The organism is Halorubrum rarum (assembly GCF_048380895.1).
Lineage (GTDB): Archaea > Halobacteriota > Halobacteria > Halobacteriales > Haloferacaceae > Halorubrum.
Map to the genome: position 1 here is coordinate 1 of NZ_JBLWMN010000016.1, position 89,752 is coordinate 89,752.

Below are 89,752 nucleotides of genomic sequence, written 5' to 3' on the forward strand. Positions count from 1 at the left end.
GCTGTGGGCCAGAACGTGGTTCGGTCAATTCCGCGAACTTGTCATGAAATCAGCGGTGCGAAACATCGAACGCGCAATCGAGGTGGCAGATCGCTGAACGCTGGCGTCTAAACAAGGCCCAGGGTGCGTATCTCCCACAGACTCATATCCCAGTTCGATCAGGTCGGGTCGCTCAGTACAGGTGGGCGATACAACGGAAAGGGTTTCCAGAGCCAGATTGTTCCCCACTACCCCTCCGATGATATCAAAAACGGCCTTGTTGAAACCCTCTGGTGATGACAACTCAGCCCATTCTGCCGAGATCTATTCCCTTCTTATTGAAGACGACGCTCACTAAACCAACTGTAGAAGGTTACGGCCAGTCGTCTGGCAACTCGTCCTGATGGTCGTGCATCAATCTGAGAAGGGGCTCGATCTCCTCGAACTGTGGGCCGCGTGTGATAGTCCCGGTATCCCGATCCCAATCGACGAATCCTGCATCGGCCAGTTTTGGGAGATGGGCGTGATAGAGTTGCAGGTGTAGTGTGTCTAGCGCGTCACCATCTTCCTCGTGCCCATCCGCGCTCAACTCCGATGCGATGTCGTCCTCATCCTGCGGATTTTGCTCTGCAACAGCCATGAGAATGCGGCGGCGGTACTCGTGGCTGAGAATCTCGAACAGTTCGCTCAGTGAGCCGCCATTCTCCTCGCTTTTTTTTGCTGACATTTGCCGATAGCTCTCGTTGCGAAACGCCTCACTGAGTGATGCGTTCCGCGCAGGCGATGCGCGAAGAGAAATGGATGACTGCGAACGGGTAATCCCGTTTCAAGCAGCCCCCACCGTTGGGGCTAAACGCACAGTGTGTGCTGGGCTCCGTACGATGTCTTGGTTCCCGAGAGGGAAATGGTTGTGGGTGTTGTAGCATGATTGTCGAATTACTGCGACGTGGTTTCAGCAAAGCTACCACGTCTCTTCACCATCCGTCGGTATCGGCACTACGCCGGTCCACAGTTGTTCTCGGCGACTGCGAACGCCCGCTCGATGTTATACACGACGCACTTGATGACGAGTTCGCGGAATTGCTTCCACCAGCGGCGCGACCGCACGAACGCGCCGAATTTCTGCTTAATCGCCGCGTTGACTGTCTCGTTCATGTTTCGTCGATTGTAGAGACCGCTGTCCAGTCGGGCATTCCATGCCTTGTGGAGCGGTGTGAACTCGCGGTGCTTGATGACCGGGCGAATATTGAGCCCCCGGGCGAGTTGCCGGAGCTTCTGGTCGTCGTAGCCCTTGTCACCGGTCAAGATCGAGATGTACTGTGCGTTCCGTTTCACTACCTGTGGTGCAATCTGCGTATCGTGCTTTCGCGTTGTCGTCACGTGAACATCGAGAATGGCGTTGGTCGCTGTATCGACCAACAGCGTCGTCTTCAATTGCTGTATGGTGAGGTTGGTTCGCTTCGTGTAGTGAGTTGATGCATGCGCCCGCTCGAATCCGGACGCATCAATGCCGATGACACCGTTCAGCGGCACGTCCGCAAGTGAACCGTTCAGCAGAACCCGCCAGACGGCCATCTCTAAGCGGTCGAAAGCCTTGCAAAGTGTCGAGGGCGCGGGGATCGAATCGAGATCAAGGGCGTCACGAATGCGAGGCATCTCGATGAGCTCATCAACGAGGTCACGGTACGTGGTCGTCTTCTTCACCTTGAGACAGAGCAGAACGACGTGCTGGCGGAGCGTGAATCGCTTCCGTGAATATCGAGTCGAGAACTGTGCCACAGCACGGCGAGCCAACACCATAGCCCGTTCAACGAATCGAAGGAGACGTGACTTCGGAAGGGAAACCATCCTGTCTCAGACTACTCGTCCATCATGTTTGCCAGCAAGGGTTTCAACAAGGCCAATCCAAGGAGAATCTCAACTATGTCCGCGACGAGTACCCTGCTATGACAGTGAAGGACTGCTGTAACACATCGGTACTCGGCCTGCGTTACCGCACCTCAATCGAGTCGAAGTGGCGATAGCGTCGGCGAAAACCAGTTCAGCTAAAAGTGCTCCAACTATCTCGCAACCGTTATTTTGGTCTTCATCTGAGGGGTTTCTTGCTCGAATGAGTCCTCAAACTCAGCCTTGTTTTCAATCTGTTTCAGTGGGTCATATACGAAAATGAGAAGGGTATCAATATTCGTATCAAGGCGGTACTGTTCCTTATCCTCAGATAATTCCTTCCGAAGTGATTTCTCTCTGCGAGTAGGGGAAGCCCGCTTAACCTCAATACCGATGGTCTCATCCTGTACTAAAAAGTCGATTCGAGGATCGACAGAGCTGTGCCGCTCGGTATGAGGTTCCCTCCGAACATCATCAAAATATAGTTTGAGAAGAGCATGTAGAAGATACTGAACATCGGCTTCATCATCTATCGTAAGCGGTTCTCTGTCTTCTCTCCGTTCTTGAAGTGGGATGGAAATTTCACCAAACCGGTTAAAAATTTGCTCTATTTGATAGACTGATGGCTTCTCAGATGAAATGGGGCCCTCTTCTTCGAAATAGTCTGTCTCATCGGAATATTCGATGGTGAAGAAGTCATAGAACGTCTGATAGAGCTTCGTGACATTCTGAATGTTCTGAGGAACACCGTGATCAACTACTTCTGAGGAGGGGATTGATACATCCATCCACTCTGTTGTAGATTCGTTCCAGTAAGCAAATTCGACAGATTGCTTACTGACTGTGATTGTAATCTCTGTGAATTCGATTTCATGAGATCTCGAACGGCCGTATGATTCGGACTCCTCATAGGTATGAATTCCATCAACATCGTCTATTTCAAGCTTCACTGTAGGGTACGATTCTGATCCAATCCATTTCTCAAGTAACTGGACTATGTCCAAGACCTGAGCATCAAACAAACCGGATAGCGTTAAATCACTGCTCTGCTGAGTTTTGAAGGAAGTCCCGGACTTGATTGCTTCCTTGCAGGAGATGCTGAGTTCAATACCGTTGTCTCGTTCAGTAATTCGCAGTACAGTAGATATATTTTCATCGCTATCAGGGGCTTTCTTATTTTTGTAAGATGAGAACCCGTTATGCATAGGTTGTGTCTCTACTCTCCGCGATCTTCGCGTACCTTTCTCTCGATACGCTCCTCGGAGTAATCACAGGCGTAGTCGTGGATGTCGTCCATCACATGCTCAAATTCTTCGTCATCTGCGTATGTCTCGTTCCGCATAATGACCCATCCCTCGCCGCGTTCTCGGGATAAGTATCGGACACGATTGGCGGTGATAATGATGAGATCCTCAGTGATCTCACCGTCGCCTTGAACCGGAGCTTGCCAAGTCGGTGATATTGTCCTCCGTATGCCATCGGTGTCGTCAATAGTTTCCACAACAGATCTACTGAGCGGTTTATCGGGGAGTGACGAAATGAGCCCGGATTCTTTGGACATAGTGGCACCCACGGAGACACGACATATGAAGGTTCCCTGAGAATCGTGTTGAGGACATCGACCACTGCCAGAACATCGACGATCAACACCTCTGCTTGCTCGGTCTATTCGCAGTGGATTTGAACCTCATACCATACTTCTTTAACGAACTCTCAAAATGTTAAGGATTGCGCAGAAATGGGGACAAAACCAGGATATATGCGGCGTTTTGGTTTCGATTTCTCAGACAAGTCGTCATTCCCGGTTATCGTCTTGGCCTTTCCACAGTGATGTGGGTAATTCGCCAATTCAGTAGTTATCCGAATACACCGGATGCATGGTGGAATGACCATTATTAGCCTGCCTGAGACGTGGGTAATGTCTATTTTGCGTCTTTGTCGGGGTTATGGGATACTTCGGCAAAATTATGTTTCCCCCCTCAACTATATGTCGGACACAGGTAATTACATGATAACTCCATGGTGTCATTTGATACGACGGGCGGGGCGAAATTCTATAAGGCCGACCTCCACGTCCACACACCGGGATCACACGATTACGAGGATCCAGGTGCTGAGCCAGATGACTTAGTCGCGGGATTCGAGAGAGAAGACCTCGATCTAGTGGCAGTCACGGACCACAACACCGGGGAGTATTTCGAGAGGCTTCAAGAGGCAGCCGAGGATTCCAGCGTCACAGTGCTGCCGGGAGTGGAAATAACGACGGGGCAGAGTGGAGAACACCAGATACACATGACTGCTATTTTCCCGCCTGGAGAAGCCGATGTCCTTTCCCTGTTTCTCCACGACATCGGCATCAGAGGCGATCCGGAGGAGGCAATTGCTGATGACACAATTCCGAAGATCTGCGAAAAAACTCGTGATTATGGTGGGCTTCCGATATTAGCGCACATCGATGTGGCGGCCGGTGCCGACTACGAGTTAGCCGATCGGAACAACCCGACCCGGCAGAGGGTGTTCGACGCCGAAAAGGTCGCCGCACTGGAGGTGGTCGCGGAGGAGACTGCCGACGAGTTCGAGGAGTTCGCTCACATCCGATCCTCTGACGCGCATTCGCTGGCGGATATCGGAGTGCGACATGCCTATATCAAAATGGATTCGCCCTGCTTCGAAGGGCTCCGTACCGCGTTCGCAGATCCGGACTCCCGGCTGTCCCTGATTGACGAGCCGACAACGCATCCGAGTGTTGACGGGCTACTCGCTCACAACGGGTTCCTGCAGGAGAGGCATCTCCAATTAAACAAGAACCTCAACTGTCTAATCGGAGGAAAGGGGACAGGGAAATCGACCGTTGTCGAGCACATCCGATACGCTCTGGACGTAGATCCGCGCTCGGATGATATCAAAGAGGACTACACCACCCTCATCGAGAACACTCTTCGGCCCGATGGAATAGTGAAACTGTTAGTCACCGCCTCGAATGGTGATCAGTACCGAATCAGACGAGAGTACGACGAAGAGCCAGAAATCGAACGGATGCCGACTACTGAGGACGGCAAGCCACAGGATGTAGACCTAACGATCGAGCAGTTTAGAACGGAATTCTTCGATGTCGAGATCCACAGCCAGAGGGAGCTGATCGAGTTGGCCAGGAACGAGATTGACCAACTGGACCTACTTGACTCCTACTTCGACATCACTGAGGAGACCGCGGCACGTGAGTCGGTAAAACAGGATATCAGAACGAAGAACCGTGAGATCGCTGATCTCCGTGAGGGGGTCGCCTCGCTCAAGGCCGAAGAGGAGCGATTTGAGGCATTGAAACAGCAGGTCGAGGTGATGGAGCAGAAGGGGGTGGGCGAATATGTCGAGGGCCAAGAAGAGTGGGAACAGGAACGGACTGCGCTCAGTAATGTCATCGAAGACGTCGAAGCGATAGAAGAAGAAGTTTCATCGCTCGCTCTCGCTGACCAGCTCTCGGTCACCGAAATTGACGGTGGGCCAAACGAAGATTTGCTTGAATCGGTAGACGATACGATATCGGGTCTACGGGATGAGCTCGCTGAACGCGAGGAGGAGTTCGAGAGCATCGTCAGTGAGGGACGTGAAGATATCGAGGAAATTCGAGATGAGTGGAACGCGGAGAACGAGCAGCGTGAGGAGGAGCACGAGTCTCTCGCAGACGAGATTCAAGAGGAGATCGGTGTTGATATCGAGGAGTTCTTCGATAAAAAGGCCGACTTGGAGGAACTGAGAGGAGTCTCCGAGGAATTAGAAGAAGAGCGAGAGCGCCTTCAGATAGCTCGGGATGAGAAGTCAGATCTTCTAGAGGACCTCCAAACGGCCCGACAGGACCTCAGTGACGCTCGAAATGAGGGGGTTGAACAACTGAACGCCCACCTTGGGAATGTCAGAGTGGCACTGCACAGCCAGTCTAACCGGATCGAGTACACCGACTGGATAAATCACGTTCTGGAAGGGTCAAGCGTCTGGACGGAACACAAAGAGCAGATCACCGAGACCATCGACCCGCCGGAGTTAGCCGAGATTGTTCGTAACGAGGACACTGAAACTCTGAGTGATCTCGCCGATGTTACCCCGACAACTGCAGAGAATTTCGTCACTCACGACGACCTCGTCGAGCAACTGACCAAGTTGGAACTATACGAAATCCACGATCGTCCCGTCATCGAACTCAACGACGGCGGTTGGAAAGAACTCACCGAGATGTCCGACGGGCAGCAATGCACGGCCCTCCTCTCTATCGCTATGATCGAGCGTGATGTGCCGTTGATCATCGATCAACCGGAGGACATGCTCGACAACAAGTTTATCTTCACCGATGTGGTAGATATCCTCCGTTCGATCAAACAGGACCGTCAGGTCATTGCGGCAACTCATAATGCGAATATTCCGATTATAGGCGATGCTGAGCAAATCGTCGTTATGAGATCTAACGGACGTGCTGGTTTCTATCGGAACTGCGGATCAATTGACGACGATGGGATCAAAGCACTTGCACAGGACATTCTTGAGGGCGGCGAACTGGCTTTCAAGAGGCGAAGAGAGATGTATCACAGAGTCGTTTAGTGGGCTTAACGGTCAATTCATCGTACTCATCCACCGTCGTAGACTCTTGTGCATTGGAGGACTAATCGGCCTCCATCATCAGTGTCGGCTTCAAAGGTGAAGACGTCGCCACGTTCGACCCCCTGTTTGCGGGTGATTGCGGCAGGAATCGATCGATGTACCGTCACTGTATTCTCCGTCATATACGGCCTGTTGGCGATGTACAGACACCAATCCAGTCGTGACTTGGCTCTGGAACGTGGTAAGGAACCACTCTACCGGATTTTGCGTAATTGGACTGTCATGGCGAATTCTCCGGCTCCACCGTTTTCTGCTTCAGTCCGGGACACACAGGAGATCTCACCGTTGGTGGTCAACTCCTCTGCATTTCACAGTGGCAAAAACGGCCGCCCCGAGGAATTTTACTTACGGTCTATGCCAAATCCTTTCAACCGTTATACGCCAATGGGCAATCAAGGGCCGATTTCGTGAATTACCTATGCCACCTCTAGAACCGACGGACCGACGGGAACTATACGAGCATTTCCAGCACGTCATAGAAGGCACATATGACCAACTGTTGGAGGAGCAGAAGCTGAACTACAAACAGAATATGCTCAAATCCTTCCTCGTGGAAACCAATATTGATCCCACCACGCTTGAGGAACAATTCGAGCATGTGACTGTCGGGAAGGTGGATTACAGCCTGTTTGAGGTACTCATCGATACTTCAAGCGACAAAGATGAGGAGGGAATCCTGTCGTTCTATCTGGATAGTCAGGATGAGCGGTTCTGGACGTTCTATTCAATAGAGAAATCCCGACCGGCGAAGGACGCGATGGAGGGCTTGATCATGGCAGAGCGAAGTGGGCTGGATTATCTCTGGTTCCCGGCGCAGCTACAACGTTACTTCACTAAGCTTGGCGAATTCCAAGGGGCAGGCATCAATTACGATGCTGAGGATGTGTTCTCTGAGGAATATATTGACGATCATCTCCCATTTGGTGAGTTGTCGATTCAGAGTTCAGGTCAGGGTACTAGCTGGCTACTGGATGCGTTGAGCGATGCTGACCTGAAGCGGTTCCTGTCGTTGTCCTCAGTGAAAATTCGCCGGGAAATGGAGGAGGGAGTCGTGATTGAGCGGATCGACAATAATGGCCGGATAACCACTAGGGGCGGTGATGACATTCAAGCACATCTATCGTTCGTCGAAATCATCCGCGAACTCTATGCAGACCTCATTCGAGGGATCGAGGAAGAAGGGCGGATTGGGTATCCAATCCGAGAAATTGAGGCTGAGGAGGACGAACGGCATTCATCAGGCCAATCCATCGAAGGAACTCCAATAGTAATCAACCTCGCCAACTCGATTGAGAACCTGAAAGAGTTCGCCGACAGCATCACCTCCGCCACGAAACCACTGCGACTCTGGGGGGTTGGTACCTGGATTGCGGACGACTACTACAAGGTTCGAGGTACCGATCTCCACAACAACGACAGCTTCACGCTAGAAATCAAACGGGATTGGATTCGCCTCTATCTCCCAGACGACGCGTGCGGGAATACTGCCTTGCGGATTTTCTCGAATATCCAGCGGTACTACGATGCAGAGGCTTCCTTTGGCGAGCGAAGTGACCCAGCGAACTCGAAGGTTGGCCTAACTGCACAATGACGTACTATCTGTCGCCCCATACGGTACAGATGAATGCGTGGATTGGTTTGTGCCAACTAGACGACCGATTCCCGGACACACTCGCTAAGCTAGGGTATACCGTGGACATCATTGAACCAGGGTTCACTATCAAGGGGGACTATATTCAGCCTGATTTGATTCTGACCGCTCATCGGCGTAATCATAGTCTGCTATTGGATTTCAAGTCATATCACCTAAAAGACCATCAGAACGAGCGGTACGAAACAGCTGTTCGGAATCCCGACAAGCTAGTGCTTCGGGGGGCTGTCCAAGGTGTTCCTCCTGAAGAACTGAGTGCCGACTTCTCATACTCTTCGTTCGGCGATCTGACCGATATCCATGACTTGAGCGAGTTCGATTTCACGACAGTGCAGTTTGAGGCACACGTTGGGGATGCGAACCTTCGTATCGAGATTGTCGGGTCAGAAGGGTTTGGTGAGTCCGATCTTGATGATGCGTTCCCGATAGAGGTGTCTCACGGGAAAGACATCCCAACGGATTACTATCCGTTTGATGCCGAGGATGAGGATCATACTCTGTTCTGTATATATATGTTGAATGCTGCGATTCAGCTGGCGGGTGAGTATGGGTCAGACCCGTTCAACGTGGATGAACTGTTGGCTGAGTCGCACAAGCTCTGGGGTTCGATGAGTGAGGAGAAAAAGAAGGAGTTGCGGTCGTGGGGCGAAGATTTCCTTGATAAGTACAATAAGAAGGGGTTAGATGAGCATCTGCGGAAGGTGCAGAAGGACAATCAGCCGGCGTGGTTCCATAAATCGAGTTCGTTCCAAGCTCTGCGGAATAAGGCGGACGAATTTATTGCTGACCTTGAGGAAGAACTGGCTCAAAAGAAGTTGGGTGAGTTTTAATCCGGTTCTGTTTGAGTTTGGGTTTCCTTTGATAGACTCGACCAGCCTTATTAAAACATTAGAACAACATACTCTGTCTCAAGGAAGGACAATTACGAGTCGAAGATACACTAATCATGTCCCTGTTGTAGCTACTGCGATTGCAAGGTACGGTTCACAACGAACAATTTTAATAAAGTATCAACGAAAACTCAGAGTTCATTCATAACAGCCGACGTATCGTACTCCGCTAAACAACGTGTCAAATCAGTTCGCGTTACCGCACCAGTCAGGACGAGTCACGCATCCATCCCGCGTTGGTAATCCTGAGCGAGCGCTTCGTCGTCCGGTTCGACGTACGTCATTGTGCGCTCGATCTGCGCATGCCCCGCGATCCTCCGAACCTGGTGCAGGTCGAGCGCGTCCACGTCATTCACCCAGTGCGAAATCGCGCTGCGACGGATTCTATGAGTGGTGACGAACCATTCTTTCACCTCGTCGTCCGGACCCGGGTTCACCGGTCGGAGCGGGCGTTGAATTCCGGCGTTCTCCGCCGCGGTCTTGACGATGTCGTTGATGTGCCAGCTTTGCATGTGATCCTTATGCGTCGTGCAGAGAATCCGCCCCGCTTCGGGGTCAACCGCGGAGGAGAACGCGTGCCTCACACGCTCACACCACCGCTGCAACTCGAATTTGAATTCCTGAGGGAAGAACACGTCACGCTTGATTAAATCGCCGTGCTCGTCCACGTTGAGCTTCGCTGACCGGATACTGATTTTACACTCGTCCCAGTCAATCCCTTCAATCGTCATGCTCTCCAACTCAGTAGACCGGCACGCCGTGTACCAGTTCAGCCTGACAGCAATCTTGTTACGGAGTCGGGTTTCCGGGGTTTTCCCTGGAACGTTGTCGAATAACTCGTGAACGTGCTCCGGTTTGAGCGCGAGCACGGTCTCTGACTTGTCACGAGCGACATCGACGTCCTCAGGCGATAATCTATGCTGTTTCTTATACTCTGCATTGTTAAAAATCCGGTAATCTTCCTTGAGATCAATCGTGTTATGATCTGGACATGGGTGCCCGTTCTCTAACGACAACCGCGGTTCGCGCTGGTCATTCTCAACAATTGAGTAGAACGACTGCACGGACCGGTAGTAACTAGTGACCGTGGTCCCGGCTAAATGCGTGATCGACTGAATGTACCCCCTGACGTGACGCGTCTCAGCCGCTAGAGGATCAACATCGTTGTGTTCGCAAAACGCTAACCAGTACCGTACTTCGCGGCGTCTCGTGTCCAGCGTTGACTGTTTCGTATCCGTCTTTTGCTCTTTCAGCGAATGTAGGTACAGACCGAGCAACTCCTCCGATTCCGACGAGATCTGCTTATCCTCAGGCGACGAAAACATCCCTTTCTCGTCACGCATACCTTACACACCCCGGAACCAGTGCCGCGTCCCGTCTGCTACCACCGAGTGGACGTTCTCGGTTGTCCGCCGTTCGAGGTAAATCAACGCTTGCCGAACGACAATAGAATCGGCGTCAAGATCAACCCCGATTTTATACGCAGACCCGTTAATGTCCGGTTCCGACTGTGATTTCGATGCTTTCTCAATCGCTTGAGGTAACACGCGTAATCGCACCGCTCGCTGTTCATCAGCATCTGCGCCCGACGGGACTTTAGCGTCAATCCCGTTCAAAACATTGGTTGGTAAATCACGGTACCGCGGCACCATCGTAATAACATCCATCGCTAGATCTTGAATCCGGCTTTCGTCAGGCTTCGACACCTGGACAGACACGTCATCGATCTCCCGGTGAACCGCTGACACGGTCGCCTGTATTTCGTCCAACCGGTCAGTGATCCCCGACACATCAACCTCTACAGAATCGCCGCCGGTCAATCCTTCAACGGCGTCAACGTGAACGTACTCATTACTGAGCTCGTGATCGACGGCGTTGGTAACGAGCGACGTTAGTGTCTCGCCCTCGTCCAACGAATCCATCCACTCCTCTTTTTTACTCGGAGAGACACGGACATGTAGGCGTACTCCTTTATGCGAATCCGACATACGACTGCCTACGCAGTACTGTATAAATAAAGCGTGGGTGACCCAACGGGTCGCCCTAATCGCCAAACATCTGGCGCATCATCGGGTGCATCTCCATGAGCTGCTCCTCGGCGATCTCCTCGTACAGCTTGTACGTGATCGAGACCGCGAGCAGCAGGCCCGTACCGGAGACGGAGCCGATCGTACCCAGCATGTTCGCCATGACCGCGAGCAGTCCGACGAGGGCACCGCCGATGACGGTCACCTGCGGGATGTACCGTTCCATTACCTTCTCGACGACCTGCGGGTTCCGACGGAAACCGGGGATCTGCATCCCGGAGTTCTGGATCTGCTTGGCGGTCGCCTCCGGGCCCATCCCGGTCGTCTCGACCCAGAAGATCGCGAAGATCGCACCGCCGACGACCATGAACGTCAGGTCGATCGCGATGCGAAGGGCGATCATCCACGGCTCGACGGTCGCCGGGATCTCCCCGAGGAACCACATCCACTGCGTCGGCTGCTGGATCGGGTTCAGGTAGTAGAAGAACCCGGAAACGGGCTCTCCTTGGTCGCCGTATACCCCCAGCCACTCGGGCATCCCCGCCCACTGCGAGGAGAGGATCTGGCCGAAGAACTGGATGTTCGCCTGCAGTGCGCGAACGAGGATCATCGGCAGGACGGACGCGTAGATGAGCTTTACGGGGAACCGGCCGCGAGCACCCTTCACACGTGCGTGTGAGAGGGGTATCTCGACGCGGACCGACTCCGCGTACACGACGATCCCGAAGATGAAGACCGTGGTGAAAAGCGCCAGCACGTTTCCGGGAGCGAACAGTAGCTGTTCGAGTCCGGTCGGCGTCAGCGGTGACTCCAACGGGATCTGTCCGGTGGCGATCCCGAACCAGCTCGCGAAGAACCCGGTCTCCCCGAGCATGGAGAAGCTGAAGAACCCGCCGACGATCTGCTGGCTCACTGCGGCGATGATGAACAGCCCGACCCCGGATCCGACGCCCCACTTGCTCACGATCTCGTCCATGAACAGGATGAGGACGCCGCCGATGAACACCTGTATGAAGATCAACAGTTCGACGCCGAACTCACCGATACCGAGTGCGGCGGCGACTGCCGGATCTGACGGGAGGAACTCGCCGGTAAACACCATCGGTGCCGCGGTCATCGCGGTGACGATGATCACCAGCAGCTTCTGGAGCCCCTGATACAGGATCTGATCCCGCGGGTCGTTCGTGTCGAGCCCGAGCAGGTTCGCTCCGCCGAGCAGCTGGAGCACGATCGACGCCGTCACGATCGGACCGATGCCGACCTGCAGGAGCGAGCCGTGCTCACCGGCGAGCACCGACCGGAACTGCCCGAAGAAGTCCGTTCCCCCACCAGCCAACAACCCGAACGGGTTGATGTTGGTCAGGAAGAAGTAGACGATCAGGATCCCGGCCGTCCACGCGAGCTTCCGCTTGAACGGAACGTGGCCCGCGGGTCGCTCCACGACGGGCATCCGCGTGAGTACCGGTTCGGCGACCTCCTTCCAGCTCATGATTACGCCTCGTCAGTCTCGTCGTCTGATGTGTCTTCTGGTTCGTCCTCGGCGCGCTCGGCGCGCTCGGAGAGGACGGCGTCGCCGCCGGCCTCCTCGATGAGCTCGACCGCACCGGCCGTGAAGGCGTCCGCAGTGACGTGGAGCTCGCGGCGAACCTGTCCGCCGCCGAGCACCTTCACGACGTCGGCGTCGTGGCCGTCCTCGACGACGTCACGCGCGTCGACCACGTACGCGTCACCGTCCTCCTCGGCGAGACCCTCCGCGGCGTACAGCGCCGCGTCCTCGTCGAGCTTCTGGACGCTCACCTCGAGGACGTCCGTCTGGGCGTCCTCGGGGCGCTTGAAGCCGTGCTTGCCGAGCGGTCCGTAGTTGTGGAACTCGTGTTTCGAGCGGCCCGCGGCACCGCGACCGCCGCGGTGTCCGGCACCGCGCCGGTTCTTGTGCGTGCCGCCGCCGTGCGTTCGTGAGCCGCGCTGTCGACGTTTCTTGCTCATCGCATTGCCTCCAGCAGTGCATCGATCTCCTCGGTCGTGTGACGGCCGAGTTCGCCGCCCTCGATGACCGGGTGCTTGATTCCGTCGTGACCGCCGCGGGGCGCGTGGAGTCGCAGCGTCGGCGAGAGACCCTGCTCGCGCAGCGTCGTCTCCTCGTCGACGAGCGCTTCTGCGAGCGCCTCGAGGTCGTCGTAGTCGGTGTTGTCCGCGATCCACTCGTCGTCGATGTCGGCCGAGCCTTCGAGCGGCTCGCCGCGTCGAGCGATGGTGGTCGCAACCGCGTCGACGGTCGGCTCGCCGAACGCGACGACGTCGTTCACCTTCGTGATCATGCCGCGGTAGGAGTCCGTCTCGGGGACGAACGTCGCGTGGTTGACGCGTCCGACGTTCAGCATGTCGAGCGTGTCCTCCACGTCGTAGTTCAGGTTGACGTCGCCGCGGAGCTGAACGATCGCCTGCATCACTCGCTCACCTCGTCGTAGTGAACCTGTCGCGCGTGTTCCGGCGTGCGGGACTGCGCCGCGTTCTCCAAGGCGTTGAACGTCGCCTTCGCGAGGTTCACCGTCGTTCGCGTGTTACCGTCGGAGTTCGTCCAGGCGTCCTCGACGCCGGCGAGCTCCAGGATGTGCCGAACCGTTTCCGCGGCCGCCAGCCCGAGCCCCTGCGGGGCGGGCTTGATCTCGACGGTGACGGAGCCGGCCTTGCCGGTCGCCTTCCGCGTCAGCGAGTTCGTGCCGCCGGGCTGGTCCTCCCAGGAGCCGGAGCCACGATCCACCTTGATGATGTTCAGCTTCGCGACGTCGATCGCCTTCTGGATCGCGCCGCCGACCTGATCGTCTCGCGCCTGCGCGTAGCCGAGGTAGCCGTCGCGGTTACCCACGGCGACCACACAGCGGAACTTCACGCGGCGGCCGGAGTCGGTCATGCGCTGGACCATGTTGATGTCCAGCACTTCGTCTTCGAGCCCCGGGAGGAGCTGGTCGACGATCTCGGCCTCCTTCAGCGGGAGGCCGGAGTCGAGCGCCTGTTCCATCGACGTCACGTCGCCGTCCTGTACCTTGCGGCCGAGTCGCGTCCGTGGCTCCCAGCCGTCGTTGTGTCTACTCATGGTCCTCCTGGATGGTCGCGAGCACGTCGTCGAAGTGCTCGGGTAGGTCGGTGGCGTCGAACTCCCCCGCGTACAGCGGCTCGTCGAGCTGCTCGGCGTACGCGGCGATGTGCTCGCCTCGCGTGCGCGACCAGTCGGCCAGCACGTCGTCGTTGTGGGGGATCTCGAGGCCCGCGTCGATCGCTCCTTCCTGTACTGCGAACGTCTTGTTGCCGGGCGTCGCCGTGTTGAGCCCGATGTCGAGGACGGCCTCGTCGAGGCCGGCATCGACGGCACGAGCGCCCGCGAGATAGCCGGTGAGGTACGCGCTGGGAAGGTTGCCCGTTGGGGCGTCCCAGCCGTACTCGCCGAGCTCCTCGCTGGAGGCGGCCGCGTGGGTCTCGTCGCCGTTCGGACCGGGGGTCACCAGCTGCGCCCTGACGTGAGCGTTGCTCACCCGGGCGACCAGGCGAGGCTTGCCCGATTTCAGCAGGCGCAACCTCTGATGGTAATCCGTCCGGACCTCGCGACGGCGCCGCATCGGCACCTTGTATCGTGGTCCTGTCGCCATTATTCCGTCACCTCGTAACCGAACTGCGTCCGAATGTACGCCTCCAGACGAGCGACGTCCTCGAACTCGCCACCGCTCGCTTTGTTGTACAGCGTACGGTACTCCGACGCGTCGAGGACGTCCTCGTCGTCCCGGAGTTCCTTCAGGCGGGCCCGCTGTGCGCGGATCCGCGCCTTCCAGTCGTCTTTCGTGTTCTGTCTCGCGCCGGACTTCCCTTTGCGGGTCCCGGCTCCGGTCTGGTGGCCGTACGAGCGCTTCTCGGCGCGCTCGCGGGCACGACCGCGGGAGTTCGTCTTCGCGTCCTTCGCTTGGATCGTTCCCTGATCGATGAGCTCGCGAACGTCCTCGCGAGTGATCGCGTCGGCGATCTCCTCCTGTGCGTCGGGGTCGAGCCAGACGCGGCCCTTCCCGACGTCGAGTTCGTCGGCGGCCAGCCGCTTTTGGGCTTTCAGATCACTCATCGTCGACCTCCACTTCCTCGTAGGTCGGGTTGAGCACGCGGATCTCCTGCTCTTCGGCCTCGTCTTCGATCAGTTCGCGCTTGCGCGCGCCGACCTTCGAGGCGATTCGGACCGCCTGCGTGTCTCCGTCGACGCCCTCGAGGTCGTCCGTGTTGTGCACACGGACCTCCTCGAAGCCGCTCGGATGCAGGTCACGCGACGCCCTCGGCGAGCGGAAGCCCGCCTGTACGACGTCGCCTTTCCCTTTCATCCGGCGTCGCTGCTTGGAGAGCCCGCCACGCGGCTTGCGCCACGAGGTGGGGATGCGCTTTTTCTTGTGGTAGTCCTGCCGGTTGAACTGCGGTTTCCCCTCGCGGTGCTTCTGTGCGAGCGCGCGAGCGGTCTCCTCGTCCAGTTCCGGCGTCTTGTCGGCGTGACCGCGGGGGCGAAGCTCCGTCTCGACGTCCTCGTCGTCGGCCTCCTCCTCGTCGGCCTCCTCCTCGTCCGTCTCGTCTTCGATCTCCGCGTCCGCCTCCTCGTCGACTTCCAGACCGCCGACGTCGGCTTTGATACGCGCAGCGAGCGCGTTTCCGACGCCGTCGACCTCGGAGAGCTCCGACTGGGAGGCGGCCTTCACGTCCTCGACCGTCTCGTAGCCGGCCTCGCGAAGGGCGTCCGCCTTCGAGGGACCGACACCGCTGATGTCTTCGAGTTCTTCGGCCATGCGTTAGGCACCTCCGGTGGGCTTCTCGACGATGTACACGCCGTCTTGGAAGACGCGCGTGTCCTTGTCGGTCACCTTCGTCAGCTGTTCGATGTCGGCGGCGGTCTGCCCGACGGCCTCCTTATCGGAGCCCGTCAGCGTCACCGTCTCGCCGTCGACCTGTACCTCAGTGTCTCCCCGGATCGGGGTGCGGCGAGCCGCGCGCTCCCCGAGGAAGTTCTCGATGACGACCTCGTCACCCTCCACGTTGACCTGCATCGGGAAGTGGGCGTAGTACACTTCCATCGTGTACTCCCATCCCTCGGTCACACCGTGGATCATGTTGGCAACGTGGCTCTCGAACGTTCCGACCGTCGCGTTCGTCTTCGCGTCCTCCGCTTCGGACTCGATGACGACCGCGTCGTCCTCGACGGTAACCGTCACGTCGGGGTACCAGAGGCGTCGCGTGACGCTCCCGTTGGACCCTTCGACGGTGAGGTCGAGGTGGTCGATCTCGGCGGAGACGTCGTCCGGGATATCGATTGCTACTCTGTTCATTGTTAGTAGACGTATGCGATCACTTGGCCACCGATACCCTCCTCTCGGGCCTCGTAGTGGCTCATGACGCCGTGGCTCGTCGTGACGATGAGCGTCCCGTAGTCTCGGGCGGGGAGGAACCGCTTCTCCCACTTCTCGAACTCGTCCGCACCCGCCGAGTAGCGGGGCTTGACTGCGCCACATTCGTTGATCGCGCCTTTCAGTTCAACCTCGAATCTCCCGGCTTTCCCGTCGTCGACGAACTCGAAGCCGTCGACGTACCCGCGGTCGTAAAAGACCTCGAGAACGGAGCCGATGATGTTTGAGGCGGGCTCTACCGTAAACGACAGGTGGCCAACGCTCTCGGCATTGTCCATGCCTGCGAGCGCGTTGGCGAAGGGGTCGTTTCCTGCCATGATTAGCTGTACTTTTCGAATCCCATGTCTCGAGCGACCTCGCGGAAACACTGTCTGCAGAGGTTGATGTCGTACTTTCCGACGAGCCCCTGCTTGCGCTCGCAGCGCCGACACTCGTGCTGCTGGCCGGTGCGTTTCGCGGCGTGTTCGCCCGTCTCTTCGTTTGCTTCGCTCATTCCGTTACCTCCACGTCGAAGTTCGCTTCGAGGAACGCGATCGCGTCCTCGGCCGTCATCCGGTGATTCGACGGGATCGATCGGGTCGCCTTGTCGCGTTTGGCGACGCGGTAGCCCGGTCGGACGATCGTCGTCGTCACGTCGAGTCCGTAAATGCCGATGTTCGGGTTGTACTCCTGGCTCGGGAAGTCGGTGTGGTCGTCGACGCCGAAGCTCAGGTTGCCGGTGTCGTCGAACTGCCGCTCGGAGATATCGACCAGCTCCAGTGCGGTGTCGAGGAACTCGTGGGCGTCCTCGCCGCGGATCGTCACCTTCACGCCGATCGGGTCGCCCTTGCGGATCCCGAACTCGGCGATGGTGTTTTTCGCGGTCGTCCGAACGGACTGCTGTTCGGTGATCGCCTCGATGATGTCCTCGGCGTCGGCGAGCGGCTCACCGCCCTGCCCGACGCCCATGTGGACGACGACCTTCTCGAGAAACGCCTCTCGCATCTCGTGGGTCGCGCTCTCGGTTTCACTCATCCGAATCACCCGTCTCGTCGGTCGCCGCGGAGTCGTCCTCCTCGGCGGCCACGTCGTCGTCGACGAAGTTCTCGTCGATGACGACGACGTACTCCTCGACGGTCTCGTAGCCGTCGTCGTCGTCGACGACGGTGACGCTGTTCGATCCGGAGCCGAGCGTGACGTCGATCTCGTCGATCTCGCCGATTCGACCGGCGTGCTGGCCGGCGACGGCGGTGACCAGTGCGCCCTCTCCGTACTCGAAGTGGGCGACGATCTCCTTGGATTCGGTGTCGATGACGACCGAGTCCTTGGTGTCGTAGTCCGCGTCGTCGTCGACGCGGACGTTCGTTCCGTCGTGAAGCGTCAACTGGACGTCTCCGCCGGGAACGACGGACTTGTTCGTGACCTTGCCGAGTCGCCCGTCCGCGTCCGCCTCGTCGATGGGGGTCAGCGCGAGCCGACCACCCTCGTCGGGGAACACGCGGAAGTGCTCTCCGCGTGCCGGGAACGCCAGGATGTCGAACATCCCGATCGGACGCTGCTCGTCCGAGACGGCGTCGCCGTTCACGAGGATCGAGTCGTGGTTCAGCGCGTAGCGCGCCTCCTTCGTCGAGTCGACGTAGCCGAGCACGTCCCGCAGCAGGATGACGAGCGGTACGCCCGCCTCGCCGTGCGGGCCCGCGCCCGCCTTCACCGTGAACGTGTTCGTCTTTCGCTCGACCGGCCAGGAGTTCGGTACTGCCAGTCGTTTCTGATGTCGCGTCATTCGTTGTCCTCCTGGAGCCGCGCCTGGCGGCGCTCGTCTTCGAGGTCCAGATCGGTCACGCGGACGTTGCTCGCCGGGATCGGATGGGGAACCTCCTCCCCGTCCGCCTTCTCGACGGTGACGTCCTCGACCGTGATCCGCTTCGAGGAGAGATCCACGGTGACGACCTCGGCTTCCGTGCCGGCGTCGTCGCCGCGAAGCACCTCGACGGTATCGCCCGCGTTGACGCGGACGTTCCGCTGGCCGTACTCCTCGCGAAGCTCCTCCGTGAGGGTGGCTCGGACCTGATTTTGCCGCTCGTGGAGCGGCGCGGTCTCCGACTGCTTTCGTTGTTTGCGTGGCTGTTTCGTCATGGTTAGACGATCATCGTTGCCGTGGAAGCGATGCTCCCGTATCGTTCGGCGACCTCGCGGGCGACGGGGCCTTTGATCTCCGTGCCCCGCGGCTCATCGAGGTCGTCGATGATCACGGCCGCGTTGTCCTCGAACCGGACACGCGTGCCGTCCGGACGGCGGATCGACTTGCGCTGGCGGACGACGACCGCCTCCAGCACCTGCCGCCGCATCTCCGGAGTCCCTTTCGTGACCGAGACGGTCACCTTGTCGCCGATACCTGCCTTCGGGTGGCGGTTCTTCGTGCCGGAGTAGCCGGCCACGGAGATCACCTTCAGCTCGCGCGCGCCGGTGTTGTCGGCGCACGTGATGAGCGAGCCCTTCGAGAGGCCCTGCGTGACGTCGGCTTTGAGCGCCTCCATCACTGATCACCCGAGAGGTTCTCGACGACGACGTGGGACTTCGTCTTCGAGAGCGGTCGCGTTTCGGCTATCTTCACTTCGTCACCTTCTTCGAGCGAGTCGAGCACGCCCGGCACGTGTGCCGGGATGCGCGAACGACGCTTCATGTACCGATCGTATTTCGGTACGAACACGTCGTATTCCCGCTCGACGATGACGGTCTTTTCCATATCCGTCGACACGACCGTGCCCTCTCGGACCTGGCCGCGGACGGAGAGCTGCCCGAAGAACGGGCATTTCTCGTAGTCGTAATCCTCCGGGTTGTCTGGCTCCGGAGGCGTGGGTACGTCGATTCCTATCGCCATTGTGTGACACCTCGTTCGGTGCGTTCGGCGGGTCGATGCCGCAACCGCGTGCCATCCACCGTTACGTAGACCACGTCTTTGCACTCGCCGCGCCGGCTCGCCGGATCCGCGTCGTCACCGTCGACGACGCTCGTGGACCCGGACGGGCCGGACTGACGGGGGCGGACCCCCGTAGTATCCGACCCGAGTTGGGACGTGGACCCCGACGACTGGCAGTCGTCGGCGGCTTCATCTGTGCGTGCGGTTACGGTATCGACGACCGCGAACTCGAACGTCGTGCCCGACTTGGGCACGCGTTTGTCCCCCGAGCCCGTTCGCACCACGAGGGTGTGAGCGGTCTCACGCAGCACGCGACCGGCGATGCCCACATGGGCGTCGCTGTCGGCGTCGACCACCCGAACCGGGAGGCCGATGAGTTCGTGTCGCGTGATCGTTTCGGGGGTTATCATCGTTATTCGTCGTCGAAGTCGCCTTCTTCCTGCTGGATCGTCTTGATCCGCGCGATCGTCTTCTTCAGTTCGTTCACTCGGCCGGGACTCTCCGGCATTCCGCCGGCGGCCTGCTGGGCCTTCGTGTTGAGCAGCTCGGTTTCGAGCTCCTCGAGTTCGACCTCCCGCTCGGCGGCCGTCATGTCCCGGATCTCTTCGGTGTAGAGGATCGCCATGTGTTATTCCTCCGTCTCCTCGTCGGCCGCTTCCATCTCCGCCACGAGGTCGGCGGCTTCCGATTCGATCTCCTCGTCGAGGTCGTCGAGGTCGTCGACGTCGTCGTCGACGTCGCCCGTCTCGACGGGCTCCTCGGCCGCGACGTCCGTCGCGTCCTCCGCGGTCGTCTGAGTCTCCTCGACGACCTCCTCGACGATGTCCTCGTCGATGACGTCGGCGGGGTCCTCGTCGGGGACCTCGACGTCGTCGTCGGCTTCAGGGACCGCCTCGGGCTCCTCCTCGAGCAGGGCCTCGACGCCGTCGTCGTCGCCCTCGAGCGCCTGTTCGACCTCGGGGACCTCGGCGTCCTCGCGGACGTCGAAGTCGTCCGGAAGCTTCGCTCCCGGCGGGATGATCTTGACGTTGACGCCGATCGTCCCGAGCTTCATCACGGCGACGCCCTTGCCGTGGTCGACGACCTCCTGGGCGGGTTCGCCGTTGTGTTTGATGTAGCCGCGGTTGAACTTCTCCACGCGCGAACGGGCACCGGTGACCTTCCCCGAGAGGACGATCTCCGCGCCGAGCGCGCCGGACTCCATGATCCGGTCGATCGTGGTGTGGCCCGCCTTCCGGAAGTACCAGCCGCGCTCGAGAGCGTTCGCGAGACGGTCCGCGACGATCTGGGCGTTCAGGTCGGGTTCGTCGACCTCCTGAACGTCGATCTGCGGGTCGTCCATGTCGAATCGCTCCTCGAGTTCGGTGGTGATCTTTCGGATGTTCTTTCCGCCCTTGCCGATGACCATTCCGGGCTTTTCGGCCTTCAACACGATCTGCGTGCCCATCGGCGTCTTGGCGACGTCCATGCCGCCGTAGCCGGCACGACCGAGTTCGTCCGCGAAGAACTCGTTGATCTGCGACCGGCGAAGTCCGTCCTCGATGAATTGGTGTTCGTCAGCCATTATTCGTCAGCCTCCGGGTCCTCGATGATCAGTTCGACGTCGGCGAGCGTGGTGTTCCACTGGGTCGCACCCGCAGCGCGCGGGTTCCGACCGGGTCGTTCGCCGACCTTGTGCGGGGCGACGTGTTTGATGACCATCTCGTCGCCGTCGAACCCCTGTTCGATCGCGTTGTTCTTGACGTTCTCTAGGAGCTTGAGGAAGTCCTTCGCCGCCTTCTCCGGGTATCGGCCGGCGTCCCAGCCGTCGATGTCCGAGCGGTGGCCCGCGCCGGCGTTGTGCTGGCGCATCGGAACCGACCGCTCCTCGTCGATGACGGCCTGGAGGAACTCCTCGGCGTCGGCGACGGTCTCGCCTTTGATCTCTCGGGAGATCTCCTTGCTGTCCTTCACGCTGATGGGCCGCTCGCGGAGCATCCCTCTGGCGGTGGTCTCCGGGTCGGCCTCGACGCTGTAGTTGATTCCCATGGGTTACTTGAGGGGCACGAACTTCGAGGACCGGGTCGCGCCGATGCCGGCCTGACCGTGTTCGACGGTGCTTCGAGTCAGGTGGAACTCGCCGAGGTAATGTCCGATCATCTCGGGGTCGACCTGCACGCGCTCGAAGCTGTGTCCGTTGTACACGGAGAAGGTGATACCGACGAACTCCGGAAGGATCGGCATGTCGCGCAGATGCGTCCGGATCGGGTCGTCGGCCGTCTCCTCTTTGTCGCGGCTCCGGGCCTTCTCGAGCAGCTTTCGCTGTTCGACGCCCAGTCCGCGTTCGATGGTTCGCCGCTGGCGTGCGGGGAGCAGCTCCGCGACCTCCTCTACGTCCATTTCCTGCAACTCGTCGAGCGAGTGACCGCGGTAGGCGAACTCCTTGCCCTCGCGGCCGGTGCGGTATTCGGAACTCATTTGTTTCCACCTCGTCCGGTTCGCTTGGATGCGATGTCACCGACCTTCCGTCCCGGCGGGGCGTCCCGCGAGACCGACTTCGGCTTGCCGGGGTGCTGCCGGCCGCCGCCACCGAACGGGTGGTCGACGGCGTTCATGGCGACACCGCGGACGCGCGGGTACTTCGTGCCGCGCGATTTCATCTTGTGATGTTTGTTGCCGGCCTTGACGAACGGCTTCTCCGTCCGCCCGCCGCCGGCGACCACGCCGATCGTGGCGCGGCACTGCGGGTCGAGTCGCTTCACTTCGCCGCTGGGCAACTGGACGACCGCGACGTCGCGGTCGTGGGTGAGAAGCGTCGCCGAGACGCCCGACGCGCGAGCGAACTTCCCACCGTCGCCCCGGTTGCTCTCGACGTTGCAGACGGGGACTCCTTCCGGAATCTCCGCGAGCGGCATCGTGTTGCCGGGTTTGATCTCCGCCGACACGCCGACCTGGATCGTCTCGCCCACGCGCACGCCCTCCGGCGCGAGCACGAGCCGACGGTCGCCGTCCTCGAACTCGACGTCCGCGAGCGGGGCCGAGCGAGCGGGGTCGTGTTCGATCCCGACGATCTCGCCCTCGATCGTGTCCGTGTCTTCGAGCGTTCGATGCGACAGTTCCGCCTTATAGCGGTGCGAGGGGGCCCGGAACGTCGAGCCGCCGCGTCCACGCCGCTGTCCTTGAATTCGTCGTCCCATTGTCAGAACACCCCGATCCGGGAGGCGATCTCCGTCGCGTCGTCGTCCTCGGAGAGGGTGACCGTGGCCTTCTTCGTGCCCTTGGGGGTCACCTGCGTGTTCACGTCGACGATCGTGACGTCGTACCGAGTCTCGATCTCCTCGCGGATATCGGGTTTCGCGGCGTCGATGTCGACGATGAACAGCAGCTTGTTCTTGAAGTCCATCTCGTTCATCGCCTGCTCGGTCACGAGCGGGTGTTCGATGAGCGAGCTCATCGGTCGGCCACCTCCTCGATCGCCGATTCGGTCCACAGCGTGAGCCGGCCTGGATGCGCGCCCGGCGCGAGGTCCTCCGCGTTGACCTCGCTCGCGGTCGCGACGTCGACGCCCGCGAGGTTGCGGGCGGCGCGGGACGGCTCCTCGCTGGTGACGACGAGCACGGACTTCGGTTGGCTGTACTTACGACCGCGGGTCTTCCCGCGGCCGGACCGGACCGAACGACCCTCCTCAGCGCGCTCGATGTCGTCGGCGACGCCGACCGCCTCGAGGAACGCGAGCGCGTCCTGGGTCTTCACGACCTCCTCGAACTCGTCGGAGACGACGAGCGGGAGTTCGACGTCGTCGTCGAACGCGTGACCGCGCTCGGCGACGACGTCGGGGTCGGCGGTCGCCGCGATCGCCGACCGGATCGCCAACTGGCGCTCCTTGTCGTTCAGCTTCTTCGTCTGGTCTTTCTCTGCTTTCGGCGGGTGCGCTCGACGCCCGGAGACCGCGTGCGGGACGCGGCGGGCGACGTTCTCCGATCGCGGGACGTGTGCGAGCCCGCGTCCGGATCCGAACGACTCCGCGGGGGTTCGAAGCCCGGCGAACTCGTCGGCACCGTACGCCTGTTTTCGGTTGGCCTGTGCGGCGGAGACCGCCCGACCGATGAGGTCCGGTCGGAACGCCGTCTCGAAGACGTCCGGCAGCTCGATGCTGCCTTCGTCCCCGCCGTCCAGGTCGTGTACTGTTGCGTTCATGAGTTATCCCTGGTTGGATGCGGTGGATACGTACCGAACCTCGGGATCGAGGCGCGGCTGGTCGTTCGGCCGAATGGCCGGGCGGAAGCGAAGCAGGCGCTGGCTCGGTCCGGGCAGCGAGCCCTTGACGAGCGCGTAGTCGCCGTCGACCTCGCCGTGGTTGACGAAGCCGCCGTCGACGCTGGCGTCGTCGCCGTCGCCGAAGTCGATGAGGCGCTTGTTGAGCTCGGTGCGCTGGTGGTAGCCGGTCTGCCCCTGCTGGGGAACGGTGGAGCGGACGCGGGAGGGGTTCCACGGACCGAGGTTCCCGATCCGACGCCGCCATCCCTGACGGGCGTGTTTCCCCTTCCGCTTTTGAACGCCCCAGCGTTTGACGGGACCCTGCGTCCCTTTCCCCTTCGTGACGCCGGAGACGTCGGTGTACTGGCCGGCGCGGAAGACGTCGCCGAACTCGTGGGCACCGCCCTCCTTGACGAGGTCGAGCGCGAAGTCGGCACGCTCCTCGATGGAACCGCCGCCGACGCGCGTCTCCATGACGTCGGGCTTCTTCTTGGGAACGTTCGCGAGCTCCGAGGGTGCCGTGTGGGTGATGACGCGAACGTCATCGACGGCGCGGTCCGCGAGCAGCTCCTCGAGCTCCTCGACGTCCGCCTCGAAGGTGTTCTCCGCCGGCAGGTCGAGGGTGCGGTCGAGCTCCTCGTGGAACTCGGTCCCCCAGACCTCTGCAACCGGCTTCTGTCCGTACGGCGTCTGCTCGTAGGCGCGTAGGGCGACCGCGTACATCGGCGGCGTCTCCACCACCGTCACGGGGACGGACTCTTCCATCCCCTCACGCGGCGAGTTGGCCTCGTCGTTGACCATGACGACGTGGGTCATTCCGGCTTTGTAGCCGGCGAACCCCTGCAGTGCGGGGGCTCCGTCGTCGTCTGGCCACGATCGGATACGCGGCACCTCGCTCTCTGCGCGGGTGCGCGGGCCGTAGCCCAGCGAGCCTTTTCGTGGTCGGCTTGGTTGTGGCATGTGTTTACTCCGTGAGTGTGAGCGAGCCGAGGGTCGCGAACAGAGCCTCCTCCGTTCGGACTACCTCGCTGCCCTGTGCCGGGATCGTGTTCAGCCAGAGGTCGAACCCCGGATCGGGTTCGACTGGACGGCCGTCGGCGACGGCAGCCCGGAGTTCCTCGGGTGTACACCCAAGCATGTCCGGAAGTCCTCGACCGGGCGCACCGAAGGCGACGGTGTAGCCGCCTGCCTCCCGTGCGTCCGCGACGATCTCGCCGAGCCGCGGGACGGAGAGCGGTTCTCCGTGCCGCGACGTCGCGATGGCGAGTCCGTCGTCGTCGAGCGCTTCCGCGAGGTCCGCGCCCACGACCTGGAACCCCTCCTCGGGCTTCCCGGTGATGCGGGCGCGGACCGGTTCTCTCGAAGAGACCCTGATGGTGACGCGCTCCCCCTGCTCGACCTCCATCTCGGAGGGGACGAGCAGGGAGATCGGGTGTTCCCCCAGCGGGGAATTGACCCGAACGCGGCCTTCAGGTCCGACCTCGGTCACGAGTCCCTGTGTTTTCGACTCCTCCCCGTCTGGGGACGAGCCGGTCCGCCACGGAACGCGGAGCGGGGGAAGTATCCCGACGTACTGGAGCTCGTCGCGTTCGCCCCAGAGGTCCTTTCGGAGCTCCGGCGGCGTCGCGGCGTAGCCCAGCACGGCGTGGACGAACTCCCCACCCCATCGGTTCTCGGCTTCCCGATCGGGGAAGACGACGAGCCGGCGCGCCCGGAAGACCGCCGCCGCGCGGGCGACGTAGCCGAGTTTGCGAGTTGCCTCGCGTTTGTCCTCGGCTTCCCGGACGAGCGAGGACGGCACACATATCGTGAGTCCGTCCTCTGCATCCATCGTGGCGAGACTGTACCCGGAATTCCGGGGGAGCACCTAAAAGGGTAGCGGTCCCGATTTCGGGGTGTGTAGCGTTCACACGCGACCAGACGCCCGTTTTCGCGATGCGATCCCTGTCATCGATCGATGTGGACCGGTCGGCGGCCAACCGGGACGCGATTCGGTCGGCGGATTCGATGTGGGAACGTGACCCGAACCCGCCGACGTTCGGAACGCTTATGTCTCCATCCCGGATTACGTTTACACGCGAAGCACGCACCGGTAGTGTAGTGGTATCACGCAACCTTGCCATGGTTGCAACCCGAGTTCAAATCTCGGCCGGTGCACTCCCTTTGGTCGGTTTCCGGCCTGCTTCCCGTTCGCTCCGCTCACGGGAATCTCGGCCGGTGCATTTCTCGAACGAAGTGAGAGAAATCATCGAGTGATTTTGGCTCTGTTGAAATCCTCTGTATTTGATACACCTGGTTCCGATCGCGGTCAGTACGGACACAGCGGCGATTGAGAGCGGGAGTGGGCGTACCAGATCGGTGGCGCGGGTGTTTATATGTGGAACTGGGGTGTTGCTGCCGGGCGTTTATAAGCAACCTCGGTCGTATCGACGATGAACGCCTGCAAAGCCCCAGCCGCTCGCTTATAAGCGGTCTTACTCGGATCGGCGGTGAACACCTGCAAAGCCCCAGCCGCGACGACTCGCGCGCCTTGCTGCGCGCCGCCCCTCTCCACACAGCCCGGTGCGGTGCTTGCTGCGGCGGACTTCGCCCTCGCGGCTGCCCCTTTGAGTCCCACCCCGCACGGCACCGCAGCCGCACAGCACCCGCACCTCACGCCTCCCCAGCCTCGTCAGGGGCGGTCGCCGGAACCGCTCGGCGACCGCTCCTGACTCCCTCGCACGCGCTCCTCGCGCCCGTTGGGCGCTCGGAGGCGCGCGCCGCCGCATGCGTTTTTTATAAGTAGCCATCGCCGTCGCTCACGGTCGTTTAAATGCCGCATCGCGACCACCGATCTGATTCACGTACTCCCGCTATCGATCACGAAGTACCCTTCAGCGACCGACTGTGTCATGTTTTATTCTGTCTGAGGGATAGGATTTCAACGGAGCCACTGATTTGAATCAGAGAGCGAGCGGAGCGAGCGACCGTGGTTCAAATCTCGGCCGATGCACTCCCTGCGGTCGGTTCCGGCCTGTTTCCCGTTCGCTCCGCTCACGGGAATCTCGGCCGATGCACTTCCGACCGACCTCGCCGGGGTTCGGACGTCTCTCGGTCGAATAACCGACACAAAAGGACCGAACGCCGACGCGTTCACCGTGACGGGTGGTCGATCGGTCGCCTAAGCCAGTCGTCGAAGTCCACGTCACCGGCTATCGAGTCGCCCTTCCCGACGACGCGTCCCGCGGGATTCGTCCGGCCGTCGGAGCCGCCCGGCCCGCTCGCGTGTCCCCACCAGTTCCCGGCCGCGTCGAGTTCGTCGTTCGACTCGGCGTTCAGGACGCCGATTTCGTTGCTCTCGATGTCGTTGTTTCGGATGGAGATCCCGTCGATGCCCTCGACTTCACCGAACGCGTCGTCGACGTGGACCCCGATGCCGTTGTCCCGGATCCGATTCCCCTCGAAGGAGGCGTCGAACGGTCCGGCGTACTGCACGACCACTCCGGCCACCTGCTCGTTCTCGAACGTCGATCCGGTCACGCTGGTCCCGAGGAGACTCTCTCCAGACGGTGCCCACAGGGCGAGGCCGCCCCAGCCGTTCGATCCGGTACGTGCGTTCTCGATGGTGGCACCCTCCAGGTCTCTGAGTGCGATCCCCATGCCGCCGTCGTTGTTCCGGGAGACGACGTCGGTCAGCGTCGGATCGTCCGTCTTGTTCAGATCGATCCCGGTTCGTCCGTTGTTCGTCGCGTGAACGTCTCGAAGGGAGAGATCGCTGGCGAACTGGAGCTTGAGTCCGTATCCACCGGCACCATCGAGCGTGAACCCCTCGAGTGTGACGCCGTCTCCCTCGACCGTTATCCCCCTCCCGCCGGATTGACTCTCGATGGTCGTCTCCCCGCTCCCGACACCGCGGAGCGTGAGGTCATCCTGTCCGATGACGAGCGCCGGCTCCGAGAAGCTCCCGGACGCGACGGCGACCGTATCCCCGGAATCGGCGGCGGCGAGCCCGTCCGCAACGGTCGGTTCGTCTCCCGGGACCTCGATCGTTGTCTGGGCCGCTGACGTACCCGCGAGTACGCTCCCCGCCATCACGGATCCACCGATCGTTTTCAACACTGTACGTCGCCCGTGTCTACCGTCAGTCCCGTTCATGGGTTTCAGTACCCCCTCAGAGGCGCGCGGTGCGTACTCCATCGAGGTACATTGTTATACGGGACACACGTGAACCGGACCGGAGGTAGGCCGATCCACGACCGGACACCCTGTTTGCTAATCGTTGCCAAACACCGCTCGACGCGATCGGACTCCCGGCTCGACTTCCGGCCGGTAGGATCGGTGTGTTCCGGATCGAGAGCCGTTCGACCTGCTGAACCGTCCCCGACTCACAAACCGATCATCGATCGGATCGTCTTCGCGTAGAGCCCTGGTGCCTTCCGGCGGGAGCCGTCGAGCGCGCGCTCGACCGTACGGGCGGCGTCGTCGAGGACGCCCACCCCGTGACCGACGAGGACGCGCTCCGGGTTCAGCCCGGAGAGCGTCTCGCGCGGCGGAGTGAGTCGGAGCATCGGGTGAACGCCGAGCCGCTCGCGGTCGCCGCGGAAGTAGGCGGCGGAGCCGAGCGACTCGGGGACGACGAGGGTCTCCCCGTCGTACAGTCCGACCTCCTGCCACGGCGGGATCGCGGAGTTCCGGATCCGGATCGCCTCGAAGCCGGTGTCGGCCAGTCGGCGGCCGAACCGCTCGACCGGCGCGTCCAGCTCCTCGGCGACCCCGGACATCCAGTCGGGGACGTGGACGGCGACGTCGTGACGGGTCGCGATCGCGGCGCAGTCGCGTTTGTGCCGGTCGAGCGCGCAGACGACCCCGGCAACCTCGCCGAACTCGGCCAGCAGGTCGTCGACGCCGGGCGCGTCGACCGGATCGATCACCCACACCTCGTCCGTCTCCCCCTCCTCGTCGTGCACCGCGAGCGCGTGGCTCGCACGCTCCATCGCCTCCTCCGGGTACGCGATCCAGCCGACGCCGCGCTCGAACCGATCGATCTCGTGGAGGTCCGCCTCGCCGGAACCGTTCATGGCCATGGAATCAGTTCGGGCGGGAACCATTTGAACCCCGGTCAGTCGTACCGTCCGTGACCACCGAACGCCCCCGCGACCGCTACCGATCCAGGCGGTTCGTGTCGATCCCTGTTCCGGGCGGCGTAACGACGAGGAATCCGCGGAAGTGCATCAGTTCGCCGCCCATGTCCTTGATCTCGCGGGCGAACCCCGCGGCGAGTTCGTTGAGGTCGCCGTCGATCGATAACACCAGCGTGTTGCCGTAGTCGACGCTTCGTACCCACTCGTCGGGGTCCGTCGTCCCGTCGAGGACGCCGAGGACGACGTCACCCCCTGCGGCGAACGTCTCGTCCATCCGGTCTTCGGCGTCCCGAAGATCGAGGTCCCAATCGCTCATACCCGGAGCGTCATCCCACGCCGCCAAAAGCGTTCGGTACCGCCGAGTCCCGTCGATCCGCGCCGGTGCCCGAAACACTATCTCCGATGCCGCCGTATCTCCGGCCGAAATGCCGGAATGTCGGAACTGCAGTTCGTTCGTGACGGAACGGTACGTGCGAGTGTTCGCCCCGCCGGGCTACGACGACGTCCGCGTCTGTCCGAGCTGCGAGGACATGGTCCGCGACGGTGCCGGCGTGCGCGAGGCTCGCTCGAAACGCGTCTAACCGATCGTCGCTCGATTGTACTCCGTCGGCTCTCGATTCTCGGATCCGTTAAGTGTGCCCCGACCCCACCGTCTCCCATGGAACGAACGCGACGAGCGGTGCTCGCCGGGCTGAGTGCCGCCGGCGTCGTCGGTGCGGCCGGCTGTCTCGGCGGCGACGACCCCGACACGCCCGAGTACGACTGTGACGCCGACCCGGCATCGCCCGACCTCGACTACAGGCCCGTCATCGGCGATCCGGATTCGGACGTCGTCGTTCGGGCGTTCGAGGACTTCACCTGCGGGGCGTGTGCCAACTACAAGCTCGACGAGTTCCCGGCGATCCGCGAGGCACACATCGACACCGGCGAGATCCGGTACGAGCACTGGGACTTCCCGATCCCCGTCGACGAGGACTGGGCGGTCCCCGTCGCGAGCGCGGCCCGCGGCGTCGGTGCCAGAGCGGGCGACGAGGCCTTCTTCGCGTTCGCGTCGGCGGTGTACGAGTTCCACGGGAGCTACAGCCTCGACGCGATCGGATCCGCGGCCGAGGAGGCCGGTTCGGACCCGTGTGCCGCGATCGCGGACGCGGAGGCCGAATCGTACGAGGCCACCCTCATGAGCGATCGCGGCGAGGGAGCGGACCTGGACCTCCAGGCGACGCCGACGGTGTACGTGAACGGCGACTCCGTCGACCCGACCGCGGACGCCGTTTCGGACGCGATCGAGGCGGCGCGGTCGTAGACGGAGGATCCGAGGCGGCGCGATCGGAGCCCTGTCGTCGGAGCGGACGGAGCGGAGACGGAGCGCGGACCTTTTGAGGGATCACGTCCCGAGTTCATACGATGACACGGGATGACCGGCGGGATCGACGGCGGTTGGGAGCGGTCGTCCTCGCGGTACTGGTCTCGCAGGTCCTTCTGTACCCGGGCGTTCCCGGTCTGGTCGTCGCGCTCGGTGCGCCGGCGGGAATCGACGCCGGGATGTGGTTTCTCGTCGCCGAGTTCGCCGCGTTCGTCGCCTTCGCGGTCGTCTGGGGAGCCGCCAGCGACGCGCTCGGCCGACGGGTCCCCCTCGTGGTGATCGGCGCGGTCGGCGGGGCCTGCTCGTACCTCGTGCTCGCCGCGGTCCCCGCGCTCGGCGGCGGGTTCGAGGCCGCTCTCGCCGTCCGCGTCGTCGGCGGCGCGTTCACGATCGGCGCGTTCTCGCTCGGGATCACGCTACTGATGGACCTCGGCGGCGGGAACGGACGAAACATGGGCGCGGCGGGAGTCGCCATCGGTCTCGGAGCCGCGGTCGGGTCGACGGTCGGCGGCGTCCTCGCCGATCTGGACCCGTTCTATCCCGTTTATGCGGGGGCGATCGTGTTGGGGTCGGCCGGACTGCTCGCGCTCGGCGTCGACGAGCGACTCGCCTCCCGTTCCGACGAGGACGCGACGTCGTCCGAGTCCCACGCGAGCGAAGACGTCGGGGTCCGTGCAGTGCTCGCTCGGATCCGATCGACGCCGACGCTGCTCGTCCCGTTCGCGTTCGGGTTCGTGGACCGATTGACGGCCGGGTTTCTGTCGCTGGTCGGCGTGTACTACTTTCAAGACCCCGCGACGTTCGGGCTCTCGGCGGCGGGTGCCGGAGCGACGCTCGGGCTGTTTTTCGTGCCGTTTGCCGTGCTACAGGCCCCGCTCGGTGCGCTTTCGGACCGGATCGGACGGTTCTACCCGATCGTGCTCGGCTCGGTCGCGTACGGCGTGGTCATCGCCGGCGTCGGCGTCGCACCGGTGTATCCGGTCGCGGCCGCGTTGATGGTTCTCGTCGGCGTATGCGGCGCGCTGATCGCACCGGCGACGATGGCGCTCGTCACGGACCTCGTCGACCGCGAGGCGCGGGGTGCCGCCATGGGGCTGTTCAACGTGTTTGGCTCGCTCGGCTTTCTCACCGGCTTCCTCGTCGGCGGCGCGACGACCGGGACGCTCGGCTACCGACCCGCGTTCCTCGCCGTCGGAGGGATGGAACTCGTGATCGCGATGCTCCTGTTGCCGGTCGTGTACCGGATCGCGCCGCGCGTCGAGTCGATGAAACGGTTCGACGCCGAGCGGTCGTGAGTCGTGCCGTCAATCGGATGATCGGCCCGCTCGGGCGCAACGCTTGAGTCGCTGGCACACACAGCGGTACCCATGCGATTCGATCGCTCCGGCGGCGTGTTCTGTCACGTCACCTCGCTGCCGGGCCCACACGGGATCGGCGACCTCGGGAACGGCGCACGCGAGTTCCTCTCGTTCCTCGGTGACGCCGACGTCGACCTCTGGCAGATCTGTCCGATCGGACCGACCATCGGGGCCGCCGGCGACTCCCCGTACCAGTCACCGTCGGCGTTCGCCGGCAACCCGCTCCTGATCAGTCTCGATCGGCTCGTCGCGGAGGACGCGCTCCGCGAGGAAGAGCTCGAACCGGTCCCCGACTTCCCCGAGGACCGCGTCGACTACGAGCGCGTTCGGGAGTACAAGCTCCCGCTGCTCCGGACCGCGTTCGAGCGGTTCGACGAGCACGCGACTGCGGACGCGCGAGCGGACCTCGACGCGTTCCGCGAGCGGGAGCCGTGGCTCGCCGACTACGCGCTGTTCCGCGCACTCTCGGCGGCGCGTCCCGAGGACGTCTGGACGGAGTGGCCCGACTCGCTTCGGACCCGGGAGGCGGACGCCCTCGCCGCGGCGCGAGCGGAGCACGCCGAGGAGATCCGATACCACGAGTTCGTCCAGTGGACGTTCGACCGGCAGTGGCGGGACCTCCGGTCTGCCGCCGCCGACAACGACGTGTCGATCGTCGGCGACGTCCCCATCTACGTCGCGCTCGACTCCGCGGACGTGTGGGCGAGCCCGGAGGTGTTCCGGCTGGACGCCGACAACCGTCCGACGGCGGTCGCGGGCGTTCCGCCGAACCCCGGCGACGACGGACAGCGATGGGGGAACCCCCTGTACGACTGGGAGAGCCTCGCCGAGCGCGACTACGACTGGTGGCTCGCGCGGTTCCGCCGGCTGTTCGATCTCGCTGACGTCGCGCGGCTCGATCACTTCCTCGGGTTCGTGCGCTACTGGGCGATCCCGGCCGACGTCGACGACCCCGGCGCGGGCGAGTGGCGCGACGGCCCCGGGCGAGAGCTGTTCGAAACCGTCGAGCGCGAGCTGGGCCGTGCGCCCTTCATCGCCGAGGATCTCGGCTTCGAGGACCGACGTATGGACGAGATCGCACGCGAGTTCGGCTTCCCCGGCATGCGCGTCCCGCAGTATGCCGACTGGTGTCAGGAGGGTAACGAATACCAGCCGATGCACTACCCGGAGTCGGTCGTCGGCTACACGTCGACACACGACACCGACACGTGGGTCGGCTACTACGCGACCCTCCCGGAGCGACAGCGCGACTGTCTCCGCTACAACCTGGGCGTCGACGACGAGGACGCGATCGAATGGGAGATCATCGACGCCGTCTGGAGCTCGGAGGCGATCATCGCGATGGCGACGGCACAGGACCTGCTCGGACTCGGTAGCGACGCCCGCCTGAACGAACCGGGAACGCTCGGCGGGAACTGGGAGTGGCGAGTCACTCGGGAGGCGCTCGAGTCGGACGTCGCCGACCGACTCCGGGAGCTGGGCGAGTTCCACGTTCGGTGACCCCTGCGGCCAGAACTGCCGCCCTTCGCGGATTCAAGTACTCCGAGACGGGAGGGGGAGTATGGTAGATCCGACCTCCGATCTCGGAGAGGACGTCGACGAGGAGTCCGCACCGCGGTGCGCGACCTGTGGGGAGCCAGTGTTAGGGACCGGCCATCGAACGGTCACGTGGATCGTCGGCGATCACGCCGAACACCGGCACTTCTGCGACCAGGAGTGCCGTGACGGCTGGGACGACGAACGACCGACCGGCAACTGACGATTCCGTCCGCGACCCGTCCGTCGGATCCGCGACCGCGTCCCGGGAGGCTTTTTCACCCCCGCGGTGGTAGCAGTACGCATGATATCACTCGACGAGGCCGTGACGGCCCGACTGGAGTCGCACGGCGAGCGGTTCGAGGTCCTGATCGACCCCGACGCCGCGCTCGCGATGAAACGCGGAGAGTTCGACGGCGACCTGTCGGACGTTATCGCCGCCGAAGACGTCTTCGAGAACGCCTCCCGCGGCGATCGCCCGGCCGAGGAGGACCTCGAAACCGTCTTCGGGACCACCGATCCGATGGAGATAATCCCGCGGGTCGTCACGGACGGCGAGATACAGATCACCGCCGAGCAGCGCGAGGAGATGCAGGCACAGAAACGCAGGAAGCTCATCACCACGATCACGCGGAACGCGGTCAACCCGCAGATGGACGACTCGCCGCACCCGCCCGAGCGCATCGAGCGCGCCTTAGAGGAGGCGGGGTTCCAGGTGGATCCGATGGAGCCGGTCGAGAACCAGATCGACGACGCGCTCGAGGCGCTCCGGCCCGTCATCCCGATCCGGTTCGAGGAGGTGACGATGGCGGTCCAGCTCCCCGCCGACTACGCCGGTCCGGGACAGGCGAAAGTGAGGGAGTTCGGCGATCTCGAACGGGAGGAGTGGCAAAACGACGGTTCGTGGGTCGGAGTGCTCACCTTCCCCGCCGGGCTCCAAAACGAACTGTACGACCTCGTCAACGAGGTTACCTCCGGAGAGGGAAACGTTCGCGTGATCAAGGACAAAGACGAGTTGAGTACGCGGTAGCCGCGCCAACAGCGCGACGGACGCCTCGTCGAACACCGATTGACTCGCTTCGCTCGGCTCTCGAGGTCGATCCGTCTCAAGCCGGATCGAACAGCGTCTCGCCTTCGACCATGTGCTCCTCGACGGCGTCCATATCGAGCGTGACGCCGAGTCCCGGCGTTTCGGGGATCTCGATGTACCCCTCCTCGATGACGTCCTCCTCGACGAGGTCCTCCCACCAGCCGAGCTCGTAGGAGTGGTACTCGACGGCCAGCGAGTTCGGGATCGACGCCCCGACGTGGGCGGCCGCCATCGTCGCGACCGGCGAGGAGACGTTGTGCATCGCGACCGGCACGTAGTACTGGTTGGCGACGTCGGCGATCTTCCGCGTCTCGCGCATCCCGCCGACCTTCGGCAGGTCGGGCGCGATGATATCGACGGCCTGATTCTCGATGAGCCGACGCTCTTCGGTCACTCGATAGCGGTTCTCACCGACCGCGATCGGCGTGACCGTGGACTTGGTGACCGCCTCTTGCACCTCGAGGTTCTCCGGCGGAACGGGGTCCTCGAGCCACCAGACGTCGTACTCCTCGATGGCGTTCGCGAGGCGCTTCGCGGAGCCGCCGGAGAACGTCCAGTGACAGTCGAAGGCGACGTCCGCCTCGTCTTTCACGCGCTCGGTGACCTGCTCGACGATCTCCGCCTTGTGCCGGATCTCACCGGGACGGAGGTGGCGGTTCGCGCGGTCCTTCTCGAGGCCCGACGGCACGTCCAAGTCGAACTTCAACGCGTCGTAGCCGAGCTCGTGGACGACGCGCTCGGCCTCGTCGGCACACGCCTCGGGGTCCGCTTCCGCCTCGGTGTGGCAGTCGCAGTAGACGCGCATCCGATCGCGATACTTCCCACCGAGCAGCTGATAGGCGGGGACCTCGAGTATCTTGCCCGCGAGATCGTGGAGAGCGACTTCGATGCCGGAGATGGCGGTGACGGTGACGCCCTCGACGGAGCCCTCTCCGGACATCTTCTGGATCAGGTGCTCGTACAGTCGGTCGATGTCGAGCGGGTTCTCGCCGACGACGAACGGCTTCATGCGCTCGATCAGCTCGGGCACGCCAGCCCCCCAGTACGCCTCCCCGGTGCCGACGACGCCGGCGTCAGTGTACACGCGAACCAGCGTCCACGGGAAGTTCCCGTCGATCATCGTCGTCTGTACGTCCGTGATCGCCACGTCGCGCGTCCCGCCACGCGCGTTCGTCACGCCCATCGTCTCGCTCGACAGCTCCCGCATCGTGTACTCCGCGTTGGGATCGTGTAACGACTCGTAGTTCCGGCTCATGGACCATGATTAATTCGTACCCCAGTAAATCTTTATGCTCCCGCCACACCCGGGCGTCGATCGACGTACCACGGAGTGGCGTATCGCGGAGTGGCGAGTCGCATCAGCCACCGTGCTCGGCGACATCTTCGGGTTCGGTGCCGTCGCCGCGATCGATCGACTCGCCGCCGGGGTCCGCCGACCGAGAGACCAGTCGCCGAAGATGCCTTCGGGAGAAAAACGAGGAGGGCTCGTCCATGTGAACGCCGATCTCTCCGGAGAGCGCTCGAAGGCCGACGCGTTGGATCGACTCCGGTAGCGAGTAACACCGCCGAATCGCCGATCCGAGACGGATCTCGGTCGATAGCTCGTCTCGCCACCTCGCCTCGTAGTCGCCCAGCGTCCCGGGATCGGTCGGATCGATCGTTTCGGCGGCGGCGTCCGCGGCCCGCATCCCGTAGAGGATTCCGCCCCCGGTGAACGGCTTCGTCTGCGCCGCCGCGTCGCCGATCAGGAAGACGCGCTCGGTCGTCACCGAGTCCGGCGGGCCGATCGGAATCGCGCCCGAGCAGAACCGGTCCGTCTCCACGTCGTACGCGTCCGTGAGCCGATCGAACAGTTCCGTCACGTCGTCGCCCGGCGGCGCGGCGAGGCCGTACTCGACGCCGGCGTCACCCCGCGGGATCCGCCACGCGAAGAAGGTCGGCGCGGTGAGGTGGACGTCGACGAAGTCGCCATCGTCGGGTTCGTCGTCGAACGCCAACACGCCGTGGAGCGTCTCCGACGGCTCATCGAGCCCGACCGCCCGTCTGACTCGCGAGGTCGGCCCGTCACAGCCCGCGACCATGCGGGCCTCGACCGACTCGGTTCCGCCGCCGTCGACGCTCACCTCGACGATCACGCGGTCGTCTCGCTCGTCGACACCGACGACGGTGTGTCCCTCCCGGACGTCCGCGCCGGCGTCCCGAGCGCAGTCCGCGAGGGTCCGGTCGAGTTCGACTCGGTCGATCACGTTCGACACCGCCTCGTCCTTGTAAAACGGGTACGAGCGTGAGCCGGGTCCGCCGACGTGGAACCGCGCGCCGTACACTCTGTTCTGGAACAGCCGGTCCCGCGCGTCGTCGGGGACGTACTCCCAGAGGTCCGTCGAGACGTGTCCGGAGCAGGCGAGCGGCTCCCCGACCGACCCCTTCTCGAGGGCGACGACGTCGTACCCGGTCTCCGCGGCCCGGCGCGCGAATCGGGAGCCGGGCGGTCCGGCACCGACGACGACGAAGTCGTGCATACACGTCACCAGCGTGTCAGCCTATATAAACGCCCCAGTCGATACGCGCCCCGCTCAGCGGTCGGTCAGCCACGCGATCGCGTCGTCGAGGTCGACGGTCGGGGGCGAACAGGTGAATCCCTCGCAGGCGTACACCGTCGGCTCACCGTCGACCGCGTCACGGTCCGCCCAGATCGGAGGCGCTTCCGAGAGGCCGAGCAGGTCTAGCCACTCACCGAGACCGTCGGCCGCGGGCGGCCGTCGAGCGACGATCGCACCGGGGAGGTACGTGTCCGCGAGCGTCTCCGTCCACGTCTCGGGGAGGTCGTCGGCAGCGATCGTCAGTTCGATGCCGCCGGTCTCGATACGCTCGGCCGCCCGCACGAGCGAGACGTGTTCGAGCGGGCTCGCACGGAGTCGATCGGCGTGGGTCGAAAGCACCGCCTCCGCGGTCTCCCGGTATCGTCGGTCGGTCCGGAACCCGTCGAGGATCGCGAGCGTTTCGACGGCGATCCCGAGACTCGACGGGGTCGATCGATCGGTGAACTCCTGTGGCCGCGCGAACAGGTGGTCGTCCGCGCCGGTCGATGACTCCGACGTCCCTCCGGCGTTCGGGTCGCGAGTGAAGTAGATCGTGTCGTCGTCCGGATCGTGGAACGCGTCCAGCAGCGCATCGGCCAGTTCGAGCGCGAACTTCAGCGGCTCCGGATCGCCGGTGACGGCGTACACGTCGAACGCCGCCCGCGCGAGGAACGCGTAGTCGTCGAGATATCCCGGACCGCCCACGTCGCCGTCGAGCCACCGGCGTGCGAGGGTCCCCGACTCCTCGTCGTACAGTCGATCGCGGCAGAACGAGAGCGCCTCGCGTGCGATATCGGCATACGGCTCGCCGAGCGTTCGCCCGGCCGACGCGAACGCGGAGATCGCACGCCCGTTCCACGCCGCGAGCACCTTCTCGTCGCGGGCCGGACGCGGACGACGCTCGCGCGCCTCGAACAGGTCGACGCGAGCCCCCATCAGTAGCTCGCGGAGCTCCGGACGGGAGAGATCGTACTCGGACTCCAGCGACGACAACGATGTCGCGATCGTCGGCACCGTCGTTCCGCGTTCGAAGTTGCCGCCGGACCGGACGCCGTATCGGCTCCGTACCACGGACGCCGCGGGCTCGTCGAGGACGGCGTCGACCTCCTCGGGCGTCCAGACGTAGAATGCGCCCTCGGTCGGTTCGTCGCCGTCGCTTCGGCTCTCGGGCGGGACGCTCCGTGCGTCCAGCGTACTGAAGAACCCGCCGTCCTCGTGGCGGAGCTCCCGGTCGAGGAACGTGAGCGACTCCGCGGCCACCCGGGCGTACGACGGATCGCCGGTGAGACGATACGCGTCCAGATACGCCACGGGGAGCTCCGCGTTGTCGTACAGCATCTTCTCGAAGTGGGGGATCGTCCAGTCGCGGTCGACGGCGTATCGGTGGAAGCCGCCACCGATCTGGTCGTACATCCCGCCGGACGCCATTCCGTCGAGCGTGCCCGTCGCGGCGCTCGCGAGCGCATCGCGGCCGGTCCGTGAGTACGCCCGCATCAGCAGGTCGATCCGTCCCGGCATGGGAAACTTCGGACCGCTCCTCCCGAAGCCGCCGTGCCCCTCGTCGTAGCCGCGAACCGCGGCCGCAGCCGCCTCGTCGAGGACGCCGTCACCCGGCGGGCTCGTGCTCGGCTCGTCCGGCAGCGACTCCAGTTCGTCCCGAGCGCTCTCGACCCACTGTTCGGCCCGTCGCTCCATCTCCGCTCGCTGCTCCGGGTCGCTCCACGAGTCGGCGATCCGCCGGCACAGATCGAGGAAGCCGGGGTGGTTCCCGCGCGGCTCCGGCGGGAAGTACGTCCCGACGTAGAACGGCTTCCCCTCCGGAGTACACCACGCGGAGAGCGGCCACCCGCCGCCACCGCTGACGAGCTGGCAGACGGTCATGAACGTGCTGTCGACGTCCGGCCGCTCCTCGCGGTCGACCTTGATCGGGACGAACGAGGCGTTGAGGACGTCGGCGACGGCGTCGTCCGCGAAGCTCTCCTCCGCCATGACGTGACACCAGTGACACGACGAGTAGCCGATGGAGACGAACACCGGGACGTCGTGTGTGCGGGCACGCTCGAACGCGTCGTCGCCCCACGGCTGCCAGTTCACCGGGTTGTCCGCGTGTTGGCGGAGGTACGGGCTGGCCTCCTCGCTCAGACGGTTCCGCTCGGTCGGCTGTGACATACCTCCGGTTGACCGGCACGCCTCAAAAACCCCGTCACACCGGACGTCGCCGTCGGCGATCGCTGCCCGGAAGACCCCACGAACGTGTGTATGTGAGTTCGATCGGAAGGGAAGACTTACACTTCCGTGCGGATACCCGTCGACCGTATGACGGAGACCGTGCTCCTGGTCGGCGGCGGCGGACGCGAACACGCGATCGCCAGAGCGCTCGCGGACGACTGTGACCTGTACGCCTGTGCGAGCAACCGGAACCCGGGTATCACCGACCTCGCGACGGAGTTCGCCGTCGTGGAGGAGACCGACGCCGAGGGCATCGTCGCGTTCGCGGCGGATGTCGGCGCGGACCTCGCGGTGATCGGTCCGGAGTCGGCGCTTGCCGCGGGGGTCGCGGACGCCCTTGACGACGCCGGCGTGTACACGTTCGGCCCGCGGAAGGCCGAGGCGCGGTTGGAGACGGACAAGGCGTACCAGCGACGTTTCATGCGGGAGGAGTCGATCCCGGGCTGCCCGGACTTCGAGGTGTTCGACGATATCGACTCGGCGTGTGCGTACATCGACGAGTACGACGGTGATCTCGCCGTGAAGCCCGCCGGGCTGACGGGCGGGAAGGGCGTGAAAGTGATCGGCGATCAGGTCACGCCAGCGGAGGCGAAGGCGTACCTTCGAGACGCCGAGTACGAGCGGGTCGTGTTGGAGGAACGGCTGGTCGGCGAGGAGTTCACGATCCAGGCGTTCGTCGCGAACGGCGAGTTCCGGACGACGCCGGCCGTACAGGACCACAAGCGCGCCTACGAGGGCGACGAGGGGCCGAACACCGGCGGGATGGGGTCGTACACGGACACCGGCCTCTCGCTCCCGTTCATGAACGAGGGCGACTACGAGGGGGCCGTCGAGGTGCTGGCGGCGGTCGTCGACGCGCTCCCCGAGTATACGGGAGTGCTCTACGGCCAGTTCATGTTGACCGCCGAGGGACCGAAGGTCGTCGAGTTCAACGCCCGGTTCGGTGACCCCGAAGCGATGAACACGCTTCCCGTGCTGGAGACGCCGTTCGTCGACGTGTTGACGGCCGCTCGTGACGGCGAGACGCTCCCGGAGCTCGACTTCTCGGGCGAGGCGACCGTCTGCAAGTACGCCGTTCCGGACGGGTACCCGACGGACCCGGACGCCGGGGCGCGGATCGCGGTCGACGAGGAGAGCGTCGGGGATGCGCTCCTGTTTTACGCGAGCGTGGACGCTCGTGAGGACGGACTGTACACGACGACGTCGCGGGCGTTCGCCGTCGTCGGCCGTGGCGACTCCATCGCGGCCGCCGAGGCGGAGGCGGAGGCGGCGCTGGCGGCGGCGGGCGACCGCGTACGGATCCGTCACGACATCGGGCGATCCGAGCTCGTGGAGAGTCGGATCGAGCATATGGACGAGCTACGGCGGCAGTAGCGAACCGGCAGACTGACCGCAGTGTGGCGAACAGGCGGTCCGGCGTCGTCGTCCTCGCGGCGGCTGACCGCACACCCGTCCCGACCGGCCGCGAGCGCTCCGTCAGGTCACGGCGGTTCTGGTCGCGGTATCCCTTGTAAACCCTCGTGGGTCCGTTTATAAGCGATCGGTGCGAAGCGAGTGACGTGACCGACGAACGCGACGCCGATGACGGGACCACCCGTCGAAACCGACTGGATCGTCACGCGACTCCCGGTCCCCGGAACTCGCTGTGGTCGTGGCCGGATGCGAAGTCGCCGCTTGCGGTCGTTCGAAACTACCTCGTGATCGTGCTGGTACGGATAACCCCGAGTCTCCGCGTGAAGAACTGGCTGCTTCGGCGGCTCGGCGCGACCGTCGGCACCGGCGTCGCCTGGGGCTTGGAGTCGACGCCGGACGTGTTCTGGCCGGAGCGGATCACGGTCGGCGACGACGCGATCATCGGATACGACGCCACCCTCCTGTGTCACGAGTTCCTCCACGAGGAGTACCGGCTCGGCGAGGTCGTCGTCGAGGAGCGTGCGATGATCGGTGCGGGCGCGGTCGTGTTGCCGGGCGTGACGATCGGCGAGGGGGCGCAGGTCGCCGCCAACTCGCTCGTCGCTGCGGACGTGCCACCGAACACGACCGTCGCGGGCGTCCCAGCGGAGGTCGTTTCCGAAGCGGCCCTGCCTGAAGCGGACGCCTCCGATCGGAGGGACGGATCGGACGGCGGTCAGGAGGGGTCTACTCGGTCGCCGTGAGCGAGAGCGGCGGCAGCCCGTCCTCGATCTCCTCGCGGCGGTTCTCTGACCACTCGGGAAGCACGAGCCGTTCGCCGAGCGAGTCGCGGGGCTCGTCGACGTCGTAGCCCGGCTCCTTTGTGGCGAACTCGAAGAGGACGCCGCCGTGGGTGCGGACGTACACCGACCGGAACCACTTGCGGTCGATGACCTCGCTCGGACGGAGGCCGTGCTCGCGCAACAGCTCTCGCCACGCGGCCTGCTCGTCGTCGGTCACCCGGTACGCGACGTGGTGAACGGTGCCGGCACCGGGCGATCCCTGCGGTGTCGACGGATCGGTGACGACGTCGACGACGAACCCTCGATCCCCGGTCGACTCGAACCGTCGCCGACCGGCGGACTCGTCGTCCTCGGTCGCCTCGTACCCCATCGCTTCGAGCAGCCGGACGGTCGGATCGGGGTCGACGAGCGCCAGTTCAACGGCGAAGAACCCGCGGATCGCACGCTCCTCCGGAACGGGGCCTGCCGGCGGCTCGCCCGCGGGCGCGTCCGCCCGAGCGACCAGCTCCAAGGGGAGTCCGTCGGGGTCCTCGAAGGCGATCACCTCGTCGCCGAACCGCTCGAAACGGTTCGTCCCGATGGCGCGGCTCTCCAGCCGGTCGACCCAGTAGTCGACGGCGTCGTCCGGGATCACGAACGACACCGTCGTCGCCTGTCCCGTTCCGACGCGTCCGGACCGTGCGTCGGTGTACGGGAAGAAGGTCATGCTCGTCCCGGGCGTCCCGGCGTCGTCCGCGTAAAACAGGTGATACACCCCGACGTCGTCCTGATTGACGCTCCGCTTGACGAGTCGGAGCCCGAGCGTCTCGGTGTAGAAGGCGTGGTTCTCGGAGGGGTCGCTCGCGATGGCGGTGACGTGGTGGATCCCCGGCGTGTGTAGCGTGTCCGTCATACCTCCCGTAGGGACCACGAGTACTTATCGGCTCGCTGACCCGACTGCGACCACCTGACGCGGATGTTACCGCCGCGAAAGTGCCGGTACGTGGCGCTCGTTCGTCAGTCGATCACGTCGATACCGCCCAGCATGCCGACGCTTGCGTGCGGCTCACAGACGTACAGTCCGATCCCGGCGTCGTCGAACGTGTGCTCGAAGGTCGCGTCGGGGTCGTCGACCTGGTCGCCACTGGAGAACTCGAAGTCGGACTCCGCGTCCGACACCACGTTGTGTGCGCCTCCCTCGCCCGTCCACTCCCATCGGACGGTCGTGCCCGAATCGATCCGGATCGCGGGGGGATCGAACGCGAGTCCGTCGCCGCCGCCGCCGACGTCGACGACGACCTCGTCCGAGCCGGTGTGGTCCGCGATGGTGCCGTCGTACAAGCGAGCGTCCGTGAGGAACTCGTCGATCGCGGCGGGCACGTCGTCCGCGCCGTCGTCACCGTCGCCGCCCGCACAGCCGGCGAGCGCGCCGAGCGTTACTGCGCCCCCTGCGAGGACGTACCGCCGTCTCGAGAGTCGGTTTGACATCGATGGATCGTAGGTGCCGAGGACATACAAACCCCGTGGTGGGATCGCTCCGCTCCGGTTGATTCGGGGACTCTCTCGGGTGAATCCGCGGAGCGTGTGGGTCTCGGAGTGCGGCTCCGCCCACGAGTCGGTCGGCGTTTTTAACCGGCCGCGGACCCCGTCTCCGATCGAATGCGGGAGGACGACCTTGCGACGCACGTCGTCGAACACTACGACGCCGTCCACGACGACGCCGAGATCCGGTTGGAGGAGCCGTACGACGCCGAGGGGCGACGCGGACTCGTCGACGTGTACGTCCGAACGCGTGTGCCGGAACGAGTCGACCACGTGATCGAGCTCAAAAGCGACGCCGCGGTCCGCCGCGCGACCGGCGCGAACGAGGTGCTCAGACAGTATCGGCGCATGGAGCGCTACTTCTACGGCGACGACCGGCACGCGATCCGCCCGAAACTCTCCCGGAGCGAGCCGGGCGTCCACCTCCTGTTGTTGTTCGCGCCGACGCCGACCTGTGTCCACCACGTCGCGACCCACCGGTCGCTGTACGGCTCGGTCGACGTCGAGGCGCGCGTCGGCGACGTGACGGCGGTCCGAAAGGTGGCGTTTCTGACCGGACTCGACGGCGATCCGGCCGATCTCGGCTTCCTCTCGGTCAACGCCGACGCGCCGTTCGGCTCTCCGGCGTTCCTGACCGCCGTCCCGGACGACTCGCGACTCGCCGAGAGCGTCCGGCGGGTCGACGACGACGTGATCGGCTTTTGAGTCCGCGGTCGCGTCCCGTACCTGTCGCTCGCTCGTCGGCCGCTTATAAACCGAGCTCTCGGCCGAGCACGACGTGTTGGATCTCGCTCGTTCCCTCGCCGATCTCCATCAGCTTCGCGTCGCGGTAGAACCGCTGCGGGGCGAAGTCGGTGGTGTAGCCGTAGCCGCCCAGCGTCTGGACCGCCTCCTCCGCGACTTCGCGGGCGGCCTCGCTGGCGTCGAGCTTCGCGAGCGCCGACTCCCGAGTGACGCTCTCGCCGGCGTCGTACGTCGTCGCCGCCTTATAGGTGAGCAGTCGCGCCCGCTCCGTCTGTCGGTGCATGTGAACGATCTTGTCGCGGATCGCGTCGAACTTCGCGATCGGCTTACCGAACTGCTCGCGCTCGCCCGCGTACTCCTTGGCGACCTCGTAGGCTCCCTGTGCGAGCCCGACCGACAGCGCCGCGATCGATATCCGACCGCCGTCGAGCGTCTGCATCGTCTGCGTCCACCCCTCGCCCTCCTCGCCGAGCAGGCGGTCCGCCGGGATCCGGACGTCGTCGAGCCGGATCTCGCAGGTCGGCGAGCAGTTGAGCCCCATCTTCTCCCAGACCGTGGTCACCTCGAAGCCGTCGTCGTCCGGGTCGACGATGAACGTCGAGATCCCGCCGTAGCCGGCGTCGGGCTCCGTGACCGCCTTCACGAGAACGCTGTTGGCCACGTTGGCGTTCGTGATGAACTGCTTGGTGCCGTTCAGGACGTACTCGTCCGCGTCGGCGTCGTACTCCGCGGTCGTGTCCATGTTCGACGCGTCCGAGCCGCTGCCCGGCTCCGTGAGCGCCCACGCGCCTATCTCGCCGCCCTCGGCGAGCGGGCGGAGCCACTCCGCTTTCTGCTCGGGGGTGCCGAACAGCTCGATCGGTTTGCTTCCGAGAGAGGTGTGTGCCGCGTACGAGAGGCCGATCCCGCCGGAGACGCGTCCGAGTTCCTCCGTGACGAGGGCGTACATGAGCTGATCGCCCCCGAGCCCGCCGTACTCCTCCGAGACCGGAACGCCCATTACGTCGAGATCGGATAGCTCCGCGAACACCGCCGCCGGGAAGCGGTGGTCGTCCTCGATCTCCTGTGCGATCGGCCGGATCTCCGCCTCACAGAACTCCCTGACGGTGTCCCGGATCATCCGATGTTCCGCGGGCAGCTCGAAGTCCATGGGCAACACTTGCGAGCGGCGGGCATAAACGATACGAACGACCATGAACGATATCGGGACGGAACACGGGGACGTTCCCGGATCGAAGCGATCGAATGGCTCGACCATTTATACGTGGCCAGCACGTCGATCACGGACATGGAACTTCGCCGACTCGTCCGCGGACGGGTGGACTGGCCCGATCTCGAACGGGTCGTTCGCGAGTTGGCGGACAGGTACGATCGCGACGAGTTGCGCGTGCGGTTCCTCGACGCCGACAACTGGCTGTCGACGCCGATGGTCGTCGACGACGACCTGTTCGTGAAGGTGATCACGAAACAGAACACGCTCGTTCACACCCTCTTTACCACCGGACGCAACCTCGGGGCGTTCTCGGCGGGGACGGAGGGCTTTTTCGAGCGGTACGAGACGCCCTTCGAGATGGCGCGCCACGAACTGGAGGCGACCGAGCGGATCCGCGAGCTGGGCGTCAACGCGCCGGAGCCGATCGAGGCGTTCGAGGTCGGCGATCTCGGCGTCGTCGTCTTGGAGTATCTCCCGGAGTTCCGGACGCTCGACGAGCTGGACCGGGAACACGACCGCACGCTCGCGCCGGACCTGTTCGGGACGCTTCGGACGGTCCACGACGCCGGACTCGCACACGGCGATCTCCGGGCGGAGAACGTGTTGATCCGCGACGACGAGATCTACTTCATCGACGCGACGAACGTGAGTGCGGCGGGTCGGGAGGACGCCCGGTCGTACGACCTCGCGAGCGCGCTCGCAGCGCTGGAGCCGCTGATCGGTCCGGCAGCCGCGATCGACGCCGCCCTCGCGAGCTACTCGATCGAGGAGCTGTTGGCCGCGAGCCGGTTTCTCGACTTCGTCGCGATCCGACCGGACCACGAGTTCGACGCCGCCGGACTGAAGGGCGAACTCGGGAAGCGTGCGACCACGGACGTCGATCGGGGGTCGGACTCGACCGGCTCGTCCTGGCCGTAGGACGTTCGATCGCCGTCCAGCAATGGGGGAGTGTCTTTTTACGGTTACCTGCAATATTTACACCCATGGCACGGCCGTATCAACACTACGTAAACGGCGAGTGGATCTCCGGCGAGGGCTCGGAGACGTTCACCAGCGAGAACCCGGCCACCGGCGAGACCCTCGGCGAGTTCGAGCGCGGCACGCCCGCCGACGTCGACCGCGCGGTCACCGCCGCGGACGAGGCGTTCGACGAGTGGCGCGCGCTCTCGCGGATCGAGCGCGCCGAGTACCTCTGGGACGTGTACCACGAACTCCGCGATCGAACCGACGAGCTCGGTGAGATCGTCACGAAGGAGTGCGGCAAGGAGATCAGCGAGGGGAAAGCAGACGTCGTCGAGGCCGCCCACATGGTCGAGTGGGCCGCCGGCGACGCCCGCCATCCCAAAGGCGACATCGTCCCCTCGGAGATCCCCTCGAAGGACGCGTACATGCGACGAAAGCCGCGCGGCGTCACCGGCTGTATCACGCCGTGGAACTTCCCGGTCGCGATCCCGTACTGGCACATGGCTATCGCGCTCGTCGAGGGCAACACCGTCGTGTTCAAACCGGCCGAGCAGACGCCGTGGTGTGCTCAGATCATCGCGGAGATGTTCGACGATGCCGGGATTCCGGACGGCGCGTTCAACATGGTTCAGGGGTTCGGCGATGCGGGCAACGCGATAGTCGAGAACGACGACGTCGCGACCGTCCTCTTTACCGGCTCCGCGGAGGTCGGACAGCAGATACAGGAGACGCTCGGCGGCGTCCCCGGCAAGCGGGTCGCCTGCGAGATGGGGGGGAAGAACGCCATCGTCGTCACCGAACACGCCGACCTCGACATCGCCGTCCACTCCGCCGTGATGTCGTCGTTCAAGACGACCGGCCAGCGCTGCGTCTCCGCCGAGCGACTGATCGTCCACACGGACGTGTACGACGAGTTCACGGAGCGTTTCGTCGAGATCGCGTCGGACGTCGCCGTCGGCGACCCGCTCGACGAGGAGACGTTCATGGGGCCGCTGATCGAGCCGGAACACGTCGAGAAAGTGACTCGCTACAACGAACTCGCCCGTGAGGAGGGCGTGAACGTGCTCGTCGACCGGACGGAACTGGCCGACGAGGAGATCCCGGCCGGTCACGACGCCGGCCACTGGATCGGCCCGTTCGTGTACGAGGCGGACGCCCACGCCGACCTTCGGTGTACTCACGAGGAAGTGTTCGGTCCCCACGTCGCCCTCCTCGAGTACGACGGTGACATCGAGGAGGCGGTCGCGATCCACAACGACACCGACTACGGGCTCGCGGGCGCGATCGTCTCCGAGGACTACCGCCAGATCAACTACTACCGCGACCACGCCGAGGTCGGACTCGCGTACGGGAACCTCCCGTGTATCGGCGCGGAGGTCCAGCTCCCGTTCGGCGGCGTCAAGAAGTCCGGCAACGGCTACCCGAGCGCTCGGGAGTCGATCGAGGCGGTCACCGACCGCACCGCGTGGACGCTCAACAACTCGAAAACGATCCGGATGGCACAGGGGCTCTCGGCGGACCTCAAGACGGGAGACGAGGAGTAGTCGCGAAGGAGCAGTCGATCAGACGCCTGCGACCGCGTCAGCAACGACGCTCCGAACCTCGTCGATCAGCTCATCGACGTCGTCGCTTTCGGCGTACACGCGGACGTACGCCTCGGTCCCGGACGGGCGAACGAGCGTCCACGACGCGTCCGGGAACTCCAGTCTGACGCCGTGGTCGGTGTCGACGGACGCGTCGGGGAACGCGTCGGGGAGCGTCGCCTCCAACCGCTCCATCGCGGGTTCTTTCGTCTCGTCTGAACACGCGACGCTGACCTTTCGGTACGGTCGCTCCGTCACCGGGTCACGCAGCGCCGAGAGCCCCTCGTCGGCGACGAGTCGGGCGATCACGGCCGCCGAGCAGACGCCGTCGATCCAGCCGCCGAAGGCGGTGTGGACGTGTTTCCACGGCTCCGCCGCGAACGCGACCTCGGTTCCGGGGGCGGCATCAGCTCGGACCGACGCGATCCCCTCGTGGAGCGTGCCCAGTCGGACGCGGTCGACGCGTCCGCCCGCCGCCCGGACGCGTTCGTCGATTCGGCCGGAGGCGTTCGGCGTCGTGACGACGACGGGGTCGTCCGCGTCGCTGGCGTCGGTGTACAGTTCGGCGAGGATCGCGAGGACGGTGTCCTCGTGGACGACCTCGCCGGTCGCATCGACGATGACGATCCGGTCGGCGTCGCCGTCGTGACCGATGCCGAACGCGAATCCCTCGCCGTCTCGGCCAGGGGCCTCGACTCCCTCGTTGGCGTCGGCGACGAACGCGCGGAGATCGCGGAGCGTCTCCGGCGTCGGTTTGCTCCCGCGGCCCGGGAAGTAGCCGTCGACGTTGCCGTTGAGCGTGACGACGGTCGCGCCGAGCTCGCGGAGGACGGTCGGTGTCGCCGGCGCGGACATCCCGTTGCCGCAGTCGACGGCGATCCGGAGCCCGTCGAGGTCCCCACCGAACTCTCCAGCGTAGTCGATGACCGCGTTCAGATACCGGTCGAGCGTCTCGGCGGCGTCCGACTCGGTCCACTCGTTCCACGCCGCGGGCGGGGCGTCCTCGGCCGCTCGGCTCTCGATCGCGGTCTCCAGATCGTCCGAGAACTCCATCCCGTCCCGGAACAGCTTGATCCCGTTGTCCTCGGGCGGGTTGTGCGACGCGGTCAGCATCACGCCGTACCGTCCCTGGGAGGCGTACGCGAGCCCCGGCGTCGGGAGCCGTCCGGCGCGTAACACCTTCACCCCGCCGGAGGCGAGGCCGGCCTCCATCGCGGCCGCGATCGCCGGGCCGGTTACCCGTCCGTCGCGCGCGACGAGGACCTCGGGGGCGTCGTCGGTCCCGTCCCCGGTGGAGTCGCTCGCCGCCCGATCCCGAATCTCCGCCGCCACCGCGCGGCCGATCGTGAGCGCGAGACCGGGCGTCACCCGGTCCTCGACGCCGCCGCGGATGCCGGCCGTTCCGAACAGGTCCATGTGACGGGCGTCGGCCGCCGGGAGTTAGTAGCCGTCGGTCTCGAACCGTCCGACGGGGCAACGGGCTGACGGATCGACGACACGGGAGACGAGCCAACTGGAACGTCCCGGACGATCTCTCGACGCGTCGACGACCTCGGGACGTTTAAAGGGGATGCGGACCGATCGGTTCTCGATGACCGACCGGATCCGTGCGCACGTGTTCGTTTCGGGAACCGTCCAGGGGGTCTACTACCGGGCGACGACGCGGGACACCGCTCGCGATCACGGCGTCGACGGATGGGTACAAAACCTCCCGGACGGTCGCGTCGAGGCGGTCTTCGAGGGACCGGAAGGGGCAGTGCGCGACGTGGTCGAGTGGTGTGAGACGGGGAGTCCAGCCGCCGACGTCGACGCCGTCGACGCGGAGTTCGGTGACCCCGACGGACTCGACGGGTTCGAGGTTCGGTGGTAGGCGGGACCTCCCTCGGGCGGCGGCGTTCCGCACGCTGAGCGCGCGGAGCACGGGCACGGACGACTCGAGTGTTCGGCTCTCGAGACAAGCGCCGTGCCCCGTTCGACGGTATCCGTCCGATACACCTCGAACGAGTCGGCAGGGCTCAGTGTTCGACGAACTCCACGAGCACGCCCCCGGTCGATCCGGGGTGCAGGAACGCCACGTCGTGGCCCCACGCGCCGGGGCGCGGTGCCTCGTCGATGAGTTCGATGCCGAGGTCGCGAGCGCGGTCGAGCGCGGCGGCGACGTCGTCGGTTGCGAGTGCGACGTGGTGGATCCCGGGCCCGTTCCGGTCGAGATATCGGGCGATCGTTCCGTCGTCGACCGGCTCCAGCAGTTCGAGGTAGCCGCCGCCGTCGAGTTCGAGGAAGCGGATCCGGAGGCCGTCGAACGTCTCCTCGTGGGCGACCGACGCGTCGAGCAGGTCGACGAACAGGGTACCGAGTTCCGTGGCGTCGGAGGTGGCGACGCCGACGTGGTCGAAACGCATACCGGCTCGTTCCGCACGCAGTCGGTTAAAAGGACGCGACGGTGCCAGCGAGATGATTTATATGGGCTCGGACGAACGGGGACGCATGGAGCTCTCCAACACCGACGGCGTCGCCGGCAGAGAGATCGTCGAGACGCTCGGCGTCGTCCGCGGCAACACCGTTCGTGCACGAAACGTCGGCCGGGACATCACGCAGGGTCTCCGCAACCTCGCCGGCGGCGAACTCAAGGGGTACACCGAGCTGATGACCGACGCCCGCGATCAGGCGCAGGACCGAATGGTTGCGGAGGCGGAGGCGCTCGACGCCGACGCCGTCGTCAACGTGCGATTCACCACCTCCTCGATCGCCGACAGCGGGGCGGAGATCCTTGCGTACGGCACCGCCGTGCGGCTCCGATAACGCCTCGGCGCTCGCCGCCCCGCGATCACCGTCGCCCCGTGCTCGGCGTCATCGACTACCGGTGCTCGGGGTCGGTCTCGGGTTCGGTCTCGGGTTCGGTCTCGGGTTCGGTCTCGGGATCGCGGTCCCGCCCGGCCCACCGCGTCGCGTCCTCGATCGTTTCCGTCTCCAAGAGACGGTCGAGCCGTCGCTCGAACTCCTCGTCGTCCAGTTCCCCCTCGGCGTACCGGGTTCGGAGGCGAGCGAGGGGATCGGCCTCGTCCGCGGTCTCGGACGATTTCTCGGTCGAACGGTCGTCGATCTCGTAATCGCGCTCTTCGTCGTCCTCGTCGAACAGCATCGCCGTGACGGGAACGATCACGATGTAGCCGAACAGCATGGCGGCGAGCCACCAGTCGTACCCGAGCATCAGCGCGGCGAGCCACGTTCCCGTGACGGTCGTCGCGGCGATCCCGGTGGCGTTTCCGACAGCGCGGTCGCGAACGGATGGAGAGGAGGGATCGGACATCGACCGACCGGTTCGCGTCCCGGGACCAAAAGCTACCGAGGTGCCATCGGGCAGGCCGTTGCACACACGGAATCATAGAAGCGCTCGCACATCAGAACGGGATTTGCTCGGTACAGAAAGGAGAGTTATCGAAGTCACCAACAAGAAATACAGTAGCTGACAGAAATGCACTCAGAATTGGAATCTTCAGTTCCCCAAACTAACTTGTCGTTCCTCTTCGAGGCGTTGGCAACCTTTGACTAGTGAGTCTGGAATATCAGTCGCACTTGAATGCAGCGCTTCAAAAACCACCGCAACTTCCTGGAATCGAGGGCCACGATGTGCAACCAACGGTTTAGTCTCCCATTCGATGAAACCGAAGTCGGCCAACTTTGGTAAATGGTTGTGTTGGAGATCAATTTTGAGTCGTTCAGGATTCTCAGGAACGTCGGGATTAATTGCACCCTCGGGCAGTGGCACCGATTGATTTTCTGGACAATCTAAGAGCGAAACAATAAGTTGGCGACGTGGCTCGGCTGAAAGGGCGCGGAAAACCAGATTCCAATGTTCTATCACAAGTTTACCATTTTCAAATCTTTTTTTTCATGACATAACCATTCGTGACAGGCAGTGATAATTGTTGTGTGATTATCTGGGAGACAGCTATTCACCTATGTGATTAATTAGTATATAAAACATTCTGAAAATTATACATGTTCAATTTATGAAATTTGTCGCCTTCCCACCGTGTATCTTGCACGCCGCTAAGAAAATCATCGCTAATTGGTAGGTAGAACGGCGTTCAGTTCGCACGTAGACACCCACGCTGATTCAGTTGTCGAACTATGAAATAAACCGCCGTGCGAAGGGATCTATGCACCCTCGTTGCACAGGCTATCGACCGTCGACCCTACTCGGAGACCTCGACGGTGAGGTCGTCGCGATCGACGGTACGCTTGAACGTCGGAACGGTGCGGTAGACGACCTCCACGACGTTTTTCCGGCGGAGACTCTGGAGCGCCCGGCGCACCTCGCCGGCCTCGGGGTCGATGTCGAACTCCTCGCGGAGCTTGGTGAGGACGCTCACGACCGACTCCGACCGCTCGTCCGGGCCGGCGACGACCGCGAACACTCGCGCTTCGAGCTCCGGAACGCGGATGACGTCCGGAACGCCGCCTTTCGCCACCTCGTCGGCCTCGATCCCGGGTTCGACGTCGACGAGGTCGTTCGCCTCCGCCGTCGCGCGGATGAGGCTGTCGTCGTCGCGGTAGTAGTACTCCTTCAGGTGGTTCTCGAGGTACTGGTGGACCTCGCTGCCGCCGTCGACGCCCCACGCCTCCTCCAGCTCGGAGTTCTTCGTCGGCTGGAGGCGGACGACGTCCGCGAGCCGCTCCAGTTCCTCCTCGGTCAGGCTCATCGCTCCTCGACCGCGCTTGCCGCACGGATCACGGTCTCCTCGTCGAACTTCGGCCCGACGAGTTGGAGCCCGACCGGAAGCCCGTCGGCCTCACCCGCGGGCACCGAGATCGCCGGCAGGTTCGCGAGGTTGGCCGGCGTCGTGTTCGCGTCCGCGAGATACATCCGAAGCGGGTCGTCGAGGCTCTCGCCGAGCTCGAACGGGAGCACCGGCATCGTCGGCGACGCGACGACGTCGACGTCCGCGAACGCCGCGTCGAAGTCCTGTCGGACCCACGCACGGGCGTCCTGTGCCTTCTTGTAGTACTTGTCGTGATAGCCGGCCGAGAGCGCGTACGTGCCGAGCAGGATCCGCCGTTTGACCTCCGCGCCGAACCCCTCCTCGCGGGTCGCAGCGAACGCCTCGTTCCAGTTCCCGTCGGAGTCGGCGCGGTGACCGTATCGGACGCCGTCGAACCGCGCGAGGTTCGACGACGCCTCGGAGGTCGCGATGACGTAGTACGCCTGCACCGCGTGTTCGACGGACGGCAGCGATATCTCGGTCGTCTCCGCGCCCTGCGCCGCCAGCTCCGCGATGGCGTCCTCGACCGTCTCGACGACGCGCTCGTCGGCCCCGTCGAACAGCTCGGTCGGCACGCCGATCGTCAGGCCATCGACGTCGCCGTCGGCGGCCGCGGCGTAGTCCGGGTTGCCGTTCGCGCCGTCGACCTCGCTCGGAGCGCGGGTCGTCCCGTCGTTCGGGTCCGGTCCCGCGATGACGTCGAGCGCCGCGGCGGCCTCCTCGACCGTGCCAGCGATCGGTCCGATCTGTTCGAGCGAGTTGGCGTACGCGATCAGTCCGTATCGGGAGACGAGCCCGTAGGTCGGCTTGATCCCGACGACACCGCAGAACGCGGCGGGACACCGCACCGAGCCGCCCGTGTCGGAGCCGAGCGCGAGGTCGACCTCGCCGGCGGCGACCGCGGCCGCGGAGCCGCCGGAGGAACCGCCCGGCACGCGCTCTGGGTCGACGGGGTTTCGGGTCGGGCCGAACGCAGACGTCTCCGTCGTCGTGCCCATCCCGAACTCGTCCATGTTCGCCTTCCCGACGATCGTCGCGCCCGCGTCGGTCAGTCGATCGACGACCGTCGCGGAGTACGGCGGGACGTACCCGTCGAGCATCTCCGAGCCGCAGGTCGTTCGCACGCCCGCCGTCGAGATGTTGTCCTTGACGGCGACGGTGCGTCCCGCGAGCGGGCCGTCGTCCTCGCCGTCGATCGTCTCCTCGGTGATGAACAGGTTGAGGTCGGCGGACATCTACGACACCTTCGGCCCTTTGAAGAAGCCGTCCTCGGTCTCTGCGGCGTTCGACAGCGCCTCATCCTGTGTGAGGCCGTTCTCGACCTCGTCGGGACGCATCACGTTGACGAGGTCCTCCTCGCGGTCGACCTCGGGGACCTCGTCGAGCGCCTCGAAGTACTCGAGGATCTCCGCGAACTCCTCGGTGAACGCCTCGACGTCCGCCTCATCGAGGCGAACGCGAGCGAGCTCCGCGACGTGTTCGACCTCCTCGGCGTCGACCGTGGAGCCGTCGCCGCCCGTCGCTTCACCGTCCGGATCCGACGTATCGCTCATACGTGCAACTGCCACGGACCGGGAGTAAGGGTTTCGGAACGGCGGACCGACCGGGACGGCCGGTATCGGTGGGTACATTCCGGCGCGCGATGAACGCCGGGACATGTGTCCGGGCTGCCGACGATCCGCCGTGACGCGGAGGCGATCGAGGGGATGAACTGGCGGTACCGACACACCGTGTTGGCGCTGTGTATGCTCGCGTTCTTCGTTACGTACTTCGCCCGGCTGGCGATCAGTCCCGTCGTTCCGTTCATCGTTGCCGACTTCGACGTCTCGAACACCGCGATCGGGGTGGCGCTGTCGGGGATGTGGCTCGCGTACGGCGTCTCGCAGTTCCCGAGCGGGATCCTCGCGGACCGATACGGGGAGCGACGGGTGATCGCGGTCGCGATCGGCGGTACGACCGTCATGAGCGTCCTGCTCGCGTTCGCCCCCGTTTTCCCGGCGTTCGTGCTCGCGGCGGTCCTGCTCGGGCTCGTCGCCGGACTCCACTACGCGGTGGCGACGACGCTGCTCTCCCGGACGTTCGACGATCTCGGTACGGCGATCGGTATCCACTCTCTCGGCGGTCCGCTCGCCGGACTGATCGCACCCATCGCGGCGGCGTGGGTCGGTGTCCGGTACGGCTGGCGGCCGGCGGTTGCCCTCGCCGGGCTCGTCGGCGTTCCAGTCTTCCTGTTATTCGTCCGGCGCGTCCGCCCGACCGAGCCGCGCCGTCCCGACCAGCCGATGCGAGAACGCCTCCGGCTCGGTCCGCTCGCGGAGCTCCTCTCGCGGCCCGCGATCCTGCTTCCGCTGTTCGTCGCGATGGTCGGGACCTACGTCGTCCAGGGGCTGATGTCGTTCCTTCCGACGTTTCTCGTCGACTTCCGCGGCTACTCGCCGGCCGCTGCCGGCGTCGCCTTTTCGGGCTTCTTCGTCGTTCGAGCGGGCGCACAGGTCGCGATCGGTCGACTCTCGGACCTGCTCGGCCGCGACTCCGTGATCGGCGGGGCGATGCTGTTCGGCGCGCTCGGGACCGCGGGGTTCGTCCTCGTTCCCGGCGTGGGCGGCGTCGCCGCGGCCGTCCTGTTCGCCGGGTTCGGTGCCAGCTTCTTCTCGGCGATCGATCCGCGGTTCATGGACGCGCTGAGCGAGGCCGAGCGGGGAGCCGGATTCGGGCTCGTCCGAACCGTCTACACGGTCATCGGTTCGGCCGGCTCCGTCGGCGTCGGCCTCGCCGCCGATCTGCTCGGATGGGGGCCCTCGTTCGGCCTGCTCGCGGGGCTGTTCGGGGTCGCGTTCGCGGTGCTGCTCGCTAACCGGCTGCTCGGAACCGGCTACTGAACGGTGACGACGACACCGCACGTCGTCGTCAACAACGGCTTTGTACCCGACCGACGAACGGCCGACCAACGCCGCACCGACGCGGCTCGTCAACCATGAGCGAACACCCGGACGTCGTCGTTCTCCGCGAGGGGACCGAGGGCCTGTCGATGGAACCGTACGCCGAGACGCTTCGAGACCGCCTGCCCGACCGGACAGTGGCGTTCGCGCGAACCCCGAAGGCGGAACGCGAACTCGTCCCGCGTGCTCGCGTCGTCACCGGAATCACGGTCGAAGCGGCACTCGTCGCGGACGCCGACCGGCTGGAGCTGTTCGCGTGCACGTTCGCCGGGACCGACCACGTTCCGGTGGAGACGCTCGCCGACCACGGCGTCGCCGTCACCAACGCGGGCGGCATCCACGCGCCGGGGATCGCCGAGGCGACGATCGGTAACATGCTCGTGTTCGCACGCCGGCTTCACGAGGGGTGGCGGCGCAAGTCGAACGCCGAGTGGCGGCACTTCCAGTCGCACGAGTTCACCGGAAGCACGGTGACCGTGATCGGGCTCGGCGCGATCGGTCTGCACGTCGTCGACCGCCTGGCGGGCTTCGACGTGGAGACGATCGGGATCCGGTACACCCCCTCGAAGGGCGGTCCGACCGACGAGGTCGTCGGGTTCGAGACGGACGCGATCCACGACGCGCTCGCCCGAAGCGACTACGTCGTCGTCGCGTGCCCGCTCAACGACATGACTCGGGGGCTGATCGGCGAGGCGGAACTGGCGACGCTCCCGCCACACGCGGTCGTCGTCAACGCTGCGCGGGGCGGGATCGTCGACACCGACGCGCTCGTCTCGGCGCTTCGATCGAGCGGGATCCGCGGTGCGGCGCTCGACGTCACCGATCCCGAGCCGCTTCCGGCCGATCATCCGCTCTGGGAACTGGAGAACTGTCTGATAACCCCACACACCGGCGGTCATACGCCGAAACACTGGGAGCGACTCGCCGACATCGTCGCCGACAACGTCGCCGCGCTTGCGGCGGGCGACGACCTCCGAAACCTCGTGCAAGCACCGGAGACGTGAACCGCCTCGGGGTCAACGAGGCACTCGCCTCGCGTCTCCGTCGACACGGGAGATCTAATACATCTGATGGGTTTTGTTGAAGTCCGTACTGAATGACGCATTCTCTCCCGAGTATGGTCAGTACAGGTTCCCGATGCATCACGGTGATCGACGCGCTACTTGTGATCTGTCAGAATATAACTGCTACATAGGGACGGCTTGTTGTATCATACCGACGGATATTCGCTGGTAGTCCGGACCCTCCTCGCGGAGTGTGGCCGTCTAACTTTACGCGTGGGAACCAATGTCGTCCATGTGGAACACGATGAATAGTAACAACAGAGTGGATTCCGATGACAGGTCGAGCAACGACATGGGCATGGACACGGACCGTCGCGATGAACGCGCTGATCACGAGCGAAATGCGGGTGAACGTGGCAAATGGCTCTCACCGCTGATTGCACTGCTCGGAGTCTGGATGATCGCACTGGCCTTCGTATTAGACGTCACCGGAGCGCAGTTCTGGAGCGACGTCCTCGTTGGTGCGCTCCTGATCGGCGTCGGGGGATACAACTACTCGCGGCAGGCGAACGAACGGCTGGCGAACTCCGCGATCGCCTTGATCGCCGTTGCAGCCGGTCTTTGGTTGATCGCGGCACCGTACGTGCTGGGTGCCGACGCCGGACTCACTGAGTCGGCTTACGATCTTTGGTTCTACAACCACATCGCTGTCGGCTTGCTTGCGGCGGGGCTCGGTGCCTACAGTGCGTACATGACCCGAGATCACCAGCAGGACACTCGCCGGACCAAAGCCTGAGCGGTCCCTTCTCTTCGTGATGTTTGGCAGAACTCGCTACAGCCACCGTCGAGAGAGTCGTTGTTGCCGGTAGACCGCGAGCTGGTACTGGGCCAGTAGTACCGAGGAAGCGATTGCCAGCACCACGAAGCTGCCGATGTATAACAGCGAACCCCCATGAAGAACCCCGTTCAGCAACTGCAGGAGCGCGAACACCGGAAGGCTGAAAGTAAACAGGCTGGTCCGAATCGGGAACTCCCGAGCCATTCGGATGAACGTATCCATCTCGGTCGCCACGTTGTCGTCCATTGTTCTGCTGGTTAACACCAGCATAAGGACGCTAATAACCGCTTCGAACGGCAGTAAGCCAGGATTTCCTCGGGTTCCGTGGGAGACCTGACCTGGAAACCAGCGACGTGAACAGGATTCATCCCCGCTCTAACGGGACGGGGCTTTCTCCTCGATTCTCCGTAAGGGAATCTCGACGAGGGGATCGGTGACGGGATCAACCATCGCTCAGAAATCGAGTAGGTACAAGGTTAAACTATGGGACAAAAGGAGTCCACGTATTCATACCCTCGATATCTGTCGGGTCATCCTTGTTGACTATCGCGCTCGCGTCGCTTCAGTCACCACGTCAACCCCTCGTACGTGATCCCGTTTCGCCGCTCGATTATCCGTCGACCGTCGATCACGACCGACTCCTCCATCGCGTCGAACTCGGCGTCCAGCGCCGCGAACTCGTCCCAATCGGTGACGACGAGCGCGCCGATCGCGTCGTCCAGCGCGTCCGCCGCGGCGGACGCGTACTCGACGTCCGGGAACCGCTCACGCATGGCCTCCGTCGCGACCGGGTCGTAGGCGACGACGGTCGCGCCGCGCTCGCGGAGCCCCTCGATCACGGGAATCGCCCGCGAGTTCCGGACGTCGTCGGTGCCGGGTTTAAAGGCGAGCCCGAGCACGGCCACCCGTTCGCCGGCGACGTCGACGTGGTCGTCGAGCAGCGAGAGGAGCCGTTCGGGCTGTCGGTCGTTCACCTCGACGGTCGCGTTCAACAGCGAGGGGTCGTACCCCGCGTCTCGCCCGGCGGCACGCAGTGCATCGACGTCCTTCGGAAAGCACGATCCCCCGTAGCCAACCCCCGAGCGGAGGAACCGCTCGCCGATCCGGTCGTCGAGACCGACGGCCTCCATCACCTCGTAGGCGTCGAGTCCGAACTCCTTACAGAGGTTGCCCAGATCGTTCGCCAAGGATATCTTCGCGGCGAGCGCGGCGTTGTTGGCGTACTTGATCATCATCGCCGTCTTCGGGTCCGTGTCGACGACGGGGATCTCGCGACCGTCGACGATCGGCTCGTACAGCGCGTGAAGCCGATCGCTGGCCGACTCGGAGTCGGTGCCGAGGACTATCTTGTCCGGGTTCCGGAAGTCGGAGACCGCCGTCCCCTCACGGAGGAACTCGGGATTGGTCGCGAGTTCGACCCGGTCGGCGGCGTCGCCCGCACCCGCGGCCAGCGCCGCACGGATCTCGTCGACCGCCGGCGGCGTGATCGTGCTCTTGACCACGACGAGCCCGCGCTCGTCCGGACCGAGTCCCGAGAGCGCCTCGCCGACCCCCCGGGCGGCCGCGGAGAGTGCGCCGAGGTCGATGTCGCCGTCCGGCTCCGACGGCGTCCCGATCGCGAGGAACGTGACGTCCGACTCGGGGATGTCGTCGTACGACGTCGTCGCGCGGAGGCGGTCGCCAGCGTTCCGCTCCAACAGCTCGTCGAGGCCGTGCTCGTGTATCGCCGCGTGCCCCTCGTTTACCGCCGCGACCACCTCCGAGTCGATGTCGATGGCGACTACCTCGTGGCCCACGTCCGCGAGACACGCCGCGAGCGTCGTGCCGACGTAACCGCTTCCGACGACGGATACCTGCATATCGATGTGATCGTTCCCCGCACCCATGAGCGTTCCGCGTCCGCACACCCGTCGGCGGAGCGGTCACACCGCCCGTCGGGGACCCCCGAGCGCGCCCGCTCCGGCAACTGCTTAAGTACGATCCCGTCGTAATCGGCTCGTATGCGCGTTGGCGACCTCCCGCTCGATCCCACGTTTCTCGATCACTTCCGGCACGAGGGGATCGAGGAGTTATATCCGCCACAGGCGGCGGCAGTCGACGCCGGGATCTGTGCGGGCGAGAACGTCGTCGCAGCGATCCCGACCGCCTCGGGAAAGACGTTCATCGCGGCGCTCGCGCTCCTCTCCGCGGACGGACCGGGGCTGTACGTCTGCCCGCTCCGCGCGCTCGCTCGGGAGAAGTACGAGACGTTCGCTGCGCTACCCGGCGTCGACGTCGGCGTCTCGACCGGCGACTTCGACGCGACCGGCGAGGAGCTCGCGAACAACGACGTCGTCGTCGCCACGAGCGAGAAGGTGGACTCAGCGATCCGGAACGGCGCGGACTGGGTCGACCGGCTCGCCTGCGTCGTCGTCGACGAGGTCCATCTACTCGGCGAGAAGCGCCGAGGGCCGACCCTGGAGGTGACCCTGGCGACGCTGCGGCGACGCACCCCCGACGTCCAGACCGTCGCGCTCTCGGCGACCGTCGACAACCCGGAGGCGATCGCCGAGTGGCTGGACGCGACCCTTGTCGAGTCCGACTGGCGACCGGTCGATCTCCGGACGGGCGTCTGCGTCAACGGTCTCGTCGATTTCGACGACGGAACGACGCTGTCGGTCGACCTCGATGGGACGGACGAACGTGAGGGCGCTGGCGGTTCCGGCGCTGGCGGATCTGGCGATGACGGGTCTCGTGACGGCGATGCGGACCGCACGGAGACGACGGTCGCGCTCGTTTCCGACGCCGTCGACGCCGGCGGGCAGTGCGTGACGTTCGTGCGATCGCGTCGAGCGGCGGCCGGACTCGCCGAGCGACTCGCCTCGGCAGGGCTCGCCGAGCGGAAGGGGATCGAGTCGGAGGCCGAACGGGTCGCGCAGGCGGCCACCGACGTCGACGGAACGCTCACTGGGGAACGACTCGCCGACTGTCTGCGCGGTGGCGTCGCGTTCCACCACGCCGGACTTCGGGCCGGCCACCGGGCGGTCGTCGAGGAGGCGTTCCGCAACCGCGAGATCGCCGCGATCTGTGCGACGCCGACGCTCGCCGCCGGGGTCAACGTTCCGGCGCGGCGAGTGATCGTCCGCGACCAGAAGCGGTACACCGGCTCCGGGACCGAGTGGCTCCCGACGCTCGAGGTCCACCAGATGTGCGGGCGCGCGGGTCGACCCGGACTGGATCCGTACGGCGAGGCCGTACTGCTCGGCGAGGCGTCGACGCGGGCGGAGCTGGTCGAGCGATACGTCGACGGGGACCCCGAGGCGGTCGAGTCACAGCTCGCGGATCCGGGCGCGCTCCGGACCCACGTGCTCTCGGCGGTCGCCACCGGATCGGCGACGACCGAGGCGGCGATCCTCGACGTGTTCGAGGGGACCTTCTACGCCCGCGAGGCGGGGGCGGGCGGGCTCGCGGACGCCGTCGCCGTCGCCGTGGACGACCTCGTCGGGATGGGAATGCTCCGCCGAGACACGGGAGCGGGCGTGGACGCCTACCGACTCGTTGCGACGCCGGTCGGCGAGACGACCTCGAAACAGTACGTCCGGCCGGAGACCGGCGAGCGGATCGTTTCGGGGCTCCGAACCGTGGCCGGAATGGCGAATCCGACGACGCTCACGGTGTTGGAGACGATCTGTGACACGCCCGACATGCAGGACACGTATCTCGGGAACCGCGAGCGCGCGGAGATCTATCGATTCGCCCGAGCGCACGCGTCGGAGCTGACGACGTCGATGACCGAAACGACGGACTTCGAAGGGTGGTTGGAGTCGGTGAAAACCGCTCGGATCCTCGACGAGTGGATAGAGGGAGCGACCGTCGAGGAGCTCGTCGAGGCGTATCGGATCGGTCCGGGAGACCTCGACTCACGGATCGAGCGGGCGGAGTGGCTGTTGAGCGCGTCGGACGCGCTCGCTGCAACCATCGAGGTGAGTGTGCCGGCGATCGGACGCGCACGGGGGAGACTCTAGCGGGGTAGGGCCATCAGTATCTAGCGGGATAGGGCCATCAGGATCGGCCTCGAGCGCCTGCATACAGCGGGAATCGGTCGAGGAGCGACGCGACCGGACCGAGCGAAGGAGCGCGAGACCGAACGACGCAACGGGTTCGAGACGGGCGGGGGTCACGTCGTCGCGACCCGATTAAAACCGGCCCCGTGTCAGTCGGCCGGTTCGACCGCGTGGTGATACGGCGTGCGGGCGATCGTCTCGCGCAGTTCCGCGAGCGACTCGCGACCTGCCTCGTTCGCGACCGACATCACGGCGAACACTTCCTGTCGGGATATCTTCACGCCGGCCTCGGTGAGCGCGTCCTCCGGACGCGTTCGGAGTTCGCGTAAGGTCCCGACCGCGAGCAGGTACGGGACCGACCACGCCTCGATCGTGTTCCCGTGCGACAGCGGCATCGTTTCGAGATACGCCTGTGCGTCGTCGAGGAACGACCGCGCGTAGTTCGCGGTTCGGTCGACGACCCGAGCGGACGATTCCCGGTTTTCGGGCGCGATGAGTTGCTCCTGGTCGACCCCTTCGTCCGCAAGCCACTCGGCGGGGAGGTAGACGTTGTTCTCCTCGGTGTAGTCGTCGTACACGTCCTTCGAGACGTTCACGAGCTGTAAGAGGAGACCGAACTCCTCGGCGGTTTCGCGGAGCCGCCGGGCGCGAGACTCGGCGACGTCGCCCCGGGTGAGGAGGTTCGTGATGAGGTTCCCGACGGTGCCGGCGGCGTAGTAGCAGTACTGTTCGAGCTCGTCGCGGTCGTCGATACGGAGTCCGCCCTTGTCGGCGTGCCGGTCGACGAACATCGCCATCCCGTCGACCATCTCGACGACCGGCGGGATGATGGCCTCGCGGGCCTCCGGATCCAACTGCTCGAACGTCGCGAGGATCGTCGGCGACTCGGCGACGACCGCCCAGTCGTCGCTTCGCTCCTCGGGTTCGGGGAGCCACTCGTCGATCTCCGCTCGGAACCGGTCGATGCTGACGTCCTCGTTCGGATCGATGGCTCGCTCGTACGTCCGGAGGACGTCGCTTTGCGCCGCGGGAGGAATGTGTCCGGCGTCCTCGACGGTGTCCGCGACGCGACAGAGGAGATAGCCGACACAGATCTGTGAGGCCATCGGCTCGTCCAACACGTCGACGGTCAACGCGAAGGTTCGGGAGACTCCTTGGACCGCCTCGTGACACCACGCGAGGTCGGGTTCGACGGAACCGTGTTCTCGTCCGCTCATTCGGTTATCGGTTGTTACGGCACGACCCATAAAAAAGCCTCGCGGGACGTGCTCGCAGGGAATCGACTTCGATATCGCTCGAAACCGACCGAATGCACCGTTTTGTCCCTTCGTAAACGACGAACCCGTGTACAACCGTGTGGAAACGGCTAAGGGATCCGATGGGGACGATATCGCATGGAGTTCACGCTGACGGCCGAGCAGCGACAGATTCGTGACACGGTCGCGGAGTTCGTCGACGAGGAGGTGGTCCCGCGTGCCGCGGAGATCGACGCAACCGACGAGTTCCCGGCGGATCTGATCGCCGAGATGGCCGATCTGGGTCTCATGGGGATGCCGTTCCCGGTCGAATACGGTGGCGCGGGTCTCGACTATCACAGCTACGCGATCGGGATCGCGGAGATATCTCGCGGCTCCGGCGGTCTCGGAACCGTCGTGGCCGCACACACGTCGCTGGCGGGGAACATGGTGTACGCGTTCGGCGACGAGCCGCAAAAGGAGCGGTTTCTCACGCCGCTGAACACCGGCGAAGACGTCGGCGCGTTCGCGCTCTCGGAGGCCGGCGCAGGGTCGGACGTGCCCGCGATGACGACGACCGCGGGCCGCGACGGCGACGGCTACCGAATCGACGGCGGGAAGCTCTGGATCTCGAACGGCTCCGTCGCGGACACCGTGATCGTCTTCGCGAAGACCGATCCCGACGCGGGTCGGAAGGGGATCTCCGCGTTCGTCGTCCGACCCGACGAGGACGACGGGTTCGTCGTGGAGGGGACCGAGGAGAAACTCGGCGACAAGGGCTGTCCGACGGCCGAGCTGCGGTTCGACGAGCTGTGGGTCCCGGAGGACCGCCTGCTGGGCGAGGAGGGCGAGGGGTTCGTACAGGCGTTGAAGACGCTGAACGGCGGCCGGATCACGATCGCGGCGCGCTCGGTCGGGATCGCCCGCGCGGCGCTCGCGGAGGCGACCGAGTACGCTCAGGAGCGCGAGCAGTTCGGCGGTCCGATCGCCGACTTTCAGGCGATCCAACACAAGCTCGCCGACATGGACACGAAGGTACAGGCCGCGACGCTCCTGATGCACAAGGCCGCGGACAGCAAGGAGCGCGACGAGGAGTTCATCAAGGAGGCCGCACAGGCGAAGCTGTACGCCTCCGAGATAGCCCGTGAGGTCGCCAACGAGGGGATCCAGATACACGGCGGCTACGGGTACACAAAGGACTTTCCCGCCGAGCGGTTCTACCGCGACGCGAAGCTCTCGGAGATCTACGAGGGAACCAGCGAAGTGCTCCGGAACACGATCGCGAACCGGCTGCTCGACGAGTAGCTCTTATTTGACTTTCGTGCCCGGTTCCGCGCCCTCGTAGGTCGTGAGGAGGTCCGCCTCCTCGCCGGCCGCGAGCACCATCCCGTTCGACTCGACGCCGAACAGCTCCGCCCGCTCCATGTTCGTGAGCACGATCACCTTCGTTCCCGGGAGATCGTCGACGTCGTGGAGTCGCTTGAGCCCGGCGACGATCGTCCGCGTCTCCGCGCCGAGGTCGACGGTCAACTCGAGGAGGTCGTCCGCTCCCTCGATGCCGACCGCGTCCTCGATCCGGCCGACGCGGAGGTCGAGTTCCTGAAACTCCTCGAAGCTGATCCGGTCGTCACTGATGGGTTCGATGTCGGTCATGTCGTCGGTGGTGTCGTCGTCGGTGGTGTCCGTGTGGTCGTCGGTCTCGTCGTCCTCGCTCCCGTCGTCTCGGTCGTCGTCGCGTTCGCCCTCCTCGGCCCCGGCGACGCGCGCCTCCAGCTTCTCGTTCAGTTCGTCGACGCGCTCGTCCGGGATCTTCTCGAACAGCTCGGTCGGTTCCGAGAGGTCGCCTGCGGGTGAGCGTCTGGCCTCGTCGACGGTGACCTCGTGGACCGACCCGGACTCGCCGAGCTGGTCCCAGAGGCGTTCGGCCTTCGCGGGAGCGATCGGCTCGAAGAGGACGGCGATCGCCTTCGCGATCGCGACGCAGTCGTGGATGACCTGTGCCGCGTTCTCGGGCTCGTCGTCGACGAGCCGCCAGGGCTCGTTGCGCTGGATGTACTCGTTGCCGAACCGCGCCAGGTCGGTGACGGCGTCGCCGAGCGCGCGGACCGAGTAGTCGTTGACCGCGGCCTCGACGTCGGCTATCGCCTCGTCGATGCGGTCGGCGACCTCCTCGCTCGTCGCGTCGACGTCGGGCGCGCCGTCGTAGTTGCGGTGGGCAAACAGGAGCGAGCGGTACAGGAAGTTCCCGACCGTCCCGACCAGTTCGGTGTTGACGCGGTCCCGGAACTTCTCCCACGAGAAGTCGACGTCCTGCTGGAACCCGCCGTTGGTCGCGAGGTAGTAGCGCAGCGGGTCGGGGTGAAAGCCCTCGTCGATGTACTCGTCGGCCCACACCGCGCGGTCGCGGCTGGTCGAGAACCCCTTGCCGCCGAGGGTGACGAAGCCGGACGCCATCACCGCCCGGGGCTCGGCGTGATCGGTCGCCTCGAGCATCGCCGGCCAGAAGATCGTGTGGTGTTGGATGATGTCGCGACCGATGACGTGGACTATCTCGCCGCCCTCGGGATGGGCCTCGCTGACTCCCTCCTTCCAGGCGGTCTCCCAGTCGAAGACGTCGGAGCCGACCCGGTCGGTGTACTGCTTCGTCGAGGAGATGTACTCGATCGGGGCGTCGACCCAGACGTATAACACGAGGTCCCGTTCGGAGCCTCCGTCGTCTTTCCCGGGCGACGCCGCCCCGTCCTCCGGGTAGTCGATCCCCCAGTCCATATCGCGGGTGATACACCAGTCCTGGAGCCCCTGCTCGATCCACTCGCGGGGTTGGTTGCGGGCGTTCGAGGTCCCCTCCAGTCGGTCGAGGAACCCCGAGAGGTAGTCGGCGAACTCCGAGACGGCGAAGAACTTGTGGGTACGCTCGCGGTACTCCGCGGGGTTGCCCGTGATCGTCGAGACGGGCTCGTCGATCTCGCCGGGCTCGAGGTGCCGCTGACAGCCCTCGTCGCACTCGTCGCCGCGGGCGTGTTCGCCGCAGTACGGGCAGGTCCCTTCCACGTAGCGGTCGGGGAGGAACTGGTCGTCGACGGGGTCGTACGCGACCATGATCTCCTTTTCGTACACGTGGCCGGCGTCCTCCAGATCACGGACCAGCGCCTGTGTCGTCTCCGTGTTCGTCCGGTCGTGAGTGTGGCCGTAGTTGTCGAACTCGACGTTGAACTTCGGGAACGTTTCGGCGTACCGCTCGTGCCAGTCGAGCGCGAACGTCTCGGGGGAGACGCCCTCCTGCTCGGCGTTGACCGCGACGGGCGTCCCGTGCATGTCCGAGCCGGAGACGAACGCGGTCTGCTGTCCGAGCCGTCGGAGCGCGCGAGAGAACACGTCGCCGCCGACGTACGTGCGGAGGTGACCGATGTGGAGGTCGCCGTTGGCGTACGGCAGACCACAGGTCACCACCGCGGGGGATTCGGTGGGGAAGTCGTCGTGGCTCATGAGATGTGCGTGTTCGATAGGTCGGGCATACGGGCCAAAAACCCGCTGGTTCGTGGTCGAGATCGGCGACTCGCTAACGACGCTCCGGCGGTCGACAGTCCTCCGACGGTCGACGGTGCTCCGGCGATCCTTCGGCGGCCCTCCGGCGATCCTCCGGCGGCCCTCCGGCGATCCTTCGATGACCGGCGTGTGGAACTGGTCTCCAGATGCGGGAGACTCAAATTACGGTTTAACCCACCCGAGAAGCTAACCGGATCCGGACGATACCCGGAGGTAACTCCGCTTTCACGCCTATGCCCAAGCTACTCCCCTCGCGAACGGATCCGGATATCGACCGCAGCGGCGATCCGTCCGTGTTGTACGTCGACGACGATCGGACGAAGGAGCTGGTGTCGACGCTCGCTTCGGAGACGACGATGGACGCGTTCCGTCGGCTGAACGAGGATCCGCTGACGGCCTCCGAGCTGTCCGACGACCTCGATCTGTCGATTCAGAACGCGAGCTACCACCTGGACAAGCTCCAGGAAGCCGGCCTCATCGAGGTCGTCGACGTCTGTTACTCGGAGAAAGGTCGAGAGATGAACGTGTACGCGGTGGCGCGCGAGCCGCTCGTGCTCGTGTTGGGGACGGAAAACGACGGTCCGCGCGTCCGAAAGGCGTTCGCCGGACTGGCCGGCGTCGTCGGCGCGCCGGCGATCGCGATCGCCGCATGGCGCTCCGTCGCGAACCTCGTCGACGACGTCGTCGGGACGTAGTGGCTTCCAACTCGTGTGCTCGGAGCGTCTCGGGAGCGACCCGTGTGAGTACAGACGGATTCACCGATCGTCCGGTTCGAGGTCGGGAAACGCGAACACCGGTCGCGGCGTGACGAGATCGCTTCCCGAGCGCGGCCGTGTTGGAGGAACTCCGCCGTCAGCGCCACACGGAGGGTGTGCTCGCCGACGTCGCGTTGTCTCTGGAAGTCACGCAGTCTCCGGCCCGTGGGCTCCCGTCCAGTGTGGCAACACACCACGTTTCCGGTGAACGGATCGGGTCTCGTCCGGGGTCGAGCGCGGCGTTCACGACACCGGGTTTCCGGAGGCGTCGTGCCGTCTCGTTCCGAGGTACGGGATCGAAACAGGGCTCGACACAAGACACAAGGCGTCACGGGCGTATCGGTCGGGTATGCAACCCTCCAAGGAGCGAGCGGGGTCGGACGGCGACCCGCTCGACGATCTCGACGACCTCCTCGACGACGACCTCGCGGGCGAGAGCGGCCGCGACGCCGTGGCCGATCGCGATGCGCCGGAAACGACCCCGTCCGGCGGCGGGTCCGAGCGGGGCGGACGTCCCGCCGGTCGCGTCGGGATCGAGGGTCGCTGGTTCTCGATCAAGTCGTTCGCCGTCGCCGTGATCGCGTTGGGGCTCGGCGTGTTCCTCGGCGGGATGATCCCGCTTATCGGCGGGACGATCGGCCACGCCGCGGGCGTGTTCCTCGGTGCGTTCCTCGCCGGCCTCCTCTTTTCGACCGGTAGGTACGCCGAAACCGGACTCGCGGGAGCCGGGATCGGCGGCGGCAGCGCGCTGTTGAACGTCCTCGGGATCGGCTTTCTCCCGATCGGACTGCAGTACGTCCAGGAGTGGGGCGTCGCCCTGCTCGCCGTCGGCGGCGGGATCGGGCTGGTGGTCGCACTTGTCGGACACTACTTCGGTCGCGACCTCCGCGCCGGGCTCACCGGGGAACTCCCGGAGTAGCCGACTCCGTCGACGGCTCCGCCTCGGTATTTAAACACCTGTACATTGAATCCGGATCGTTACCGCGACAGGTTCGTATTCTCGCGTATGAGGAATCAGAGACCGGAACCGCCACCGTTCGGAGGGATCGCCTCGTCCGAAGGGGAGGCCAACTGCCGATACATGCTCACGTACGATGGCACCGAGGACGCTCACGAGAGCGACTTCGAGAGCTGGCTGTTGGAGTGGATGCTCGCCTGGACCGAGGACCCCGACGTTCGCCGAGTCGACGCCGAACCGGCCGTCGACGGCGGTCGCGATCGGATCCGCATCGATACCGACCGTCGAGACTGTGTCGTCCCTGACCAGCATCGACGACTGGTTCGGGACCTCTGCGAACGCGTCACGGAGCTCTCCGCTCGCTGTGAACCACCGCTGTCGGCCCCGTATTCGGTCGACATCGAACGAGACTGTGCTATTGAGGTGCACGGATGACCAAACACGACGACGAAACGAATCCCACCGACGAGACGAACGCGACTCCCGACGACGACCCCACCGTCCGAGCCGACGCCGAGGACGGGTGGCGGATCGTCGTCGCGGTCAAGCAGGTACCGGACTCCGACGAGGTGAACATCGATCCGGACACCGGGCGGCTCGACAGGTCGAGCGCGCCCGCCGTGCTCAACGCGCCCGACCGCGACGCGCTGGAGGCCGCCCTCTCGATCCGCGACGAGGTCGGCGGAACGGTCACCGCCATCACGATGGGGCCGCCGAACGCGGCCGCCGTGTTGGAGGAGGCGGTCGCGATGGGCTGTGACGACGCCGCGCTCGTGACCGACCGGGCGTTCGGCGGCAGCGACACGTGGCCGACCAGCTACGCGCTCGCGGAGACGGCGACGTACCTCGACGCCGACGTGGTCGTCGCCGGCGAAGAGACCACCGACTCCTCGACCGGACAGGTGCCGCCGGGGATCGCCGCACACAACGGGTGGGCACAGCTCACGTACGTCGAGGAGCTGGATCCCCTCCCCGAGGAGGACCGGCTCGCGGCGCGCCGCGACGTCGAGGGCGGGCACGAGCGCGTCGCCGCAGACCTTCCGGTCGTCGTCGCGGCCGCGTACGGCGAGTTCGACGCGCGGCCGGCCGAGCTCCATCGGAAGATCTACGCCGAGAACGACTTCGAGCCGTTGGAGCTGACCACCGAGGAGCTCGAGATCGACGCTGACGACGTGGGGATGAACGCCTCGCCGACGCAGGTCGGCGGGATGGAGACCGTCGAGCCCGTCGAGCGGGCCAACGAGGTCGTCGATACGCCGGCGGAGCTGCTCGACGCGATCGTCGCGGCCACGGAGGTGGACGGATGAGCGACGACGCCGAGCAGACGACCGACGCCGGGGACGGAGACGAGGCCAGCGAGGTCGACCTCGCGAGCGACGTCTGGGTGTTCATCGAGGAACACGCCGGCGACACGATGGCCGTCTCGTGGGAGCTGCTCACCGAGGGGCGACGGCTCGCGGACGACCTCGAGGAGGACCTCGTCGCGCTCGTGATCGGCGAGGACGTCGACGACGTGGCGACCGAGGCGATCGAGCGGGGCGCGGACCGCGTTCTCGTCGCCGACGACCCCGTGTTCGAGCCGTACCGAGCGGACCCGTACGGGACGCAGTTCCGCGAGATGGTCGAGGAGCGAAACCCCGGGATCGTGCTCATCGGCGGGACCCACACCGGTCGGGACTTCGCCGGGCGGGTCGCGGTTCCGGCGCACGCCGGACTCACCGCGGACGTGACCGAGCTCGACGTCGACGACGACGGGCAGCTGCTCGCCCGCCGGCCCGCGTTCGGCGGGAACGTCCTCGCGGAGATCGTCTGTCCCGAACACCGCCCGCAGATGGCGACCGTTCGTGCGGGCGTGTTCGAGGCCGCGGATCCCGATTCCGAGGCCGTCGACGGCGACCCGGCCGACCGGATCGAGCGGGTCGACGTCGTCGTCGACGAGGAGCACACGGTCACCGAGGTGCTCGAACGCGACGTCGGCGACCGAGCCGACATCACCGACGCGGATCGGCTCGTCGCCGTCGGCGGCGGCGTCGAGGGGAACCTCGACCCCGCGATCGAACTTGCCGAGGCGCTCGACGCGGACCTCGCGGCCAGTCGGAAGGCGGTCGACGAGGGCTGGGTCGAGGGCGCGCGACAGGTCGGTCAGACGGGGAAGACCGTCCGACCGGAGCTGTACGTCGCGCTCGGGATCTCCGGTGCGGTCCAGCACATCGAGGGGATGAACGACGCCCGGACGGTCATCGCCGTCAACAACGACCCCAACGCACCGATCTTCGAACACGCCGACTACGGGATCGTCGGCGATCTCTTCGAGATCGCACCGCGGCTCGCGGTCCTGCTCGATGAGGAAACCGATCCCGAGGAGGTAGTGCAATGAGCGACACGTCAGCGGACGACGGAGAGGAGGCCCGCAGCGAGCCGGTCGCGGAGCCGGACTACGACGGCGCGTTCGACGCGATCGTCGTCGGAGCCGGGCTCGCCGGGAGCGCCGCGGCGGTGACGATGGCCAACGACGGGCTCGACGTCCTGATGATCGAGCGGGGGCGATACCCCGGCGCGAAGAACGTGTTCGGCGGGGTCCTCTACACGCCGACGCTGCGCGAGCTGGTCGACGTCTCGTCGGCCCCCGTCGAGCGGTACGTCGCGGAAAAGCGGTTCAGCATGCTCTCGGAGACCGACGAGACCGCGGTGTCGCTGCGCCCCGGCGAGTGGCACGATCCGCCGCACAACGACTCGTACACGGTGCTTCGCGGCGAGTTCGACCGCTGGTTCGCCGAGCAGGCGGTCGACGCCGGGGCCGTGCTCCTCACGGAGACGACCGTGACCGGACTGATCCGGAGCGACGGCGGACGGATCGTCGGCGTCGAGACGGACCGACCGAACGGCGACATCACGGCCGACTACGTCGTGCTCGCCGAGGGCGGGAACTCCCTCGTGAGCGAGGGAGCCGACCTCAAGAAGCCGGAGCGAGCGGAGAACGTCGCGGTCGGCGTCAAGGAGGTGCTGGAGTTCCCCGAGCGCGACGGCGTCATCGAGGACCGGTTCCGCCTCTCCGACGACGGCGGCGTCTCGTACCACTACTTCGGCGACGGTGCCGTCGGTGACGCGGTCGGTGGCGGGTTCATCTACACCAACGGCGACACGATAAGCGTCGGGCTCGCGTACTCCATCGCCGACGCGAGGGGGCGACAGCCCGATCCGGAGGGAACGCTGAACGCCTTCAAGTCCCATCCGGCGGTCGCGCCGCTCGTCAGGGACGCGCGCACCGTCGAGTACGGCGCGAAGGCCATTCCGGAGGGCGGCCACGAGTCGATCCCGCAACTCGTCCACGACGGCGCGGCCATCGTCGGCGACGCCGCGGGGCTCGTGTTGAACAACGGCGTCCATCTGGAGGGGACGAACATGGCGGTCGAGAGCGGCTATCTCGCGGGCGAGGCGATCGCCGAGGCCGCCCGACGGGACCGGATCGACGAGGGCGCACTGCGATCGTACCCCGAGCGGTTGGACGAGTCGTTCGTCGTGCAGAACCTGGAGCGGTACGGCTGGCTGATGGACCGCGTCGAGGAGGACCGCGACCTGATCTTCGAGGAACTGCCCCACGCGCTGGCGGACGCCGGCGCGGAGTACTTCCGGATCGACCGGGAGCCGAAGGAGCGCCACGCCGAGGAGGCGCGCGACCGGATCCTCGATACCGTCGGCGGCTGGCGCGGCGCGGCGAAGCTCGCGTACCGCTACCGCAAGGTGATTCGATGAGCACTACCACACCCAACGTTCCGAACGTCAGCCCGGAGGGACCGTCCGCGGAGAACGACTCGCTGGAGGACCGGCTGTACACGGTCCGATACGACGACGCCGGCGAGTCGCACCTCGACGTGAAGGTGCCCGGAATCTGTGCGGAGTCGTGTCACAGCTACGACTGCGTCGACGTCTGTCCGGCCAACGTGTGGCGGGAGGGCGAGGACGGGGTTCCCCACATCGCCTACGAGAACTGTCTGGAGTGCGGGAGCTGTCGCTGGGCGTGCCCCCAGGGCAACGTCGAGTGGACGTACCCGACGCGCGGAGCCGGCGTGACCTACAAGAACGGGTAAGTGGATCCGACCGCTCGGTCACCGTATGACCGAGCAGCTGTACCTCATCGACGACGCAGTCTCCACGTTCGAGGCCACCGTGGAGCGGACGCTCGACGACCGGATCGTCCTCGATCGAACGCACTTCTACCCGACCGGCGGCGGCCAGCCGCACGACACCGGCACGCTCCGCATCGCCGAGGGACCTGACGGGGGCGACGCCCGGCGGTGGCGCGTCGTCGACGTCGAGAAGTCGGACACCGTGTATCACACGCTCGAGCCGGCGACCGGCGGCGCGGAACGGCTTCCGGAACCGGGAACGTCCGTCGTCGGCGAGATCGATCGGGAGCGACGCCGTGCGCACTCGCGATACCACACCGCTCAACACCTGCTGTCGGCGCTGCTCTTGGAAGCGTTCGACGCGCGGACGACCGGCAACCAGCTGTACGCGGACCACGCACACCTCGATGCGGCGTACGACCGATTCGACGACGAGGAGTTGGCGCTGATCGAGCGGCGGCTCAACGAACTCGTCGACGACGCTCGTCCGGTCGAGAGCTACACCATGGACCGCGAGACCGCGGAGGCGACGCTCGACACCGACCGGACGCGGATCGACCTCCTCCCGACGTCGATCACCGAGCTACGGATCGTCGAGATCGGCGACGAGGCCGACGGCGACGAGGCGGACGACGACGAGGCCGACGGCGACGAGACCGGCGGCAATGAGGCCGATGGCGACGAGACCGGCGGCGACAAGACCGACGGCGGCGGCGCTCCGTACGATCGAACCGCGTGTGCGGGAACGCACGTGAAAAACACGTCCGAGATCGGCGAAATAGTCGTCACCGGGAGAGAGACGAAGGGGAGCGACGAGGAACGAGTGAACTTCGTTCTCGCGGACCACGCGTCGACGACCGAGGCGGAGGGTGAGCGCCGGTCGACCGATAGCTTATAAACAAGGGTCGATCGCGTGGTCGATCCGCCGCCGACATGGCGGATTCGTCGAACGCGAGACACCCACGTCACCCGCTCACATGCCGTTTGTGGGCGGATCCATCCGATTTGTTCGGTGTGTGTTAACTACTCCCATATATGTCTCCTCCGGTACTTTTATACCTGAGAGTCGAGTATGTCCAGTCACCAGAACGCCTCCGGCGCTGGTTGGATCGCACGCTGAAATGAACGGGAGTTCTTATCCACGGCATGACGCACGAGGGCGAGCGTCCGCCATATCCGGAGCGGTGATGGAGAGATAGAAAAATGGTAACGAAAGAAGAAGTCATCGAACAGTACGATATCGAAGCGATGGAAGCGGAAGACAACGTGGACCTGTCGGAGGACGACCTCGATAACGGGTCCAAAGGACAGCTCATCAAACGCGCCGGTCAGCTGCGAGACCGACGCAACGAGCTGAACCAGATGGCCTCCGAGCGAGCCTCGAAGCGCGACGACCTCAACGCGAAGACGCGCGAGAAGGTCGACGAGGCCCAGGAGCACCGCGAGAAACGCGACGAGCTCAACGAGCAGGTCCAGGAGCACAAGGACAGCCGCAACGAGCTCAACGCGGAGGCCAACGAACTGTTCGATCAGGTCGAGGAGATGAAACAGGACATGGAGCTCGGCTCCGGGAAGTCCATCGAGGAACTCAAAGAGGAGATCGAGGACCTCGAGTTCCGTCAGCAGACGGAGGTCTTAGACGCCGAAGACGAGCGCGAGCTCATCGAGAAGATCGACGACAAACGAGAGAAGCTCGCGGACAAAAAGGAGAAGGTCGACGACTCCAGCGAGCTCGACGAGCTCGTCGAGGAGGCCGAGGAGGTCCGCTCCGAGGCGTCCCAGCACCACCAGAAGGTGACGGAGCTCGCGGACAAGGCCCAGGAACACCACAACAACATGATCGAGGCCTACCGGGAGGCCGACGACATCCGTGACGAGGCCGACGAGATGCACGACCTGTTCGTCGAGGCCCAGGAGGCGGCCGACCGCCACCACGAGGACTTCGTCCGCGTCCAAAAGCGCCTGCGCGAGCTCGACAAGAAGGAGGAGCGCGAGCGGAAGGACGAGCGTGCGGAGAAGCGCGAGGAGGAGAAGGAGGAAGCCGAGGAGATCTACCAGAAGTTCAAGGAGGGCGAGACGCTCGACACCGAGGACCTGATGAAGCTCCAGAAGACCGGCCTGCTGTAAGCGACCCGACGACACGCTGCCGTTTTCTCCCGACGACGCCCGACCGCCGAGAGCCCCGTCTCTTAAACGGGAGCACGACCAATCGGACGTATGCAAAACGATCCCCGGTCGAAGGGAAGCGCGCTCATCGTCGCCGTCGTGGTGCTCACCGCGACTGCAACGCTCGCGTTCCGACGGATCGCCGCCAAACTCACTTGCGGTCGGATCGGCGACGCCGACGAGTACAACGCCGCCAAGGTGGACGTCTCCGGACCGATCGTCCGTGATCGGGGACGGCCGTCCCCGCTGTCGGGGCAGATCGGATCGACCGCCGACGAGGTCGTCGAACTGATCGAGGACGCCGACGACGACGAGTCGGTCGAGGCGCTCCTCGTGGAGCTCAATACGCCCGGCGGAGCGGTGTTGCCGAGCGACGACATCCGACGCGCGGCCGCCGAGTTCGACGGCCCGACGGTCGCGTACGCGACCGATCTGTGTGCGTCCGGCGGCTACTGGATCGCCAGCGGCTGCGACGAGCTGTGGGCACACGACGCGAGCCTCGTCGGCTCGATAGGCGTCGTCGGATCGCGGCCGAACGCCGCCGGACTCGCCGAGAAGCTCGGTATCTCCTACGAGCAGTTCACCGCGGGAGAGTACAAGGACGCCGGCGTCCCGCTCCGTGAGATCGAGGAGGACGAACGCGAGTACCTCCAGGGGATCATCGACGGCTACTACGAGCAGTTCGTCGAGACGGTCAGCGAGGGGCGCGGGATGGATCCGGAGGACGTCCGCGAGACGGAGGCCCGCGTCTATCTCGGCACCGACGCCGCGGAGATCGGTCTCGTCGACGACCTCGGCACCCGTGACGACGTCGAGGCGCGACTCGCCGACCGGATCGGCGACGACGTCGAGATGCGCGATTTCACGCCCGATCGCGGGATCGTGGAGCGACTCGGGATCGGCGCGGAACGGGTCGCGTTCTCGGCCGGCAGCGGCGTCGCCAGCGTCTTCACCGACGACGGCGGGGACGTCGACGTCGAGGTTCGATAGCCCGGATCAAGGGGCCGGAACTCACCGTCGCAGCCGGGTCGAGGGCTCGTCGGCCGAGACGATCGTCGAACCGTCGCTCTCACTCGCCTCGACAGCGACGTCGAACCCGAAGCGACGAGCGACCGCGACGGCGCTCTCGACGTGATCGGTGACCGTCGGGATCCGAATTCGTCCGCCGACGAGCGCGAGGATGGGAACGAGCTGGTCCGCGAGGTGACGATCGACCGCTCCGGAGCCGTCGCGCCACGCTCGGAGATCGTCGACAGCGGCGTTCGCGACGTCTTCCGCCGGGACTCCCGGCTCACCGAGTGCGGAGAACCCGGCGATCGGGACCGGCGTCCCGGACCGCCGATCCACCTCCACACGGATCACGACGACCGCACCGGTCGACCGGGCCTCGACGTACTCGGCACTACGGGACGCCACCGCGAGCCCCGCGTTCGAGAGTCGGTCGCCGGCGGTTCGTGCGAGACGATCGGCGACGTTCGCGTCCAACAGATCGTCGGATGCGGCGGCGGCGACGCGAACCCGGCTCGGAGGGAAACGCTCGTGCAACGCGATCGGCTCGAGCGTCGACGGCGCGGCCGTGAGCAGGATCGTTCCGCCGCCGGCGGGATAGAACCCTCGCCGCGTGATCTCGAGGGACGTCGCGAGGCCGGACGCCCGGAGGGCCCCGAGCGTGACGCCGCCGAAGTAGTCGGCCGGTGGCGACCACGCGACGTCGGTGCCGCCGGAGACGCGAAGCCGAACGACACCGTCGGCGACGAGCGCGGCCGGGAGGACCGTCGAGCAGACGAGCGTCGCGCTCCCGGCGGTGCCGACGTCGACGTCGACGTCGCCGCCGTCGACCGGGCCCGGCTCGAAGGCGACGGTGTCGCTTCCGATCTCGACGCCGGTCGCGTCCCCGTCGGAGACCGCACATGCGGCCTCGATGCACGCGACGTGTTGGGGTTTCAGTCCGGGATCGGGACGGTCGCCCCTGACGTCGCCGATCCGCACGGCCCGACCCGTCCCGATGGAGAGTCCGAGCGCGGTCCGAAGCACGCCGCCGCCACCGTCCCCACCGTCGATCTCGATCATGCGTTCCGTCGACGGCGGCGAGGGTTATCTCCGTCGACGGCGATGGGTATCTCCGTCGTCGCCTTCGTCGACCGAGTGGGTTTTTATTCGGGGGCGATGTGAGCCAACACGTGACGACGCTGGTCATCTGCGTGGACCGGTCCGGTGCGATCGGACGGACCACGAACGTCCCGATGCCCGTCGCCGGATGGGAGGCGGTCAGGTCGCTCGTGACCGACGTCGGGCTCGGGGACCCCGAGGACGCCAGCGTCAACTGTTTACTGGAGGCGCTTCGGGTCGCCCGCGACCTCAGAGACGAGCGCGAGGAGGCGGTCGTCGCGGTCGTCTCCGGCGCGAGCGACTCCCCGATCGGTGCCGATCGGTCGATCGCTGCACAGCTCGACGATCTGGTCGATCGGTACGACCCGTCGTCGGCGATCGTCGTCGTCGACTCCGCCGAGGACGAGCGAGTCCTCCCGATCGTCGAATCGCGGGTGCGAGTCGACTCCGTCGACCGCGTCGTCGTGAGACAGGCACACGACCTCGAATCGACGTACTACCTACTCAAACAGTTCCTCGCGGACGAACAGCTCCGGTCGACGGTGCTCGTTCCGTTCGGCGTCGCGTTGCTCCTCCTGCCGGCGCTGTTCTACTGGCTCTCTCCCGCCGCCGCCGTCGCCGGCGTCGCCGGACTGCTCGGTGCCGCGCTGCTTTATAAGGGGCTCTCGATAGACCGGACCGTCGCGGGGATGCCGGACCGCGTTCGGGAGGCGCTGTACGCGGGTCAAGTGTCGATCGTCACGTACGTCGTCGCCGGGGGGTTGACGCTCGTGGGGCTGTTCTTCGGCGCGCTGTCGGTCTCGAGTCTCGGCTCGGACGTGCCCGCGTTAGTCGAGGTGATGGAGTTCGCGTACGCGGCCGTCCCGTGGCTCGCCGTGGCGGGGCTCACGGCCGCCGTCGGTCGACTGCTCGACGAACTGATACGGGACGAGGGGATCCGGACGCCGTACCTCAACCTCCCGTTCGTGATCGTCGCCGTCGGACTCGTCGTCCGCGGGTTCGCCGGCTACTTCCTCGAACAGGAGTCGATACTCGAGCCCGTCTCGGTGGCGGGAATCGCGGTCTCGCCGGTCCAGCGACTCGCGGCCCTGGTCATCGCCGGAATCGTCGTCTCGCTCGTCGGCGTCAAGCTCGCGAGCGACGTGGGCACGGAGACGCTCGAGGAGGTCATCGACTCCGACGGCGACGCCGAACACGAGTGAGCGGACCGCTGAAGGCGTCTACGGCACCTCGATCCGTTCGAGGTCGCTCTCCAATCCGTCGACGAACTCGTTGTACGCCCGGACGAACTCCCTGAACGGGTCGGCGTACTCTCTGACGTCCGCGGCCGACGGGGCCTCGTACTGCGAGAGCAGGTACACGCCGCCGGAGCCGCCGACGCGGAGGTACGAGACGTCCCCTTCGTCCCACTTCAGCTCCCATCGGAGTCCGCCCACGCGGGTCGTGAACGTCCCGTAGTCGTCCCCCTCGTACCGGTACACCTCGCCGGCGATGACGCGACACGTGTCCCTGATCGCGTCGAGCACGCGGTCCCGTTCGGCGACGACGTCGGCGGTCGAGACGGGTTCCGGGAACTCGGCGCTCACGTCGTCGAGGACGCCCGACAGCGAGTCGACGTGGTCGTTCCACGCCGTCACCAGGTTCGGGTAGTCGTCGAGCGCGGTCGCCAGATCCGCCGGATCGGGCGGCTGCTTGGTCGAGACGACGTACGTGTCGGAGCCGCTCGACGGCGAGAACAACAGGAACTCCAGTTCACCCGCCTCGTGTTTCACCGTCCACTCGCCGCCGGGCGTCGACAGTTCGATCCGACCGTACTCGCCGCCCTGGAGCCGCGCGAGTCGGTAGGCGATGGTGCCGGCGTGATCGCGAACGGCGGCGACGACGTCGTCACGACGCGCGGCGAGTTCGTCGACGTCGTCGACGTCGACGTCGAGGTCGAAAGACGAAGGGGAGGTCACGACCGACACCGGGGGCCGGGAGAAGTTAATCGGTTCGGAGCGTCCCGCTCGGCGGTCCTCCCCCAGCACCTCACTCGATCGACGCCCGGATCTCCGACAGCCGCTCGGTGTCGTCGATCCCCGACCGGAGCACGACCGCGAACACGTCATCTCGGTCTTCGTTGGGTGCGTCACCGCTCAGGATCGCGTCGGAGCCGGTTTCCTGCGCAAGCCAGCGTCGGCCGTCGGCGATCGCCGTCCGGTTGAGCCACGCCGGGGGACCGCCGACCACGAGCAGCGTCCGGTCCGCCCGACCCTCGGGGACCTCGATGCTGCCCTTTCCGCGAGCCGCCTTCCGAATGACCGTCTCGACGGCGGACACCGCCGCGCTGGTGTCGACCTCGGCCGGCTTCGAGGAGCCGAACAGACCGAACCCGAACCGGGAGCCGGACTCCGGCGGCTCGATCCCCTGTGTCGCGTAGCCGATCGCGGCGATCTCCCCGTCCGATCCGACCGCGCGGGCGACGTCGCTCGCGTCGAGTACCTGCTGTGGCGTCGAGACGTCGTCACCGGCTTCGCCCGCACCGAACAGCGCGACGATCCGCTCGACGATCGCGGCGTTGACACGCGGAGCGGCGTCCGCGATCGTCTCGTCCGCCCGGACCCACGAGTCGTTATCGAACGGGAACACGGCGTCGACGCGGGCGGAGAGCGCGTCCAGCGTTCGGGCCGCGTTCTTGTCCGCGAGCGGTCGACGGGGAGGGCTCTCGTCCCGACCCTGATCCGTCGTTCGAGGGTCGGTTTCACCCCTCGCCGGGAGCACCCCGAGCGCGTACGTCGGCGCGTCGTACAGCCGGTCGAGCTCCTCGGCGAGCGCGGGCGCGGCACCCGCCCCCGCGGCCCCGCCGAGGCCGACGACGAGCAGGAACGCCTCCGCGATCGAGGGTCGCTCGTCGTCCATCTCTCTCGTCAGTTCGTCCGCGTGTGCCGTTCCGAGCCGTCGTCCGGCGTGGAGGTCGCCACCGAGTCCGTCACCCCCGGCCGCGTCGCCGAAGCGATACCGTCGGTCGTCGTCGAGATGTCGGAGCGAGCCGAGCGCGTCCATATCGGTGTCGAACGCGGAGAGGCCCTGGAGAAGCCGGTCCCCGTCGTGTTCGGCCGCGAGTCCGTCGACGATCCGGCACCCGGCACCGCCGAGCCCGATGACGTGCAGGCGCATACAGTCGGTCGGTCGACTGGCGGGGATTTAGTGTTTCGGCACCGACGACGTCGCCGGTCTACATGAGAACCGATCGATGCGCCCCAACGGGGCGAGCGGGGCACAGGGAACGAACGCGACGCGGTGCCCTGTCGTGTTCCGGGGGTCAGTCCCACGTCACCCACAGCAGGAACGCGAGCGCGACCGTCTGGAAGACGTGGACGACGATGTTCGCCCGCCATGCCAGCGGCGGCATGTCCGTGGCGAACCACGCCGCCAACACCGGGTGGAACAGGTAGAAATACAGCGACAGCGCGTTCTGTGCGAGCAGCAGGACGCCGAACACCGCCAGTCCCAGCGAGTGTTTCGACCGGAAGGTCCGGTAGTTTCGCGCCCAGATCCACGTGAGCCCGATCAGCATCGCGACGTTCAGCGTGACGCTGATCCGCGCGACGTCTATCCAGTCGATCATCCCCCCGTCGCCTCCGTTCGCGTCGTCCCGGTCATTGTGATAGCTCCTCCGAGATCTCCTCGACGAGATCCCAGTTCCGCTGTGTGTTCTCGGTCGGATAGTACACCGTGCCGTAGCCGTCGCCCGTCCGTTCGACGACGTCGTGGTCGCGGAGCACGTCGAGGTGGTGTCGGACCGTCGTGTAATCCAGTTCCAGGTGCTCCGCCAGCTGGTTCGCGTTCCGCGGTCGGTCGTCGACGGCACGGAGGATCCGAACGCGATTGGGGCCGCCTCGGGTGCCGGTGAGCACGTACCAGAGGACGGCTTCCATACGGTTTTCGAGGGACGGAGCGCGCCTAAAGCTACCGTTCCCCGCACCGGGTATCGGACTGATCGTCGGACCGGTCACCGGTCGCGATCGACCGGTCGGCGTCGGCTCGTTCAGTCGTGAGTGGCGTCGACGACGAGCTCGAGGTCGAAGGGTTCGTCAGCGGGGGCCGCGTCCGGGTCGAGATAGCCGATCGCGAACGCGGAGTAGACGGTGCCGGCCTCCGGAGAGACGTCAAAGGTGGCGACCACGTCGCCGTCGACGTCGGGTGTCGCGGGCCGGACTTCGAGCTCGTAGTCGTCAGCGGGGACCTCGACCGAATCGGCTGCACCGAAGGGTACGTCCTCGAAGACGGGATCGCCGTCGACGGTCACGTCGACGTTGGGCGCGTCGGGCGAGGCGTGGACGAGTCGGAGTCGAGCGTTTTCGCCGGGGTCGGAGACGTCGTCCGCGTACACCTCGACACCGAACGATCGGTTCTCCTCGGCGAGTTCGCCCAGCGCGGCGACCGTGAACGACCCCTCGGGGACCGCCAACGGCTCGTCGAAGACGACCGCTTCCACGTCGCCCGCAGCGGTGATCGTGACCGCGTACTCGCCGGCCGGGAGTTCGAGATAGTCGCTAACTGCCCGGAACGGCACGTCCTCCAACACGGGCGCATCGTCGACGTACACGTCGACGTTCGGTGCGTCCGGGGAGAGGTGAGCGACGCGCAGATCCGACTCGCCCGCCGGCTCGTCGTCGGCCGCCTCCCCGCCGTCCATCTCCTCATCGGCCGTAGCGTCGTCGGGCGCTTCGGTTTCCTCCGGGTCGTCCGTCGGGTCCGGCTCGTCCGTCGGGTCCGGCTCGTCGTCCGCACAGCCGGCGAGCGTTCCGACGACTGCGATGCCACCGACCGTCTTCAGTACCGTCCGTCGCTTGTGGGTTGTCATCGACGTCCGGACGAAGGAACTCGCCGGATATGAAGGATTTCCGAGGTTTATCCGAGATGGATCCGAGGTGGTTCCGGGATCGCACCGGACTCTCTCCGGAATTCGCCCTGTCCGTCGCGGGGTCGACCCCGGGTGCGTCTCGGCGAACGAGGAGGTCGACCCCGGGCTCGTTTCGGCGAACGAGGAGGTCGACCCCGGGCTCGTTTCGGCGAACGAGGGGGTCGGCCGTCAGGGGCGCGTCTCGGCGACTCGTCGGATCGCTCGCGAGAGCACGTCGATACCGACTCGGATGTCGTCTTCCACGACGTCGAACGCGTCCGTGTGGTGACCGCTCGGGTGATCCGTTCCGACGCCGACGTAGCAGGCGAGCCCGCCCCGGTCCTGGACCGCCTGCATCAGGAAGGTCGCGTCCTCGGACCCGCCCAGCTCCGCGGTGTCGACGACGGCCGTGACGCCGTCGACGTCGGCCGACACCGCTCCGACGATATCGGCGAGCTCGTCGTCGCTCGTCGCGCTGGGTGCTTCCCCGAGGAGGTCGATATCGACGGAACAGTCGTGCATCTCGGCGGCCGAGCGAAGCACGCGATTCGCGTGCTCGTCCATGTAGTCGGCGAGCTCCGTCGTCGCACCTCGGAGCTCGCCCTCGATGAACGACTCCTCCGGGATGATGTTCGTCGCCGTGCCGCCACCGACGAGCCCGGCGTTCACCCGCGTCGGGCCGTCGGCGTGGCGGGGGATGGCATAGAGGTTCCCTATCGCCGTCGCCATCGCCTGTACCGCGTTCCGACCGTCCTCGGGGCGAGCGCCCGCGTGAGCTGGTTCGCCCTCGAACTCGGCGCGGAAGTGCCGAACCGCGAGGAAGCCGTCGACGCCGCAGACGACCTCGCCGGACGGGTGATCCAGACCGATGTGGACCGCGTAGAGGTAGTCGACGTCGTCGAGATGGCCGGAGTCGGCCATCGGCTTGCCGCCGGAGACCTGTTCCTCGCTGGGCTGGAAGAACACCTTGAGCGTGCCCGAGAAGTCGGAGTCGAGCACCGCGTCGATCGTTCCGAGGCCGATCGTCGCGTGGGCGTCGTGTCCGCAGGCGTGCATGTACCCCTCGTTGTCGGACCGGAACCCCTCCGAGACCGGGACGTGACCGCTGTCCTCGGTCTCCCGGATCGGCAAGGCGTCGATGTCGACGCGGAGCCCGACGACCGGGCCCGGTCCCCGCTCGACGACCGCGATGCAGCCGGTGTATCCCCCGGCCAACCGGTCGAGCACGTCGGCGTCCGCACCCGCGTCGCGGGCGCGGTCCAACCACTCGGAGAGGACGTCGTCGTCGGGGACGTTCAGCCGCTCCTCGCCCGCGAGCGCGTCGGGACCGACGTGCAGTTCGGCGAGGTCCCGGTCTCGGAGCGCGGCGACGATCCGTGCGGTGGTGTAGAACTCACACCAGGCGGGTTCGGGATGTCGGTGGAGATCTCGGCGGAACTCGCGGTATTTCTCGGAGTCGAGAACGCTCATATCGAACCGTGGCCCGGAGGCGATATAAAGGATCCAATCGCGACGTGGCTTTCTGGCGTATCCGTCGTCCGGAAACGCCGCGACTCCCGCGGAGCGTTCGCTCCCGCCGAACGGTTTTACCGGTCCCGCCCGTCGAGCGGGTATGGAACTCGCGCCAGCGGACGTCGACCGATACGTCGCCGCGTATCGGGCGGAGGAGCCGCTGTATCCGGTCGAACAGGAATCGATCGAGTCGCTTCCGGACGCGTTTCGAGCCGGCGAGTACGGGCCGAGAGACGCCGAGTGGGTCGTCCGCTGGTACTTCAGACGCGACCAGAGTGCGTACCCGCACGAGGAGCGCCGGGAGATCGAAGAGCGGTTCGCGGACGTCGACATGGGGAAGGTGAAAGCGGCGATCGCGGACGCGATCGAGGCGATCGATGGCTCCAGCGGCGACCCCGACGAACCCGCTGCTCACGAGGGCGCGCTGGCGGCGCTCACGCGCCTCCCGGCCGTCGACGTCCGTGTCGGATCGGCGTTTTTAACGTTTATTAATCCTGATATGTACGTTCCGATCGGTGCGCGAGAGTGGACCGCGGTGCGGCAGCTGACGTCGCTCGAGGGTCCGTATCCGGACGCGCCGTCGATCGAGGAATACGGTCGGTATCTCGCCGCCGTTCGAGACCTCCGTAACCGTCTCGATCGAGATACGAGGTCGATCTACATGACGATCTGGCGGTTCTGATCTCGCGTCGCCGCGATCGAGAAACCCGATACTGAAGGGGTGAACGCCGCCCCGTTGATCCCGTTTCTCGCGCCGTCTCAACGCCCATAATGTTTATGAACCAACAATATTGAATTATTAAATATAACTGTTATGTAAATAGACTTAATATAATGGTCGTTCATATTCATTACTGAACATATGATGGACGCAGTCGTTTTCAAGGGAGACTACGAGGTAGCGGTCGAGGAGGTAGAGGAACCGGAAATACAGCACCCGAACGACGTGGTCGTCGACATCACGACGTCGTGTATCTGCGGGTCGGACCTCCACATGTACGAGGGCCGGACCGCGGCGGAGCCGGGAATCGTGTTCGGCCACGAGAACATGGGGGTCATCTCGGAGGTCGGCGACGCCGTGTCCACGTTGGAGGAGGGCGACCGCGTGGTCATGCCGTTCAACGTGTCGTGTGGGTTCTGTCAGAACTGCGAGGAGGGGTACACGGGCTTCTGTACGAACGTGAACCCCGGGTTCGCCGGCGGGGCGTACGGATACGTCGCGATGGGACCGTATCCGGGCGGACAGGCGGAGAAGCTCCGCGTCCCGTACGCCGACAACAACGCACTCAAGCTCCCGGAGGGTCGCGAGCACGAGGACGCGTTCTCGCTGCTCGCGGACATCTTCCCGACCGGCTGGCACGGCACTCGACTGGCGAACCTCCAGCCCGGCGAGTCGATCGCGGTGTTCGGTGCCGGGCCGGTCGGACTGATGGCCGCGTACAGCGCCAAGCTCCAGGGCGCGTCTGAGATATACGTCGTCGACCAGGTTCCGAGTCGACTGGAGTTGGCCGAGGAGCACTGCGACGCCACCGCGATCGACTTCCGACAGGGGGACCCGGTCGAGCAGATCACCGACGCCCACGGCGGCGAGGTCGACAAGGGCGTCGACGCCGTCGGGTATCAGGCGACGGACCCCAAGGACGTCGACAGCGACACGGACGAGTTCGCGTACGACCCCGCAAAGGAGAACCCGGCAGTCGTTCTCAACCAGCTCATCCGCGTCGTCCGGCCGACCGGCAGGCTCGGGATTCCGGGGCTGTACGTCCCCGAGGACCCCGGTGCTCCCGACGAGATGTCCGCACAGGGTCGACTCGGCATCGACTTCGGCCTCCTCTTCGAGAAGGGGCAGTCGCTCGGGACCGGTCAGTGTAACGTGAAAGCGTACAACCGGTACCTGCGGGACATGATCATCGAGGGCCGCGCCGACCCGAGCTGGGTCGTCTCCCACCGGGTCGACCTCGAGGAGGCCCCCGAGATGTACGAGGCGTTTGACAAGCGCGAGGAGGGCGTCACGAAGGTCCTGCTCGAACCGTAGACGGCTCCGTCGGCTCCATCGACCCGCTTTTTCCCGCCCGCTACGCCCTCAGCCACGCTTTCGGGTGTTCGTCCCGAAGGTGCGACTGATACCGTTCGATGAGCGTCGGGTACGAGTCGGCCACCGCGTGCCAGCCGCAGTGCTCACAGCTCCGTTCGACCGCGTCGTCGCCGCTCGTGACGTAGCCGCCACGACGATACGTGACCATGGTGTTGCGTTGCAGCGGGAGCTCCGCTCGTGAAACGGTCGCGTCCCACACGGTTCTCCCTGTCGCTCGATTCGTTCTCGCGGTCCCGCCTCCCGTCCTCGTTCGGCTTGCTCGGCTTCGCTCGCCCGTCGCCGAAACCGGTATGTCGTCCGCCCGCGTGGCACGAGGTATGTGCAAGTACTGTAACTGGGCGTTCCACGACGGGTGGAGCGAACTGCTGAAGTACGACGACGTCTACCAGTCGGCCATCGCGGACGACACCGAGGCGACCCACGGGTTCCACGAGGAGTGGGACGAGCTACGGACCGAACTCGGCATCTGACCGCCGCTGTCCACGTCGCCCGCGGTCCGACCCGGCACGCCTCCGGTCCGTCCGCGGTCCGACCCGGCGCGCCTCCCGTTCGTCCGCGGTCCGACCCGGCACGCTTCCGGGCCGTCCGCGGTCCGCCCGCGTTCACACTGCGTATGCCATGAGCCACGACGCCGATGGCAAGTTTAAGGGGCGAGACTCTCCAAGCGGAGCCAATGAGTACCGAGGTGTCGCGCCGGAAGGCGTGGGTGATGGCCGCCCGGCCACAGACGCTTCCGGCGGCCGCCGCACCCGTGATCGTCGGGGTCGGACTCGCGGTGGGCGCGGGCGTGTTCGCCCCGCTCCCGGCGCTGGCGGCGCTCGTCGGGGCGGCGCTCATCCAGATCGGGACCAACTTCGCGAACGACTACTACGACGCGATACAGGGGGCCGACACCGACGATCGGGAGGGGTTCACTCGCGTCGTCGCCAGCGGCATCATCGAGCCCGCGGAGGTCAAACGCGCGATGTGGCTCACCTTCGCGGCCGCGATCGCCGTCGGGACCTACCTCGTCGCCGTCGGCGGCGTCCCGATCCTGGTCGTCGGACTCGCGTCCGTCGCCGCCGGGATCGCGTACACCGGCGGCCCGTACCCGTTGGGGTACCACGGACTGGGTGACCTGTTCGTGTTCGTCTTCTTCGGCGTGATCGCCGTGACCGGGACGTACTACGTGCAGGCGGCGGCGCTCGTCGGCGGGACGTTCCCGCTGTGGATCCCCGAGGGAACGGTTACGCTCGCGGCCCTGATCGCGAGCCTCCCTATCGCCGCGCTGTCGACGAACATCCTCGTCGTGAACAACGTCCGCGACCGCGAGGAGGACGCCGCAACGGGCAAGCGGACCCTCGCGGTCCGGTTCGGCTACCGGTTCTCCCGAGGCCAGTTTCTCGTCCTGCTCGCCGTCGCGTACCTCACCCCGTTCTGGTTCCTGTCGGCTGGCTACGGGATCGCGTCCCTGCTCCCGTTGGTGTCCCTCCCGCTCGCCGTCGGCGTGACGCGGACCGTGCTCTCGGAGACGTCCGGGGCGGCGCTCAACCCGGCGCTCGAATCGACCGGCAAACTGCTCGCGGCGTACGCGGTCGCGTTCGCCGTCGGCCTCGCCGTCTAGTCCGATGCGGATCGACCCGTTCTCGCTTCGACTGTCGAGCCCCCTCCGGACCGCTCGCGCCGAGATGCTGGACCGCGAGGGGTTCCTCGTGAGCGTGGACCCGACCGTCGACGACGTCGCGAGCGCGGGACTCGGTGAGGCGACGCCGCTTCCCGGCTGGACGGAGTCGCTCTCGGCGTGCGAGGACGCGCTGTGCGGGATCGGCGACGCCGGTCCGGACGCACTCGACGCGGTCGACGCCGACGCGACGCCCGCGGCGAGACACGGGCTCGCGCTCGCGCTCGCCGACGCCGACGCGCGGGACGCCGGGCTATCGGTCGCGGAACGACTCGCCGAGGACGCGGAACTCCCGTCGCCGGCCGCCTCGGTGCCGGTGAACGCGACCATCGGGGACGGCTCCGTCGACGCCGCGACCCGGGCGGCCGAGCGCGCGGTCGACGACGGCTACCGGTGTCTCAAGGTGAAGGTGGGCGCGCGCGGTCTCGACGCCGACGTCGAGCGTCTCCGGGCCGTCCGGCGGGCGGTCGGTCCCGCGGTCGAACTCCGTGCGGACGCCAACGGGTCGTGGAGCCGCTCGGTCGCTCGCCGCGCGCTCGATCGGTTCCGAGCCGTCGATCCCGCGTACGTCGAACAGCCGCTTCCCGCGGACGACCTCGACGGTCTCCGACGGCTGCGCGCGGACTCGCGGGTCCCCGTCGCCGTCGACGAGTCGTTGGCGGCGTACACGGTCGAGGAGGTGTTGAACGCGGACGCGACCGACGTGTTGATCGTGAAGCCGATGGCGCTCGGCGGCCCGGACGAGGCGTTGGCGGCGGCACGTCGCGCCCGAGCCGCGGGCGTCGAGCCGATCGTCACGACGACGGTCGACGGCGTGGTCGCGCGGGTCGGTGCCGTTCACGTCGCCGCCGCGATCCCGGACGTCGGTGCCTGCGGCCTCGCGACGGGCTCGCTGCTCGCGGCTGACCTCGCACCGGACCCCTGTCCGGTCGAGGCGGGGGAGATATCGGTGCCGACGGCCCCAGGACTCGCCGGGGACGCGTTCGACGGGCTCCGATGAGCGAACTCACTCGCCCTCGACGACCTCGACGCTGCCGACCATTCCGCTCGTCTGGTGGGGCGTACAGACGTACTCGTAGCGTCCGAGCTCGTCGAACGTGTACTCGAACGTGTGGCCGGCCTCGTCCGTCAGTTCGGACTCGAAGGCACCCTCGACCGCCTTCACGTCGTGACCGCCGCCCTGCCCGGTCCACTCCCACACGACCGTGGTCCCGACGGCGACCCGGACGTGTGCGGGATCGAACTCCAGTCCGTTCCCCGCCCCCACGGCGACGTCGACGGCGTCCCGCCCGATGAGGTCTATCGGGTCGGGGTCGTCGTCGTCGGAACAGCCGGCCAGCGCGACGACGGTGAGCGCTCCTGCGGACGCGACGAACTCGCGGCGCGTGCCTTCAACCATGTACTCGGTCGGTAGGTGATCCGTTACTTAAAAGGGTTCGACGGATTCCGCTCCGTGAGAACGATGTCCGGGACCGAGACGTGGGACCGAGACGCGGGACCGAGACGTGAGACCGAGACGTGGGACCGAGACGCGGGACCGAGACGTGGGACCGAGACGCGGGACCGAGACGTGGGACCGAGACGCGGGACCGAGACGTGGGACCGCGAACGTCCGACTAGACGTCGATGTGGTCCGCGATGTCGTCGCGAATGATCGTCGAACAGTAGCCGCATCGGACGCCGTCGGAGACGACGTCGAAGCGCGTCTCGATGGGCTCGTCGGCGTTCGTGATGCAGTTCCGGCTCGGACACGACAACACGCCGACGACCTGCTCGGGGCGCGTGACCCGGTTCTTCTCGGCGACCTCGAAGTCGCGGATGATGTTGATCGTCGCCTCGGGAGCGATGAGCGAGAGCACGTCGACCTCCGACTGCGAGAGCTCGCGTCCCTCGACTTTCACGACGTCCTTCCGGCCGAGTCGGTCGGAGGGGACGTTCATCCCGATGGAGACGCCGAGGCCCTCTGAGCCGTCGATCCCGAGGATGCCGAGGACGTTCAGCGCCTGTCCGCCCTCGACGTGGTCGATGACGGTGCCGTTGCGGATCTTCGAGACGCGGAGTTCGTGGTCGCTCATCGGTCTCCCTCCAGTAAAGTGTCCAAAAGCGCCATCCGGACGGGGACGCCGTTGTGTGCCTGCTCGAAGTAGCGGGCGTGGTCGGTGTCGTCGATGTCAGGTGCGATCTCGTCGACGCGCGGGAGCGGGTGCATCACCGTGAGGTCCTCTTTCCCGTCGTCGAGCGTCTCCGAATCGATCCGGTACTCGCCGGCGACGCGGTGGTACTCGTTCTCGTCCGGGAACCGCTCCTTCTGGATTCGGGTGACGTACAACACGTCGAGCTCCGGGAGCACCGCATCGAGATCCGTGTGCTCGCGGAGCTGTGCACCTGCCTCGTGAAGGTCGAACCGGACCGACCGCGGGAGTCGAAGCGACTCCGGACTGATGAAGTGCTGGCGGATGTCGAAGTTCGTGAGTGCGGACGCCAGTGAGTGGACCGTCCGCCCGTACTTCAGATCGCCCATGATTCCGACCGTGAGGTCGTCGAGCCCGTGGTTCTCTCGGATCGTGTGGAGGTCAAGCAACGTCTGAGAGGGGTGTTGGCCCGCGCCGTCGCCCGCGTTGACGACGGGGACGTCGACGAACTCCGCGGCCAGCGTCGCCGCGCCCTCGCTGGGGTGACGGAGGACGATGGCGTCGGCGTACCCCTCGATCACGCGGACGGTGTCGGCGAGCGACTCGCCTTTCTTCACCGACGACGACTCGACGCCGCCCATGTCGATCGTATCGGCACCGAGCCGCTTTGCGGCCGTGTCGAAGCTCATCTTCGTGCGCGTGCTCGGCTCGAAGAAACAGAGCGCGAGCACCGACCCCCGGTGTCGGTCCATGTAGGAGTCCGGGTCGGCGGCGACCTCGCGCGCCCGGTCGAGCACCGCCTCGATGTCATCCCGCGAGAGCTGTGTCGCGGTGATGAGGTGATCCTGACGCATCGTCGAAGAGAGGGAGCGGAGCGCTCTTGAATCCCTCGGCTCGCAGTCGAACGACGGTATGCAGGCCCGTGGATCCCGGCGTCCGAGACCTTTCGATATCCGCAACGATCGCGTCGTCGTGTCCGCATCGGCCCATCGCACGTCGTCGATCGGGCCCCGAGCGGGCCCCAAGAGGATCCCGAGCGGACCCCGATCTGACCTCGCTCTGACCTCGCTCTGACCTCGCCTGAAGGTCACACGGACTTCGGACGGCGATCGGCCGCACTTATAAGCGTCCGGCGCTGCAACGATGCGTATGTCCGAGTTCGATCCCGCGGATCTGCTGCCCAACGACCGCGTCGAACGGGCCGCCCTCGACGGCGACGTCACCCAACTGCACCGCGGTAACCGATACGGCGAGGCGGGAGACACGTTCGAGATCGACGGCGTGGTCTTCGAGTTGACCGACGTCACCGAGCGAACGCTCGGCGACATGACCGACGAGGACGCGCAACGGGAGGGGTCGCCGTCGCTGGACGCGTATAAACAGCGGATGGTGCAGGTCCACGGCGGGAACTTCGAGTGGGACGACGACGCGGACGTGGTCCGGCACCGCTTCGAGCGTTTATAAACGAGCGGTTCTGTTGAGAGCCATTCTCCAGGTGTATTTATCGGAAATATCTGGTCGCTGAAGAGTGCTTCTTGATCGATAGCGGGAGTGGGTGTACCAGATCGGTGGTCTGGTTGTTTATAAGTCGAATTTGGGTGTTGTTGGCGGGTGTTTATAACCGATCGAGGACTCTGCGATGAACGCCTGCAAAGCCCCAGCCGCTCGCTTATAAGCGGTCTTCCTCGGATCGACGGTAAACACCTGCAAAGCCCCAGCCGCGACGGCTCGCGCGCCTTGCTGCGCGCCTCGCTCAGTCGCTGTCGCTTCCTCGCTGCGGTGTCGCCGGCGGCTCTGCCGCCGGCTGCCCGTGGCGCGTAGCGCCACGCTGCTTGCTGCGGCGGGC

General features: G+C 65.3%; 100 protein-coding genes, 1 tRNA gene and 2 pseudogenes. 41 read left to right on the forward strand and 62 right to left on the reverse strand.

Annotation, left to right across the window (positions count from 1 at the left end):
• A pseudogene (locus ACNSN7_RS11745) lies at positions 1-97 on the forward strand (IS5/IS1182 family transposase); the annotation flags it as partial.
• Between the two features lie 255 nt (positions 98-352).
• Here the strand turns inward: ACNSN7_RS11745 and ACNSN7_RS11750 are convergent.
• Together ACNSN7_RS11750 and ACNSN7_RS11755 are read right to left on the reverse strand one after the other, a co-directional pair.
• Positions 353-706: a DUF7344 domain-containing protein gene (locus ACNSN7_RS11750; RefSeq protein WP_418282482.1), complete on the reverse strand. Its 354-nt coding sequence runs from the start codon at positions 704-706 to the stop codon at positions 353-355.
• A 269-nt stretch (positions 707-975) separates the two neighbouring features.
• Complete coding sequence (locus tag ACNSN7_RS11755) at positions 976-1,827, reverse strand: IS5 family transposase (protein WP_418282483.1); 852 nt, start codon at positions 1,825-1,827, stop codon at positions 976-978.
• Here ACNSN7_RS11755 and ACNSN7_RS11760 point away from each other — a divergent pair.
• On the forward strand, positions 1,806-2,003 hold the full coding sequence (locus ACNSN7_RS11760) for a DUF7386 family protein (RefSeq protein ID WP_418282484.1): 198 nt from the start codon (positions 1,806-1,808) through the stop codon (positions 2,001-2,003). The genes ACNSN7_RS11755 and ACNSN7_RS11760 overlap by 22 nt on opposite strands.
• A 36-nt stretch (positions 2,004-2,039) precedes the next feature.
• Here the strand turns inward: ACNSN7_RS11760 and ACNSN7_RS11765 are convergent, their stop codons facing one another.
• A complete protein-coding gene (locus ACNSN7_RS11765) occupies positions 2,040-3,071 on the reverse strand; it encodes a PD-(D/E)XK nuclease domain-containing protein (RefSeq protein WP_418282485.1) in 1,032 nt (343 codons plus the stop codon).
• An 11-nt stretch (positions 3,072-3,082) separates the two neighbouring features.
• The gene (locus tag ACNSN7_RS11770; protein WP_418282486.1) at positions 3,083-3,427 is read right to left on the reverse strand and encodes a DUF7964 domain-containing protein; all 345 of its coding nucleotides are present in this window, start codon (positions 3,425-3,427) and stop codon (positions 3,083-3,085) included.
• 458 nt (positions 3,428-3,885) lie between these two features.
• Between ACNSN7_RS11770 and ACNSN7_RS11775 the strand changes: the two genes are divergently transcribed.
• The 3 genes from ACNSN7_RS11775 to ACNSN7_RS11785 all read left to right on the forward strand — a co-directional run bounded on the left by ACNSN7_RS11775 (position 3,886) and on the right by ACNSN7_RS11785 (position 8,997).
• Positions 3,886-6,456: a TrlF family AAA-like ATPase gene (locus tag ACNSN7_RS11775; protein WP_418282487.1), complete on the forward strand. Its 2,571-nt coding sequence runs from the start codon at positions 3,886-3,888 to the stop codon at positions 6,454-6,456.
• A 478-nt stretch (positions 6,457-6,934) separates the two neighbouring features.
• Positions 6,935-8,107, forward strand: a complete 1,173-nt coding sequence (locus ACNSN7_RS11780) for a hypothetical protein (protein ID WP_418282488.1) — start codon at positions 6,935-6,937, stop codon at positions 8,105-8,107.
• A 29-nt stretch (positions 8,108-8,136) separates the two neighbouring features.
• Positions 8,137-8,997 carry a hypothetical protein gene (locus ACNSN7_RS11785; RefSeq protein WP_496923306.1) on the forward strand — a complete coding sequence of 287 codons (861 nt, stop codon included), beginning with the start codon at positions 8,137-8,139 and terminating at the stop codon, positions 8,995-8,997.
• 278 nt (positions 8,998-9,275) lie between these two features.
• On the opposite strand, the gene ACNSN7_RS11790 is transcribed toward ACNSN7_RS11785, so the two are convergent.
• Genes ACNSN7_RS11790 through ACNSN7_RS11920 form a run of 27 tightly spaced genes read right to left on the reverse strand, consistent with a single transcriptional unit; the run spans position 9,276 to position 25,473 of the window.
• Entirely contained in the window at positions 9,276-10,400 is a 1,125-nt protein-coding gene (locus ACNSN7_RS11790; protein WP_418282490.1) for a tyrosine-type recombinase/integrase, read from the reverse strand.
• A 3-nt stretch (positions 10,401-10,403) separates the two neighbouring features.
• Positions 10,404-11,045, reverse strand: a complete 642-nt coding sequence (locus tag ACNSN7_RS11795) for a hypothetical protein (protein WP_418282491.1) — start codon at positions 11,043-11,045, stop codon at positions 10,404-10,406.
• A gap of 55 nt (positions 11,046-11,100) precedes the next feature.
• The gene (secY, locus tag ACNSN7_RS11800; RefSeq protein WP_418282492.1) at positions 11,101-12,573 is read right to left on the reverse strand and encodes a preprotein translocase subunit SecY; all 1,473 of its coding nucleotides are present in this window, start codon (positions 12,571-12,573) and stop codon (positions 11,101-11,103) included.
• Between the two features lie 2 nt (positions 12,574-12,575).
• Positions 12,576-13,070 carry an uL15m family ribosomal protein gene (locus ACNSN7_RS11805; protein ID WP_418282493.1) on the reverse strand — a complete coding sequence of 165 codons (495 nt, stop codon included), beginning with the start codon at positions 13,068-13,070 and terminating at the stop codon, positions 12,576-12,578.
• On the reverse strand, positions 13,067-13,531 hold the full coding sequence (locus ACNSN7_RS11810) for a 50S ribosomal protein L30 (RefSeq protein ID WP_418282494.1): 465 nt from the start codon (positions 13,529-13,531) through the stop codon (positions 13,067-13,069). Before ACNSN7_RS11810 ends, ACNSN7_RS11805 begins: the two co-directional genes overlap by 4 nt.
• On the reverse strand, positions 13,531-14,178 hold the full coding sequence (locus ACNSN7_RS11815) for a 30S ribosomal protein S5 (protein WP_418282495.1): 648 nt from the start codon (positions 14,176-14,178) through the stop codon (positions 13,531-13,533). The genes ACNSN7_RS11810 and ACNSN7_RS11815 overlap by 1 nt, the downstream gene beginning before the upstream one ends.
• Positions 14,171-14,728, reverse strand: coding sequence for a 50S ribosomal protein L18 (locus ACNSN7_RS11820; protein ID WP_418282496.1), 558 nt, complete (start codon positions 14,726-14,728; stop codon positions 14,171-14,173). Before ACNSN7_RS11820 ends, ACNSN7_RS11815 begins: the two co-directional genes overlap by 8 nt.
• A complete protein-coding gene (locus ACNSN7_RS11825; RefSeq protein ID WP_418282497.1) occupies positions 14,728-15,189 on the reverse strand; it encodes a 50S ribosomal protein L19e in 462 nt (153 codons plus the stop codon). The genes ACNSN7_RS11820 and ACNSN7_RS11825 overlap by 1 nt, the downstream gene beginning before the upstream one ends.
• Positions 15,182-15,892: a 50S ribosomal protein L32e gene (locus ACNSN7_RS11830; protein ID WP_418282498.1), complete on the reverse strand. Its 711-nt coding sequence runs from the start codon at positions 15,890-15,892 to the stop codon at positions 15,182-15,184. Before ACNSN7_RS11830 ends, ACNSN7_RS11825 begins: the two co-directional genes overlap by 8 nt.
• A gap of 3 nt (positions 15,893-15,895) precedes the next feature.
• Positions 15,896-16,429, reverse strand: a complete 534-nt coding sequence (locus ACNSN7_RS11835) for a 50S ribosomal protein L6 (protein WP_418282499.1) — start codon at positions 16,427-16,429, stop codon at positions 15,896-15,898.
• A 2-nt stretch (positions 16,430-16,431) separates the two neighbouring features.
• Positions 16,432-16,824 carry a 30S ribosomal protein S8 gene (locus tag ACNSN7_RS11840; RefSeq protein WP_418282500.1) on the reverse strand — a complete coding sequence of 131 codons (393 nt, stop codon included), beginning with the start codon at positions 16,822-16,824 and terminating at the stop codon, positions 16,432-16,434.
• A gap of 2 nt (positions 16,825-16,826) precedes the next feature.
• Entirely contained in the window at positions 16,827-17,000 is a 174-nt protein-coding gene (locus ACNSN7_RS11845; protein ID WP_418282501.1) for a 30S ribosomal protein S14, read from the reverse strand.
• Positions 16,997-17,521 (reverse strand): 50S ribosomal protein L5, encoded by a 525-nt coding sequence (locus ACNSN7_RS11850; protein ID WP_418282502.1) that lies wholly within the window; start codon positions 17,519-17,521, stop codon positions 16,997-16,999. Before ACNSN7_RS11850 ends, ACNSN7_RS11845 begins: the two co-directional genes overlap by 4 nt.
• Positions 17,514-18,269: a 30S ribosomal protein S4e gene (locus tag ACNSN7_RS11855; protein ID WP_418282503.1), complete on the reverse strand. Its 756-nt coding sequence runs from the start codon at positions 18,267-18,269 to the stop codon at positions 17,514-17,516. Before ACNSN7_RS11855 ends, ACNSN7_RS11850 begins: the two co-directional genes overlap by 8 nt.
• Positions 18,266-18,622, reverse strand: a complete 357-nt coding sequence (rplX, locus tag ACNSN7_RS11860) for a 50S ribosomal protein L24 (RefSeq protein ID WP_418282504.1) — start codon at positions 18,620-18,622, stop codon at positions 18,266-18,268. The genes ACNSN7_RS11855 and rplX overlap by 4 nt, the downstream gene beginning before the upstream one ends.
• A 2-nt stretch (positions 18,623-18,624) precedes the next feature.
• Entirely contained in the window at positions 18,625-19,023 is a 399-nt protein-coding gene (locus ACNSN7_RS11865; RefSeq protein ID WP_418282505.1) for a 50S ribosomal protein L14, read from the reverse strand.
• Positions 19,023-19,367, reverse strand: a complete 345-nt coding sequence (locus ACNSN7_RS11870; RefSeq protein ID WP_418282506.1) for a 30S ribosomal protein S17 — start codon at positions 19,365-19,367, stop codon at positions 19,023-19,025. Before ACNSN7_RS11870 ends, ACNSN7_RS11865 begins: the two co-directional genes overlap by 1 nt.
• Positions 19,358-19,816, reverse strand: coding sequence for a ribonuclease P protein component 1 (locus tag ACNSN7_RS11875; RefSeq protein WP_418282507.1), 459 nt, complete (start codon positions 19,814-19,816; stop codon positions 19,358-19,360). Before ACNSN7_RS11875 ends, ACNSN7_RS11870 begins: the two co-directional genes overlap by 10 nt.
• Positions 19,817-19,818: 2 nt before the next feature.
• The gene (gene rpmC / locus ACNSN7_RS11880) at positions 19,819-20,031 is read right to left on the reverse strand and encodes a 50S ribosomal protein L29 (RefSeq protein ID WP_418282508.1); all 213 of its coding nucleotides are present in this window, start codon (positions 20,029-20,031) and stop codon (positions 19,819-19,821) included.
• A gap of 3 nt (positions 20,032-20,034) precedes the next feature.
• Positions 20,035-20,970 carry a 30S ribosomal protein S3 gene (locus tag ACNSN7_RS11885; protein ID WP_418282509.1) on the reverse strand — a complete coding sequence of 312 codons (936 nt, stop codon included), beginning with the start codon at positions 20,968-20,970 and terminating at the stop codon, positions 20,035-20,037.
• The gene (locus tag ACNSN7_RS11890) at positions 20,970-21,434 is read right to left on the reverse strand and encodes a 50S ribosomal protein L22 (RefSeq protein WP_418282510.1); all 465 of its coding nucleotides are present in this window, start codon (positions 21,432-21,434) and stop codon (positions 20,970-20,972) included. Before ACNSN7_RS11890 ends, ACNSN7_RS11885 begins: the two co-directional genes overlap by 1 nt.
• A 3-nt stretch (positions 21,435-21,437) precedes the next feature.
• Positions 21,438-21,863, reverse strand: a complete 426-nt coding sequence (locus tag ACNSN7_RS11895; RefSeq protein WP_418282511.1) for a 30S ribosomal protein S19 — start codon at positions 21,861-21,863, stop codon at positions 21,438-21,440.
• Positions 21,860-22,582, reverse strand: a complete 723-nt coding sequence (locus ACNSN7_RS11900; RefSeq protein ID WP_418282512.1) for a 50S ribosomal protein L2 — start codon at positions 22,580-22,582, stop codon at positions 21,860-21,862. The genes ACNSN7_RS11895 and ACNSN7_RS11900 overlap by 4 nt, the downstream gene beginning before the upstream one ends.
• A gap of 2 nt (positions 22,583-22,584) precedes the next feature.
• Entirely contained in the window at positions 22,585-22,839 is a 255-nt protein-coding gene (locus ACNSN7_RS11905) for a 50S ribosomal protein L23 (protein WP_418282513.1), read from the reverse strand.
• Complete coding sequence (gene rpl4p, locus ACNSN7_RS11910) at positions 22,836-23,582, reverse strand: 50S ribosomal protein L4 (RefSeq protein WP_418282514.1); 747 nt, start codon at positions 23,580-23,582, stop codon at positions 22,836-22,838. Before rpl4p ends, ACNSN7_RS11905 begins: the two co-directional genes overlap by 4 nt.
• A gap of 3 nt (positions 23,583-23,585) precedes the next feature.
• Positions 23,586-24,602: a 50S ribosomal protein L3 gene (locus ACNSN7_RS11915; RefSeq protein ID WP_418282515.1), complete on the reverse strand. Its 1,017-nt coding sequence runs from the start codon at positions 24,600-24,602 to the stop codon at positions 23,586-23,588.
• Positions 24,603-24,606: 4 nt separating this feature from the next.
• On the reverse strand, positions 24,607-25,473 hold the full coding sequence (locus ACNSN7_RS11920) for a putative RNA uridine N3 methyltransferase (protein ID WP_418282516.1): 867 nt from the start codon (positions 25,471-25,473) through the stop codon (positions 24,607-24,609).
• A 255-nt stretch (positions 25,474-25,728) separates the two neighbouring features.
• Here ACNSN7_RS11920 and ACNSN7_RS11925 point away from each other — a divergent pair.
• A tRNA-Gly gene (locus tag ACNSN7_RS11925) sits at positions 25,729-25,799 on the forward strand.
• A 975-nt stretch (positions 25,800-26,774) separates the two neighbouring features.
• Here ACNSN7_RS11925 and ACNSN7_RS11930 read toward each other — a convergent pair.
• The 3 genes and pseudogenes from ACNSN7_RS11930 to ACNSN7_RS11940 all read right to left on the reverse strand — a co-directional run.
• Complete coding sequence (locus ACNSN7_RS11930) at positions 26,775-27,713, reverse strand: right-handed parallel beta-helix repeat-containing protein (protein ID WP_418282517.1); 939 nt, start codon at positions 27,711-27,713, stop codon at positions 26,775-26,777.
• 293 nt (positions 27,714-28,006) lie between these two features.
• On the reverse strand, positions 28,007-28,699 hold the full coding sequence (locus ACNSN7_RS11935) for a hypothetical protein (RefSeq protein WP_418282579.1): 693 nt from the start codon (positions 28,697-28,699) through the stop codon (positions 28,007-28,009).
• Positions 28,700-28,790: 91 nt separating this feature from the next.
• Positions 28,791-29,078: pseudogene (locus ACNSN7_RS11940) on the reverse strand (DUF5779 family protein); the annotation flags it as partial.
• A gap of 109 nt (positions 29,079-29,187) precedes the next feature.
• Here ACNSN7_RS11940 and ACNSN7_RS11945 point away from each other — a divergent pair.
• The 6 genes from ACNSN7_RS11945 (at position 29,188) to ACNSN7_RS11970 (ending at position 34,049) form a co-directional block, all read left to right on the forward strand.
• Complete coding sequence (locus ACNSN7_RS11945) at positions 29,188-29,343, forward strand: DUF7563 family protein (protein WP_418282518.1); 156 nt, start codon at positions 29,188-29,190, stop codon at positions 29,341-29,343.
• A gap of 77 nt (positions 29,344-29,420) precedes the next feature.
• Positions 29,421-30,065: a DsbA family protein gene (locus ACNSN7_RS11950; protein WP_418282519.1), complete on the forward strand. Its 645-nt coding sequence runs from the start codon at positions 29,421-29,423 to the stop codon at positions 30,063-30,065.
• A 101-nt stretch (positions 30,066-30,166) separates the two neighbouring features.
• Positions 30,167-31,420 carry an MFS transporter gene (locus ACNSN7_RS11955; RefSeq protein ID WP_418282520.1) on the forward strand — a complete coding sequence of 418 codons (1,254 nt, stop codon included), beginning with the start codon at positions 30,167-30,169 and terminating at the stop codon, positions 31,418-31,420.
• A 72-nt stretch (positions 31,421-31,492) separates the two neighbouring features.
• Positions 31,493-32,983, forward strand: a complete 1,491-nt coding sequence (gene malQ / locus ACNSN7_RS11960; RefSeq protein WP_418282521.1) for a 4-alpha-glucanotransferase — start codon at positions 31,493-31,495, stop codon at positions 32,981-32,983.
• A 61-nt stretch (positions 32,984-33,044) separates the two neighbouring features.
• Positions 33,045-33,242: a DUF7576 family protein gene (locus tag ACNSN7_RS11965; protein WP_418282522.1), complete on the forward strand. Its 198-nt coding sequence runs from the start codon at positions 33,045-33,047 to the stop codon at positions 33,240-33,242.
• 81 nt (positions 33,243-33,323) lie between these two features.
• The gene (locus ACNSN7_RS11970) at positions 33,324-34,049 is read left to right on the forward strand and encodes a ribosome assembly factor SBDS (protein WP_418282523.1); all 726 of its coding nucleotides are present in this window, start codon (positions 33,324-33,326) and stop codon (positions 34,047-34,049) included.
• Between the two features lie 76 nt (positions 34,050-34,125).
• On the opposite strand, the gene ACNSN7_RS11975 is transcribed toward ACNSN7_RS11970, so the two are convergent.
• From ACNSN7_RS11975 to ACNSN7_RS11985, 3 genes are all read right to left on the reverse strand, one after another.
• On the reverse strand, positions 34,126-35,364 hold the full coding sequence (locus tag ACNSN7_RS11975; RefSeq protein ID WP_418282524.1) for a mandelate racemase/muconate lactonizing enzyme family protein: 1,239 nt from the start codon (positions 35,362-35,364) through the stop codon (positions 34,126-34,128).
• Positions 35,365-35,467: 103 nt separating this feature from the next.
• Positions 35,468-36,628 carry a geranylgeranyl reductase family protein gene (locus ACNSN7_RS11980; protein ID WP_418282525.1) on the reverse strand — a complete coding sequence of 387 codons (1,161 nt, stop codon included), beginning with the start codon at positions 36,626-36,628 and terminating at the stop codon, positions 35,468-35,470.
• Between the two features lie 54 nt (positions 36,629-36,682).
• Positions 36,683-38,857: a thioredoxin domain-containing protein gene (locus tag ACNSN7_RS11985; RefSeq protein ID WP_418282526.1), complete on the reverse strand. Its 2,175-nt coding sequence runs from the start codon at positions 38,855-38,857 to the stop codon at positions 36,683-36,685.
• A 147-nt stretch (positions 38,858-39,004) separates the two neighbouring features.
• On the opposite strand from ACNSN7_RS11985, the gene purD reads away from it, so the two are divergent.
• Both purD and ACNSN7_RS11995 read left to right on the forward strand, forming a co-directional pair.
• Entirely contained in the window at positions 39,005-40,291 is a 1,287-nt protein-coding gene (gene purD / locus ACNSN7_RS11990; protein ID WP_418282527.1) for a phosphoribosylamine--glycine ligase, read from the forward strand.
• Between the two features lie 185 nt (positions 40,292-40,476).
• Positions 40,477-41,073, forward strand: coding sequence for an acyltransferase (locus tag ACNSN7_RS11995; RefSeq protein ID WP_418282528.1), 597 nt, complete (start codon positions 40,477-40,479; stop codon positions 41,071-41,073).
• Here the strand turns inward: ACNSN7_RS11995 and ACNSN7_RS12000 are convergent.
• Positions 41,057-42,004 (reverse strand): ring-cleaving dioxygenase, encoded by a 948-nt coding sequence (locus ACNSN7_RS12000; RefSeq protein WP_418282529.1) that lies wholly within the window; start codon positions 42,002-42,004, stop codon positions 41,057-41,059. The genes ACNSN7_RS11995 and ACNSN7_RS12000 overlap by 17 nt on opposite strands.
• 104 nt (positions 42,005-42,108) lie before the next feature.
• Entirely contained in the window at positions 42,109-42,579 is a 471-nt protein-coding gene (locus tag ACNSN7_RS12005; RefSeq protein ID WP_418282530.1) for a halocyanin domain-containing protein, read from the reverse strand.
• Between the two features lie 171 nt (positions 42,580-42,750).
• On the opposite strand from ACNSN7_RS12005, the gene ACNSN7_RS12010 reads away from it, so the two are divergent.
• Complete coding sequence (locus ACNSN7_RS12010; RefSeq protein ID WP_418282531.1) at positions 42,751-43,338, forward strand: hypothetical protein; 588 nt, start codon at positions 42,751-42,753, stop codon at positions 43,336-43,338.
• A 43-nt stretch (positions 43,339-43,381) separates the two neighbouring features.
• Here ACNSN7_RS12010 and ACNSN7_RS12015 read toward each other — a convergent pair whose 3' ends face one another.
• Positions 43,382-44,527, reverse strand: a complete 1,146-nt coding sequence (locus ACNSN7_RS12015; RefSeq protein WP_418282532.1) for an acyl-CoA dehydrogenase family protein — start codon at positions 44,525-44,527, stop codon at positions 43,382-43,384.
• Positions 44,528-44,665: 138 nt separating this feature from the next.
• On the opposite strand from ACNSN7_RS12015, the gene ACNSN7_RS12020 reads away from it, so the two are divergent.
• Both ACNSN7_RS12020 and ACNSN7_RS12025 read left to right on the forward strand, forming a co-directional pair.
• Positions 44,666-45,508: an RIO1 family regulatory kinase/ATPase domain-containing protein gene (locus ACNSN7_RS12020; protein ID WP_418282533.1), complete on the forward strand. Its 843-nt coding sequence runs from the start codon at positions 44,666-44,668 to the stop codon at positions 45,506-45,508.
• Between the two features lie 65 nt (positions 45,509-45,573).
• Positions 45,574-47,097 carry an aldehyde dehydrogenase family protein gene (locus ACNSN7_RS12025; protein ID WP_418282534.1) on the forward strand — a complete coding sequence of 508 codons (1,524 nt, stop codon included), beginning with the start codon at positions 45,574-45,576 and terminating at the stop codon, positions 47,095-47,097.
• A gap of 18 nt (positions 47,098-47,115) precedes the next feature.
• On the opposite strand, the gene ACNSN7_RS12030 is transcribed toward ACNSN7_RS12025, so the two are convergent.
• The gene (locus tag ACNSN7_RS12030) at positions 47,116-48,552 is read right to left on the reverse strand and encodes a phosphohexomutase domain-containing protein (RefSeq protein WP_418282535.1); all 1,437 of its coding nucleotides are present in this window, start codon (positions 48,550-48,552) and stop codon (positions 47,116-47,118) included.
• 175 nt (positions 48,553-48,727) lie between these two features.
• Between ACNSN7_RS12030 and ACNSN7_RS12035 the strand changes: the two genes are divergently transcribed.
• Positions 48,728-49,006: an acylphosphatase gene (locus ACNSN7_RS12035; protein WP_418282536.1), complete on the forward strand. Its 279-nt coding sequence runs from the start codon at positions 48,728-48,730 to the stop codon at positions 49,004-49,006.
• Between the two features lie 145 nt (positions 49,007-49,151).
• Here the strand turns inward: ACNSN7_RS12035 and mce are convergent, their stop codons facing one another.
• On the reverse strand, positions 49,152-49,538 hold the full coding sequence (gene mce, locus ACNSN7_RS12040) for a methylmalonyl-CoA epimerase (RefSeq protein ID WP_418282537.1): 387 nt from the start codon (positions 49,536-49,538) through the stop codon (positions 49,152-49,154).
• Between the two features lie 85 nt (positions 49,539-49,623).
• Here mce and ACNSN7_RS12045 point away from each other — a divergent pair, with 85 nt between their 5' ends.
• Complete coding sequence (locus tag ACNSN7_RS12045; RefSeq protein WP_418282538.1) at positions 49,624-49,938, forward strand: YbjQ family protein; 315 nt, start codon at positions 49,624-49,626, stop codon at positions 49,936-49,938.
• A gap of 55 nt (positions 49,939-49,993) precedes the next feature.
• Here ACNSN7_RS12045 and ACNSN7_RS12050 read toward each other — a convergent pair whose 3' ends face one another.
• The 5 genes from ACNSN7_RS12050 to gatC all read right to left on the reverse strand — a co-directional run bounded on the left by ACNSN7_RS12050 (position 49,994) and on the right by gatC (position 53,455).
• A complete protein-coding gene (locus tag ACNSN7_RS12050; protein ID WP_418282539.1) occupies positions 49,994-50,446 on the reverse strand; it encodes an SHOCT domain-containing protein in 453 nt (150 codons plus the stop codon).
• A 186-nt stretch (positions 50,447-50,632) separates the two neighbouring features.
• Positions 50,633-51,001 carry a hypothetical protein gene (locus ACNSN7_RS12055; RefSeq protein ID WP_418282540.1) on the reverse strand — a complete coding sequence of 123 codons (369 nt, stop codon included), beginning with the start codon at positions 50,999-51,001 and terminating at the stop codon, positions 50,633-50,635.
• A gap of 334 nt (positions 51,002-51,335) precedes the next feature.
• Positions 51,336-51,842 (reverse strand): DUF5797 family protein, encoded by a 507-nt coding sequence (locus ACNSN7_RS12060; protein WP_418282541.1) that lies wholly within the window; start codon positions 51,840-51,842, stop codon positions 51,336-51,338.
• Positions 51,839-53,137: an Asp-tRNA(Asn)/Glu-tRNA(Gln) amidotransferase subunit GatA gene (gatA, locus tag ACNSN7_RS12065; protein WP_418282542.1), complete on the reverse strand. Its 1,299-nt coding sequence runs from the start codon at positions 53,135-53,137 to the stop codon at positions 51,839-51,841. Before gatA ends, ACNSN7_RS12060 begins: the two co-directional genes overlap by 4 nt.
• Entirely contained in the window at positions 53,138-53,455 is a 318-nt protein-coding gene (gene gatC, locus ACNSN7_RS12070; protein WP_418282543.1) for an Asp-tRNA(Asn)/Glu-tRNA(Gln) amidotransferase subunit GatC, read from the reverse strand.
• 153 nt (positions 53,456-53,608) lie between these two features.
• Between gatC and ACNSN7_RS12075 the strand changes: the two genes are divergently transcribed.
• The 3 genes from ACNSN7_RS12075 (at position 53,609) to ACNSN7_RS12085 (ending at position 56,641) form a co-directional block, all read left to right on the forward strand.
• Complete coding sequence (locus ACNSN7_RS12075; protein ID WP_418282580.1) at positions 53,609-54,781, forward strand: MFS transporter; 1,173 nt, start codon at positions 53,609-53,611, stop codon at positions 54,779-54,781.
• A gap of 95 nt (positions 54,782-54,876) precedes the next feature.
• The gene (locus ACNSN7_RS12080; RefSeq protein ID WP_418282544.1) at positions 54,877-55,845 is read left to right on the forward strand and encodes a D-2-hydroxyacid dehydrogenase; all 969 of its coding nucleotides are present in this window, start codon (positions 54,877-54,879) and stop codon (positions 55,843-55,845) included.
• Between the two features lie 352 nt (positions 55,846-56,197).
• Positions 56,198-56,641 (forward strand): SPW repeat domain-containing protein, encoded by a 444-nt coding sequence (locus tag ACNSN7_RS12085; RefSeq protein ID WP_418282545.1) that lies wholly within the window; start codon positions 56,198-56,200, stop codon positions 56,639-56,641.
• Between the two features lie 36 nt (positions 56,642-56,677).
• Here the strand turns inward: ACNSN7_RS12085 and ACNSN7_RS12090 are convergent, their stop codons facing one another.
• Positions 56,678-56,929: a hypothetical protein gene (locus tag ACNSN7_RS12090; protein WP_418282546.1), complete on the reverse strand. Its 252-nt coding sequence runs from the start codon at positions 56,927-56,929 to the stop codon at positions 56,678-56,680.
• A 320-nt stretch (positions 56,930-57,249) separates the two neighbouring features.
• Positions 57,250-58,542, reverse strand: a complete 1,293-nt coding sequence (aglM, locus tag ACNSN7_RS12095; protein WP_418282547.1) for a UDP-glucose 6-dehydrogenase AglM — start codon at positions 58,540-58,542, stop codon at positions 57,250-57,252.
• Between the two features lie 141 nt (positions 58,543-58,683).
• Here aglM and ACNSN7_RS12100 point away from each other — a divergent pair, with 141 nt between their 5' ends.
• On the forward strand, positions 58,684-60,687 hold the full coding sequence (locus ACNSN7_RS12100) for a DEAD/DEAH box helicase (protein ID WP_418282548.1): 2,004 nt from the start codon (positions 58,684-58,686) through the stop codon (positions 60,685-60,687).
• A 188-nt stretch (positions 60,688-60,875) separates the two neighbouring features.
• On the opposite strand, the gene ACNSN7_RS12105 is transcribed toward ACNSN7_RS12100, so the two are convergent.
• Positions 60,876-61,943 carry a phytoene/squalene synthase family protein gene (locus ACNSN7_RS12105; RefSeq protein ID WP_418282549.1) on the reverse strand — a complete coding sequence of 356 codons (1,068 nt, stop codon included), beginning with the start codon at positions 61,941-61,943 and terminating at the stop codon, positions 60,876-60,878.
• 177 nt (positions 61,944-62,120) lie between these two features.
• On the opposite strand from ACNSN7_RS12105, the gene ACNSN7_RS12110 reads away from it, so the two are divergent.
• Positions 62,121-63,266, forward strand: coding sequence for an acyl-CoA dehydrogenase family protein (locus ACNSN7_RS12110; protein ID WP_418282550.1), 1,146 nt, complete (start codon positions 62,121-62,123; stop codon positions 63,264-63,266).
• Between the two features lie 3 nt (positions 63,267-63,269).
• Here the strand turns inward: ACNSN7_RS12110 and metG are convergent, their stop codons facing one another.
• Positions 63,270-65,447 (reverse strand): methionine--tRNA ligase, encoded by a 2,178-nt coding sequence (gene metG / locus ACNSN7_RS12115; RefSeq protein ID WP_418282551.1) that lies wholly within the window; start codon positions 65,445-65,447, stop codon positions 63,270-63,272.
• 293 nt (positions 65,448-65,740) lie between these two features.
• Here metG and ACNSN7_RS12120 point away from each other — a divergent pair, with 293 nt between their 5' ends.
• From ACNSN7_RS12120 to sppA, 10 genes are all read left to right on the forward strand, one after another.
• Positions 65,741-66,202, forward strand: a complete 462-nt coding sequence (locus tag ACNSN7_RS12120) for an ArsR/SmtB family transcription factor (protein WP_418282552.1) — start codon at positions 65,741-65,743, stop codon at positions 66,200-66,202.
• A 409-nt stretch (positions 66,203-66,611) separates the two neighbouring features.
• Entirely contained in the window at positions 66,612-67,181 is a 570-nt protein-coding gene (locus ACNSN7_RS12125) for a DUF8526 domain-containing protein (protein WP_418282553.1), read from the forward strand.
• 87 nt (positions 67,182-67,268) lie between these two features.
• Positions 67,269-67,655 (forward strand): hypothetical protein, encoded by a 387-nt coding sequence (locus ACNSN7_RS12130; RefSeq protein ID WP_418282554.1) that lies wholly within the window; start codon positions 67,269-67,271, stop codon positions 67,653-67,655.
• Positions 67,652-68,527: an electron transfer flavoprotein subunit beta/FixA family protein gene (locus ACNSN7_RS12135; RefSeq protein ID WP_418282555.1), complete on the forward strand. Its 876-nt coding sequence runs from the start codon at positions 67,652-67,654 to the stop codon at positions 68,525-68,527. The genes ACNSN7_RS12130 and ACNSN7_RS12135 overlap by 4 nt, the downstream gene beginning before the upstream one ends.
• Positions 68,524-69,597 carry an electron transfer flavoprotein subunit alpha/FixB family protein gene (locus ACNSN7_RS12140; protein ID WP_418282556.1) on the forward strand — a complete coding sequence of 358 codons (1,074 nt, stop codon included), beginning with the start codon at positions 68,524-68,526 and terminating at the stop codon, positions 69,595-69,597. The genes ACNSN7_RS12135 and ACNSN7_RS12140 overlap by 4 nt, the downstream gene beginning before the upstream one ends.
• On the forward strand, positions 69,594-70,973 hold the full coding sequence (locus ACNSN7_RS12145) for an FAD-dependent oxidoreductase (RefSeq protein WP_418282557.1): 1,380 nt from the start codon (positions 69,594-69,596) through the stop codon (positions 70,971-70,973). The genes ACNSN7_RS12140 and ACNSN7_RS12145 overlap by 4 nt, the downstream gene beginning before the upstream one ends.
• Positions 70,970-71,308, forward strand: coding sequence for a ferredoxin family protein (locus ACNSN7_RS12150; protein WP_418282558.1), 339 nt, complete (start codon positions 70,970-70,972; stop codon positions 71,306-71,308). The genes ACNSN7_RS12145 and ACNSN7_RS12150 overlap by 4 nt, the downstream gene beginning before the upstream one ends.
• A gap of 25 nt (positions 71,309-71,333) precedes the next feature.
• The gene (locus ACNSN7_RS12155) at positions 71,334-72,245 is read left to right on the forward strand and encodes an alanine--tRNA ligase-related protein (RefSeq protein WP_418282559.1); all 912 of its coding nucleotides are present in this window, start codon (positions 71,334-71,336) and stop codon (positions 72,243-72,245) included.
• Between the two features lie 305 nt (positions 72,246-72,550).
• Positions 72,551-73,474: a coiled-coil protein gene (locus ACNSN7_RS12160; RefSeq protein WP_418282560.1), complete on the forward strand. Its 924-nt coding sequence runs from the start codon at positions 72,551-72,553 to the stop codon at positions 73,472-73,474.
• Between the two features lie 90 nt (positions 73,475-73,564).
• On the forward strand, positions 73,565-74,503 hold the full coding sequence (gene sppA, locus ACNSN7_RS12165; protein ID WP_418282561.1) for a signal peptide peptidase SppA: 939 nt from the start codon (positions 73,565-73,567) through the stop codon (positions 74,501-74,503).
• A gap of 21 nt (positions 74,504-74,524) precedes the next feature.
• On the opposite strand, the gene rtcA is transcribed toward sppA, so the two are convergent.
• Complete coding sequence (gene rtcA / locus ACNSN7_RS12170; protein ID WP_418282562.1) at positions 74,525-75,583, reverse strand: RNA 3'-terminal phosphate cyclase; 1,059 nt, start codon at positions 75,581-75,583, stop codon at positions 74,525-74,527.
• Positions 75,584-75,693: 110 nt separating this feature from the next.
• On the opposite strand from rtcA, the gene ACNSN7_RS12175 reads away from it, so the two are divergent.
• The gene (locus tag ACNSN7_RS12175; protein ID WP_418282563.1) at positions 75,694-76,824 is read left to right on the forward strand and encodes a DUF373 family protein; all 1,131 of its coding nucleotides are present in this window, start codon (positions 75,694-75,696) and stop codon (positions 76,822-76,824) included.
• 18 nt (positions 76,825-76,842) lie between these two features.
• On the opposite strand, the gene ACNSN7_RS12180 is transcribed toward ACNSN7_RS12175, so the two are convergent.
• The 6 genes from ACNSN7_RS12180 to ACNSN7_RS12205 all read right to left on the reverse strand — a co-directional run bounded on the left by ACNSN7_RS12180 (position 76,843) and on the right by ACNSN7_RS12205 (position 81,977).
• Positions 76,843-77,580, reverse strand: coding sequence for a profilin-fold protein (locus tag ACNSN7_RS12180; protein WP_418282564.1), 738 nt, complete (start codon positions 77,578-77,580; stop codon positions 76,843-76,845).
• A 70-nt stretch (positions 77,581-77,650) separates the two neighbouring features.
• Positions 77,651-78,778, reverse strand: coding sequence for an FtsZ/tubulin family protein (locus tag ACNSN7_RS12185; protein WP_418282565.1), 1,128 nt, complete (start codon positions 78,776-78,778; stop codon positions 77,651-77,653).
• Positions 78,779-78,923: 145 nt separating this feature from the next.
• A complete protein-coding gene (locus ACNSN7_RS12190) occupies positions 78,924-79,229 on the reverse strand; it encodes a DUF8036 family membrane protein (RefSeq protein WP_418282566.1) in 306 nt (101 codons plus the stop codon).
• A 31-nt stretch (positions 79,230-79,260) separates the two neighbouring features.
• A complete protein-coding gene (locus tag ACNSN7_RS12195) occupies positions 79,261-79,539 on the reverse strand; it encodes a winged helix-turn-helix domain-containing protein (RefSeq protein ID WP_418282567.1) in 279 nt (92 codons plus the stop codon).
• A gap of 110 nt (positions 79,540-79,649) precedes the next feature.
• Positions 79,650-80,468 carry a DUF4397 domain-containing protein gene (locus ACNSN7_RS12200; RefSeq protein WP_418282568.1) on the reverse strand — a complete coding sequence of 273 codons (819 nt, stop codon included), beginning with the start codon at positions 80,466-80,468 and terminating at the stop codon, positions 79,650-79,652.
• A 228-nt stretch (positions 80,469-80,696) separates the two neighbouring features.
• Positions 80,697-81,977: an amidohydrolase gene (locus ACNSN7_RS12205; RefSeq protein WP_418282569.1), complete on the reverse strand. Its 1,281-nt coding sequence runs from the start codon at positions 81,975-81,977 to the stop codon at positions 80,697-80,699.
• A 142-nt stretch (positions 81,978-82,119) separates the two neighbouring features.
• Between ACNSN7_RS12205 and ACNSN7_RS12210 the strand changes: the two genes are divergently transcribed.
• Together ACNSN7_RS12210 and ACNSN7_RS12215 are read left to right on the forward strand one after the other, a co-directional pair.
• Complete coding sequence (locus ACNSN7_RS12210) at positions 82,120-82,701, forward strand: hypothetical protein (protein ID WP_418282570.1); 582 nt, start codon at positions 82,120-82,122, stop codon at positions 82,699-82,701.
• Between the two features lie 183 nt (positions 82,702-82,884).
• Positions 82,885-84,054: a glutathione-independent formaldehyde dehydrogenase gene (locus tag ACNSN7_RS12215; RefSeq protein ID WP_418282581.1), complete on the forward strand. Its 1,170-nt coding sequence runs from the start codon at positions 82,885-82,887 to the stop codon at positions 84,052-84,054.
• Positions 84,055-84,094: 40 nt separating this feature from the next.
• On the opposite strand, the gene ACNSN7_RS12220 is transcribed toward ACNSN7_RS12215, so the two are convergent.
• Positions 84,095-84,262, reverse strand: a complete 168-nt coding sequence (locus tag ACNSN7_RS12220; RefSeq protein ID WP_418282571.1) for a hypothetical protein — start codon at positions 84,260-84,262, stop codon at positions 84,095-84,097.
• A 169-nt stretch (positions 84,263-84,431) separates the two neighbouring features.
• Here ACNSN7_RS12220 and ACNSN7_RS12225 point away from each other — a divergent pair, with 169 nt between their 5' ends.
• The 3 genes from ACNSN7_RS12225 to ACNSN7_RS12235 all read left to right on the forward strand — a co-directional run bounded on the left by ACNSN7_RS12225 (position 84,432) and on the right by ACNSN7_RS12235 (position 86,774).
• Positions 84,432-84,584, forward strand: coding sequence for a hypothetical protein (locus tag ACNSN7_RS12225; protein ID WP_418282572.1), 153 nt, complete (start codon positions 84,432-84,434; stop codon positions 84,582-84,584).
• 203 nt (positions 84,585-84,787) lie between these two features.
• Positions 84,788-85,717 (forward strand): 1,4-dihydroxy-2-naphthoate polyprenyltransferase, encoded by a 930-nt coding sequence (locus tag ACNSN7_RS12230; RefSeq protein WP_418282573.1) that lies wholly within the window; start codon positions 84,788-84,790, stop codon positions 85,715-85,717.
• 4 nt (positions 85,718-85,721) lie between these two features.
• Positions 85,722-86,774: a mandelate racemase/muconate lactonizing enzyme family protein gene (locus ACNSN7_RS12235; RefSeq protein WP_418282574.1), complete on the forward strand. Its 1,053-nt coding sequence runs from the start codon at positions 85,722-85,724 to the stop codon at positions 86,772-86,774.
• Positions 86,775-86,780: 6 nt separating this feature from the next.
• On the opposite strand, the gene ACNSN7_RS12240 is transcribed toward ACNSN7_RS12235, so the two are convergent.
• The 3 genes from ACNSN7_RS12240 to pyrB form a co-directional block, all read right to left on the reverse strand.
• Positions 86,781-87,173: a halocyanin domain-containing protein gene (locus ACNSN7_RS12240; RefSeq protein WP_418282575.1), complete on the reverse strand. Its 393-nt coding sequence runs from the start codon at positions 87,171-87,173 to the stop codon at positions 86,781-86,783.
• Positions 87,174-87,390: 217 nt separating this feature from the next.
• Positions 87,391-87,849, reverse strand: a complete 459-nt coding sequence (pyrI, locus tag ACNSN7_RS12245; RefSeq protein WP_418282576.1) for an aspartate carbamoyltransferase regulatory subunit — start codon at positions 87,847-87,849, stop codon at positions 87,391-87,393.
• Positions 87,846-88,760: an aspartate carbamoyltransferase gene (gene pyrB / locus ACNSN7_RS12250; protein ID WP_418282577.1), complete on the reverse strand. Its 915-nt coding sequence runs from the start codon at positions 88,758-88,760 to the stop codon at positions 87,846-87,848. The genes pyrI and pyrB overlap by 4 nt, the downstream gene beginning before the upstream one ends.
• A 295-nt stretch (positions 88,761-89,055) precedes the next feature.
• On the opposite strand from pyrB, the gene ACNSN7_RS12255 reads away from it, so the two are divergent.
• The gene (locus ACNSN7_RS12255; protein WP_418282578.1) at positions 89,056-89,370 is read left to right on the forward strand and encodes an ASCH domain-containing protein; all 315 of its coding nucleotides are present in this window, start codon (positions 89,056-89,058) and stop codon (positions 89,368-89,370) included.
• Positions 89,371-89,752 lie beyond the last annotated feature (382 nt).

Bases quoted from the DNA above. Each gene is read 5' to 3' on its own strand.
- ACNSN7_RS11750 (WP_418282482.1), bottom strand. From the start codon at position 706: ATGTCAGCAAAAAAAAGCGAGGAGAATGGCGGCTCACTGAGCGAACTG.
- ACNSN7_RS11755 (WP_418282483.1), bottom strand. From the start codon at position 1,827: ATGGTTTCCCTTCCGAAGTCACGTCTCCTTCGATTCGTTGAACGGGCT.
- ACNSN7_RS11765 (WP_418282485.1), bottom strand. From the start codon at position 3,071: ATGCATAACGGGTTCTCATCTTACAAAAATAAGAAAGCCCCTGATAGC.
- ACNSN7_RS11770 (WP_418282486.1), bottom strand. From the start codon at position 3,427: ATGTCCAAAGAATCCGGGCTCATTTCGTCACTCCCCGATAAACCGCTC.
- ACNSN7_RS11775 (WP_418282487.1), top strand. From the start codon at position 3,886: ATGGTGTCATTTGATACGACGGGCGGGGCGAAATTCTATAAGGCCGAC.
- ACNSN7_RS11780 (WP_418282488.1), top strand. From the start codon at position 6,935: ATGCCACCTCTAGAACCGACGGACCGACGGGAACTATACGAGCATTTC.
- ACNSN7_RS11785 (WP_496923306.1), top strand. From the start codon at position 8,137: ATGAATGCGTGGATTGGTTTGTGCCAACTAGACGACCGATTCCCGGAC.
- ACNSN7_RS11790 (WP_418282490.1), bottom strand. From the start codon at position 10,400: ATGCGTGACGAGAAAGGGATGTTTTCGTCGCCTGAGGATAAGCAGATC.
- ACNSN7_RS11795 (WP_418282491.1), bottom strand. From the start codon at position 11,045: ATGTCGGATTCGCATAAAGGAGTACGCCTACATGTCCGTGTCTCTCCG.
- secY (WP_418282492.1), bottom strand. From the start codon at position 12,573: ATGAGCTGGAAGGAGGTCGCCGAACCGGTACTCACGCGGATGCCCGTC.
- ACNSN7_RS11805 (WP_418282493.1), bottom strand. From the start codon at position 13,070: ATGAGCAAGAAACGTCGACAGCGCGGCTCACGAACGCACGGCGGCGGC.
- ACNSN7_RS11810 (WP_418282494.1), bottom strand. From the start codon at position 13,531: ATGCAGGCGATCGTTCAGCTCCGCGGCGACGTCAACCTGAACTACGAC.
- ACNSN7_RS11815 (WP_418282495.1), bottom strand. From the start codon at position 14,178: ATGAGTAGACACAACGACGGCTGGGAGCCACGGACGCGACTCGGCCGC.
- ACNSN7_RS11820 (WP_418282496.1), bottom strand. From the start codon at position 14,728: ATGGCGACAGGACCACGATACAAGGTGCCGATGCGGCGCCGTCGCGAG.
- ACNSN7_RS11825 (WP_418282497.1), bottom strand. From the start codon at position 15,189: ATGAGTGATCTGAAAGCCCAAAAGCGGCTGGCCGCCGACGAACTCGAC.
- ACNSN7_RS11830 (WP_418282498.1), bottom strand. From the start codon at position 15,892: ATGGCCGAAGAACTCGAAGACATCAGCGGTGTCGGTCCCTCGAAGGCG.
- ACNSN7_RS11835 (WP_418282499.1), bottom strand. From the start codon at position 16,429: ATGAACAGAGTAGCAATCGATATCCCGGACGACGTCTCCGCCGAGATC.
- ACNSN7_RS11840 (WP_418282500.1), bottom strand. From the start codon at position 16,824: ATGGCAGGAAACGACCCCTTCGCCAACGCGCTCGCAGGCATGGACAAT.
- ACNSN7_RS11845 (WP_418282501.1), bottom strand. From the start codon at position 17,000: ATGAGCGAAGCAAACGAAGAGACGGGCGAACACGCCGCGAAACGCACC.
- ACNSN7_RS11850 (WP_418282502.1), bottom strand. From the start codon at position 17,521: ATGAGTGAAACCGAGAGCGCGACCCACGAGATGCGAGAGGCGTTTCTC.
- ACNSN7_RS11855 (WP_418282503.1), bottom strand. From the start codon at position 18,269: ATGACGCGACATCAGAAACGACTGGCAGTACCGAACTCCTGGCCGGTC.
- rplX (WP_418282504.1), bottom strand. From the start codon at position 18,622: ATGACGAAACAGCCACGCAAACAACGAAAGCAGTCGGAGACCGCGCCG.
- ACNSN7_RS11865 (WP_418282505.1), bottom strand. From the start codon at position 19,023: ATGGAGGCGCTCAAAGCCGACGTCACGCAGGGCCTCTCGAAGGGCTCG.
- ACNSN7_RS11870 (WP_418282506.1), bottom strand. From the start codon at position 19,367: ATGGCGATAGGAATCGACGTACCCACGCCTCCGGAGCCAGACAACCCG.
- ACNSN7_RS11875 (WP_418282507.1), bottom strand. From the start codon at position 19,816: ATGATAACCCCCGAAACGATCACGCGACACGAACTCATCGGCCTCCCG.
- rpmC (WP_418282508.1), bottom strand. From the start codon at position 20,031: ATGGCGATCCTCTACACCGAAGAGATCCGGGACATGACGGCCGCCGAG.
- ACNSN7_RS11885 (WP_418282509.1), bottom strand. From the start codon at position 20,970: ATGGCTGACGAACACCAATTCATCGAGGACGGACTTCGCCGGTCGCAG.
- ACNSN7_RS11890 (WP_418282510.1), bottom strand. From the start codon at position 21,434: ATGGGAATCAACTACAGCGTCGAGGCCGACCCGGAGACCACCGCCAGA.
- ACNSN7_RS11895 (WP_418282511.1), bottom strand. From the start codon at position 21,863: ATGAGTTCCGAATACCGCACCGGCCGCGAGGGCAAGGAGTTCGCCTAC.
- ACNSN7_RS11900 (WP_418282512.1), bottom strand. From the start codon at position 22,582: ATGGGACGACGAATTCAAGGACAGCGGCGTGGACGCGGCGGCTCGACG.
- ACNSN7_RS11905 (WP_418282513.1), bottom strand. From the start codon at position 22,839: ATGAGCTCGCTCATCGAACACCCGCTCGTGACCGAGCAGGCGATGAAC.
- rpl4p (WP_418282514.1), bottom strand. From the start codon at position 23,582: ATGAACGCAACAGTACACGACCTGGACGGCGGGGACGAAGGCAGCATC.
- ACNSN7_RS11915 (WP_418282515.1), bottom strand. From the start codon at position 24,602: ATGCCACAACCAAGCCGACCACGAAAAGGCTCGCTGGGCTACGGCCCG.
- ACNSN7_RS11920 (WP_418282516.1), bottom strand. From the start codon at position 25,473: ATGGATGCAGAGGACGGACTCACGATATGTGTGCCGTCCTCGCTCGTC.
- ACNSN7_RS11930 (WP_418282517.1), bottom strand. From the start codon at position 27,713: ATGGCGGGGAGCGTACTCGCGGGTACGTCAGCGGCCCAGACAACGATC.
- ACNSN7_RS11935 (WP_418282579.1), bottom strand. From the start codon at position 28,699: ATGAACGGTTCCGGCGAGGCGGACCTCCACGAGATCGATCGGTTCGAG.
- ACNSN7_RS11945 (WP_418282518.1), top strand. From the start codon at position 29,188: ATGCCGGAATGTCGGAACTGCAGTTCGTTCGTGACGGAACGGTACGTG.
- ACNSN7_RS11950 (WP_418282519.1), top strand. From the start codon at position 29,421: ATGGAACGAACGCGACGAGCGGTGCTCGCCGGGCTGAGTGCCGCCGGC.
- ACNSN7_RS11955 (WP_418282520.1), top strand. From the start codon at position 30,167: ATGACACGGGATGACCGGCGGGATCGACGGCGGTTGGGAGCGGTCGTC.
- malQ (WP_418282521.1), top strand. From the start codon at position 31,493: ATGCGATTCGATCGCTCCGGCGGCGTGTTCTGTCACGTCACCTCGCTG.
- ACNSN7_RS11965 (WP_418282522.1), top strand. From the start codon at position 33,045: ATGGTAGATCCGACCTCCGATCTCGGAGAGGACGTCGACGAGGAGTCC.
- ACNSN7_RS11970 (WP_418282523.1), top strand. From the start codon at position 33,324: ATGATATCACTCGACGAGGCCGTGACGGCCCGACTGGAGTCGCACGGC.
- ACNSN7_RS11975 (WP_418282524.1), bottom strand. From the start codon at position 35,364: ATGAGCCGGAACTACGAGTCGTTACACGATCCCAACGCGGAGTACACG.
- ACNSN7_RS11980 (WP_418282525.1), bottom strand. From the start codon at position 36,628: ATGCACGACTTCGTCGTCGTCGGTGCCGGACCGCCCGGCTCCCGATTC.
- ACNSN7_RS11985 (WP_418282526.1), bottom strand. From the start codon at position 38,857: ATGTCACAGCCGACCGAGCGGAACCGTCTGAGCGAGGAGGCCAGCCCG.
- purD (WP_418282527.1), top strand. From the start codon at position 39,005: ATGACGGAGACCGTGCTCCTGGTCGGCGGCGGCGGACGCGAACACGCG.
- ACNSN7_RS12000 (WP_418282529.1), bottom strand. From the start codon at position 42,004: ATGACGGACACGCTACACACGCCGGGGATCCACCACGTCACCGCCATC.
- ACNSN7_RS12005 (WP_418282530.1), bottom strand. From the start codon at position 42,579: ATGTCAAACCGACTCTCGAGACGGCGGTACGTCCTCGCAGGGGGCGCA.
- ACNSN7_RS12010 (WP_418282531.1), top strand. From the start codon at position 42,751: ATGCGGGAGGACGACCTTGCGACGCACGTCGTCGAACACTACGACGCC.
- ACNSN7_RS12015 (WP_418282532.1), bottom strand. From the start codon at position 44,527: ATGGACTTCGAGCTGCCCGCGGAACATCGGATGATCCGGGACACCGTC.
- ACNSN7_RS12020 (WP_418282533.1), top strand. From the start codon at position 44,666: ATGGAACTTCGCCGACTCGTCCGCGGACGGGTGGACTGGCCCGATCTC.
- ACNSN7_RS12025 (WP_418282534.1), top strand. From the start codon at position 45,574: ATGGCACGGCCGTATCAACACTACGTAAACGGCGAGTGGATCTCCGGC.
- ACNSN7_RS12030 (WP_418282535.1), bottom strand. From the start codon at position 48,552: ATGGACCTGTTCGGAACGGCCGGCATCCGCGGCGGCGTCGAGGACCGG.
- ACNSN7_RS12035 (WP_418282536.1), top strand. From the start codon at position 48,728: ATGACCGACCGGATCCGTGCGCACGTGTTCGTTTCGGGAACCGTCCAG.
- mce (WP_418282537.1), bottom strand. From the start codon at position 49,538: ATGCGTTTCGACCACGTCGGCGTCGCCACCTCCGACGCCACGGAACTC.
- ACNSN7_RS12045 (WP_418282538.1), top strand. From the start codon at position 49,624: ATGGAGCTCTCCAACACCGACGGCGTCGCCGGCAGAGAGATCGTCGAG.
- ACNSN7_RS12050 (WP_418282539.1), bottom strand. From the start codon at position 50,446: ATGTCCGATCCCTCCTCTCCATCCGTTCGCGACCGCGCTGTCGGAAAC.
- ACNSN7_RS12060 (WP_418282541.1), bottom strand. From the start codon at position 51,842: ATGAGCCTGACCGAGGAGGAACTGGAGCGGCTCGCGGACGTCGTCCGC.
- gatA (WP_418282542.1), bottom strand. From the start codon at position 53,137: ATGTCCGCCGACCTCAACCTGTTCATCACCGAGGAGACGATCGACGGC.
- gatC (WP_418282543.1), bottom strand. From the start codon at position 53,455: ATGAGCGATACGTCGGATCCGGACGGTGAAGCGACGGGCGGCGACGGC.
- ACNSN7_RS12075 (WP_418282580.1), top strand. From the start codon at position 53,609: ATGAACTGGCGGTACCGACACACCGTGTTGGCGCTGTGTATGCTCGCG.
- ACNSN7_RS12080 (WP_418282544.1), top strand. From the start codon at position 54,877: ATGAGCGAACACCCGGACGTCGTCGTTCTCCGCGAGGGGACCGAGGGC.
- ACNSN7_RS12085 (WP_418282545.1), top strand. From the start codon at position 56,198: ATGGGCATGGACACGGACCGTCGCGATGAACGCGCTGATCACGAGCGA.
- ACNSN7_RS12090 (WP_418282546.1), bottom strand. From the start codon at position 56,929: ATGGACGACAACGTGGCGACCGAGATGGATACGTTCATCCGAATGGCT.
- aglM (WP_418282547.1), bottom strand. From the start codon at position 58,542: ATGCAGGTATCCGTCGTCGGAAGCGGTTACGTCGGCACGACGCTCGCG.
- ACNSN7_RS12100 (WP_418282548.1), top strand. From the start codon at position 58,684: ATGCGCGTTGGCGACCTCCCGCTCGATCCCACGTTTCTCGATCACTTC.
- ACNSN7_RS12105 (WP_418282549.1), bottom strand. From the start codon at position 61,943: ATGAGCGGACGAGAACACGGTTCCGTCGAACCCGACCTCGCGTGGTGT.
- ACNSN7_RS12110 (WP_418282550.1), top strand. From the start codon at position 62,121: ATGGAGTTCACGCTGACGGCCGAGCAGCGACAGATTCGTGACACGGTC.
- metG (WP_418282551.1), bottom strand. From the start codon at position 65,447: ATGAGCCACGACGACTTCCCCACCGAATCCCCCGCGGTGGTGACCTGT.
- ACNSN7_RS12120 (WP_418282552.1), top strand. From the start codon at position 65,741: ATGCCCAAGCTACTCCCCTCGCGAACGGATCCGGATATCGACCGCAGC.
- ACNSN7_RS12125 (WP_418282553.1), top strand. From the start codon at position 66,612: ATGCAACCCTCCAAGGAGCGAGCGGGGTCGGACGGCGACCCGCTCGAC.
- ACNSN7_RS12130 (WP_418282554.1), top strand. From the start codon at position 67,269: ATGAGGAATCAGAGACCGGAACCGCCACCGTTCGGAGGGATCGCCTCG.
- ACNSN7_RS12135 (WP_418282555.1), top strand. From the start codon at position 67,652: ATGACCAAACACGACGACGAAACGAATCCCACCGACGAGACGAACGCG.
- ACNSN7_RS12140 (WP_418282556.1), top strand. From the start codon at position 68,524: ATGAGCGACGACGCCGAGCAGACGACCGACGCCGGGGACGGAGACGAG.
- ACNSN7_RS12145 (WP_418282557.1), top strand. From the start codon at position 69,594: ATGAGCGACACGTCAGCGGACGACGGAGAGGAGGCCCGCAGCGAGCCG.
- ACNSN7_RS12150 (WP_418282558.1), top strand. From the start codon at position 70,970: ATGAGCACTACCACACCCAACGTTCCGAACGTCAGCCCGGAGGGACCG.
- ACNSN7_RS12155 (WP_418282559.1), top strand. From the start codon at position 71,334: ATGACCGAGCAGCTGTACCTCATCGACGACGCAGTCTCCACGTTCGAG.
- ACNSN7_RS12160 (WP_418282560.1), top strand. From the start codon at position 72,551: ATGGTAACGAAAGAAGAAGTCATCGAACAGTACGATATCGAAGCGATG.
- sppA (WP_418282561.1), top strand. From the start codon at position 73,565: ATGCAAAACGATCCCCGGTCGAAGGGAAGCGCGCTCATCGTCGCCGTC.
- rtcA (WP_418282562.1), bottom strand. From the start codon at position 75,583: ATGATCGAGATCGACGGTGGGGACGGTGGCGGCGGCGTGCTTCGGACC.
- ACNSN7_RS12185 (WP_418282565.1), bottom strand. From the start codon at position 78,778: ATGCGCCTGCACGTCATCGGGCTCGGCGGTGCCGGGTGCCGGATCGTC.
- ACNSN7_RS12190 (WP_418282566.1), bottom strand. From the start codon at position 79,229: ATGATCGACTGGATAGACGTCGCGCGGATCAGCGTCACGCTGAACGTC.
- ACNSN7_RS12195 (WP_418282567.1), bottom strand. From the start codon at position 79,539: ATGGAAGCCGTCCTCTGGTACGTGCTCACCGGCACCCGAGGCGGCCCC.
- ACNSN7_RS12200 (WP_418282568.1), bottom strand. From the start codon at position 80,468: ATGACAACCCACAAGCGACGGACGGTACTGAAGACGGTCGGTGGCATC.
- ACNSN7_RS12205 (WP_418282569.1), bottom strand. From the start codon at position 81,977: ATGAGCGTTCTCGACTCCGAGAAATACCGCGAGTTCCGCCGAGATCTC.
- ACNSN7_RS12210 (WP_418282570.1), top strand. From the start codon at position 82,120: ATGGAACTCGCGCCAGCGGACGTCGACCGATACGTCGCCGCGTATCGG.
- ACNSN7_RS12215 (WP_418282581.1), top strand. From the start codon at position 82,885: ATGGACGCAGTCGTTTTCAAGGGAGACTACGAGGTAGCGGTCGAGGAG.
- ACNSN7_RS12220 (WP_418282571.1), bottom strand. From the start codon at position 84,262: ATGGTCACGTATCGTCGTGGCGGCTACGTCACGAGCGGCGACGACGCG.
- ACNSN7_RS12225 (WP_418282572.1), top strand. From the start codon at position 84,432: ATGTGCAAGTACTGTAACTGGGCGTTCCACGACGGGTGGAGCGAACTG.
- ACNSN7_RS12230 (WP_418282573.1), top strand. From the start codon at position 84,788: ATGAGTACCGAGGTGTCGCGCCGGAAGGCGTGGGTGATGGCCGCCCGG.
- ACNSN7_RS12235 (WP_418282574.1), top strand. From the start codon at position 85,722: ATGCGGATCGACCCGTTCTCGCTTCGACTGTCGAGCCCCCTCCGGACC.
- ACNSN7_RS12240 (WP_418282575.1), bottom strand. From the start codon at position 87,173: ATGGTTGAAGGCACGCGCCGCGAGTTCGTCGCGTCCGCAGGAGCGCTC.
- pyrI (WP_418282576.1), bottom strand. From the start codon at position 87,849: ATGAGCGACCACGAACTCCGCGTCTCGAAGATCCGCAACGGCACCGTC.
- pyrB (WP_418282577.1), bottom strand. From the start codon at position 88,760: ATGCGTCAGGATCACCTCATCACCGCGACACAGCTCTCGCGGGATGAC.
- ACNSN7_RS12255 (WP_418282578.1), top strand. From the start codon at position 89,056: ATGTCCGAGTTCGATCCCGCGGATCTGCTGCCCAACGACCGCGTCGAA.